Here is a 115,343-nt window from a genome sequence, read left to right as displayed (position 1 = left end):
ATCGTCAGATCCTGGATGCTGCTACCTTCGGTCGCCCCTCGAAGACTCGCGTCATCGCTGTCGCTAATCAAAAGGGTGGCGTTGGAAAGACAACATCTGCCGTTAACATTGCTGCCGGTCTTGCATTGGGTGGCCTGTCGGTTGTCCTCATCGATGCCGATGCTCAGGGCAATGCATCAAGTGCGCTCGGCATTGAACACCCCGCAGGAACACCGTCTACGTACGATGTTCTGATTGGTGGCACTCCCTTGGCCGAGGTCCTTCAGCCATGCCCCGATATTGAAGGGCTTTTAGTGTGCCCGGCGACGATTGATTTGTCAGGCGCAGAGATCGAACTGGTTGATTTACCGTCCCGCGAATTTCGCCTGGCCGACGCGGTCAAGCATTTCCTTGCAACGGCGCGCGATGTTGATGTCGTCTTGATCGACTGTCCCCCGTCGCTCGGTCTTGTCACCCTGAATGTCATGGTTGCCGCCCACGAGGTCATGATTCCGATTCAGACCGAGTACTACGCTCTTGAAGGACTCTCACAACTCTGGAGCACTATTGACCGCATTGCCTCTGACCTGAATCCGAAGCTCTACGTTTCCACGATGCTTCTGACAATGGTGGATAAGCGAACGCGACTCAGCGAAGAGGTTGAAGCCGAGGTTCGTACCCACTTCCCCGCTTTGACGTTGCAGACGGTCATTCCCCGCTCCGTTCGTATTTCCGAGGCTCCTTCATACGGTCAGACCGTCGTTACCTACGACCCGCGTAATACCGGTGCACTTGCGTATCGCAAGGCCGCTTTGGAGCTTAGTTTGCGTCTTGCTCAGCAGAGCTAACCAGGGGTTTTTCGGGGTAGTTTTTGTTCGCCTGCTCCGCTTCGGCGTTGTCAAATAGCCTTTGACCTGCAATAATAATAGTCATTCTATGTGTGGCGAGTGTTGGCCTTAGAGATTGTTTCACGTGAAACAATCACGTTGTAGCGTGTATCGTTGTGCGCTTCTGGATGCTTCTGCTTCCAATGTTTCACGTGAAACATTGACGATGATTACCTGTTCTCTGCTTGTATGAAGAACGCTATTCATATGTACCAATTGCTCACTGCACCTTTCTGCAACCCCGTGTCACGAGATATGCACGTTGATGTTTCACGTGAAACAATGAAGTCTAAACTCGTCACGGAGGTTAATGATGGCAGATAAGAAGTCGACCGCAGGTGGCCGTCACTCAGCATTGGGTAAAGGGCTCGGTGCTCTGATTCCAAATCAGATTGATACTCAATCGACTGAGTCGTCATCCCCCAGTGTTCCATCAAATCCTCTCGATGTGTTCTTCCCCGCTCGTCCGGCTGGCCAAGCTCCTTCAGTGGCGCGTACACGCGGAGGTTCAGCAGCGTCTCTTCTGAATCCGAAGACAACAAAGTCCGCTCCAAAGACGACGAAAAAAGCATCTTCACGGGCTAAAAAGGGTGAGGTGTCCACGTCTGTTTCGCCAGCAGAAAGCCTTGAGGAAAACGTAAAAACGCGTTTGAGTGCCACGAAAGCGCGTTCAGCTCAGTCGAAATCGGAGCTACGTAGTCTGTCCCCCATTGCTGATGCTTTCGATAAACACGGTGCTCAGGAATCGAATCAGCAGCTGGCTCAGCATGACGTGTCGTCTGATGAAGCGAATGTTTCACGTGAAACATTGGACAACCTCGTTCCGGTTCCAGGTGCAACATTCGCTGAAATTCCGCACGATCTAATCGTTCCGAATACCAGGCAACCTCGTGAAGTTTTCGATGAAGATGATCTTGCCGAACTTCGCGACTCGATTCGTGAGGTCGGTGTTCTTCAGCCGATCGTTGTGCGTCCGATTAACTTTGACGCTCCGATGAGTGAGCGAATGCAGGAGTTTCTTGCAGAGAAGCCGAATGCTCGTTTTGAACTTATCATGGGTGAAAGGCGTCTTCGTGCGTCCGAACTAGCTGGTCTTGAGACAGTTCCGGCAATTATTCGCCAAACGGAAGACTCTGATCTTTTGCGCGATGCGCTCTTGGAAAACCTTCATCGTGCGCAATTGAATCCGCTGGAAGAAGCATCTGCATACCAGCAGCTGATGGCCGACTTCGGCACAACTCAGGAAGAGCTTTCGAAGAGAGTCGCACGCTCTCGTCCGCAAATTGCGAACACAATGCGACTGTTGAAACTACCACCATCGGTTCAAAGCAAGGTTGCCGCGCAGACTATTTCTGCTGGTCATGCGCGTGCATTGCTCGCATTGAATAGCCCTGAAGAGATGGAATCTCTTGCGCAACGTATTATTGCTGAGGGCCTTTCGGTACGCACAACTGAAGAACTGATTCGCTTGGGACGGGTGAAAGCTCAGACGGGTCCTACGCGTAGGCGCGAAAAAATTGTGTCTGCTCTTGGACAGGCGGTGATTAGGTCTTTGTCAGATCTCTATGAAACTCGGGTGACGATCACGGAAGGTGCCCGCAAAGGCAAGATCGTGATTGAGTTTGCTGGCGAAGAAGATCTCCAACGTATTGCGAACCTGATCGCGGAACAGAAGCGGTAACGTTTCCGGTGTTGTCCTGCTTGGAATACGTTGGCCTCGGGTCGTCGTTGCCTGGATCGGTAGTGCGCACCAAGTCCGTAAAGAATGCATAATCGGCTCCTCTGAAAACCCTATAAAGCCGTGTTTTCGCTTGAATTGCGCGGTTTCTGACGGGTGTTCACTATGTGGCGTGTCTTTCGACACGAAAGTGGTTAAACGGAAGTCAATCGGAAACAATAGAGACACCATCACAAGCACTAGGGGGCCACATGTCGCAACAGCAGACACCACATGTCGCCCTATTTGACGTTGGTGGAGTACTGGTCGAATCTCATCCTGAGCCTCGGCGTGTAGCTGAGATCCTCGGACAGACCGACGATGCTTTCGTTTCCCTTGTTGACCAAGCAATGTGGGCACACCGTGCCAGCTATGACGAGGGGTGTTCGGATCGTGAATTCTGGGATCGCGTAGCAGGCGACTGCGGTGCACCACGGATTACCGATGATCAGATTGCTCAGTTGGTTGCGTACGACTCGATTCGAATGCACGACGCTACCGAACAGGCCGTTCAGATTATTCGTGAACTGGAAGAAAACGGCATCGTCCTAGGCATTCTTTCAAACGCCCCTTTCGCTATTGCTGAAGAAATACGTGTCACCGCCTGGGCACGGCACTTTGATGACTTCGTATTCTCTTGCGAGGTTGGTTCCGCGAAGCCTCATCGCTCGATCTACCGTGAAGCTATCGAACGTTTTGACGTGGACGCTGAAGATGCTGTTTTCATCGATGACCGCAAGAAGAATGTTCGTGCCGCAGAGCTTCTGGGAATGAAGGGCCTGCTCTGGGAAAATGCATCCCAGGCGCGTGCTGATCTTCATGCTCTGGGGATGCTGAAGTAATCTTCAATGTGTTGCGGGATTCCAACGCTTAGCGTCGGTTCATTCGATCTCTTCCCAATTCTTCACGAGCATTTCTGTTGATAAGCTCGTCATTGTTTCACGTGAAACATCGTCAAATAATCCAGTGGCCGGACCGCACATTGCGATGCGCAATCCGGCCACTAATTGAAGTGAAACCCTATTCGGTCTGGCCGGCCTCGTCGTCATAGGAAGCGGAAGGGTCGACCTTGTCTTCGATGCCCCGAACGTGACGGTCAGCGGCAACGAACTCAACGATGCGCGTGCACAGTTCAGCGAAGGAACCGTCAGCGTCGGCGGCCTGGGGGAGTAACGACGTATCCGTCATACCCGGCGTGACATTAGCATCGATGAACCAGCAGGTGCCTTCGTCATCGACAACGAAGTCGATACGCGACAGGTCGCGCAGACCGAGGATCGTGTGTGCCTCGACGGCTGCCTGGCGTAGAACATCGAGCTGTTCCTCGGTGAAGCGGGCGGGCACAAAGTACTCGGTTTCGTCCGTTGTGTAACGCGCTGCGTAGTCGTAGCGACCACCGTCGGTTGAAATCTCAACCGGAGGGAGAGCCACAGGACCGTCTTCTAGATCGACAACGGAAACTGCGATGTCACGGCCTTGGATGAGTTCCTCGACCATGATGTGCTCACCGTAGGCGAAGGCATCGACCATCGCGCTACGGAGTTCGCCAGGGTCATGAACTGCGGAGAGGCCAAGAGCAGAACCGCCGTCGGTCGGCTTGATGATGACGGGGAACTGAGTCTGTGACTCGATAGCATCGAGAACCTGGGAGGCACCGATTTGGCGGAAGAGGATCTGGGGAAGTGAAACCCAGCCGGGGGTTACCAAGCCAGCCGAACCGAGCAAGGACTTAGCTGTCGGCTTATTCGACGCGAGCATCGCCTGCACGGATGAGGAGCCGACGAAGGGGGTGCCGATTGCCTCGAGCAAAGTCTGTAAAGAACCGTCTTCGCCGATGGAGCCGTGGACGACGGGCCAGATGACGTCGGGTGCGAACTCGTCAATGACGCTGGTCAGCTGGTGATCAACGTCGGCAACGCGCACGGTATAGCCGGCCTGGGTGAGGATGTTTGCGACTCGGCGTCCGGAGCGGACCGAGACGTCGCGCTCGTGTGTGAGGCCGCCAGCAATGATGAGGACCTTTAATGCCACGGGATTACTCCTTAGTAATAGTGGTATGCCGTTGTGTGGGTGCGCGACGATGCGCCGAAGTATTTATGCAGGTCAGAGTGTGTTTGGTGCGGGTGCTACGCCCGGGCCAACTTCATCGATGTTCTGACGGTGGAAGCCGGCACCGAACATGTCGACCAGTTCCTTCTCTGCGTTCACGACGGTGGCAAGTCGCCTGACGCCCTCGCGAATACGTTCGGGAGTCGGGTAGCAGAAGGAGAGGCGCATGTGGTCAGCGCCTTCGCCGTTGTAGTAGAACGCGGTGCCTGACACGTAGGCGACCTGGGCGCGAACTGCGCGCGGGAGCATGGACTTAGCGTCGAGACCCTCGGGGAGTGTGACCCACGTATAGAAGCCACCGTCGGGATGGGTCCACTCGCAATCGGGCATGAATTCCTCGAGGGCGTCCATCATGGCCTGGCAACGTTCGGCGTACATGGCGCGGAACGTCTTGACCTGTGAATACCAGTCATAGCTGGACAGGTAGTCGGCGATAGCCATCTGGCCAATCATCGAGGGGGAGAGGATCGCGGATTCGGATGCGAGAACCAGCTTGTCGCGGATGGCGTGTGGCGCGTAGGCCCAGCCGATGCGGAAGCCCGGGGCGAACATCTTCGAGAAGGAGCCGAGGTAGACGACGCCTTCGGGGGAGAAGCTCTTCAGTGCCGGCATGGGGTCGGAGTGGAAGCCGAGTAGACCGTAGGGGTTGTCTTCCATGATGAGGACGCCTTCGCGCATGCAGATTTCGGTGATCTGCGGGCGACGTTCCAGCGACAGGGTGACACCCATCGGGTTGTGGAAGTTCGGGATGGTGTAGAGCATCTTGATGATGCGACCCGATGCGCGGACCTCGCGAATGACGCGTTCCAGTTCGGCAGGGATGATGCCCTTGTCGTCCATGGGGACGTGCGCGATATCGGCCTGGCGGGCACGGAACACGCCAAGTGCGCCAACGTAAGATGGTGCTTCACACAGAATGACGTCGCCCGGATCGATGAAGAGTTCGGTCATCAGGTCGAGAGCCTGTTGCGACCCGGTGGTGATGACAACGTCGTCGGGATCAGCGCCGACGATTCCGTCGTAGCTCATGACTTCGGTGATGCGCTCGCGCAGAACTTCCCAGCCTTGGCCTGAGCCGTACTGCATGGCCTGGGCACCGTGCGTTGAGATCAGGCGCTTCGCTGATTCAGCGAGCTGGTCGAGGGGGAGGTCCTTCAGGTTCGGCATGCCACCGGCAAGGGAGACAACTTCGGGTCGTGAGACGACGGAGAACAGTGCGCGAATCTCGGAAGCTCGCAGGTTGTGAGCTCGCTCTGCGTAGGCGTTAAACCACGGGTCGAGTCGGTTTCCCTGCTGATTGCTGTCCGGATTCTGCGCTTGCGTGCTCACTGGACCTTCCTTCTCTTGGTTCGGTTGCTCACCGCGTGGAGGCGGTGTGCCAGCGTTGTATGGTCGTGACCGAGGCAACACTTGTTCTTAGTCTGCCACTATTTAGTGCCACATAGTGAATAGGGTGGGCGGTTATGGACAAACGGAGAGTGGAGTGTCGCTGAGAAGCTAAGCGCCACGAGTACCAAGGGTAATCATCAAGGATGAGGGGTACGAGGCCGCGCCCACCAATGAGGCGCACAGCTTCAGCAGGCGCGGGCAGCCTCGTTCTTCTTTCTGCTGAAGGTGAGCACGCCGAAACGGATTTCATAACGAAATGATTCCGACGGAGAACAACACGATAAGTGGATGACAGAACGCAAACGTTTGCGCTAGGATCATTTCATCCAGCGTTAAACGCGGGCATCGTCGCCCGCAAATACGCTCTTAACCCCTCAACCTCTTTATCAAGGTGATTCCATGAGCATCGCAGTCATCGGTTCGAACAACACTGATCTGATCACGTACATCACCCGCATGCCCGTCGAAGGCGAAACCATCGAAGCGCTCGACTTCGAGATCGGATTCGGCGGAAAAGGATCAAACCAAGCAATCGCAGCCGCAAAACTCGGCACCAAAGTCACGATGGTGACCTGCGTTGGTGACGATGCATTCGGTGAGAGCTACTTGCAGAACTACCGAAATAACGGCATTGACACCTCGTTCGTGAAGCAGGTTCACGGAACATCCGGCGTCGCCCCGATCTTCGTTGATCAGGATTCACATAACTCCATCATCATCGTCAAGGGTGCGAACAAAAGCCTGACCCCAAAGGACCTTGAAGAGGCCACCGACGCGATCAGCGAATGCTCACTGATTGTTCTTCAGCTAGAAATCGCGTTCGAAACCGTGAAGGCCGCAATCGCTCTGGGTAACCGTCTTGATATTCCGGTTCTTCTTAACCCCGCGCCCGCAACGAAGGAACTCGACTTGGCGCTCGCGGCGAAGTGCCAGTACGTCATGCCCAACGAGACGGAGCTCGAGCTACTGACCGGACTGCCGACGTCCACCGACGATGAGGTTCGTGTTGCAGCGCAGGTCCTTTTGGATGCCGGATGCACAAACGTCATCGTCACGCTCGGGTCTCGAGGAGTCTGGTGGCTCTCCGCTGATGGGGGAGACGTTCGTTTGGAGCAATTCCCGGCGAAGGCGATTGACACAACCGGAGCGGGCGATGCCTTCATTGGGTGTTTCTCGCACTGCCTGTCTGAGGGGCTCAACGAAACCGAAGCCCTGGAACTGGCAAACGCATACGCGGCACTGTCGGTGACGGGTCGCGGTGCTCAGAAGTCCTACCGTGACGCGCAAGAATTCTCTGCCTGGCTTTCTGAGGCCGGGTCGGACCTGGCAACATCGCGGGTATTTAGGCTTTGATAACGATTGCACAACATCACGTGAAGAAGCTTGCTCCGCGTGTGCTGTGCAACATACTATCTAGCATGTTCGTACGAACGATCAGATGGATAGCTGTCTATTTGGTCGATCATTCGCGCATGTCATACCGCTAATGGTGGCGGTGTGATGCAACGAAATGATCCACGCACCTCGTGTGCAACGATCCTCATCAATGTGGATGTGAATCTCAAGGAGTCAACATGAAGTCTCGTATTGTAGCCGCTAGTGCAATCGTTCTCACTTCAGCACTTGCACTTGCAGCGTGCTCTGGTGGTGCGGGTGACACTGCAGCCTCCGGCGCAGCAAGCGGATCGGGTGACGGCGACTACACGATCGCCATCGTTCCTAAGGACGCCACTAACCCGTGGTTCGTCCGTATGGAGGCCGGCGTTCAGAAGTACGCAGCCGACACAGGCATGAACGTGTTCCAGAAGGGCCCGTCGGAAACTGACGCCACCATGCAGGCGCAGGTTATCCAGGACCTCATTGCGCAGGGCGTTGACGCAATCGGTGTCGTTCCGGTTGATCCGGGCGCAATTGAGCCCGCCCTTAAGGAAGCAAGGGATGCAGGCATCGTTGTTGTGACACACGAAGGTGCGTCGCAGGAAAACACGATGTACGACATTGAAGCCTTCAACAATGCCAAGTACGGCGCATTCATCATGGACAACCTCGCAGAAGCCATGGGTGAAGAAGGCATCTACACCACGATGGTCGGCCACGTGACGAACGCTTCCCACAACGAATGGGCTGACGGCGCAGTTGCACGTCAGAAGGAGGCCTACCCGAACATGACCCTGCTCGAGGCAGAACCTCGTGTTGAGTCTCAAGACAACGGCGAAACCGCCTACCAGGTCGCCAAGGAAGTTCTCAAGAAGTACCCCGAGGTTAAGGGCATCCTGGGCACCTCTTCGTTCGACGCCCCCGGCGTTGCACGCGCAATTGACGAACTTGGCCTGAAGGACAAGGTCTTCACCGCAGGTACCGGTATGCCGGCAGCCAATAAGGAAATCCTCGATAAGGGCCTCGTTGCAGCGCTGACCCTGTGGGATCCGGCAGATGCTGGCTACGCAATGGCGGCACTCGCCACCAAGATCCTGAACGGTGAAGAGATCACTGACGGTGTCAACCTGGGCGTCAAGGGCTACGAAGAGATGCACTTCTCTGAGGGCTCCGACAAGGTCCTGGAAGGCAACGGCTGGATCCAGATCACCAAGGACAACGTCGATAGCTTCGGCTTCTGACAGCTCCTCGGCATCGGTGCTGGGCAAAGATGCCCAGCACCGATGCTGTTGAAGCACTGAAATCGCGATCGCGTATCTCTATGCGCTAAATGCGGGCTGGAAGGAATCGATTTATGACAACGCCGCTTATTTCAGTGAAGAACATCAACAAGTCTTTTGCTGGTGTGCATGCTCTTCACGACATCAATCTTGACATCGCTCCCGGTGAAATCCACTGTCTTGCCGGCGAGAATGGCTGCGGAAAATCAACGCTTATTAAAGTTATTTCTGGTGTCCACGAACCTGACTCGGGAACCATCGAAATTAACGGAAAATCTTGGACCAAGATGACGCCACTCGAAGCGATCGACGCGGGAGTCCAGGTCATCTATCAGGACTTCTCCGTCTTCCCGAACCTGTCGGTTATGGAAAACCTTGCTATGACGACGGAGGTCGCGGCCGGACGAAAGCTCGTCAATTGGAAGCGATTGAGGAAGATCGCTGAAGAAGCAGTTGCCAAGATCGGTTTCAATGTCGACCTTGATGCGCGAGTCGGTGATCTTTCGGTTGCCGACAAGCAGCTGGTCGCCATCTGCCGTGCACTCATGTCAGACGCCAAACTCATTATCATGGACGAGCCCACAACGGCACTGACGAAGAACGAGGTCAACGCCCTCTTCAAGATCATCTCCGATCTGAAAGCACGCGGTATTGCGATCCTCTTCGTTTCGCACAAGCTCGAAGAAGTTTTCGAAATCTCCGAACGCTTCACGATCCTGCGCTCCGGCGAAAAGGTCATCACCTGCGATTCATCCGAACTCGACCGTCACAAGTTCGCTAAGTACATGACGGGCAAGGAATTCGACGAAACTCGCTTCGAAGCGTCAACCTTGACTGAAAACCCCGTCCTTGAGGTCAAGGATCTAGGCTCAGAAGGGGCTTTCGAAGGCGTGAATTTTTCGCTCCACGGTGGCGAAATTCTGGGTATTACGGGTCTGCTCGGGTCTGGCCGTACCGAACTCGCTCTTGCACTGTTCGGCGCCCTGCCCACGAACGCCGGATCGATCGCCATCAACGGCAAGACCGTCACCCTGAAGTCCATCCAAGACGCGATCGATGCCGGTATCGCACTGGTCCCCGAAGACCGACTGACAGAAGGTCTCTTCCTGTCACGCTCCATCGGCGAAAACATCGTCATCTCAGAAATGGACGAATTCGCTGGTGCACTCGGTGTTCTCGATAAGAAGCGCATTGCCGAAGAAGAGAAGCGTTGGGTCAAGGACCTCGAGGTCGCAACCCCCGATCCTGACAACGCGGTCTCCACTCTCTCCGGCGGTAATCAGCAGAAGGTCGTTCTTGCCAAGTGGCTTGCAACAAAACCGGATGTCCTGATCCTCAACGGTCCGACGGTCGGCGTTGATATCGGTTCCAAGTACACGATTCACTCCATCCTTCAACGTCTCGCACGCGAAGGAATGGCCATCGTCATCATCTCTGATGACATCGCGGAAGTTTTGACGAACTGCTCGAAGGTCCTCATCATGCGTGCTGGCCGAATCCGTGAATCCATCGACCCCGCCCAGACATCCGAAGCCGAACTCGGCGAACTGATGTCGCGTGACGTTGCTACCCAAGGAGCGTGATGAACATGACGTCTCTTAAAACAAAGATCCTGCGAGCCAACGAATTCTGGGTTTTCCTGGTTATCGTTGCCCTCGCACTCGTCATCCAGGCACGAAGCGGCCAGTTCTTCACGGCAAACAACCTTGTTGACCTGGCAAACGCAATGGTCGTCCCCGGACTCTTCGCCGTCGCCGCCCACCTTGTTCTGGTTTCCGGTGGCATCGACGTGTCCTTCCCGGCCCTCGCATCGCTTGCCGTTTACGCAACCACGCGCTTCCTTGTCGATCAGGGATTCAACGGACCGGTCATCGTCCCCTTCCTGATGGCAATGCTCCTTGGTGCACTGCTTGGTGCCTTCAACGGTATCTTCACCTCATGGCTGACCGTTCCCACACTGATCATCACGCTCGGTACCTCGAACGTCTTCTCCGGTGTCATGCAGGGCGCACTGAACTCGGTGCAGATCCCGAACATCCCCGAATCCATGAAGAACTTCGGCGCTAGCTCACTGTTTACGGTGACGAACACGCAATCCGGACTTCAGTCCGCGATGCCGACCAGCTTCCTCATCTTCGTGGTTGTCCTGGCCATCGCCTACTTCATCACCCGATACACGATGTTCGGTCGTGGAATCTTCGCCATCGGTGGCGATGAATCCGCCGCAGAACGAGCAGGCTTCAAGGTCCGTCGCACCAAGTTCTGGCTCTACGTCATCGTTGGTGTCATCGCCGCACTCGCGGGCATGGTTCGTACGACCTCCATGGGGCAGATGCACCCGACCAACCTGCTTGGTATGGAAATGATGGTCATTGCGGCCGTCGTCCTTGGTGGAACCGCCATTACCGGTGGTACCGGCTCCCTGACCGGCGTCGTGCTTGGCACCCTGCTGATTGTCATCGTTCAGAACTCCATGATTCTGACCGGTATTCCCACCTTCTGGCAGGGCTTCGCGCTCGGCCTGCTGATCATCGTTGGTACCGGCGTTTCAGCAATCCAGGTTGCTCGTAGCCGCAAGCAACGAGCCTCGATTCTGTGAAAGGAGAGCGTGAAATGACTACTGAATCCGTAAAGAAGCGTTCTTTCGCACTCCCGTCCTTCATGACGAAGGATGCCTACATGACGAGGCTCGTCATCGTCTTCGCTCTGCTACTTATCTTCTTCGCCGTGATTCGCCCGGGCCCCTTCTTCGCCCTGCGTACCTGGCAGTCGATGGCAATCCAGTTCCCTGAATTCGGTCTGATGGCTCTGGGCGTCATGCTGACCATGTTCACCGCAGGCATCGACCTCTCGGTCGTGGCAATCGCAAACGTGACATCAATTAGCGCAGCCCTTGTCCTGCGAGCAATGCTCACCGGCGACGGTGGCGGCCAAGCAGGTCTCGCTGTCGTGATCGCACTGGTCATCGCACTGCTTGTTGGCACAATTTGCGGTGCCATCAACGGCATTCTCGTCTCCATGCTGAAGATTCCGCCAATCCTCGCAACACTGGGCACACTCGAACTCTTCGGTGGCGTCGCCATCATCTTGACTGAAGGCAAGCCCGTTTCAGGCGTGCCCGACGCATTCGGTTCGGTATTCGCAGCCCGTCTGGGCGGCCTTGTCCCCATGCCGCTTGTCATCTTCATCATCTGCTGCGTCATCGTCGGCCTGATCCTCACCCTGACCGGCTTTGGCACCAAGATCCTGATGATCGGCACGAACGAAACCGCGGCACGTTTTGCCGGTCTGAAGATCACCAGCCTGCTGATGCGCACCTACATCCTGTCGGGCATCATGGCAGCCGTCGCAGGCATCGTCATGCTGGCGAATTACAATTCCGCGAAGGCTGACTACGGAGCAAGCTACACACTGCTGACCGTTCTGATCGTCGTCCTCGGTGGCGTGAACCCCAACGGTGGGCGTGGTCGAATTGCCGGCGTCGTCATGGCGATCCTCGTGTTGCAGGTCCTGTCTTCGGGTCTCAACATGTTCCCGAATATCTCCAATTTCTACCGACCCCTCATCTGGGGTGGCGTTCTGCTGTTCGTTATCAGCATGAATGAACTTAACGGCAAGAACCCCTTCAAGGGCCTCCTTGCGGGAAGGAAGAAGTAATGAAAACCGTACGAAGCAAGCACGTTGTCGTCGGCGCCGACTTCGCTGGTTTCCCTCTGAAGGAGGCCGTGAAGAAGCACCTTCAGGATCGTGGGTGGACCGTTACCGACATTACGCCGGATATCGATAAGGCTCCCATGTATCACCGAGTCGGTTTTGCTCTGGGTGCGAAGATCGCCGAAGGTGAATTCGAGCGAGCACTGGCATTCTGTGGCACCGGCATGGGTATCCACATCGCAGCCTCAAAGGTTCCGCACGTTCATGCAGCCGTCTGTGAATCCGTTGCGTCAGCTCGCCGCGCAGCTGCCGCGAACAGCGCAAACCTGCTGGCCATGGGCGCTTTCTACGTCGCTGAACGTAAGGGCATGGCCATGGCGGATGCATTCCTCGAGTCGGAGCTTGGCACCGGCTACGAAGATTGGGAAGGCTTCTACGCCTACCACCGCATTGGCTTCGACGAGTGCGAGAGCTTCGACTACGAGGCCTACAAGGCAAACGGTTTCGAGGTTGTTAACCCGCAGTCGGCAGTGCTGGCAGACGAACCGAAGGGTCGTGCGTACTGATCCTCAGATACGCAGATACTGACGGTGTGAACATCGTCTGAACTGAAATCGGCGGGTCCATCATGACAGTGGTGGGCCCGCCGATTGCTGTATAGGTCAAGGTGCTACGGTGTCGCGAGGCCGGTACGAGTATGCGGATAAGGTCGCGGACGAGAGTGCCCAGAAAGTGGTGGTCTAAAACTCTGGGCTTTTTAACCCTTGGGCCTTTTCAGCCTCGGGATTGTGTACAGCTGCGGACCGTTTAAAATTCTGGGATCGTCGACTGCCGGATGACCAGCTCACCTTTAACCAAGGTGCGCTTGGGCAACTCAGAGTCCGACTCGTCAAGGAGAAGCTCTACACCTTGGCGTGCAATTTCCGCAAGAGGTTGGCGTAGCGTGGTCACTGATGGGCGCATCAGTTCGGCGAACTGAATATCGTCAAAGCCGGTGACCATGATGTCCTCGGGAATACCAAAGCCACGATGACGGAGCTCTGTAATTGCGCCGATGGCAAGAAGATCGTTCAGACACACGATCGCGTCCCAGTGATTTCCCCCGTTGATTAACGTTGAAACTGCGCTACGTGCCGATTTGACGGAATGGTTGCATTCAAGGACATCGCTGTCTGCGAGTTCCATCCCGAAGTCGGGAGCAACGCGTCGTGCTTCGGTCACGCGCTTAACAGACGATAGATCAGAGCCCGTATTCGACAGCATCGCGATACGATGCGCTCCACGTTCCTTCAGGTGTCCTAAGACTTCGCGAACGCCGTGCGCATCGTCAACGCCAACGAATGGGATGTGAGGCAAAGAGACGGCTCTGTCGAGCTGGACGGTTGGCACCAAGGCTGCCGTGCGCTCTAGGGAGGGCGTTGAGAAAGATTCGTGACAGGGCACGATGATCAGACCGTCTACCGAACCCCCTTCGAATGAGCGAAGCTTCAAGTCTTCCGTAGTGACAGACATTTCCGCATCGGAAATGAGCAATGAGAGCCCGCGCTGGGATAAGTGGTGCTCGACTTGAACAATGAGGTCCGTGTAGAACGGGTTGGAGATCGAAGGGACGAGCATGCCGATCTGCTTCGTTTGGGCTAGGCGAAGAGATCTGGCGACGGGGTTCACTCGGTAGCCTAGTTTGCGTGCGACCTTTCGAACGTGGTCGCGCGTTTGTGCACCGATGAGCTCGGAACCGCGTCCCAGAGCACGTGAAGCTGTGGAAACTGAAACGCCTGCCACTTGAGCGACGTCAACAAGGCGTGGGCGGGGTTTCTCATCTCCGATCATGGATACAGATTAACCCGCACATTGGGTGAAATTGCGCCGGCACCCTGAATGAAAACCGTGATGTTCTGCGGAGTTTGTCATGCTGTCCATGCCATGGGGTCATCGACCAAGCGCTGCAGAATTCGATATGCCGCTCCGCACGAGTCAAGACCTTGGGAATCTCGGATTACTTCGAGTTTTGGCTGGGACCAGGCGTATTGAAGAACGCGGGTTTCGATTTCCTTTTCAGCTGCGGGCACAAGCCATTCGCTCAGTTCAGCGACAATTCCGCCGAGCAGAACCAGTGGGATGTCCGCAGAGTTGATGACGGCTGAAAGCGCTCGACCAAGGGCTGCGCCGCCTTCTTCGAGGGCTTCACGTGCTTGCTTCGAACCGTTTTCGGCTGCTTTGCGAATGTCTTCAACGGTTGCGTGGCGATCAAGTCCGGAGCGCTCAGCGAGGGCGCGCAGACCGAGGTATGCCTCGAGGCAACCGGTAGCCCCGCACGAGCAGAGGGGACCGGAGGGGTCTGTGCAGATGTGGCCGATTTCGCCGGACCACCCGCGTGCTCCGCTGAACGGACGATGGTCGACAATAATGCCGGCGCCGATGCCAACTTCGCCCGATATGTAGACGAATGACGCGGGCCCCGAGGGAACGCCGGGAAGCGGGTGTGCGACAGCGAAGGCGGCCAGGTCGGCTTCGTTGGCAACGATTGCGGGGTAGAGGTCCGATAGGGGAGCGAGTAGCTTCTCTAGGGGGATATCGCGCCATCCCAAGTTGGGTGCGAGTGCCAGTCGGTTGGGGGATACGAGGCCTGGAAGAGCCAACCCACTGCCGAGGTAAAATGCTCCATCGGGAAGATGTTCCTCGACGAGAGCGTGTGCCATGTCGGCCAGTGAGGTCATCACTTCGACGTGATCGGAGTTCGCAAAGTCGCCTTCGATGCGATTTCGTGCAATTTCGTCGCCACTAAGATCGATGATGACAGCGTCAAGGGCGGAAATATTGACTTCGAGCCCCAGTGCGACCGCCCTTCCTGGGGCTGGTGTGAGTCGATTGGCTGGGCGGCCTCGTCCGCCGATGGATGGTTCAAGTTCGAGAACGAGGCCCGCGTTGATGAGCTCATCGACGAGGCGCGAGATGGTGGCACGCGTAATGCCTGTCGCTTGAGAAATGCCTGATCGGGAGATCTCTCCGGGTGCGGCAAGGATGTGTCGCAGGGCGAGGGAGAGGTTCATTGCACGCAGGCTTTCAGCCTTCACGCCCGCCATTGCGCGCTCCGATGGGCGCTGGGGTGCTCGCTGGGAAACCGACGTGTGTCGACGAATTGCTGCTGCCATGCTCTTGACTCTAGTACATAGCACAAACTATGTTTTGTTATGTAACAAAAGCGATCGCAATCGATCTCTGAATCTCTGAGAGGCAACCATGTCTGAGAATCTCTGGAACATCGACAAGATCCCTTTCGTCGGAACATCGTCGCTCCGTCAGGGTCTTGGCTTCCGCTACTACGACGCCGAACGAGTGGTCGCCGGCAAGACCATGCGCGAATGGCTGCGCTTCGGTGTTGCCTACTGGCACTCTTTCCAGGCCGAACTCGTCGACCCCTTCGGTGAGGGCACTGCACAGCGCCCCTTCGATGGCAAGTACTCCAAGCCGCTCGATCTGGCACTCGCCAAGGTCGACTACGCCTTCGACTTCTACAAGGCACTGGGCGTTGACTACTTCTGCTTCCATGACCGCGACATCGCTCCCGAAGGCGACACCCTGCGCGAAACCAACGCAAACCTCGACAAGGTTGTCGACGCGATCGAAGCAAAGCAGAAGGAAACCGGCGTCAAGCTACTGTGGAACACCTCTTCACTGTTCACCAACCGTCGCTTTGTTTCCGGCGCAGCAACCTCGCCGTTCTCGGAGATCTACTCCTACGCCGGCGCACAGCTGAAGCATTCCCTGGAAATCGCCAAGCGCCTGGGCGCAGAGAACTACGTGTTCTGGGGCGGTCGTGAAGGTTACGAGAACCTGTGGAACACCGACCTCAAGCGCGAGCAGGACCACATCGCAACAATGTTCCAGATGTGCGTTGACTACGCCAAGGAAATCGGTCTCGAAGCTCAGTTCATGCTCGAGCCGAAGCCGAAGGAGCCGACGAGCCACCAGTACGATTTCGACGCAGCAACCACCATCGCCTTCCTCCAGACCTACGGCCTGCAGGATCACTTCAAGCTGAACCTCGAAGGCAACCACGCCAACCTCGCTGGCCACACCTACCAGCACGAAATCCGCGTGGCACGCGAAGCTGGCATGCTCGGTTCTCTCGATGCCAACCAGGGCGACAAGCTCATCGGTTGGGACATCGACGAATTCCCGTCAGACCTCTACGAGACCACCGCAGTCATGTGGGAGGTCCTCGCAGAAGGCCAGATCGGCCCGCATGGTGGCCTGAACTTCGACGCCAAGCCGCGCCGTACCTCGTTCACCGCTGAGGACCTGTTCCGCGCCCACGTTGTTGGCATGGACTCCTACGCAGCCGGCCTGTTGGTCGCAGCCCGCATGCACGAAGAAGGACTTATCGAAGACCTCGTCTCCGAGCGCTACTCGTCCTTCGATTCGGGCATCGGTGCGACGGTCGAAGATGGCACAGCCTCCCTCGCCTCGCTGGAAGCACACTCACTCGACATTCCGCAGGCTGACCTAGTTGCAGCCACAAAGTCGGACCACCTCGAGTCTGTGAAGGCTACGATTAACAACTACATTGTCGATACTTTGGGCCGCGCCTGATCGACACTATCCTTACGGGCGGTCGCCAGCTTTTGGTGACCGCCCGTTTGGGTACTTTCGCTTCCTTCGCTTGGAAAAGTGGCATCGGTGCCACTTCGAAAAGCCCTTACTTTTGGAGCAATATGAGCACTCTTCGCCCCTACGTTGCCGGTGTTGATACGTCGACCCAGTCCTGCAAGGTTGTCATCTACGACCCCGCTACGTCTGCCATCGTTCGCCAAGGCAAGGCCTCGCACCCGGATGGCACCGAAGTTGATCCCGAAAAATGGTGGGATGCCTTTGAGGAGGCACTTGAACGTGCCGGCGGTCTCGACGATGTGGCTGCCCTGTCCGTCGGCGGTCAGCAACACGGCATGGTCTGCCTGGATAAGGACGGCAACGTCATCCGTCCCGCTCTGCTGTGGAATGACACGCGTTCGGCTGGTGCTGCGCGCGACCTTATTCGCGAACGTGGCACCGATGACCGCGACGATGCCAGCTCCGAGGGCGCCGCATGGTGGGCCGAGGCCACGGGTTCCGTTCCCGTCGCATCGTTGACCGTCACCAAGTTGCGTTGGCTCGCCGATAACGAGCCCGAGAACGTCGCCAAGATCGCCGCAATCTGCCTTCCGCACGATTATCTGACCTGGCGCATCATGGGCAAGCCCGCGTTGGACCAGCTGGCAACCGATCGCTCCGACGCGTCGGGCACCGGCTACATGGCTCGCGAGACCCCGACGTACCGTCGCGATATTCTCGCCTCTGCGCTTCGTATCGACGAGGCCACGGCTGCCTCTATCATTCTTCCGACCATTGCTGGTCCGTGGGACGTGGTCGGTTACGGTGACCCTGAGCGCGGTTGGGGAGACATTGTTCTTGGCCCTGGCGCTGGTGATAACGCTGCCTCTGCGCTGGGCGTTGACTTGGAGCCGGGCAGTGCCCTGCTGTCTCTCGGCACCTCTGGTGTGGTCGCAGCAGTGTCGGCAACGTCCGTTGCTGATCCGTCCGGTCTGGTGACGGGATTCTCCGATGCATCGGGCAACTGGCTACCGTTGGCGTGCACCCTCAATGCGTCGCGCATTATCGACGCGATGATGAAGGTGACTGGCCTGGACTATAAGGAGTTCGACGAGTATGCCCTCTCTGTCCCGGATGCCGGAGGCCTCGAGCTGATCCCCTACTTCGAAGGCGAACGCACCCCGAACCTGCCCGATGCGACGGCGGAGCTCCGTGGCATGACGTTGGCTAACTCCGACCGCGCGCACGTTGCTCGCGCCACGGTCGAAGGTCTGCTCAACCTCATGCGCTACGCGCTCGATGCCATGCGCGCGCTTGGCGTGCCGTTGAACAAGGTGCTCATTGTCGGTGGTGGCGTGAAGTCGACGGCCGTTCAGGCCCTGGCAGCAGACATGCTGGATGCCGTTGTGGAACTGCCTGAGCCCGGCGAATACGTTGCTCTCGGTGCAGCGAAGCAGGCGGCCCGGGTGCTCGCCAAGACCGAGTGAATCGTCAAGGAGTCGAATGACCTCGAGTGAAGGAGGGGGGCTGCACGCATACGCGGCCCTCCTCCGCCGTCCGCATGTCGCCCCCTTCCTCCTCGGCGGGGTCATCATCCAGTTCCCCTACGCGATGGTGAACATGGCCCTCCTCATCGGAGCGCGCGACGTCTACGGCTCCTACTCGAGCGCCGGCGTCGCCACGGCGGTGATGTCGAGCGCCGGCGCCGTCATCGGGCCCACTATCGGCCGCCTCATCGACCGGCACGGACAGTCGCGCATCGCCTCGCTCGTCGGCGCCTTCTGGATCGCCTCGATCCTCGGCCTCGGTCTTGTCCTCGTCCTCGGCCTGCCCTACTGGGCGCTCCTCCTCGTCGTCGTTATGCTCGGCGTGAGCGTGCCCGGAGGCTCCCTCATCCGTGCGAGGTGGCGGGTCGCCCTGCGCTCCGAGCCCGGCTCGATGCCCCTCGCCCTCTCACTCACCTCGGTCGCAGAAGAATCGATGTGGGTCCTCTCAACACCGATCGCGACCTCGCTCGCCACCCTCGTCCACCCCCTCGCGGCGCTCGCCTTCGGGATCGGGACGATCCTCATCGGCCTGCGCATGCTCGCCGATCGGACCTTCCAGCCCGAGCCCCTCCGCGCCGCCTCGCGTTCGCGCCCGCTTCCCCTCGACGAGGCCGCGCCACCCTCGGCCGAGGAGGCGGACAGCGCCCCTCACGGTGACCCCGGCGCCGTCGGTGCCCGGGAGGGGGCGCGGCGGGCGAAGGCGCCTGAGGAGACCCTGTGGACGGGAACCTTCGTCGTCCTCCTCGCCGTCCTCGTCTTCTACGGGGCCTTCCAGTCGACGACCGGGATCGCGATCGTCGCCTTCGCGCAGGAGCGCGGCATGCAGGCCTGGGCGGGCTCGGTGAGCGCCTGCTTCTCCGCGGGCTCGATGATCGGCGCGCTCGTCTACGGGATGCGCCGCTGGCCGGGTGCGCTGTGGGCGCGCGGCGAGGCCGGGGTCCCCTACTCCCTCGCCGACGCCTGTCAGGATCACCTCCTCGGTCTCGCGATCGAGGAATCCGCGCGCACCGGCCGCGAGGTCGTCACCGAGATCGAGGCCTGGGCGACGGGGGTCTGAGCTCCCGTCAGATGGCGCCGACCCGCCTCGCATGGCCATCGAGGAGGGCGGTCTGCGCGGCCCAGTCGAAGCCCTTTTCGAGAGCGGCGAGCTGTGCGCGGTAGAGAGCGCGATCCTCGCTTTCATCGGCGTCGCCGAAAAGAGCATCCTCGATGTGGGCGCGGGCCCTTTCGTCGGACCATCCGGATTCTGCGGCGAGCCGGGCGGTGCCGACGGCCGCTGCCAATGAGAGGTAGGAGTGAGGGGATCCCTGCTCGGCCGCGAGGCGATAGGCGCCGAGGATGCGATCCTCGGGGGCGAGCTTGCGGATCGGGTCTCGGCCGACGCGCTCGACGGTATCGCCGAGCGCCCGATTGCCGAAGCGGGCGATGAGGTCATCGATGTGGCGGGCGAGCGCGGACTGCGTCATCGCCGCGCGGACGAGGGCGCGGATCTCCGGGTCGCCGATCGCGTGCCAGATGTACTCGTAGCCGCGGCGCTCTCCGAGGTAGGCGCACATGCAGTGCCCCATGTTGTGGAGGAACAGCTTGCGGTCGGAGTAGAAGGCGAAGGGGACGTCCCGCACAGGGAAGAGTCCCTCGACTTGGGGCTCGGGGCCTTTGAGGGCGTTCGCGTCATAGGGGAGAACCCGATAGGGCTCGACGCGAATGAGGGTTGCGGGCTGTCCGGGTTCGGGGGGCGCGGCGGGGATCATGCGGCCGATCGAGGTCTCCGCGAGCCCAAGACGCTCGTCGAGCCTGGCGGCGTCGACCGTCGTCCTCGTCGTCGGCTCGATTGACGGCACCGCCCTCGGCCCGGTTCTCGACAAGGCGCATGCGGCCGGCATCAAGGTCATCGCCTACGACCGTCTCCTCAACGACACCGACTCCGTCGACTACTACGTCACCTTCGACAACTACAAGGTCGGCCAGCTCCAGGGCCAGTTCATCAAGGACCAGATCGCGAACATGAAGACGCCGGTCACCCTTGAGCCCTTCGCTGGATCGCCCGACGACAACAACGCGAAGTACTTCTTCTCGGGAGCCTGGGACATCCTCCTTCCGATGATCCAGGACGGCACCATCACGGTCCCGTCCGGCAAGGATCCGAAGAGCGATGACGAGTGGCAGTCGATCGGCATCCTCGGCTGGGGCTCCGATAAGGCCCAGGCTGAGATGGAAAACCGCCTCAACTCCTTCTACTCCGACGGTTCGAAGGTCGACATCGTCCTCTCCCCGAACGACTCGCTCGCCCTCGGCATCGCCCAGGCCCTCGAGGGCGCGGGCTACACGCCCGGCGATGAGTACCCGCTTCTCACCGGCCAGGACTGCGACGCCGCCAACGTGAAGAACCTCGTCGCCGGCAAGCAGTCGATGGACATCTTCAAGAACACCGAGAAGCTCGGCGATGAGACCGCGAAGATGGTCGACGAGATCCTCTCCGGCAAGGAGGTCGAGGTCAACGACACCAAGACCTATGACAACGGCAAGAAGGTCGTTCCCACCTACCTCCTCACCCCGGAGGTCGTGACGAAGGACAACGCCAAGGAGGTCCTCGTCGACTCGGGCTACTACAAGGCTTCGGACATCGGTCTCTGATCGATCCGGCCTGACATGGGGGTTTCGGGGCGCCCGTCTGCGGGTGCCCCGAAACCCCTCAACCTGAAATCGGAAAGGGGTGCCGGATGGCACAAACACCCGAACGCAGGGTGATCCTCGAGATGGACAACATCACGAAGACCTTCCCCGGCGTCAAGGCCCTCTCGGACGTCACCTTCGACGTCAGGGAGCACGAGATCCACGCCATCTGCGGTGAGAACGGTGCGGGCAAGTCGACCCTCATGAAGGTCCTTTCGGGAGTGCATCCGCACGGCTCATACAGCGGGCGGATCGTCGTCGAGGGGAAGGAGGCGTCGTACAAGAACGTCAAGGACTCTGAGAAGGACGGCATCGTCGTCATCCAGCAGGAGCTTGCGCTCAGCCCCCATCTCTCCATTGCGGAGAACATCTTCCTCGGCAATGAGCGCTCTAATCACGGCGTCATCGACTGGGATCGCACGAAGGCGGAGGCCAAGGCCCTCATGACGAAGGTCGGCCTCAACGAGAAGCCCGAGACAATCGTCTCCAACATCGGCGTCGGCAAGCAGCAGCTCGTCGAGATCGCGAAGGCGCTCGGCAAGGACGTCAAGGTGCTGATCCTCGACGAGCCGACCGCCGCACTCAACGACGACGACTCCCAGAAGCTCCTCGATCTCATCGTCGGGCTCAAGGAGTCCGGCATCTCGTGCGTGATCATCAGCCACAAGCTCTCCGAGATCCGGCAGGTCGCCGACCGCGTGACGGTCATCCGCGACGGCCAGACGATCACGACCCACGACATGCACGGCGACGTGGAGGTCACCGAGGGCCTCCTCATCCGCGACATGGTCGGCCGGTCGATGGACAACCGCTTCCCCGACCACGTCTCGAAGATCGGCGAGGAGGTCATGCGCGTCGAGAACTGGGCAGTGACCAGCCCGATCACCGGCCGTCGAGCCCTCCACGACGTGAGCTTCAACGTCCGCGCCGGGGAGATCGTCGGCATCGCCGGCCTCATGGGCGCCGGTCGCACCGAGCTTGCCATGAGCCTCTTCGGCAAGTCATGGGGCATCTACGAGCACGGCGACCTCTACCTTCACGACAAGAAGGTGGCGCTCAACTCCGTGCGCCAGGCCATCAACGCCGGTATCGCCTACGCCTCCGAGGACCGCAAGCGCTACGGCCTCAACCTCATCGGCGCGATCAAGCACAACATGACCGTGGCCTCGATGAACAGGATCACGAAGGCGGGCGTCATCTCGGACCTCACCGAGTATGAGCTCGCCGAGGACCAGCGCAAGAAGATGCGGACCAAGGCCGAGTCGGTCGACGTCAAGGTCGGCACCCTGTCCGGTGGCAACCAGCAGAAGGTCGTCCTTTCGAAGTGGCTCCTCACTGAGCCCGACGTGCTGATCCTCGACGAGCCCACCCGCGGCATCGACGTCGGCGCGAAGTACGAGATCTACACCCTCATCAACGAGCTCGCCGACGCCGGTAAGGCAGTCGTCGTCATCTCGTCCGAGCTCGTTGAGCTCATCGGTCTGTGCGACCGGATCTACACACTGAGTTTTGGGCGCATCACGGGCGAGGTCGCGAAGGCCGACGCCACGCAGGAAGTCCTGATGTCCCACATGATGCAAGAGAGCTGAAGGAGCGATCCCAGTGTCTACTCAAGAAATCACCGCCGAAACGAAGGAGAAGGCGGCAAAGTCCTCGTGGCTCAAGCGGATCGACTTCGGTCAGTACGGCATCATGCTCGCACTGGTCGTCGTCATGATCTTCTTCGAGGCCATGACCGGAGGGCGCCTCTTGCGATCCGATAACGTCGCATCGCTCATCCAGCAGAACGCCTACGTCATCATCATGGCGATCGGCATGCTGATGATCATCGTCGCGGGCCACATCGACCTCTCGGTCGGCTCCCTCATCGCGTTCATCGGTGGCTTCCTCGGAATCGCCATGGCGAAGTGGGACATTCCGTGGGTCGTCGCGGTGCTCCTCGCCCTAGTTATCGGTCTCGTCGTCGGTGCGTGGCAGGGCTTCTGGGTAGCCTTCGTCGGCATCCCAGGCTTCATCGTTACCCTCGCAGGTATGCTCCTCTTCCGCGGTCTAGCGATCGTCATGGTCCCGCAGACGATCGCCCCGCTCCCCAGCGGATTCGTGAAGATCGCGAACGGAGGGATCCTCGGCTGGTTCGGCTTCGCGGGAGTCCTCGACGTCTTCACCCTCGTTGTTGGCGTCCTGCTGACGGCCATGTTCGTTTTCTCGCAGCTCCGTCGCCGCGCTTCGCTCATCAAGCACGGCCTCGAACCTGAGCCGATGTGGCTCGCCATCACGAAGATGGTCGTCATCGTAGCGTTCATCCTCGTGTTCACGTACATCCTCGCGGGTGCGGCGATCGGCTTCCCCTTCGTCCTCGTGATTTGTGGCGTCCTCGTCGTCGTTTACACCTTCATCCTCAACAAGACGACCTTTGGTCGCTACATCTATGCGGTCGGCGGCAACCGCGAGGCCGCCCGCCTCTCGGGTATCTCCGTCGAGTCCGTCAACTTCTGGATGTTCGTCAACATGGGATTCCTCGCCGCGATTGGCGCGATTGTCACGACGTCCCGCGCGGGCGCCGCAGTTTCCGCGGCTGGCCAGAACTACGAGATGGACGTCATCGCCGCCTGCTTCATCGGCGGCGCGGCGGTCTGGGGCGGCATCGGCCGCATCTCCGGAACGATCATCGGCGCGCTCTTCATGGGAGTCCTCAACATGGGCCTCTCGATCATGTCGGTCGACTCGGCCTGGCAGCAGGCGATCAAGGGCCTCGTCCTCCTCGGCGCGGTCGCTTTCGATCAGCTCAACAAGTCGCGTGCGGCCCGAACGGTCTAGTTGTACTTCCCCGTGAGGTTGTGAACGCGTTGTGCGGGGGTTTGGCCTTTGATGCCGGTGTGGGGTCGGTGGTGATTGTAGGTGTGGAGCCAGTGCGTGTAGGCGGCTTCGCGTTCGGTTTCGCTGGTGTAGGGGCGCGCGTAGGCCCATTCGGCGAGCAGGGTCCGGTTGAAGCGTTCGACCTTCCCGTTCGTTTGGGGGCGGTAGGGCCTGGTGTACCGGTGTTTCACCGCGTCTGTGAGCGCCCTGTTGAACACGTGCGACCGGTAGTAGGACCCGTTGTCGGTGAGCACTTCGCGCACACTGATCCCCGCTTCGGAGAAGAAAGCAGCCGCCCGCTTCCAAAAGCCCGCGGCCGTCGCCTTGGTCTCATCGTCGAGGATCTCGGAGTAGACCAGACGCGAGTAATCGTCGACCGCGTGGTGCAGGTACCGGTAGCCGCGCGCCCCTGAGGCTCCTGTCCTCGCGGCCCTGTCGCGGGCCGCACCCGCGGCGCGGTCCTGGGCCGATCCGCGACCGTGAACACGCCAGCCCCCGCCGTCGGGGATGCGGCCGAGCTTCTTGATGTCCACATGGACCAGATCACCCGGACGGGGCCTCTCGTAGCGCACCGGCCGGGGTTTGCGCACCGCGAGCCCTGTGGCCCGGTCGACGTGCGCGAGGAGCGGCATGTGGTAGCGGTTCAGGACCCGCCCGACCGTGGAGCGGGCCAAATGCAGGTGGTAGGCGATGCAGGCCCCAGTGGCGAGTGAAACGCAAGGCGATGATGCGCCGCTCGACGCGCTTGGGCAGGCGGGTGGGGCAGTGATTGGGGCGGGAGGACCGGTCGGAAAGGGGCGAGCCCGCCCGATACCGGTCCACCCACCGCTTGACCGTTGCCGGCGAGCATCCGAACCGTTCGGCGGCCCGGCGCATCGGCCACCCCTCATCAACCACCAAGGATGCCAGGCGGCGCCTTCCCTCCGGCGTCAACGGTGCATTAGCGTGTGTCACGAAGGCCTCCTTGTACAGGTTGCGAGTGTGGTAACCCACATCCTGCCAAGGAGGCCTTCACCTATCCACGCCGTTCACAACCTCCCGAGGAAGTACAGCTAGCCGGACCTGATCTTTACCGGCTCGTACTCTCGGCGTGGCTCGGCGGGCACGAGGGGTGTCGAGTGTGCGTTCCGGAGCGTGGGCGCGCGCGGATCGGCGGGGAGCTCCCACGGCCGCTCAGATTCTTGACGCGGGCTCAGGCGAATTCCGCTCCAAGATATCGAGGGCGACTTCATCTGTCGTGATGAGCGCGGAGATCACCCCGGATCGAGCGATCGACTCGATGGCTCGCGCCTTCCCGGGCAGGGGAAGAGCTCACCTGCTTTCTATTTCCGTTTCGAGTTGGGAAAAGGTTGAAGCGCAGCCGACACGGGACGCGTCGTTTCGGCCCAGTGCTGATACATTGCTCAGTTTCGTTGGTACGCGGTCTTCGTGATGGGATCCATGTCCAGGAGTGCTTCAGCGACCTCCGTTGTCGTCACAAGGTGGGTCGCCAAGCCCGATGAACACACGGAATGGATCGCGTGGACCTTCTCGATCTGTCCGGCGACAGCGACCACCATCGGAGTGGCGAGAAGCTGTTCGACGCTGACGGAGAGTCTGCATTCGTTGATCGGGGTATCCACATAGCGGCCCTTCGTGTCGAAGAAGAGACCGCCGAAGTCTGCGCAGGCGCCTTTGGAATCAAGGTCGAGCTGATCGGCAGTGCTGATGTGCTGAGCCAGTTGAGTCACGCGCGGACGCCATGACCCCACCGACAGGAAGGCCATATCGAGCTTCTCGTAGAGTGCGAGAACCTCGGTGACGGCCGGTTCTTGACGCAGGGCATGAACCACTGTTGCCGATGCGGAGAACAGGGGAGCAATTAGCGCTTTCGCGGTGGATCCGGAGCGACGGCTGATCGCTCCGATGATTTCGATCGGGGACTTCGATGGATCGTTGCCGACGACGCCGGTGAGTTGCACGAACTCCGTCGAGGGGAGCTCTCCCAGGTAGTCGGCGATCGGTAGCAGTGTTCGTCCCCAGGAGAATCCCACCCGTTGACCCATGCGCAAATGGGTCGTGAGGATCTCTGCGGCTGTCGCGCCGAGTGCCTGACGTTCTTTGACGATGTCGGACGAGGGGGGGACGAGTCGAACATGGGAGATGCCGAGATGCCCTTCGAGAGCGCTCGTGAGATCGGTCCTTTGTTCGTTGGGCGTGCGAATCGTGATGCGGACGATTCCTCGTTCGCAGGCCTCTTGAAGATGGCGAGCCACCTTGAAGCGCGAGATTCCGTAGTGGGCGGCGATCTCCACCTTGCTCATGTTGTCGAGGTAGAAGCTGCGTGCGATTCGAGCGAGGAGACCTTCGCGGTCGGGCTCTGTCGAGGGGGATACGTCGTCATAGGTCTCCATTGTCGCCGGCCCCTCTCCATAGATGCTCATATGAGCATATAAGAGAAGTGTTGCATTCACAAGTGAGTGGAGCTATCTTTAGTTCATCTGAGCGTAATGTAGCGCTCAAATGAGCAACTCTTGGAGGTGTGGCGATGTCGCGCATTGGCTGCGGAGTCGATTTCGGAACGGAGTCTGCCCGGGCTCTCCTGCTCGATCTCGAGACCGGAGACGAGATCGGAAGCGCCGTGTCCATGTACACCCACGGCGTCATGGATCGCGAACTGTGGGTCACAGGTGAGCCTCTCCCCCCTCAATGGGCGCTTCAGGACCCGGATGACTGGATGGATGCCCTCGCTGATTCGATTCAGGGCGCGGTTCGCGAGGCAGGCGTCGACGGCTCGGACATCGTTTCTTTGGGCATCGACACCACCGCGTGCACCGTCGTGCCCGCAAGGCGTGATCTGACCCCGCTTTCTCGTCTCGATGACCTACGAAAGAACCCCTGGGCCTGGGCGAGGCTGTGGAAGGATCATGCCTCCCAGGATTGCGCAGAGGACCTCAATAGGCGCTTCGCCGATACCCCGGATTTCCTTGAAGACTACGGAGGAGCGCTATCCCCCGAATGGATGCTGCCGAAGGCTCTGCTCATCCTGCGGTGTGCACCTGAAGTCTGGGATCGCGCGGAGCTTCTCATCGAACAGGAGGACTGGATCGTTTCACAGCTCGTCGGGCATGAAGTCCGAGGTCGGCACGTTGCTGGATACAAAGGGTCTTATCGCGTCGAAAGCGGGGGATACCCGGAAGCGACGGTCCTCGACGATGTCGAAGCAGGATTCTCAGGAGTCCTGGGGAGGCTCGGGCGTGACTTCCTCGATCCCGGCGACTTCGCGGGCGGACTCACGGGTGAATGGGCGGAGCGCCTCGGTCTGCGAACCGGCCTCCCCATCGCCATCGGCAATATGGATGCCCATGTCGCGCTGCTCGGCGTCGGTTGCACGAAACCCGGAACGCTCGTCGCAGTCATGGGAACCAGCGTGTGCGACCTCGTCATGCACGAGCGTCACGAAAGAGTCGCAGGAATCCAAGGTGTTGTTCGTGACGGCATCATTCCGGGTCACTGGGCGTATGAGGCGGGGCAGGCGGGCGTGGGCGACGCTTTCAGCTGGTTCGTCGACGTGCTGCGTTTGGCGCAGGTCGGCGGCGAGCCCGTTTCCCGTTCATCCCTATTCGCCCACCTGGAAGCCGAAGCGGAGAAGCTGGCGCCGGCCTCGACAGGCGTCGTCGCCCTTGACTGGTTGAACGGCAATCGGTCCGTCCTCATCAATGCGGATCTGTCCGGTGTCTTCGCGGGAATCACATTGACGACAAGCGTCGTCGATCTGTATCGCGCCCTCCTCGAGGGAGTGGCTTTCGGTCAACAGGTGATACTCGAAGCCTTCGAGGAATGCGGCATTGCGATCGAGCGGATCATCGCGTGCGGAGGACTGTCGAAGAAGAGCCCCCTCCTCATGCAGATCCTCGCAGATGTCACAGGGCGCGAGATCGAAGTCAGCGCATCCGCCAATACGCCGGCGCTCGGAGCGGCCCTCCACGGGGCCCTCGCCGCAGGTCTGATCGAGGACTGGGATCGAGCTGCGGCACTCGTCAGCGCTCCGTCTCGGATCTACACGCCCGATACCGAAGCGGTCGCGGCGTATGAACGGCTGCGCCAGAGCTGGCGCAGCGTGCATGACTGGTTCGGGGTCGAACACCCCGAACTCATGAAGGAGTGGAGGACTCTCCATCGTCAAGGGCGCGAGTGACAGTCGCTTCCACACAACACAGGTGAAAGGATAACCATGACTACGAAGAGGAAAGGCGCCGTCGCCTTCGTCTCCTTGGCGGCACTCGTCGCCTTGTCAGCATGCTCGACCACGGGCGCCCGTACCGCCGATTCAGGTGCGGAGTCCGGGGCGCCCGCCGCTTCGAGCGGGGACCGGAACATCGTCAACGTCGTGAAGCTGTCCGGCGGAGACTGGTTCAACCGAATGCAGGTCGGTAACGAAGAATACGCGGAAGAGCACGGCATCAGCGTCACTCAGACCGCCGGTGATGACGCCTCCGAGGAGAAGCAGATCGCGATCATCAACGATCTCATCGCCCAGAAGCCGTCCGCGATGACGATCGTCCCGAACTCCCCCGAATCCCTCGAGAACGTTATTCAGCGCGCGAAGCAGGCGGGGATCGTCATCGTCACGGGCGAAGCCGCCGGCATGAACGGCGTCGACGCCGACGTCGAGGCATTCGTCAACCAGGACTACGGCGCCCATCAGCTTGATCAGCTCGCCACCTGCATGGGCGATGCCGGTGGGCAATACGCACACTTCGTCGGCTCGCTCACCGTCAAGTCGCACAACGAATGGGCCGATGGAGCCACCGAGCACCTCAAGGACTACCCGAACATCACGAGCATCGGGGAGAGGGTCTCTTCGGATGAATCCCAGGAGACCGCCTATCAGCGGACCAAGGAGATTCTGGCGCGCTATCCCGACATCAAGGGCTTCATCGGTTCGGCGTCCACCGATGTCGCTGGTATCGGTCGTGCCATTCAGGAAGCTGGGAAGCAGGATCAGACTTGCGTCGTCGGCACCTCGACTCCGGCGATCGTCGGCTCCCTCATTGATGACGGTTCGGTCGATGTGATCACCGGATGGGATCCCGCCCTCCAGGGCAAGGCGATGCTCGCAGCCGCCGAGATCATTCTCGATGGAGGATCAATCGTGGACGGCGCCGATCTGGGGGTTCCGGGCTACGAGAAGGTCACGCAGGACAAGGAGTCACCGACGACCTTCTACGGCAACGCCTGGATCGACATCACCAAGGAAACGACCAAGGACTACCCGTTCTGACGGGCGTCCTTGAGCGGGGTCGGGGCGGTGCCAGCACTGCCCCGACCCTCGATGAAGGGGAGGTAGGCATGTCTCAAGCCGTTCTCGAGGCCAAGGGCATCACGAAGAGATACGGGGGTGTCACTGCACTCGACGACGTATCGATCGCGATTCGCAGGGGGGAGGTCCTCTGCCTCGCCGGAACCAACGGATGCGGGAAGTCGACGCTCATCAAGATACTGTCAGGAGTTGAGCATCCGAGCGAAGGGCGCGTTCTCCTGGACGGCGCGGATGTCACCGGCCTTGGCGCGCTCGACGCGATACGCCTCGGAATCCAAGTGATTTTCCAAGACATGTCGGTCTTTCCCAACCTCACCGTCGCCGAGAACATTTGCTTCGGCGAACGGGTTGCGGAGGGGAGACGCACTCGCCAGCCTCGGATCGATCACGAGACGGCGAAGAGGGTTCTGAACGAACTCGGTGTCGAGATGGATCTGGATGCTGAGCTCAAGGACCTCACTGTTGCCGACCGGCAGATCGTCGCGATCGCTCGCGCTCTCGCCCGCGACGTCAAGGTCCTCTTCATGGATGAGCCGACGACTGCCCTGACCTGGAAAGAGGTTCAGGTCCTCTTCGGCATCGTCGCCAAACTGCGTGACCAGGGAGTCGCCATCGTCTTCGTCTCTCATAAGACTGATGAGGTGCTTTCCGTTTCGGATCGGATCGTCGTGATGCGCAACGGAAAAGTCGTGGCGGACAGTCCGAGCGATCGATTCACGCCCGACCTGCTCGCAGAGTCGCTTCTCGGTTATGTCGCGACTGAGGAACGCCGCGTCAGCGCGTTGGCTCCCGACGAACCGGAAGTCTTGAGTGTCGATTCGTTGAGTGCCCATCGTCTCTTTGAAGACGTCTCCTTCCACGTCAAGAAGGGGGAGATCGTCGGTATCACCGGTCTGCTCGGCTCAGGTCGTTCCGAAATCGCTGAAGCTGTCGTCGGCAAGATTCGTACGGATCGAGGAAGCGTGAGCGTAGGAGGGGAGGTAGTCCGATTCCGAGGCTCAGCCGCAGCTCTCGATGCAGGGATCGCCTACGTTCCGCCGGATCGTTTGACCCAAGGAGTCTTCCTGAAGCAGTCGATCCTCAATAATGTCATCGCCTCGACTCTTGCGTCGCTCTCCTCCGCACTGGGTTGGATCCGCTGGAACCGTGCGCGCGAGCTCGTGGACCAACAGATCGAGGAGCTCGGTATCAAAGTCGGATCGCCGAAGGACCCCGTCTCGTCCCTCTCCGGAGGGAATCAGCAGAAGGTCGTTCTCGCGAAGTGCTTCGCGACGAACCCGAGGGTCCTCATTCTCAACGGTCCGACAGTCGGAGTCGACATCGGCGCCAAAGCCACAATCATGGACATTCTCCGGGAACGCGCGGCTTCGGGAATGGGCGTCCTACTCATATCGGATGACATCCCCGAGCTCGTTTCGGTCTGTCACCGTGTTCTCGTCATGCGACGCGGACGGCTCGTCGATGAACTCGCCGGAGATGAGGTCACGACGGACCGCGTCGAGGAGGTGTTTCAAGCAGAATGAAGTCAGGCTTCAGCATTCGTTCCCTGCGGGGCAGGAACAACGAGGGGATTCTTCTTCTCGTCATTATCGTGATCCTCGTCGGCATGGCGGTGATCTCACCCGGACAGATGAGTCTCTCTTTCGCAGGGGACATCATCAGGTCGGGAATCGTCACGATGGCCCTCGCCCTGGGGCTCCTCCCCGTCATCATCTCGGGTGGAATGGACGTCTCCTTCACGGCGATCGCCGTCTTCTCCGGTTACACGGTGGTCACCGTGATGAATTCCAGCGGAGTGGACGGCCGAGTCTGGCCGTTCCTCGCCGCTGCAGGTCTGGGCGGAGTGCTCGGTCTCCTCAATGCGCTTCTCGTCGCTCGTTATCGCATTGAGACGCTCGTCGCGACTCTCGGCACTCAGGTCATTATCCGAGGAGCGCTCCTCGCCTTCATCGGATCCACTTACCTGGCGACATTACCGACACTGTTCGATTCCGTCGGAGCCACGAGTGTGCTGAGCCTAGGGGGATCCCCTATCAACGTCACCGTTCTCGTCGTGCTCGGCGTCGCGGCGCTCGTCGCCCTCCTCTTGAGTCGAACGACATTCGGGCGCTCGATCTACGCCATCGGCGGGGATCGGGAAGCGGCACGCAGGATCGGCATCCAAGTCGCACGCGTACAAGTGGGGATCTACGTTCTTGCGGGCGTGCTGGCGGGCCTCGGCGGCATGGTCCACATGGTCGTGTCGCGCCACGCATCGCCGTTCGAACTTGTTGGAACGGAGATGAACGTCATCGCCGCCGTCGTGATCGGTGGTGCTCTTGATTCCGGGGGCCGCGGGTCCGTACGGGGAACCTTCCTGGGTGTTCTCCTCATCTCCTTGACGCAGAACTCGCTCGTACGTCTCGGGGTATCGAGCTACTGGCAGAGCTTCGTCATTGGCTTCGTCATTCTCCTGGGCGTAGCGGTTCAGGCGCGGTCTGCGCTTCTTGCCGTTCGTCGCCCGCAGATCCTCGAGGAGGCAGGTGCGTAATGCTCACCTCTCAAGTTCTTCACCGCATGCCGCGTTTCGGCTACTCCGCCGGGCTCCTGGGAGTGGCCGGGGTTCTCGCGATCGCATTTTCATTGGCGGCTCCGGCGACCTTCTTTTCGTCGCTGAATCTCGCTTCCATCGCCTACGCGGTGCCGGAGATCGCATTGATGGCTCTCGCGATCTCAGTGGCGATGACTACTGCAGGGATCGACCTGTCGACGGTGACCGTCGCGAATCTATCGGCTCTGCTCGTCCTCTTCCTGTCTGATGCGCTGGTCGATGCGGAATTCCCATCGATTGTTGCGACTCTGATCGCCGTCGGTGCGGCGCTCGTCGTCGGGGTAGTCGCAGGAGCGATCAATGGTCTCTTGGTTGCGAAAGTGAGAATCGCTCCGATTCTCGCCACATTGGCAACCCAGCAGATCTTCCTCGGTCTCGCCATCGCTTTGACGAAGGGAAAGCCCCTTTACGGGGGCACCCCTGAACTCGATGTTCTCGGAATAGGAACTCTGGCGGGCATTCCCTTCCTGTTCTGGGTATTCCTCGTCGTCGTCGTCTTCGTCGCCCTGCTCATGGGGCGCACCTCCTTCGGCGTACGGGCAGTGATGCTCGGCGAGAATCCCGTAGCCACTGACTATTCGGGAATCTCCAGGGTAGGTGTGACCGTGCAGACCTATGTCCTGTGCGGGGTCCTTTCGTCGCTCGCAGGAGTGTTCATGGCCGCTAGAACAGCTTCAGCCTCTGCGGGCTACGGCGGCTCCTATCTCATGCTTGCGATCACTATCGCCGTTCTCGGCGGCGTTAATCCCTTCGGCGGACGAGTGGCGATTCCCGGTGCCGCTATCGCTGCCGTCATCCTCCAGATGATCTCCTCCGGGCTCAATGCACTCGGCTATTCGGCGTACATCTATCAGATCGTCCAAGGCCTGATTCTCGTGTCCGTCTTCGTCGTCCAGTGGGAGGTGAAGCACCGAGCTGAACGTGTTTCGCGGGACAAGGGACGACACGGGGTCCCGCGCAATCGAGTCGCCGCTTTTGCATGAAGGAGTGAACGACAGCTGAGAGTCGGGCCGTATCAATCGCACGGCCTCTACTCAGGTCGGGTATGAGCCCGACCAATCGTGTTCTGGCCGTGATAGGTCGGGGAAAGGAGTCGGACATGAGTGCCGATAAGGAACTACTTGAAGCGTGCCGATCGTTGATCATGCGAGAAGCCGAAGATGTTGCGCACACGGCGGCGAGCCTCGATGAGGACTTCGTCGCGGTGGCAGAGGCGATTCTTTCAACGGAGGGGAAAGTGGTGTGCACGGGATCGGGCACTTCAGGCACGATCGCTCGGCGCATGGCTCATCTCTTCAATGTCACCGGCACGCCTGCGCTGTACCAGAATCCCGCAGACGGTCTCCACGGCAGTCTGGGGGTCGTAACAGGGAGAGACCTCGTCATCGCGATCTCCAAGGGCGGAGAATCCGACGAGCTATCGGAATTCGTCGATCGCTCGAAGCATCGGGGCGCGAAGATCGTTGTTCTCACGTGCTACCCGGAGTCGACCCTGGAGCGAATGGCTGATCTCGTGTGCGTTACCCCGTTCATGTCGGGGGATCCGGAAGGCGTGCTCGCCATGGGGTCGACTCTGTCCAACTGTGCATGGGGGGATGCGATGGCGATGTACGTTCGCGGGCGTCGCGGCTTCGGTTGGGAGGAAGTGCTCTACCTGCACCCCAGCGGCAAGGTCGGCAAGGATACCGAGGAGACGCTTGCGCGCCTGTCTCAACAGGAGTGAGTGCTGACCGGAAAATACTCAGCGATGGGGGCGGTCCGCGTCGGCGGACCGCCCCCATCAATATTCGAATTGCCCTCAATGAATCGATGAGAATCCTGATGTTGAACCTGACTCGTGCAACTTAAGTGACCCATATCTATGGTGTGGAGTCGATGTGGAGGCTGGTGAGAATTCTTTGGGCGGTGTTGTTGTGGTGCAGGCTGTGGGGCATGCGTTTGGTTCATGGTGAAGCGCCCCGGGTTTTGTTCCTCGGTTGTTGTGAGAGGATTTCGCATGCCAAGGAACTATCCGAGAGAGTTTCAGGATCGGGCTGTACGCCTTGTTGAGGATCGGCTTCGGGATGATCCTGGAGTGTCTGAGACAAGCGTGATTGCTGATACGGCGATGAAGTTGGGAACGTCGAGGGAGTCACTTCGACGGTGGGTAATGCGGGCGCGCGTGGATGCGGGAGTTCGTCCTGGGGTTTCCACTGAGGAAAGCGTCGAACTCAAGCGCTTGCGTCGGGAGAACGCAGAGCTACGGCGGACGAACGAGATTTTGAAGTTGGCGTCGGCTTTTTTCGCGTCCGAACTCGACCCCCAACGTCGGAAATGATTGCCTTCATTGACGCATATCGTGATCGTTTCAGTGTTGAGTTCATCTGTCAGACGTTGAACCGTGAGCGCGCGGGCGGTTTTCTGTCCTCGCGGGGCTACCGAGCCGCAAATACGCGAGCCCCATCCGCGCGATCGTTCAATGACGCCGTCCTTACAGGCGAGATCGCCGCGATTTTCGAGGCGAACTATCGGGTGTATGGGGTGCGCAAGATGTGGCATGCCCTCAAGCGTGCTGGTTGGACTGTGGGGCGTGAGCAGGTCGCACGCCTCATGCGGACAGCGCGAATCCGTGGTGTGCGCAGGGGCCGGGCCCCGATCACTACCCGCAAGGGTAGACAGGCAGACACGCGCGCGGATCTGGTCAACCGCCAGTTCACAGCTGATCGGCCGAATCGTCTGTGGGTCGCGGACATGACGTACGTGCGAACGAAGGTCGGGTTTGTGTACACCGCGTTCGTGACCGATGTGTTTTCCCGCAAGATCGTGGGCTGGTCCACGCGCTCGTCCATGAAGACCGAAGCTTTGCCGCTCGAAGCCCCAGAGTCAACTCACTCAATAGAATTCGTCCAACTCACGCAACGAAAGCCGTCCAACTCACGCAATCACTTACACTGTTCCTCAAGATTCAGGGAAAGGTAAGTAGATGGCGGACTACATTCCTCGCTTCGTCGATCAACAGCTTCGTCGATCGCTAGAAACCAGCGGAGCCGTCCTCATCGCCGGACCCAAGTGGTGTGGTAAGACCTCGACCGCTCGGGAAGCCGCCGCATCGGTCGTCTACTTGCAGGATCCCGACACCTCGAGCTCTTACCGGCAGCTGGCGGAGGCTGGCGACTCGAGTGGGGAGATCTCCCTGAGGGCTCTATTCGATGGCGAGGGCGACGTCGCGGCCATCGCCCCGCTCGACGTCGAAAGGATTGTCGAACTTCTGTGTAGGGGAGGGTGGCCTCAGGCAGTCACTGCGGCGACTGCTGATGTCGGGCGGCGTGCACGCACCTATGTCGAGGGGCTCATCGGTTCGGATGCTGCGCGCATGGATGGCGTGAACCGCAATGCGACTCGAATGCGCGCCCTTATGAGGGCGTATGCTCGGCGTGTCTCGACCGAGGCGGCGCAGACGACGATCGCGGCCGACCTCGCGGTCAATGATGAGGCGATGTCGCCGAACACCGTGAGTGACTATCTCGATGCTCTCACTCGCGCGTATGTGATCGAGGACCTCGCCGCATGGAATCCAGCGCTACGCTCGAAAACCGCCGTGCGTACGAGTCCGACCCGTCACTTCTCGGATCCGTCGATCGGAGTGGCGCTCATGCGCGCGACTCCCGCGGCGCTGCTGAAGGACATGGAGACCTTCGGCCTCCAGTTCGAATCCCTGTGCGTTCACGACCTTCGGGTGTACGCGGAATACAACGACGGCGAAGTATTCCACTATCGCGATAAAACGGGACTTGAAGCCGATGCGGTGATCGTCCTTGCCGATGGGCGTTGGGCCCCGATCGAAGTGAAGCTCGGCGGTTCGCAAATCGATGAGGCGGTGAGGCATCTGTCCGCCCTACGCGATCGCGTTGACACGCAGCGGATGGGCGAGCCGTCATTCCTCGCCGTGCTTACCGCAGGTCGAACCGCATATCGAAGGGACGACGGTGTCCTCGTCGTCCCTCTCGCGTGCCTGACTGCATGACTGTTGCATCCTTCCGTTGCGTGTTCGATGCCGGAAGACCCGGGGTATGAAGCGTCTCAGCCGATCCGCTCGGCCGTGATCCGGTGCCGGACCTCGTAGGTCCGCCCGGCCTCGAAGTCGACGGCGGTCGAGTATCCGGCCTTCGCCAGTGGGTTGTCGTCGGCAGAGACACCCTGCCCAAAGTCGAAGGCCGAGGTGATTGGCTCGACCCCGAGGCAGAGGTTCATCCCACCCAGGGCAGCCCCTTGCGCCCGCGGTTGGACATCCACAGCATCGCGCTCTTGAGATACGTCGGATCCCATTCGACGCCGACGCGGTACCCCTCCGCCTCGTTGACGAGGACGACCCGAGGCTCCTTCGGCCCGGCGATGAGGACGATCTCGTCGACCTCGACGCCGAGCGGGACCCGAGTGAGGTCGATGGTCGATCCGTCGGAGCGGGGAGCGGCGGCGAGATCCTCGAAGACAGCGCCGACCTCGAGGACGGAGGTGCCCGAATCGATGGGGAGCGCCCAGTAGGCGTCGCACTCCGGGGCCTCGATGCGCGCCGCGGATGCCGACGTGCAGGCCACGGACGCCGTGAAGCTCACGACCGCTGACGGATCCTTCCGGATCCCGCGCTCCGGCGGTGAAGTCGACGGCCGTTCAGGCCCTGGCAGCAGACATGCTGGATGCCGTTGTGGAACTGCCTGAGCCCGGCGAATACGTTGCTCTCGGTGCAGCGAAGCAGGCGGCGAAGGTTCTGGCGTCCCACTCGCTGGACTCAATGCATTGAGGTTTTTCTATGGGAGGTTTTGCAGGTCTTGATTCTGCGTACTTTCTGCGCGTCTATGTCGCGTTTCTGTTTCCCGTTTGGGCAACGCAGGCACGACATGTTGCTGTGATGCTAATGAGGACAGTGTCAGCTCTCAGTATTGATTGCTTACAAACTGTCAAGTTCTTGAAGAGTGGGACATTAGACCTAATTTTACGCAAGTAAAGAATTGGTCAAAAACTTGTTTTTCCTGATGGTGCAGTTTTTGTTATCAAGTTGTAGCTTGAAAATGTTTGCAGGGTGTTGTGTTTGTCTCTTTATCCAAGTATGTTTTCTTTTGTAACAAAACAAGTGCTTTGTGATCCTTGATCACGAAATGCGCTAGCCCAAGGTCGCAAAGTAGCGACGATTCGCGATCTGACGTGAAGCAACGTGGAATTGAGAACGGGGGAGACAGTGAAGTTCACCAACGGATACTGGCTGAAGAAGGATGGATGGAACGTTCAGCATCCTCGTGAGATCCAAAGCATCGTCCCTGTCGGTAATGGAGTTCGTGTCTTCGCGCCGACGCGTCATATTGCATTTAAAGGTGCGGAACTAGACGGAAGTCAGCTGACAATTACTCTTGAGCCAGCGGGTGAGGGAATTCTTCGTGTCCGTTTAGAGCACTTCCGTGGTTATTGCGAGTTGGCTCCGAATTTTGCCCTTGCTCCTCTCGAAGGTGATGGAACCGTCGCCATTGATTCAGCGAAGAAGAGTGCTGTTGTTACGTCTGGCTTACTGCGTGCAGAAATTGGCGGTGAAGACCATTTCGAGCTCCGGTTCTATGATGGAGATCGTGAGATTACATCATCGATCCTGAAGTCGATGGGAATTGCTATATCCCCCGAGGGTGAGAAGTTCATTCATGAACAGTTAGTCATCCAACCAGGCGAATCAATTTTTGGTCTTGGTGAACATTTTGGACCTGTCGTAAAAAATGGGCAGGTTGTTGATATGTGGAATGCGGACGGTGGAACCGCTTCCGAACAGGCCTATAAGAATGTACCTTTCTATTTTTCTGATCGTGGCTATGGTGTTTTTGTTAACCACCCCGAAAAGGTCTCTTACGAAATTGGATCCGAAGTTAACACGCGTGTTCAGTTCTCTGTCCCAGGTAACGTGCTTGAGTACTTTGTTATTGCTGGACCGACGCCGAAGGATGTTCTTCGTCGATACACATCGATGACGGGACGTGCTCCACAGGTCCCTGCATGGAGCTACGGACTTTGGCTTTCGACGTCCTTCAAGACAGACTATTCGGAAGAAACAGTTAACGGCTTGCTGGATCAGATGGAAGAACGTGGCATCCCGATGAGCGTTCTTCACTTTGACTGCTATTGGATGCGTCCCAGTCATTGGTGTGATTTCGTCTGGGATCCCGAACTTTTCACTCATCCTGAAGAGATGCTTACGCGTTACCACAACCGTGGTATCAAAATTTGCGTTTGGATTAACCCATACATCGCACAGCAGTCTCACCTCTTTGAAGAGGGGAAAGAACATGGTTATCTTCTTCATGCGCTTGACGGTTCTGTAAGGCAGTGGGACCACTGGCAATCTGGAATGGGATGGGTTGACTTTACAAACCCTGAAGCGACCATCTGGTACAAGAATGAGCTGAAGAAGCTACTGCGTCAGGGCGTTGATTGCTTTAAGACGGATTTCGGTGAACGGGTACCTACTGACGTCATCTGGTTTGACGGCTCGGATCCGCAACGGATGCACAATTACTACACGTACCTTTACAACCAGGCGGTGTATGAAGCAATTGCTGAAGAACGTGGCGAAGAAGAGGCAATCGTTTTTGCCCGGAGTGGAACCGCAGGATCGCAGTCATTCCCAGTTCATTGGGGTGGCGATTCTGAGCCGACATTTGTGTCGATGGGTGAAACTCTGAGAGGTGGCTTGTCTCTCGGAATGTCTGGTTTCGGATACTGGAGTCACGATATGGGTGGTTTCGAAGGCAAGCCGGATCCGAAAGTATTCATCCGATGGTTCCCGTTTGGAATGTTGTCTTCGCATTCACGATTGCACGGTTCAGATTCGTACCGGACACCGTGGATCTATGGCGATGAAGCAGTTAGAACGGCGCAACGTTTCGTCGCTCTAAAGAATCGCTTGATGCCCTATGTGCTTCAGGTTGCTCGTGAAGTTACCTCTGACGGAATTCCTGTCATGAGGCACATGATTCTTGAACATCCGAAGGACCGTACGTCAGCCCATGTGGATACCCAATATTATTTCGGATCCAAGATGATTGTTGCACCCGTTTTTTCTCAATCAGACGAGGTTGAATACTATCTGCCGACGGATGGTTGGACGAACCTTCTCGACGGTTCACGTCGTGAGCGTGCCGGATGGTACTCAGAAACACACGCATTGGATTCGCTTCCGATCATGATTCCTGACGGGACGGTACTTCCGCTGGGTGAGCACTCAGAACAGACCGTCTACAACTGGGCAGATAACGTATGTCTGTATTTGTTCGGGCTGGTTCCAGGCGAACAAACGGTAACTGTTCCATCGTTAGAGAGCGATGTTACGTTCAACGTCACTGTTACAGAATCGAAGGTCACTATTACTTCTGATTCCGGTTTTCCTTGGTCTGTTCAGGTAGTTGCGCCACTCAAGAGTATTGAGATCGCAACTGGCTCTCAGGAACCTATGAATTTCACTGACCTTGCGTCGGGAGAACGCATCATCGCCGATGCGAACGCTGTTGAGTTCACCTATTCGTTGATCGCGGCGAAGTGAATTGATCAGAAACCACAACACACAGAGATGAGATTTCAAAGGAGAGACGACATGTCGATGTCACGTAACATGCGAAAGAATGTAGCCGTTGTCAGCGCGCTGACTTTGGCGGGAGCACTCGCAGCATGTTCAACAGGTTCGGGAGATTCCGCCACAAGTGGTTCGAGCGATGCCAGCGGTGATCGGGTTACGATCGAAGTCTGGGACTACGAGGGTCAGGGCGTATCCAATGACGCAATGAACGCTGCAGTTGCAGCATTCGAAGCAGCAAATCCGGGCATTAAGGTCAATCGCACCTCGTTCGCATTTGGCGACCTGTCAAAGTCAATTGTCCAAGGTGGCGTTGGTGGCGAGGTCCCAGATGTCGCGATTATCGATACCGTTGACAATCAGAATTTTGCTTCCCTTGGTCTGCTTGCGGACATCACTGATGCCACTGCAGATATGAAGGACGAATTCTATGAGGGTCCTTGGAGTTCCACCCAGCTTGATGGCAAGACTTATGGTCTGCCAATGAATTCGAATAACCTTGCTCTCTTCTACAACAAGACGATGTTTGAAGCTGCAGGAATCACTGCTGCTCCGACCACATGGGATGAACTGGCGACTACAGCTAAGGCTCTGGCTACCGACGGCAAGGCTGGTCTTGCAATTTCTGGTGTGAAGAACGAACAGGGAACCTTCCAAGTTCTTCCGTTCGTTTGGCAGACCGGTGGTGACGTTGAGAACTATGACGTTGCTGGCGCCGAGGCGTTGACCTATCTGAAGGGTCTGATTGACTCTGGTGCAGTGAGCTCGGCAGTTGCTAACTACACGCAGGAAGATGCACGTACCCAATTCACTACCAGCCAAACTGCAATGATGGTGAATGGTCCGTGGGAAATATCCAACCTTGCTGATGTTGACTTCGAGTGGGATGTTGCTCCTCTGCCGGTTGGTAAGGAAGCAGCAACTGGTATGGGTGGTGAAAACATCGTCCTATTCCAAGAAGCAAAGAACGCTGAAGCTGGTCTGAAGTTCGTTGAGTTCATGGCTTCTCATGATGGTGTTCAGACCTTCTGTGACGTTTCGGGTCAGCTTTCTCCGCGCCCCGACCTTGATGGAAAGCTCAAGCTTTCATCCGATCCGAAGATGCAGGTCTTCGAGAAGCAGATGGAGATCACCCACGCGCGTGCCTACGGTGCTCAGTACGCAAAAATCTCTGAGGCGATCCAGCTGTCCATTCAGGAAGCTTTGACGGGTGCTAAGACTCCGGATGCTGCGGCAAAGGATGCATTCGCTACGATCCAGCCACTGTTGCCGACTGAGTGAAATCATGACAGCAACGCTCAGCTCTGATGCTGAGCAGCATGAGAAGCCGAGGCGACGCAAGCGTTCTCAGAACGAGATTCGCACTCGCCGTCTCGGCCTTCTCTTGGCTGCTCCAGCAATCGTTTATGTACTGGTTTTCCTCGCGTTTCCGCTGCTCTATAACTTGTTCTTGAGTGTTACGGACGCCAACGGGGCGAACCTGATTTCTCAGACGTTCTCTTTTAACAATTTTGAGAATTACTCTGTCGTTATCAATGACCCGGCTTTTTGGAATGCGCTGAAACTGTCCGTCATCTTCACGGTGTCGTGTCTCTTCTTCCAGTACACGATCGGTTTCGCTTTGGCGTTGTTCTTCCGCCGTCCGTTCCCGGGCAATGGAATTATCCGTGCTCTTCTGCTTGTGGGATGGATTTTGCCCCCTGTTGTTACAGGCACCATTTTCAAGTGGATTTTTGACTCGGATTACGGTGTTCTCAACTACTTCTTGTTATCCATGGGGATCATCGATGAACCAGTGAAATGGTTGACTGTCGGGTCAACTGCGATGTTCGCTGTTGTTGTTGCCAACCTATGGATCGGCATCCCGTTCAATCTGCTTCTGCTTCTTTCGGGATTGCATACCATCGACGATGGTCTGTACGAAGCTGCTGCGGTGGATGGTGCCAGCAAGTGGCGTCAGTTTGTTTCAATTACCTTCCCCTTGATGCAACCAGTTTCAATCTCTGTTTTGTTGCTTGGTGTGATTAACACATACAAGGTCTTTGACCTTATCTACACCATGACAAAGGGTGGTCCTGTTGATTCAACGACGACGTTGCCGATCTACTCTTACCTCGAGACATTCAAGGTCTTTGAATTCGGAAACGGTGCGGCTGCTTCTGCGTTGACGTTGCTTCTTCCACTGGCTTTGTCCTGGTTCTATGTGAAGAGCTTGAACGAGGAGGATCTCAAGTGAGTTTAGTGAATAAGAAGTTTCGGCGCGTCCAAGTCTTGAAGTCAGTATGCGGTTGGCTGATTGCGATTGTCTATCTTTTCCCGGTGTATTGGATGATCAATACAGCATTGAAGACTGGGCAAGAGATGTTCCAGAATCCGCCGACGATGTATCCCCACAATCTGTATCTTGGTTCGTTTCAGTCCGTGTTTTCTGGTCAGTACGGCATCGGAACAGCATTTGTTAACTCACTGATAATTTCAGTGTCTGTATTGGCTCTGACGTTGCTGATTGCAGTTCCTGTTTCTTACGCAGTGGCTCGAATGCGCGGTGTGATTACAACCTCGATGATGGTCATGCTGACGGTGGTTCAGTTGCTTCCTGCCATTGCAATCTCGATTCCGATGTTCGTGATGTTCCGTCAGGTTGGACTGAATAACACGTTCTACTCGATTGTGCTTGCTGACATTTCTGTGACGCTACCGTTTGCAGTGATCTTGTTGCGCCCTTACTTTAAGCAGTTCCCGTATGAGGTTGAAGAGGCAGCCAAGCTTGATGGTCTGAGCACTATCCAGACGATCGTCCGGATTATCATTCCTACGATTCGACCGGGCATCATCATGATTTCGTCTTTCGCTTTTCTTATGGCGTGGGGTGAATTCACATTTGCCTTGACACTCTCGACGAAGCAGGAGATTCAGCCGTTGACGGTTGCATTGAATCGAATCATTGGTCAATATGGTACGAACTGGAATGATCTGATGGCAGTAGCCACAATCATTGCTTTACCTGTTCTGATTCTGTTCATTCTGTTGCAACGCTACATTGTTGCGGGTCTTGCAGGTGGTGCAACCAAGGGCTGACAGAGCGCGAGGTGTAACTCTCGATTGTCCATACGGCGCGAGGCTTCAAGTGGGGGCTTGAAGCCTCGCGCTTTTGCTTGTGTTGGGTCAAATGCAGGTCGGATATCTGCTAAACAGGTATGAGGAATCGTTTTACCCCATTGCCGGCGTTTGCCAAAGATGGCACGCTACGGGGGATTGCACACGCAGGAGTACGCATGTCGACCTTCTTCGACCTTGACCGGGACCAGTTGGAAACCTATCGCCCCGATAGTTTCGAGCCCGCAGACTTCGATGAATTTTGGGCGGTGACTCTTGAAGAGAATCCTTTCGACCCGAGGTCCGTGCAGATCGAAGAGGTCACCGATCTGGTGGTGAAGACTCACCGAGTCTTCGACGTGACCTTCGGCGGGTACGCGGGCGATCCGATCAAGGCGTGGCTGACAATTCCTGCAACGGCTCAGCCCGGCGAAGAATTGCCCACCATTGTCGAGTTCCGCGGATACGGCGGTGGACGAGGCCTCCCGTACGAGCACCTCGGCTGGGCGGGCGCGGGCTTTGCGCACCTAGTTATGGACAATCGTGGCCAAGGTGGAAACTGGGGGACAGGGGCGGACACCGTCGATCCGCATCCTCTGGGCGTTGGCCAGTTCGGACTCATGACACGCGGAATCGAAGACCCTCACGACTACTACTTCCGTCGGATCTATATCGACGCGCACCACGCGGTTGAGGCTGCTGCGCACCTTCCGCACTGCGACGAGAAGCGGATCATTGTCACCGGGCAAAGTCAGGGTGGCACACTGTCCGTTGTGGCCGGCGTTCTGAACCCGCGTGTTTTGGCTACGATGCCCGACGTTGCGTGGATGGCCGACTTCCGCCGTGCGGTCGGATTAAGCGAACACACGCCCTATCAGGAAGTCGTCCGCTACCTGTCCGTGTTCCGTGGCCGTGACGAGATGGTGTTTGAGACCCTCGCCTACTTCGACATTGTGTCGCTAGGGAAGCGTGCGACGATTCCCGCGTTGTTCTCGACCGGGCTCATGGATATCTGTTGCCCGCCGTCGACGGTGTATGCAACGAAGAACTGGTGGGGGGAAAAGCTGGTTGAGGCTGGCGGACAGCGACCGAGTGCCCAGATTGATGCACACGCATTCAACGAGCATGAGGGTGGTGGCCTGTATCAGTGGCACCGTCAGGTGTTGTGGGTGAAAGACTTCTTGGGGGAATTCTGAGTGACGTTAAGGGCAACCGCGCTGAGAAAACAACGGTGCCCCTACTACTAGGCCTCAGATGCGTTCGGCACTGATGCGGTGAGTAATCGTGTAGGTCTGACCTGCCTTTAAATCGATCGCGGTGGCATATCCGGCTTCCGTCAGAGGGCTGGTCGCTGCCGAAATGCCTTCACCGAAGTCGAATGCCGAGGTAATCGGTTCGACGCCTAGGCAGAGGTTGGTTCCTCCCCACGGAGCACCTTTACGACCGTGGTTGGAGATCCAGAACATGACGTTATTCAACAGGGTGCGATCCCATTCAAGGGTGGCCTTGTATCCTTCAGCATCGTTGACCACGGTGACTCGCCCGTCCTTGGGACCCGCGGTTAGAACGATTTCGTCAACCTCTTCGGTTAGGGGAAGGCGAGTCAGATCGATCGTGCCACCGTCGGCTCGAGGTGCCTTAGCAAGGTTGCTGAAACGCGCACCACGTTCAAGAACCGTCGTTCCCGAGTCGGCTGGGAAAGCCCAGAACCCATCGGCTTCGCCGAGCTCGATGTGAGCATCTCCCGGGTTCTCAGGAAGACGGAAGATAGGATGCAGACCAAGTGGCAGGCGAGCATCGGCGCGCATGATGATCGAGTCTTCGAATTCAACAGCACCTTCAACGCAGGTCACGCGACGTTCCACGCGCTTCACCGGGTCGTCGTCGGCGTAGTCCAGGCTGAGTACGGCAGAGTCGGCTTCCAGCGCCTCGACATTCCAACGCAGGTTTGCGGAGGGGCCGTGAATCCAGGGGCTGGCACCGTTGTGACCATTACGCCATCCCTCGGGTAGTTCTTCAGCAGTTTCGGGTGCGGCGCCGAAAGGGACGCAGAGGAAGTCGCCACGAAGCTTGTCCAAAATCGGGGCCTCAGGGAAACCTTCCCACGTGGCAACGTATGAGGGAGTGAACTCTTTATCCGTTCCTGCCTCAAAAAGTGCGGTCGTCATCGCGCCCTGAATTTGGATAGTTGCGCGAACTTTACCAGTGCCAATCGAAACGCTCATCTGGACTCCTTTGTCAGTTTTCTTTAGGACAGTTCCTGTTCTCAGCCTAGTCAATTCCGCTCTCACAACAGGCAATACACGTTATTGTTAGTTGTTAACAGTAATGATGCTGTTTGTCCGTACTATCCCAGTGCTGGCACCTGCTCACCCAAGGAAACGCCGTGAAATTCGTCCTCGCACCCGACTCTTTCAAAGAGAACATGACTGCATTGGAAGCAGTAACGGCAATGGAAACGGGAATCCATGACGTGTACCCCGATGCCGGTTGCGTGCGCGTCCCCATGTCCGACGGCGGTGAAGGCTTCGTTGAAGCCGTTGCAACCGCGTGGGGAGCTCGCCGAATCACGGTCGACAGCATGGATGCCCTGGGCAGGCCGATTCTATCCGAATACGCGCTCGCGGACGGGCGGGCCGTCCTCGATATTGCGTCGTGTGCGGGAATCGAACTGGTAGCTCCCCACGAACGCAATGTCGCCGAATCCAATACTGCTGGCCTCGGTATGATTATTCGCGACGCCCTGTCGCGTGGCGCACGCGAACTGTTGATCGGAATCGGTGGGTCTGCCACAAATGACGCTGGCATTGGAATGCTTGTTGAGCTCGGTGCGCGTCTTCTCGATGTGGATGGTGCAGAGCTTGCTCCGAAGCTAGAAAACCTCGACCAAGTAGCGAGTGTTGACACGTCTGCCTTGGACGCGTTGCTGGACGGACTGAGCGTCAAGGTCGCTTGCGACGTGACCAACCCGCTGAACGGGCCTGAAGGCGCCACCGCAGTCTTTGGTCCACAAAAGGGAGTCCAGCCTGAACAGGTCGAATACTTCGATTCCCTCCACCTACATTTCGCCACCGTCAGTGGTCACGGAGACGACGCGCTTCTGCCGGGCTCGGGCGCCGCAGGTGGCCTTGGTTTTGCGCTACGTGCCTTCCTCCATGCGGAGTTGACGCCTGGAATTGACCTTGTCGCCGACGCGGTCGGCTTAGCCGATGCAGTGCAGGGAGCCGACTGGGTGTTCACAGGTGAAGGCTCGGTCGACTCTCAGACGATCAACGGTAAGACCCCCGCTGGCGTCACAGCGATCGCGCGCGCTGCCGGTGTCCCCGTTATGATCTTCGCTGGCCGAATTAAAGAAGGTGCTGAAATCCTTCTTGAGCACGGCGTTTCCAAGATTGTGAAGGTCGGCGATCCGGCTGAGCCACTCGAAGAAGCACTGAAGAACGGTCAAAAGAACCTGCGCGCCGCGGTTGTGAGTGTGCTGAGCGCTGAGTGATTCGGGCTTCGTAAGGAGTACGACTCAGTAGAGATCCCGGCCTCGTGAATTGGGTACGAGGCCGGGATCTTCTGCCATCTTTCATCTCGGATCTGGCCCGAGTGTTGGGGTGTTTGGCCGGTGGTGGCTTTTAATTGTGTGAGACGACGTTTTTCCAGTTGAAAGCCTGTTTGTATCGCCTATATGACCGCGTGCTCGGCGTGAAGCTCGAGGTTCGGCGAGTACCTCGTTGCTGGGCGCGTACTTCAATTCCTGTTGATACTCCGTCATTAAATCCGTAAAATATTACGTACTTACTTCAAGGGGGCAGGTATGTCGACGGTGATAATGGCACGACCGACGTTCAGTGTGGATCAAATGATTAGCGCAACGGATGCTTCTAAGAAATTCGCAGAGGTTCGCCGGCGTGCAAAAAATGGAGCTCAATTCGTGACCGACCATAATGCTGTCGATTCCGTCATTCTGTCGTACGAAGACTACGAATCAATGTACGCGGAGCTGGAAAAGCTACGTGAAATAGTCTTCTTGCAACGCGTCGCCACACGGTTGGGGCTAGGGGATATTGATCCGAATCGTCGTCGACTCAGCATGCGCGAGGGAATGGGTGAGGACCTCTATCGCGAATTCCAGTCCTATGACGCTGACATGATCCCAGATGAAGAACTCTTCGAATGAGTGAGCGTTTCACCTTAGCTTTCTACAACAAGGAAAGCGCTAAAGAATACGCGAATCTCGACGGGTTGCAACGGGTCCTTGTAGGTGTGGCGTTGAAGAAGCTTGCTCAGCGTGCTGACCAGTTGGGGACTCCGCTTGAAAAAGAATTGGCGGGATGTCGCAAGCTGAAGTGGCGCAAAGCCGGTCTCCGAATGGTTTACCGCATCGTTGATGAAACAACCGTTGAGATTGTTGAAATCATCGCCATTGGCCGGCGCGACAAAGAACGTGTCTATCGACAGGCTGGCCGTAGATTGGCGCTTCCGCCTGAGCACATCGGACTACGCGGAAGATAGGGGCTCAGTAGAGATCCCGGCCTCGTGAATTGGGTACGAGGCCGGGATCTTCTGCCATCTTTCATCTCGGATCTGGCCCGAGTGTTGGGGCTGAAAGTGCTGGTGGGAGCTCAGTGCCCGTGTTTGAGCGCGAATTCTTCCTCGAACTCTTCCAGCGAAACACCCTTCGTTTCGGGCACGATGTAAATGTAGAAGAGCAGGGAAATCACGTTGATGGCACCGAAGACCGCGTAGGTTTTCGCAGCTCCTAAATGGGCGATCATCACCGGGAACACCCAGGTAACAACCGCGTTCATCAGCCAGCCACACCCGACCGCGAAGCCTTGGGCGACGCCACGGATGCGGGCGGGGAAGATCTCGGATACGAGAACCCAGTTGACCGTGCCCGACTGCTTCGCGAACACGAACAGAGACACCAGAATGACGACCAGCCAGGGCAGGAAGGCAGGGATCGTCGAATCGATGGTGCCATCGAGGTGCGTGTACGGGGTGATGCCGACGGCGAACACGATAGCCAGAGAGAACAGGAAGAACGTCACGCCGCTCTCCTGGTAAATACCGACGGTACGACGCTTCAGGCGTGCGACCAGCCAGAGGCCAAAAGCGGCGCCGATCGTGGCGACCGCGCCCGTAATGACGTTGATCGTGATGGCATCGGCGGACGAGAAACCGGCGGCATGCAGGATCTTCGGCAGGTAGTACATTGCCGTGTTGATGCCGGTCAGCTGGTCGAAACACGCGAGCCCGATACCGATGAACACCAAGCGACGTGTCCACTTCACCTTGAAGGTGCGATGCAATGACCAGTGACCTTCTTCATCGATTTTTTGGTGAAGATCGATCATCTGGCGAACTTCAGAGGCGACGTCATCGTGTTCGGGGTTACGGATGCGCTTCAGTGAGCCGATGGCTTCGGCGTAGTGGAGGTTCGCGGCGTACCAGCGTCCAGATTCGGGCATCATGCGCATACCGATCCAGAGTGCGATCGCCGGGATCGTAGCCAGGACAAGCATCCAGCGCCAGACTGAACCGTTGCCGTCCGAAACGGCGAGGTTCGCGACCTGAGATGCCTGATCCCACGCGTACCAGGAGCCGGCATTGAGCGTGCCTGTTGCATCCGACGCGACCTGCACCTGCGGGCCACCGTGAGCGCGCGAGAGCATTGCGTTCATCGAGTAGGCGAGCAGTTGACCAAAGACGATCATGAACTGGTCAAGCGCAACCAGCTGACCTCGTACGCGCGTGGGCGCAGATTCGGACAGGTAAATCGGGACGGTTGCCGAGGCCCCGCCGACTGCCCAGCCGAGGATGAAGCGGAAGAAATACAGGATCCAAACGTTCGGTGACAGAGTGCAACCGAGTGTGCCGATCACGAAGATGGCGGCGAGGATCAGAATGTTGTGGCGGCGTCCGTAGCGGTCAGAGAGACGACCGCCGATGATTGCGCCGAAGGCCGCACCGATTGCGAGGAATGCGCCGACTAGGCCTTCTTCGAACTCGTTGATTGCAAGGCCACCCGCGTCGGTGGGCATGTACATGTAGGGCAGGGCGCCGGCGATGACGCCGGTGTCGTAGCCGAAGAGTAGGGATCCAAAAGTGGCGATTGTCGCCAGTAGCGCGATTTTGCGCGGTTTACCGGATGCTGGCGTGTTCTCAACCAGCGTGCAGAGTTCAGCTTCGGAAAGACGAGCGTTCTTTCCGTGAGGAGCGCTTGAAGTCATACCCCTATCTTGCACGAATGAACACGTTAAATCACCTGACCTGCGCATACTTCCGGGAAAGTATGGGGTAGCCACGCGTTGTTGTCTGAGAAGTGGCAACTATTGGAGGGGGGTGGAAAACAATGACTGTTAGCCGATGACAAGCGGTGACGTGGCGGTGTGGATCGCAGTGTTATACCTGCTCAGGCACCATTGAGATCGCGCCACATGGGCACTCTTCAGCACACACACCGCAACCCTTGCAGTAGTCGTACTTGAACTCGTACGTGCCGGGCTTGATCTTCGTGATCGCATTGTCCGGGCAGACGCCGAAGCAGTTGTCGCATCCGAAGCAGTTGCCACACGACATGCAACGACGTGCCTCGAAGACGGCTGATTCTTCATCCAGGCCCTGAACGACCTCGTCGAACGTGGAGGCGCGACGAGGCCCTTCAAGCTTTTCGCGCACCTGGTGCGGCGCGTCCGAGTAGTACCACGTGGTCATACGGCTCAACGATGCATCGCCGGGCTTTTCGGCTGGCGTGTATGTGGCGCCTCGTAAATAGGCGTCAATGTAGCGCGATGCCTTCTTGCCATGGCCGATCGCAACCGTGACCGTGCGCTCGGAAGGAACCATGTCGCCACCAGCGAAAACGCCCTGGATCCCGGTCATCATCTGATCGTTAACGGTGACGACACCATCCTTGATTTCGATGTCGGCCGCATTTTCAATCAGCGACAGATCTGCCTCCTGGCCCAGAGCCATGATCAGCGAATCGGCGCCGAGTTCCTCGAATTCGCCGGTCGGCTGCGGGAAGCCACTTTCGTCCAGCTCCATCTTTTCGATCGTCAGCTTCTCGCCGTCAACATGCTTCACGGTCGAGAGCCAGCGCATCATGATGCCCTCTTCCTCGGCCTCGGCAACTTCCATGTCGTGAGCGGGCATGCGGTCGCGGGTACGGCGGTAGACGATGATTGCCTCGCTGGCACCCAGGCGCTTTGCCGTGCGGGCAACGTCGACAGCTGTGTTGCCGCCACCGTAGACGACGACTCGACGGCCGAGCATCGGCTTCTCGCCGGTTTCGACGTCTTCAAGAACCGAAACGGCGTCCATGATCTTCGCCGATTCACCAGCGGGAATGTAGGCGCGCTTACCGATGTGAGCGCCGACAGCCAAGAAGATCGCGTCCCAGTTGCCGACCTCGTCGTCGATGTTCTCCACCTTCGCATTGAACTCGAAAGTGACGCCCATGTCTTCGATGCGCTTGATTTCCGCTTCGAGGATATGACGAGGCAACCGGTAGGACGGGATACCGAAACGCATCATGCCACCGGCCATCGGGCCCGCTTCCTTGATATGCACGCGGTGGCCAGCCATGCGCAGATGGTAGGCAGCCGACAAACCGGAGGGGCCGGCGCCAACGATCAGCACGGACTTCCCCGAATCGGGAGCGGTCACCGGAACCGTCCACCCTTCAGCGATTGCCTTGTCGCCAAGGAAGCGCTCGATCGCGTTAATACCAACGGCCTCGTCAACCTGCACGCGGTTACATGCGGTCTGACACGGGTGGTAGCAGACGCGCCCCATCGTTGCGGGTAGCGGGTTGTTGACCATGATTTCGCGCCATGCGCTCTCGTAGTCGCCTTCTTCAGCGTGGTAGAGCCACTGCTGAATGTTCTCGCCAGCGGGGCATGCGACGTTACACGGAGGAAGAAGGTTAACGTACACGGGGCGTTCAGTGCGCCATGAACCGGTTTCGTTTGCCAGCGACGACCCCACATTCAGTGTGATCGCGAAGGGCTGAGTTTCAATCGTCATTGTCTGGTCCTCTTCCTTACTTGCCGGTCTCGTCGTCTGTGAAGCGACCCTCGGGATCTTCGGGTGCGCGCAGGACGCGGTCGAGAACGTCTTCGTCCAGCTGATCTGCGTCGATCAAGCCGTAGCGACGGATATTTCGGTCAGCAATCGCCTGCAGGCGTGCAAGAGTTTCAGGATCGCCCCCGCCCTTGAACAGATGGGCAAAGCGACGTTGCGGGCGCAGGTATTCTTCGACGGGAGCGGGACGGCGGATCTTTGTCACCGACGTGATTTCGCCACCCTCTGCTTCGAAGACGGGGAAGAGTCCCGTTTGCGTTGCCAGTCGTGCGAGTTTCACGGTGATATTTGAGGCCGCGCCCCAGCCGAGTGGGCAGGGGACGAGGACATGAATGTAGCGGGCACCGTGGTAGCTCATCGCCTTGTTGACCTTGTATTCCAGGTCGCGAAGGTCAGCGACCGTGGCCGTGGCAACGTAGGGAATCTCGTGCGCCATGGCGATGCGAGCCATGTCTTTGCCCTGACCGAAACGGTTGCCGGGGTTTTTGCCAACCGGCTGAGTCGTCGCGGTGCGAGCGGTTGGAGGCGTTGCGCCGGAACGCTGAACGCCCGTGTTCATATACGCCTCGTTGTCGTAGCAGATGTAGAGGACGTCGTCGTTACGTTCGAACATGCCCGACAGGCAACCCATGCCGATATCGACCGTGCCACCGTCACCGCCCTGAGCGATGACTCGAGTCTGCTTACCCTTGGCTCGCAAGCCAGCGGCAGCGCCTGCCGCAACGGCAGGAGCATTACCGAACAGGGAGTGTAGCCACGGCAGGGTCCAGGCCGACTCGGGATAGGGGGTTGAGAAAACCTCGAGGCACCCGGTTGCATTCACCGTGACAAGGTCACCGTGAGCTGCGGCCGCCGCCGTATCAAGCGCGTAGCGAGCACCTAGTGCCTCGCCACACCCTTGACAGGCGCGGTGGCCAGACGTCAGCGTATTGAGACGATTCGGATCGGACTGAACCGAACGGTAGTCCTCATCAGCAAGTCGGTTGCCCACCGCGTAGGACCCAACCTGATAAAACTTCACGTGCTCGCGAGCAGGGATCTGCGTCGCGCCAACACCGGGAATGCCAAGTTCAACAGCCATCAGTTATCCCTCTCAATTCCCTAGAGCCGCATCGGTGCGGGCCTTCGAATCACGCATGATGTTCTCTGCGGTCGGGCCACTTCGGCGCGTGGCGTTTTCGCGTGCGAGCTCGGCGTCCACCAGCTCGTGATCCAGATCCAAGAACGTCTGCGCGGGTAGCGTGCCCGCTTCCAAGTCGTCCAGCATCGAGTCGAGTGATGCCTTCGTGATCGGGCGACCACCCAGGCCAGCGATGACCTCGTAGTTGTCGATGCCCATCCCGCGAACGGCTGAACGGCAGTGCGACGACACTATGCCACCGATACCAACGGAGAAGGCTTTCTCGATGTTCACGAAACGCTTGGCGTTCTTCAGGGCCTCGCGCACCGCGTCGATCGGGAACGGGCGGAAACTCGTGATGCCCAGAACGCCGATCTTTTCGCCGCGCTCGCGGCGTTCGTCGACGACGTCCTTGATGGTGCCCAGCACGGAGCCCATTGACACGATGATCGTCTCGGCGTCATCCAAACGGTAGGGGCGAACCAGACCGCCCGAATCGCGTCCGAAGATTTCGGCGAATTCCTTTTGAACCTGCGGGATGAGTTCCAGCGCCTGCATCTGGCGATGGTGAGCGAGGTAGCGGACCTCGGTGTAGGCCTCGGGACCGACCATTGCACCGATCGATACCGGATGTGCCGGATCGAGAACCTGACGCGGTTCATAGTCGGGCAGGAACTTCTTGACTTGCTCCGCTTCGGGAACGTCCACGATCTCCATCGCGTGGGTCAGGATAAAGCCATCCATGCAGACCATGACCGGGATGGAGAGCTCTTCGGCGATACGGAACGCCTGAACGTGCAGGTCAGCGGCCTCTTGGTTCGTCTCGGCATAGAGCTGTAGCCAACCGGAATCGCGCTGGCTCATCGCGTCCGTGTGGTCGTTCCAAATGTTGATCGGAGCTCCGATTGCGCGGTTTGCGACGGTCATGACGATTGGCAGGCCAAGGCCGGCAGCGTTGTACACCGCTTCGACCATGAACAGCAGGCCCTGCGATGCGGTTGCCGTGTAGGTGCGCGCGCCAACGGCGGAAGCGCCGATGCAGGCGCTCATTGCACCGAACTCGGATTCAACGTTCAGGTACTCGCATCCCGTCAGGTCGCCCTTCTTCACCAGCGCGGAGAGGGCCTCGACGATGTGCGTTTGTGGGCTGATCGGGTAGGCGGCGATCACTTCGGGCGAGCAAGCTGCGACAGCCTTTGCGATCGCCTGCGATCCTTCGATTTGTTCACGCATCAGCGCCCTCCTTCGTGTTTGCGCGCTCAGCGTTCACTTGGTCGTATGCGGCGGTCGCGGCGTTAACGTTTGCTTCGCCAACCTTGCCGGGGAACCGCTTGCGGATTGCGTCGGTGACGGAATCTAGGGCGATCAAGCCGGTCAGCGCCGCGACTCCGCCGAGCATGACCGCGTTCGGAAGCGGCCTGCCCATGTGCTCGCGGGCGATGTCGAATGCGGGGATCGTGATCGCATGCCCCTGGGGTAAAGAATTCACGAGGTCCATCAGACCGAGCTCTTCGAATGATTTTGTTGAGTTTAAAAGCACGTACCCTTCAGGTTTCAAGCCGGCGAACACGTCCATCACCGACAACAGCGTCGGATCCTGAACGACGATGACGTCAGGTTCGAGCACCGGCTCGCGCGTACGAATCTCCTTGTCGGTGATCCTGCAGAAGGACACAACGGGTGCGCCAGTACGTTCTGAACCGAAGGATGGGAAAGCTTGCGTGTGGTGTCCGTCTGTAAAAGCAGCCATTGCTAACAGGTCGGATGCCGTGACGACTCCCTGTCCTCCTCGGCCGTGGATTCTCACTTCAACCATGTCTTCGACCGTAGGTTGATTGTCAACAATTTGTGTGAGCCCTGAAAAAGTCGCGTAATAGCGCGGTTTATACGTGTCGAAAGGTGAGATTGTTAGTGACAGGCGACATAAAAACGTGCAACCGAAGTGTCGTAAAACGATGAGTGGTGCCACATCACATCAATTGGCCCTAATGCCTATGTGAACCCTATGTCCTCCACAGCGTGCCGACCTTGTCGTTTCATTCCTTGGAGTGAACATTGGTGTCTTCGCAGTGACGATCATCCTCGCGCGGTCGCGGACGATGGCAAAGACGCCTAACGTAGAAGGCAATCGGCGCTGCTCGACACTAACTCGACACTAAGGAGCGGGCAGGCGCCTGCGACGAATATGATCAGCGAAAACTGAAAGGACAGTCATGAGCCTGCCATCTGAAAAACTTGCCGAACTTGGCCTGGAACTTCCGCCCGTCGCAACTCCTGTTGCCGCATATGTGCCGGCCGTCCTCGACCGCGGTGTTATCCGGACCTCGGGTCAGATCCCCGTTGTTAACGGTGAACCCGTTTGCATCGGCGCAGTCGGTGAGGATGCAGTTGACCTCGAAGATGCCAAGGATGCCGCGCGCGTCTGCGCGCTCAACGCGCTCGCGGCAGCCGCAGCGTTGGCGGGTGGAGTCGACAACCTAGCAGGTGTCGTCAAGGTTGTTGGCTTCGTGTCGTCGCGCCCTGACTTCTACGGCCAGGCCGGCGTCATCAATGGCGCGTCTGAACTGTTTGCTGAAATCTTCGGCACCGCACACGCGCGTTCTGCAGTCGGTGTTGCGGCCCTGCCGTTAAACGTATCCGTCGAGGTCGAAGCAGAATTCGCGCTCCGCGAAGACTGATCTGCTCGCGCTGAAATGGCGCGGAACTCCTATACTGAACGGGTACCCCCATAGGGTATATTTCGAGTGAATGACTCAAGCTTTTGGAGGAAAAATGGCCGACACTCTGCCCGAGGTAGCGCCCTCGCAGAACCATCAGACATTCAAGCTCATTGACGCGCGAACCGGCACCGAAGACGCGAAGTCCGAAGGTGGCTGTGGCTGTGGCGGTCATGGAAACGGTGGGGGATGTGGTTGCGGTGGCAAGGGTCACGGCCACGAGGCCCCCGTTGAAGAAACCACGTCCGGTTGTGGCTGTGGTGAACACGGTCATAAGGCTGAAGAGGCAAAGCCGGAAGGCGGTTGTGGCTGCGGTGGTAAGGGACATGGCCGCGGAGGTCATGGACACGGTCATCACGGTCACGGACACCACGGCCATGGTGCGGGCGTTGAAGAACTCGTTCTTCACTCGATCCCGAAGGTCGTTCGTCGCGCAGCCTTGTTCGCGGCAATGGATTCTCTGCCGGTAGGCGAAAACATCCAGATCCGCGCTCCGCATCAGCCTGACCCGCTGTTTGCTCACCTGCAGGAGTCCGAGTCTCACTACCGTGTCGAGACCATCGAAGCGGGTCCGGAAAACTGGCGCTACCGCGTCACGCGTATTTCCTGATCGTTCACTCACTTTGGGGTGCATCGCGGATCGCGACGCACCCCAAAGTCATATTCGCGTTCATCTAGTGATGCGGGCAGATTCCGGTTACCGTTGAGGTATGAACTTCTTCGATGATGATGAGAACACTCCGGAAGAGGACTTCGACCGCGTCGAAGTTGACCGTGGAATTGCCGCCTCTGTTGAAGATGTGTGGGCAGTTGTCAGCGAACCTGGCTGGTGGGTTAATGATGGTCCGGTCGACGACCACGAGGTCACCCTTGATGACGAGGGCATCTACCACGTGACTGACCCCGAAGCGGGCGAGTGGCTGGTCGAAAAAGCAGACGAGGATCCGATGGATGTCGTCGCTTTCCGCTGGTATCCAATCGCATCCGATGAGCTCCCCGACGAATACGCGACTCGCGTCGAAATCTCCCTCTCTGAAGAGGGTGACTCGGTGAGCGTTCACATCGAAGAGTCCGGCCTCTCGTCAGTCAGCGACGATGAAGACGAGGCCCGCCAAATGTGGGATGACGAAGCGGGAATGTGGGCTGAAGCGCTTGATGCGATCAAAGCTCACCTCGAAGCCTGAACCTTTCTTCAGACCGCCCACACTGCAAGCCCTGGTGCTTTGTGGTGTGGGCGGCCTCGTGATTGAGGAAGAGAAAACGCGAAGGCGCAAGATCGTGTAAATCGACACATCTGCGCAGGTGGGGCACGGTTGAGTGAATGTGAAGTGACTCGTTTGCCATGTGTCGCGCATGAAAAGGTAACGCGAAGGTGAAGTATCGTAAACGGTTATTGGGGCACTGTGAGCGAATGACGGACCTTGCAGGCAGCAGTGCTCGGCTTACCCGTAGTGCCGGCGTCATCACCGCCGACACGCACACGCTCGGCGATATCGTCGACGCGGAAGGAGTCTGATGAGTAGTCACGGCATGAGCGCGACCGGAACACCTGCGCCTAGCGCAGGAGCCGACACCGGCGAAAGTGGTCACCTGCAACGCAACCTGCAAAACCGCCACGTCCAGCTCATCGCAATCGGTGGCGCAATTGGCACCGGCCTGTTCATGGGCTCCGGCAAGACGATCGCCACAGCAGGCCCTTCGATCCTGCTGGTCTACATCATTATCGGCGCGATCCTGTTCATGTTCATGCGCGCGATGGGTGAGTTACTTCTGTCGGACTCGCGCTATCACACGTTCGCTGACATCGCCCGCGACCTCATCGGTCCCTGGGCCGGGTTCGTCACCGGCTGGACGTACTGGATGTGCTGGGTCGTCACCGGCGTCGCCGACGTGATTGCCATCACCGGATACGTCAGATTCTGGTGGCCACAAACGCCCGCGTGGATCCCGATTGTCATTACGACAGTCCTGCTGTTCTCCCTGAACGCGATGACCGTGAAGGCGTTTGGTGAAACAGAATTCTGGTTCGCGCTGGTCAAGATCGTTGCGATTCTTGCGCTGGTCGTCGTTGGTTTCATCATGGTCGCCATACACACCACCTCCGAAGCTGGCACGACCGCTGCGGTATCAAACCTCTGGTCGCACGGCGGTGTTTTCCCGAAGGGCTTCATCGGATTCTTGGGTGGCTTCCAGATTGCTCTCTTCGCATTCGTCGGCATCGAACTGGTCGGCACGACGACCGCGGAAACCGCCGACCCGGAAAAGACTCTGCCCAAGGCGATTAACTCCATCCCCGTGCGCATCATGCTGTTCTACGTCGCGGCTCTCGCCGCGATCATGATGGTGACCCCGTGGGACCAGGTTGACCCCGAGCGTTCACCGTTCGTCACCATGTTCTCCATGACCGGCCTAGCGGCGGCCGCGACGATCGTGAACATTGTCGTTCTGACCTCTGCTGCATCGTCGGCGAACTCCGGCATCTACTCAACGTCGCGTATGCTGTTCGGCCTGGCGTCGCGCGGAGACGCCCCCAAGATCTTTGCCCGCCTGTCTCGCCGTCACGTCCCGAAGAACGCCCTGTTCCTGTCGTGTGTCTGCCTGCTGTCCGGCATTATCGTCATGGCGTCCGGCGGGTCGATCTCCGCGGCGTTCACGCTGGTCACATCCATGTCGGCAACCCTGTTCATGGGCGTGTGGGTCGTCATCATCGTCTCGTACCTGATTTACCTGCGTCGCTACCCTGAGCGCCACGAAGCCTCCGTCTTCAAGGCTCCGTGGGGCGCAGCATCCGCGTGGATCGTCTTCATCTTCATGCTGGCGATGGTCGCCGTCCTCATCCTGTTTGAGGACACGCGTCAGGGCTTGTTCACGTCCCTCGTGTGGATTGTCTTTATCGTCGGTGTTGCGCTGATCAATCGCCATCGCATGTTGAAACGCGCAGAGGAAGGCACCCTCGATCACGCGGTCGCCGATGTTTGACGCACAGGCGCGACTTCTCGCCCCTGTTGTCGACACATCCGGCATCTCCGTATCGCACGTCCTTTCATTTTCTGAAATATCGACCGCCTGAATTCGCAATCTGTGTATCCGCTGATTAGGCTTTACTTCAGTGCCACGGGAACCCGCACGCGTGCTGGGTTGAGAGGAAGGCAAAGTGCCTTCGACCGTCGAACCTGAACCGGGTAATGCCGGCGTAGGGAGGCTTCCTACTCGTGAGCACCATGCTGTACACGAGAGGAGTTCTTCAGCATGAGTGACAACGTTGCATCCGCACCCCGCCTGAATTGGCGCGTCGTTGACATGGTGACCACCGCGATTCTTGGTGTTGCATGTGGTTTGCTGTTCCTGATCTGGAACCAGGTTGGTGGCTTGGGCTACGACGTTCTGGATGCAGTGACCCCCGGTTTCGGTGGTCTGATTACCGGTATTTGGCTGATCGGTGGCCCGATTGGTGGATTGATCGTCCGCAAGCCGGGTGCTGCAATCCTGGTTGAGGTCATTGCTGCTTCGGTTTCCGCTGCGCTGGGTTCACAGTGGGGTATTTCGACGCTGTACTCGGGTCTTGCTCAGGGTCTGGGCGCCGATATCATCTTCGCTCTCTTCGTTTACCGTCGCTTCAGCCTGACGGTTGCCGCCCTTTCGGGTGCCGGTGCCGGTGTGGGCGCGTGGATCCTTGAGTTCCTGGCGTTCGGCAACATGGCGAAGTCCTTCGGCTTCAACATCACCTACTTGATCACACTGATCATTTCGGGTGCGATTGCGGGCCTGCTGGCATGGCTGCTGGTTCGCGGTCTTGCGCAGACTGGCGCGCTGGATCGTTTCGCGGCCGGTCGCGAGGTTCGGACTCGCGTCTGATGAATTGACGAGGCCTGGACCCGCTGGCGAAGGCACAAGCCACCGCCAGCGGGTCCAGGCCTTGATCGGTTTCTACTCTTTCTGGGGCGTTGCACAATGACGACTAATCTGCCTGATCCCGGTGTCCCTGCTTCTCACTCTGACTTGTTACGTGGGAAGGATGCGCGGGCGCCTCGTACCCCCGCATCGGTAGTGATCGAAGACTGGGGTTGGCGTCATGGCGGTCGTCTGAAGTGGACGCTCGATGGGGTGAATCTGCAGATTAACCCGGGTGAGCGCGTTCTGGTTTTGGGCCCGAGTGGCTCAGGTAAGTCGACGTTGATGGCGGGTTTGGCTGGCCTGCTCGGTGGGGAAGATGAGGGTGAAGCGCGAGGCTCCCTATTGGTCGATGGCGAGAAGCCGGAGAATCTTCGCGGTCGCATCGGCTTGATGATGCAGGATCCTGAGGCTCAGGTTGTGCTTGCGCGCGTCGGTGATGACGTGGCGTTCGGCATGGAGAACCTCGGGGTTCCGCGCGAAGAGATTTGGCCGCGCGTTGATGCCGCTTTGGAAGCGGTTGGCCTGAATGTCAGCCGTGATCGCAATACGTCGATGTTGTCGGGCGGTCAGAAACAGCGCCTCGCACTCGCGTCGATTTTGGCGATGCAGCCCGGTCTTCTGCTTCTTGATGAGCCGACCGCGAACCTTGATCCGGAAGGCGTTGCGGGGATTCGCGACGCGGTTGAGCGTGTCCTTGCTGTGAGTGGCGCAACGATGGTCGTTATTGAGCATCGCGTGGATGTGTGGGCGTCGCTCGTTGATCGTGTGATCGTGATCCTCGATGGCGCCGTTGCAGCTGACGGCCCGATTGATCAGGTGCTTGTCGAGCAGGGTGAGACGCTGAAACAGCGGGGCATTTGGCTTCCCGACGACGATGTTGTTGCCGCGCTCGGAGTGAGCGAAGGAGAGAATCAGGCTCTCGATAACGGAGGGCAGACAGATTCCACTCCCATTCTGTCAGTTCGTGACCTGACGATCGGCTACTCACCGGAGCATCCTGTCCGCACCGGTATCAGCCTCGATATTCCGCGAGGCCAATCGACCTGTCTCGTTGGCGCGAACGGTGCGGGTAAGACGACTCTCGCTCTGACGCTCGCCGGCCTGTTACCGCAGATTGAAGGCACAATCAGCGCCGCCCCGAAGGATGGTCTTCCCAGCGAATCCGCTGACCCGCACGAGTGGCGTTCAAAGGACCTCCTTGGCCGAATCTCCATGGTCTTCCAGGAACCCGAGTATCAGTTCGTCTCTACAACTGTGCGCGGTGAGCTTGAGATCGGCCCTCGTCAAGAGGGAATCGATGGAGACGAATTGGCCGACCTCGTTGATGAGCACCTGGCCGCACTGGGCCTAACCGCACTTGCTGGCGCGAACCCGATGACCCTGTCGGGTGGCGAAAAGCGCCGACTTTCTGTTGCGAGCGCGCTGATCAGCGCACCCGAACTGCTGATTCTCGACGAACCGACGTTCGGCCAGGATCGCACAACGTGGCTTGAATTGGTCAGATTGCTTCGCCGTGCGCAGGCTCTCGGAACGACGCTCGTCTCGATTACGCACGACCCCGCCTTCGTCGAAGCGATGGGGCAGAACGTCATCGATCTCGGTAGCGTCGGCGTTGCGCCAGCGGGTGCGAATTCATCGCTTGTGCCCCAGATCCCAACGGACGAGGCCGGCCACGCTTCATCGGACGCCACCTTGGAAGAGAAGGCCGAGCACTCCGTCATGGAGCCGACGCGCCCCAAGCGTTTTATCGAATTGGTGAATCCGGTGACGCAGGTGCTGTCCCTGATTCTGATGACGACGCCGTTAATCCTGTCGATCGACGTCATATCCGCCGGCATTGCGCTGGTACTGGAACTTTTGCTTCTGCCGGTGACGCATATTCGCGCCCGGACGATCGCGTTCCGCATGATCCCACTGTTCCTCGCAGCGCCTTTGGCTGCCCTGTCGATGTTGCTGTACGCGAATCCCGCGGGCGAAATCTTCTGGTCATTCGGCCCCGCAATCGTCTCGGAGCGCTCCGTGTGGATGGCAGCCGGAATCTTTCTGCGCGTCCTGGCAATTGGCATGCCGGCAATCGTGTTGCTGTCGCGGATTGATCCGACCGACATGGCGGACGGTCTGGCGCAAATCCTGCACGTTCCCGCCCGTCCCGTGCTGGCAACCTTAGCGGCGGCCCGCATGACCGGGCTGATGACCGCTGACTGGAAGGGTTTGGAGCAGGCGCGTCGGATCCGAGGAATCGGGGACGCTCACAAGGTCGTGTCACTGGCACGCGGTTCGTTCTCACTGCTCGTGTTCGCTTTGCGCCGTAGCGCGAAACTGTCTTTGACGATGGAAGCACGAGGCTTCGGCGCAACCGGACCTCGCACGTGGGCGCGCCAGTCCTCCATGGGCGTTCGAGACATTATCATGCTGATCGTCTCGATTCTGGTGCCGATCATCGCGTTGAGTGCTGCCGTCTATTTCGGTTACTTTGCCTTGATTGGGCGCTGATGATGACGAACAAACAGGCTGAACAACGTCGGTTTTCCTGGGCTCCGGGTCAGCCGTTACCCGCCGAGATTGTCGAAGTGACGCTGAGTCACGCGCGCGCCTCAGCCAGCGAAACCCCGATCATTCTGGTTGACGGGCTGTCGGGCGCAGGCAAATCCACGTTTGCACTCGCTCTTCGTGATGTCCTGAATGACATGGCTGGCGGATACACGTGGCGAATCATTGGCCCCGACGAGTGGTATCGCGGTTGGCAGGGTCTCGCCGGCGCACAATCCATCACCGAAACGGTGATGGCCGACCTTCGTGCGGGTCGCATCGCCACCTATCGCCCCTGGGATTGGGAAGCATCCACTGAACGTGACCCAAAGCAGGTTCTTCCCGGTGTTCCCACGATCGTCGAAGGGTGCGGGGCGCTGACTGAGCGTAGTTGTGCGCTCGCGGACTACGTCATCTGGGTCGAAGCTGAGGGCGGCGAACCCGTCCGCTACGACCGCGCGATTGCCCGCGATGGAGACACATATCGGCCACATTGGCGCACCTGGGCCGAGCAAGATGATGCTCGCCTTCTGGTCGATCAACCACAAGAGCTCGCTGACGCGATCGTTCTGACCTGACATTGCGCGAGCCTATTGCCTACCCAACGCATTCGTCTGTCCCATCCTCGCCTGAGCGTTCGCAGTGACTAGACTTCTCGCTAATGAATCCTTTCGACATTGCCTCCCCCGAGTACGCCTCGGTGCGTCCGGCATACCCAGCTTCGGTCGTTGACCAGCTTGTCGAAGTGACGAGGCGGGGCTTGGCAGATCATTCCGCTGGCAAGAGTGATCCCGCTGGCGAGCAGTGCCCCCGCATTGCCGATATTGGTGCTGGAACAGGCAAAATGAGCGCGCTTATTGCCGAGCGTGGCATATGCGTGGAGGCTGTTGAACCGTCAGAAGCAATGCGCCAGCAGATGAGTGAAGCACTCGAAGAGCGCTCACCATGCTGGCGTCACCTCATCGCGATTCACGATGGAACCGCAGAAGATACCGGTTTGCCGACCGGCAGTGTCGACCTCGTTGTCTATGCGCAATCGTGGCACTGGGTCGACGAAGAGCTCGCGAGCTACGAAGCAAGCCGAATCCTGAAGGATCGCGGTGGGATTGGAGTGGTGTGGAACCAAATGGATGTTTCCATCCCCTGGGTTCATCGCCTGACCAGAATTATGAGGTCCGGTGACGTGCACCGACCCGACAAGCCTCCGAGCTTTTCCAGCCAATTCACTGAGCCGGTGCTCGGCCTCGTGAACTTCGAAGAGCGCATCACCCCTGAGGACATTCTTCGCTTGGGCACAACGCGATCGTCCTACCTGCGTCAAAACGAAGGCGGACGGGCGCGGATGCAGGACAATCTGCGCTGGTACCTCTACGAACACCTCGCCTATGAGCCTGAAAAACCGGTGATTATTCCGTATACGACGCTCGTGTGGACGGCGCATAAGCGCTGAAACACACTGAAAGAAGCGACCCCGCTTTCCCAAAGAGGAAAACGGGGCCATTCAAACGTGTGAAGTCAGGAAAGCTGACGCTCACTTCTCCCACGGGTAAACGATGTTCGTCTGAGCGCGCATCTCGTCCAGAAGTTCCATCACGCGCAGGGTCGCTGACCTGGGCATCGTATCGGATTCTTTCTTGCCGGCGGTCAAGCAACGAGCGACCTCGGCCGCCTGGTACTGGAAGCCACCGGGGACGATGCCCGACCATTCAACGGTCTCACCATTTTCGCGCTTGCCTTCACCGAAAGTGCGCAGGCGCAGAGTCGAGGGACGGTAGAACTGCTCTTCCATCTCAACAGCGCCGCGTTCGAAAACAACTTCGCCGTAGGTTGCGGATCGGCCGTTGAAGTTCGAGGCCGCCATTGCCACCGCGGTGTCGGTCTTCAATAGGGCGGCGGACTGGACGTCGACCCCCAGATCGGTGAGGTTTGCGGTTGCTCCCACAAGCTTCACGTCCGGAAGAATCTGGTGGACGAAAGACATCGAGTAGACGCCAAGATCCATCAGAGCGCCACCACCGAGCTCGGGATCCCACATGCGACGAATATGCTCCAGCTTTTGGCCGTGATCAGCGTGAACGGTCGAAACCGCACCGAGACCACCATTGGCGACAATCTGGCTGAGTACCTTCTGGTGTGGCAGGTGACGCGTCCACATGGCTTCCATGCAGAACAGGTCCTTTTCCTTCGCCAGATCCAGGACGCGCTTCGCGGAAACGGCATCCATGGTGAAACACTTTTCCACCAAGACCGGCTTGCCGGCGTTGAGCGCGAGGGTCGCCAGTTTCTCGTGCTGCGGGTGGACGGTGGCGACGTAGACGGCGTCAATATCATCGGCTGCAACGAGGTCCTCGTACGAGTCGTAGGCCTTTTCGACGTTGTAGGTTGCGGCGAACTCTTGAGCGCGCTTCGGATCGCGAGCTGCGATACCTGCCATCACGCCGGACGAGTAGGCGGCGACGTCATGAGCAAAAACTGCTGCAATTCCGCCAGCACCGAGGATGCCCCAGCGAATTGCGGGCGCTTCCATCGGATCAAGGAGTTCCACGCCTGCGGCCAGTTCGGCCAGGGGAGCGGGTAGAGGGGCAAGGGCTGTATGAGGATTCGACTGCGTTGTCATACCCCTATTGTTTCATAGCGAATGAAAATCGTCGCGTGGTCGAACAAGAGTACTCACGCACTGAGAATCAGAGCAGGTCCTTGCGCTCCATGTACTTCATCGCCAGCCAACCGAAGGGGATACGACCGTAGAACGTTACCAGACGGTAGAGGACCGCGGTGGGCAGGCCGATTGATAGGGGAACGCCGGCAACCTGAAGACCGGCGGTGAGGGTAGCTTCGACAGGACCAATACCGCCGGGCGAGGGGATGACAGAACCCAGAGAGTTCGAAGCCAAGTAGGTCAAAGCCAGTGACAGGAGGTTCATGGAGCCACCCATCGCGGCAAGGGCCGCCCAGAAAGCTCCGATGAAACCGACGTTCATCAGAACATTTCCGCCAAGAATGGCAAGCAGACGTTGAGGCTGTCCAACAATCCAGATCAGACGGGGGTGCACCTGAGTCCATGTCGGCTCGATCTTCGACCACACCCACTTTCTGAACTGCGGAATCGACAAGAGAGCTGCAATCACTGCAATGACAACGACAACGACCGCAAGGATCGTGCCATACGGCAACTGGACGGAGAAAGAACTGCCGTTGAGTACCATCGCGATCAGCAGGAACAACAGGATGAACGCCAACTGGATCAATTGTTGCAAAGTGACCGTGGTGGCAGCGACAACCGTGCCAACCTTCTTCTTTTTCAATAGTCGCAGGTTGACGACCGCGGGACCGACGCCGGCGGGGGCAACGATCGTCGCGATCGATGCGCCGATCTGTGCGGTGACAGCCTCCCGGAAGCGCAGTTTCACGGGGCTGAGTGCCATCAGTGGGATCGCGCCACCAACCCATGTCAAGCATGCGAGTCCAAACGAGAGCGCCATCCACCACGGGTTCGCCTGCGTCACCGCTGCCGTAATGTCTTCGAAGTTCAGCGAGCCCAAAACAACGACGAGCGCCGTGAAAAGAACCGCCACCATGATTACGGTGCGCGGGCGGAAACGCTGAAGATCCGTCAGCTCCACTTCATCGTCAGATTCAACGCCCATCAACTGCGCGCGCAGATTTTCCGTCAGGTCAGTTCGGCGCACGTTTTGTCGGACGCTCGTCGGCAACACCGGTTCCTGTAACACGGCTGCGCACGAGGTCAAAACTTCGGGCGCCACCGTTCTGCGGGCCGATTCCAAAGCTCGTTCACTGCCGACGGCAAGCGAGAGCAAGACAAGCATCTGGGCAATGTCGATACGGCGGTTGAGCTCAGTGGTTGCGACCTCGCCCTTTTGCCAATCGACAATCCACAGTTCCCCCCTATCGTCTAAGAGCACGGCATCCTGGGAAAGATCCCGGTGGCTAATACCGCTTCGATGGGCGGCACGAAGCTGCGTCCACGCCTCATCGAGCATCGCGTCACTGATCTGGTCAGCCTCGAATGACGTGAGCGGAGCCGTCGGTGGAAGCGCCTGCGATACGGAAATAAACGACTCGCCAGCCTGAGCGATTCCAGCAACGTCGGGGGTGTGAACACCAGCTTTACGGGCTGTAAGGGAAGTCAACGTAGCGCGTTCCGTTGTTGCCTTCAGAGACGGGGAAATCCATCGCGAAATTCCGCGCAAGCGCACGTTGTTCCACACGTCAACAAGCGTTCCGACAATCTCGCGACCGGGATCCAACGCCACCACTTCATACAGCTGATCATCAACCGTCCACACCTGATAATGACGATTTTCGTCAACGTCAGGCCGACGATTCACCGTGTATTCGACAGTCTGCACGTCACGACTTTGAATGTGGAGCCGGCCTCGTGAATCTTCGATAATCGACCAAGCCGAAAGTGGTTCGCTTGATGTATCCAAATCGGTACGCACCACGCGAACTGGCACCAGACCCAAGTCCAAAAGAGCGGAAACGATATCCGTACCCGAGGCGCGACGATCCTCGAAGCCGAAAAACCACCGCGCAATTGAACCAACAATCCGGCCGATGAACACGGAAATGAACGCGCTCGGAAGAGTCATCGACGAACGCATCACGCCAAGGAAAACAATCACCCATAGGCCGATCCACGCCCAACGGACGGTTCGCATATTCTGCATCTCACCCGCGACAGTGAACATTGCGCAGAGCGTGATCACGATCAGGTTGATCCCCAGCGCCGTTGACGTTGTATCACCCAACAGTGCGACAGCCTTCGCCACGCGAAGAGGAGCCGTGATGTCATCAGGTAGCAGTGAAGTCGCCCAGAGGAGTGCCCACCCCACCAGTACCGCGACGATCGCCGTACCCACAGAATGAGCGATCGCGGAAATACGCCGACGTAAGGCCAGCGCAACCACAATCGCAATCGGAGCGATCAGGACAACGCTACCCTCGATCAACGTGATCGGAAGAAGCAGAATTTCACGGATGAAACGAAAACGAAGGACATCCTCTGTCACGCCCTGCGTAGTCGCGTTCGCAAAAACGCCGATTGCCCACGTGGCAGCGATTCCGAAAACACAGAAAAGTGCTTGAAACAAGTCCTCGCGACGTCGCCTGCGCGGAGTCTGCCTATCCGCATAGTGAACGGGGACGGGCAGACGGCCAGGTGTGTGGGGTTTCGCTTCATCATCCACGCCGTTGTTCACCACGTCAGATTCGGTATCCGCGGTGTCAGCCAGAGCTTCAGATTCCGCATAATTCTGCGGGTCTTCAGGGGTCTCGTGGTCTGCAAGGACAGAATCAGTCTGAGAGGAAACGTCACCGGAACCTGCGGGTGTGACGTCATCCTCTGTGTACTCCATGCTCTCAATCCTAACTGCGAGCGCTTGACGGGTAGGGTGTGAAGCGCGGGAATATGCCGAGCGCTACGTCCCGCCAACGCGCGAGAAAAGCTCGCACGAGTATCAAGGAGACTGAGTGAACTTATCGACCCTCGCCACCGATCTTCTGCCGGCGCTTTCGCCTACCCTGTCGCCGATGGCCGATTCAAGCTGGCTGAGCACGTTCATCGGCTGGTTCCATGATCCGGAGGGCTTGCTTCTAGCAATGGGCCCGTGGGTTTTGTGGGGCACACTTGCGATCGTGCTGATCGAGTCGGGCGTCTTGTTCCCGGTTCTTCCCGGTGACTCCTTGCTGTTCACAGCGGGTCTTCTGCACGACCGTCTGGGTTTGCACCTGCCAACTCTGGTCATCCTGACCTTCATCGCCGCATTTATCGGTGCGCAGATCGGCTATTGGCTGGGTGCGCGCTACGGTCGTCGCCTGTTTTCTGACGATGCGCGCTTCTTGAAGACCGAGCATCTGCACAAAGCGGAGAGCTACTTCCTGAACTACGGCGGTCGCGCGCTGGTGATTGGTCGATTCATCCCCTTCGTGCGTACTTTCATTCCGCTTGCTGCAGGCATTGCACGCTACCCCTATCCGAAGTTCTTGGCGTTTAACTCGCTTGGCTCGTTGCTCTGGGGCGCAGGCATCACCTACCTGGGTTCGGTCTTGGGTGGCGTCGACTTCGTGCACGATCACCTGTCGATCATTATTTTGGCGATCGTGTTCGTCTCCCTGATCCCGATGATCGTTGAGTTCATCCTTCACCGTTCGCACAAGGACCAGGACGAACCCGCTGTAGACGCTTTAGACGCGGGCACGCTTCCGCAGGAGTAAAACGTGCTTGGACAGTGGTGGGCTGCCGGACCGATCTTGGTGGAGATGGCGATTGCGCTGATTCTGCCGGGAGTCTTCTGGGTGCGATCCTGGGTGCGCTCTTCCGTTATTGCGGTTGGCATTGCTCCCGCGATCACGCTTGGCTTCCTGACAATCCTGTCCGTTGTTTTTGATCGCAGCGATGTCACGTGGTCTCGTGAAAAAGTATTTCCCCTGCTCGGGATCGCTTTCGTTTTGGGATGCGTGAACTGGCTGTTTGCTACCGCTCGCCGTGCTGGTGGAGGGCGCCTACAGCCGGGAAGCTTGCTGTCGCACATTGGACCACGCCAGCCTCTGGGTGCTGAGCAGGCTCGACTACGAGCCTCAATGTGGATAATGATCACCGTCGGTACGTTCGTGGCAGCCCTTCCGATGCTGTTGCACGCAAGCCCGAAAAATCCTGTCCAGCAGTGGGATTCAACATTCCATTTGAATGGCGTATGGACGATTGTGCGAACCGGGAACGCTTCACCCTTCGGCGGTCTTTCTGACCTCTACGGTGGTCGAGACGTTTTCTATCCGACCACGTGGCACGCTTTCACCGCCCTGTTCGCAACCCCGAAGACAGTTGTTCTGACCGCGAATGTGACATCGCTGGTTCTGATGCTGGTCTGGGTTATTGGTGCGACCGCTATGACCAGCGTCATTACGCGTAAACGCGGAGCGATTCTTGCAGCCCCCGTTTTGGCAGGCGCTCTGTTGGATATGCCTGCGGACAACCTGACGATGTACAACCAGTGGCCATTGGCGACCGGTCTTGCTCTGACCCCAGGCGTCGTCGCGCTCGCGGTGATCGTCGGTCGGCGTTTGCTGGGTGCGCGTCGGGTGGGTGTGGGCGTGCTTGCTCATCAGATCCCGTTGACGATCCTGCTACTGGCAGGAATGTTTGGCGCGTCGGTTGCTCACCCGAGTTCTGCGTTCACGATCTATGTCATGCTGATCGCCGCGTTCCTTTCGGGTGTCGGTGGGGGCGCGATTCGCGCCTACCGTCGTGGCGCTCGATCCCTTGCTTTCGTCGGGGGACTTGTCTGCGTGGCGAGCCTCGTCACCCCCTTCTTGCTTTTGACGACGGGCAAAATTCGCGCGATGGGCAACTATCCGCGAGCCGGAATTTCGTGGGAGTACGCGTTTAGTCACACGTTCACGCCCGCGCCACCGTTCTCGCAAACGACCGCGATGACAATGCTGATCGCCGTCCAAGTTGTCCTACTGCTGGTCGGCATTGCGATGAGCGTTGACGCCTTCAGTGTTTTCCGCATCGACGAGGCCGGGCCTGCCCAACATGCCGACACCCCCGATTGGGAGCCCGGTGCGATTTGGCCGATCGTCTCTTACCTGCTGTTCTGCTTGCTGACTTTCTTGGCGTATGCGCCGATTGGGGAGTTCCGCACATTCCTTTTGGCCCCCTGGTACTTGGATCCGCGACGGATCATGGGACCGCATGGACTGACAATGGTGCCGTTGATGGCGATAGGTTTCGAGCGGATTTCCTTCCTTGTTTTTGAGTGGGTAGCCCGCGTTTCGCAGGGTGTGACCGCGCAACTCACCCCCGAAGACGACGGCGGGACCGAAGAGGTAGCGCACGTCTTGAGAACCGAAGAAGTGGCGCAATCCGGCGGAGCTCAAGAGGGAGTGCAAGCCGGTGAAGCCGAAGAACCAGAATTCTTCGGAGCCAGGCAAACCGACGAACTGGTGGGCGCCAACATGGGCGAAGAGAGCCTGCCCGCACTATTCCCACGCTGGTTGATCGACGTTGTTATCGGCGTCCTGCTTCTGCTACTCACCGGCGGGGGTGCCTTGGATGCGCGCCTTCGCGCCACCGACTACGTCTACGACCCAGAAAATCTGGGGAAGCCGGGCATGGCTGACACCGCTGAGCTCGCAATGATTCGTCGAATGCAACTGCTGATTCCCGGAGATTCGCTTGTCCTGGGTGATCCGATTGCGGGCGCGGCGTACACGGAAGTTCTTGGACAGCATGATGCGGTCTTCCCTCAGCTGTCGACCACCAATAACGAGGAACGCTGGCAGCAGGTTCTGGTGAAGCACTTCAACGAGATCCACGACAATCCTGAAGTGTGCGAGGTCGTGAACCAGATGGGGATTACGCATTACTACGCCGATGAAGATGGAAAGTATTACAACTTCCTGCGTTCGTCTCGATTCCCGGGCCTGTACAACGTTGATACCTCGTATGGCTTTGAATTAGTGGATCAAGGCGGAACCGCGAAGCTCTACAGGATCACGGCATGTGACGCCGTATCTGAGAACGCCGACTCTGCTTCTGCGGAAAACAAATAACGAAGGACATCAATGTCATTGCGAATCGCATTTCTTGGACCGTTCGGAACGTTCACCGAACAGGCCGTGCGCCAAGTCGCGCCAGTCGACGCGACACTGATGCCGATGACCAGTGCACCACAGGCTCTGGCCGCCGTTCACCAGGGCAAAGCCGACCGCGCGGTTGTGCCGATCGAGAATTCAATTGAGGGTGGCGTGAATGCGACTCTTGATTCACTCTCCCGAGGTGAGCCACTGGTGATCGTTGCTGAAATGGTTGTCCAAGTGGTGTTCCAGCTGGCTGTTCGTCCGGGAACCCGGCCCGAAGATGTTCGTCGCATTGGTACGCACCCGCACGCGTGGGCTCAGTGTCGTGGATGGGTTGAAGACACTTTCCCGGGCGCTGTTCACGTTCCTGCCACCTCCACGGCAGCCGGGGCAGAAATTCTTTCCGGTGGTGACGCCCCATTTGATGCGGCTCTCTGCAACGAGGTTTCGGTTCAAACCTATGGTCTTGAAGCGATGTACACGGACGTCGCTGATAACCCGGGTGCCGTGACGCGTTTCGTCCTGGTGTCGAAGCCGGGCCAGATCCCCGCGCCAACGGGTGCGGATAAGACGACGATCCAGGTTGCTCTTCCGGTGAATGAGTCCGGTGCATTGCTGACCCTGTTGGAGCAGTTCGCTGTCCGCGGTGTCGACCTTTCGCGTATTGAGTCTCGCCCAAGCGGTGACGGTTTGGGTGACTACACGTTCAGCATCGACATTGTTGGACACATTTGTGAAGAACGTGTGCAAGCTGCTCTTGTTGGTCTGCATCGCTATTCGCCCGAGGTTCGTTTTATGGGTTCGTACCCGCGCGTTGACGGAGTGGAAGCACATGTTCTGCGTGGAACCAGCGACGAGGATTTCCACGCGGGTCGCGCCTGGGTTGCGTCAATTCTTCAGGGTGGAAATGGCGTTGACGTTCCGGATTACCCGGTTGCACCGTCGTGGCCGTTGAACGGCTGACTGCTTATTTCCCGGTTTCAGTTTTCGAGGCCGGGAACTGCAATATCTAGAGCCTGTGGATCAAGCCGGACGTGAACGGTTCGCGCAGTTCCGATCGCGTCACCATCAACCTGAATCACCTGGGGTGATTGAGCGGCGACGGATGCGCCCTCTGCCTGCCTGAACTGAATCTTGCCGGTGGAAACCGGAAGATTCATGGTCTTCACACCCAGTCCCTGTCCCATGATCTTCAAGGACAGGTCCGCCCAGCCCAGTACGCCAGCTTCCGTGTTGACGGCAATGACATCAATCAGCCCGTCATCGACGCGAGCACCCGGTGCCAAGGTGATGAATGGAAGTTCCCCGCAGTTCGCAAACATGACAGTGCGCGAATGAACCCACGTGAGAACTGATTCGGGCTGATCGGGGACGCTGACCCCGCTGATCGTTGCGGATTCGTCAACGACGCGAGAGTGCTCATCATCTCTGGGAGCGTCCCCGACAGGATCAGTGATCGGTTTCGGGTTGCGGAGCATCAAGCGAAGTTTTGTTCCTTCCTTCGCGATTGCTCCGAGGGCTGCCACCACATAGGCAACCCATCCAACCTTCTTCTTCAGTTCTGAATCGGTCGCAGCCATCGTTTCGCCGTCGAAGCCAAGACCGGCGATGACGACAAACGAATACTCGTCCGTTCCGGGCAGATTCTGAGCGCGGTGCGCCAGTGAGGAGTCCGCATGATCGAGTGATGACGGAGTATCTGTGTCGACTCTGTTCTTCGTCAGAGCCGCCCGCACCAGCATTCCCTCCGCGGGAATCTCGGAAGGCGTGTCGACGTTGTCGACGCGCAACCACCCGCAGTCAAGCGCCTGGTGGTTTTCTCCCAGAGCAATGCGCATCGCTTGGGCTGGATCGTTGATCGGAATTCCTAGGTTACGGGCCAGAATATTGCCGGTGCCGGCGGGAATAATGCCCATACGTACACCCGACCCAGCAACGCCCGCGGCCACAGCGCGCACCGTGCCGTCACCACCGGAAGCAATGATGATGGATGCGCCCTGCGCCAAAGCATCAATTGCTTGACCGGTGCCGGGGTCTTCCGCGGTTGTTTCACGCCAATGCACGTGGTCAATGCCCATCTGATGTGCAGCCTGATTGACTTCGGCTTTGAAAGCATCCAAATCATCATGTTTGACCGGATTCACGATCACCCACGGACGTGGGCGACCGCCCTCGGGATCGAAAGCGGAACTGGGGGTGAGCATCGCATCTTTGCGCAGTTGCAGGCGTGCTTGACGCGTCTGATACCAGCGCCAGAGCCACACGACGCCAAAGAGAACGAACGCAAGAGCAAGAATGCCCATCACAATCCAGATCGTCATGCATCAAGACTATCGATCGAACGCTTTTCACGCCCCGCCAGAAAACACAATTGTGGATAAGTCGAATCCACAATCCATCGCTGTGGAAACGCCTTTTCCACATCCGAAGCCTGTTCACTCGCGTTATCCACACAAGCGTTGGTCGTGAATAACGCTAGGCCGAGCCCTGCCCTAAGATTGGAAACATGATTGATATTCGCGCACTTCGTGAAAACCCTGAGCCCGCCCGCGCGTCCCAGCGCGCACGCGGTGGCGATGTTGAACTTGTCGACCGCATCCTTGAAGCTGATGCACTGCGTCGCACCAGCCTGCAGGATTTCGAATCCCTTCGATCTACCCAGAAGGAAGTTTCCAAGTCGGTCGGTAAGGCATCCAAGGAAGAACGCCCTGCGATTCTCGCTCAGGCGAAGGAACTTGCCGAACAGGTGAAGGCTCTCGAAGCCAAGGCGAACGAAGCAGACGCAGACGCTGACCGTCTTGCACGCCTGTTGCCGAACCTTGTACTCGATGGTGTTCCGGTTGGTGGTGAAGAAGACTTCGTCGTCCTGCGCCACGAAGGCCCCAAGCCACGTGACTTCGCAGCCGAAGGCTTCGAACCCGCAGACCATCTGGCCATTGGCGAAGGCCTCGACGCGATCGACACCAAGCGTGGCGCAAAGGTCTCCGGCGCACGCTTCTACTACCTCAAGGGCATCGGCGCTCGCCTTGAACTCGCCATGATGACAATGGCACTCGATCAGGCCGTCAAGGCTGGTTTTGTCCCGATGATGACCCCGACCCTCGTGACCCCCGCAGTCATGGGCGGTACCGGCTTCCTCAACGAGCACTCGGACGAGATCTATTACCTGCCCGCCGACGACCTATACCTGACCGGTACGTCCGAAGTGGCCCTTGCGGGCTACCACGCCGACGAGATCCTCGATCTGTCCGACGGTCCGAAGCGTTATCTGGGGTGGTCCACCTGCTACCGTCGCGAAGCCGGTTCTGCAGGCAAGGACACACGTGGCATCATCCGCGTCCACCAGTTCAACAAGGCTGAAATGTTCTCCTACTGCCGTCCCGAGCAGGCCGAAGAAGAGCACCAGCGTTTCCTGGCATGGGAAGAAGAAATGCTCCGCAAGGTTGAGCTTCCCTACCGCGTCATTGACACGGCTGCCGGCGACCTCGGCACCTCGGCTGCACGCAAGTTTGACTGCGAAGCATGGCTGCCGACCCAGGAACGCTATATGGAGGTCACGTCGACCTCGAACTGCACCACTTTCCAGGCACGTCGCCTGGGCATTCGTGAGCGCCGCGAAGATGGCATGGCCGCAGTGGCAACGCTGAACGGCACTCTTGCCACCACTCGCTGGCTGGTTTCGATCCTCGAAAATCACCAGCAGGCAGACGGCTCGGTCTACGTTCCCGAAGCAATGCGCCCGTACCTAGGCGGTCTGGAAGTGCTCGAGCCCGTCAAGTGACATCACATGGCTGAAACTTCCAACGCACCCATCGTTAACCTTGTGTCCCCGCCCCCATCGGGTGAGGCACCGATCCAGTTTGAGTCACTGGTCGAATCGGCATTTCAGGCGTTGCCCGAATCGATACCGACGGATCCGAAGAAGATCCTGATCGGTCTTGACCTTGATGGAACGGTGCTTTTACCGACGGGGGCGTCGGCGCGTGTGCGCGCAGCAATCGGCGCTGCTGAAGGTGCGGGGATGAACGTCGTTATTGCGACGGGGCGTTCGTTGGAAGCGACGCAGCCGGTGCTTGAGCAACTGGGGGATCCTCGTACGTGGGCGCTCTGCTCGAACGGTGCTATCCGCGTTCACTTTTCTGACGCGTATGCTTCTGGCGTATTGTCTGCTGACATTTCCACTTTTGATGCGTCGACTTTGGTTGACCAGGTTGGTCAGGAGATGCCGAATGCTCTGATCGGTGTGGAAATTCCTGGAATGTTCCTCATCTCCGACGTTTTTCCACCCGGGGAACTGATCGAAAAATTCGCCGTGAAACCGATCAAAGACCTCAAGGTAGCTGACGCGATCAAGGTTGTCATTCGTGAACCAGCGATGAACCGTGAAGAGTTTGAAATTGCTTTGACCAATGCGGGAGTTATTGGGAACTGGGAATGCTCGATCGGTTGGACCAGTTGGGCTGACGTTCTTCCCCTGGGAGTAACGAAAGCCAGCGGGCTTGAAACGCTGAGCGCCGACTTGGGTGTTCCCTTTGAAGGCACTGTCGCGATCGGTGATGGCACGAATGATGTTCCCATGATTGAGTGGGCAAACTTCGGCGTTGTCATGGGTGGCGCCGATGATGGTGTGAAGAAATCCGGTGATTTTGTCACAGGGGCCGTCGAAAATGATGGTGCTGCGGCCATCATCTGTGCACTTCTTCGTCATTGTGGGCAAACCCTTACGGACATTTGAGTCAGTGATAGCGTGGTGTCGATAACGCGTGAAACAATTTCGGCACGTCAACGATGACAAGTGGAGGACTAAACGCATGAGCGCTACAGTTCAAGAGCTGATTGAAAACGGCCAGACCGCGCTGGGCATCGAGCTCGGCTCAACCCGAATTAAGGCCGTTCTTATTGGCCCCGACCACGAGGTTCTGGCGACGGGTGCTCATTCGTGGGAGAACCAGATTGTCGACGGCCTCTGGTCATACAGCCTTTCCGCCGTCAAAGAAGGCTTGTGTGATGCCTATGCGACGCTGGTTGCGCAGGTGAAGGAACGCTACGGTGTTGTTCCTACGACCTACGGTTCGCTGGGTATTTCGGCGATGATGCATGGCTACCTTGCGTTTGATGCCGATGGCAAGCAGCTTGCTCCGTTTAGGACGTGGCGTAACACGAACACGGGTCGCGCCGCGGCCGAGCTGATCGATACGTTCCACTTCAATATTCCGCTTCGCTGGTCGATTGCTCATCTTCATCAGGCGGTCATTGATGAAGAGACGCACGTTCCTCAGATTGCGTCGATCAATACTCTGTCTGGTTGGGTGCATGAGCAACTGACTGGTCGCCATGTTCTGGGTATTGGTGACGCGTCGGGTATGTTCCCGATTGATTCGGTTGCCGGCGATTTTGATGCGTCGATGGTTGCTTCCTACGACGAGTTGGTTGCTCCGCGGCATCTGCCGTGGCGGTTGTCCGACCTGCTTCCGACGGTTTTGAGTGCTGGCGAAGATGCGGGTGTCCTGACCGAAGAAGGCGCGCTGTTGCTTGACCCGACGGGCACACTCCGCCCGGGTATTGCGATGTGTCCGCCTGAAGGTGACGCCGGTACGGGCATGGTGGCGACGAATTCGGTGGCTCAGCGTACGGGTAACATTTCGTGTGGCACCTCCGTGTTCCTCATGATTGTGCTGGAAAAAGCGTTGAAGCGCCTGCACACTGAGGTCGATATGGTGACGACTCCCGACGGTTCGCCCGTGGCAATGGTTCACTCGAACAACGGTTCGTCCGAGTTGGATGAGTGGGTCGGCATGTTCGTCGAGTTTGCGAAGCTTGCGGGCATGGATATGAAGGTTTCTGACGTGTATGACCTTCTGTACTTCAACGCGCTGAAGGGTGATGCCGATGGTGCGGGACTGCTGGCGTACAACACGCTGTCCGCAGAGCCGATCATGGGCTTGGAAGGCGGTCGCCCGCTGTTCACTCACACCCCGGATGCCACGTTCACCTTGGCGAATGCGTTCCGCGTTCAGCTGATGAGCGTCTTCGCGGCCGTCCGTATTGGACTCGACATTCTTGCCGATGAAGGGGTCGGGCTGGACAAGGTTTTCGCTCACGGTGGTCTGTTCAAGACGCCGGGAGTGGCGCAGAAGATCCTTGCCGATTCGCTAGGGATCGCGGCGTCCGTTGGCGAAACTGCTGGCGAGGGTGGCGCGTGGGGTATCGCGGTGCTCGCTCAGTTCATGAAGTCGCGCGGTGAAGGTGAGACTCTTCCCGAATATCTTGATTCCAAGGTGTTCGCGAACGCCCAGGCTAGCGTCATCGACGCGGATCCCGATGATGCTAAGGCGTACGAGAAGTTCTTGGAACGCTTCAAGGCTGCTCTTCCGGCTGTTCAGGCTGCCGCGGATAATAGCTGAGTTTTCCGGGCACTTCCAGGTGCCAGTTTCGCTTGCGGCCCCGGCCTCGTGAATAATAATGACGAGGCCGGGATCATCTGTATTGTCGCACCGCGCTTGATTGTGCCCGATTGGACTAGCGCCGAACCGGACGCGGAATAACGCCGGTGGGCGTGCTACCGCTACGATTTGGACTATGGGTAAAGCAAGCCGCCGCAAGAAGGTAACAAATCCTGCCGCTCGTCCGGCATTCCGCGCTCCGATTCCGTTCGTTGCCCGCCCTTACGAGGGTCTCAAGGGTGAGGTTGAACTGGTCGCCATGCGCGAGATCCTCCCGTGCGCCATCATGAGCGCACGCACTAACGCTGAGCATGGCGCGGTCGAATTCGATTTCGTCACTCTGCTCCCGGACGGTCATCCCGCGATGGTGCGTGGCGATGGTCGAATTCTGGTTGCAGCTCAGACTCGTTTCAACTCGGCCGACCTGTCACACGACGCTGGCGCTGCAATTCTCGCAGCGATTGCAGCCAAGGCCGACGGCGTCGAGGGCGTTATTGACATTGATGTGCGCGAACCTTCCGATCGTCTCCAGGACATCCTAGATCCGGAAGGCTTCGGCGAAATGAGTCTCGAAGAAAACTTCCACTTCTGGTTGAACCCGGAAGAGGAAATGGACGAGCAGACCGCTCGTGCTCTTGAAGAAAACCGCGACGAGGTCATCCCGACCGTCGCAGTTCCCGGTGTTACCGGCATGTTCTGGTGCGAGATGAACCGTAATTTCGTGCGCTACGTGACCGACGTGGAAGAGTCCGCGCTGTTCACCGGCTTGGCTCGCCTGCAGGCAGCTGGCAAGGCTCGCATGGGTGAGGGCTCGCGCTTCGTAGGGGCGTTCCGTGCATGTGGCATCGCAATCCCGGTCTTCGAACTTGCCGAGGGTGCGACCGCTGATGACATCGCCGAAGACGCAGCAACCCTGGCAACCGAGCTTGAAAATGCTCTTGCCGTGAAGGAGCCACTGACCGCTGATGAGCGTCGTGCTCGCCAGGGCATGGTCTCGCGTCAGGTGACGATCCGCTGATTGATGGTGTGAGTCGCTGACAAGCGTATGGTGCCCTGCTTGGGATCCTCCCAAGCAGGGCACCCAAGTTTTACGGTTGAAATCCTTGAACGGCTAGACGTCAGTGACTTCCCGATCACGTGCAACGCATGGGTAGGGGATTCCAACACCCTGGCGAGCATTCGCATACAGGTGCGGGTGATGGTGGCGCGCTTTTGCGCGACCGAATACTGTGCGAATTGAAGCGATCGTCGTATCGGTGAAGCGCGTACGCGGGTTCAAATCGCCGAATGATTTATCGGCACCTGTGCGTTCGAAACTGCAGGGAATCTCAATGATCGACAAGCCCGCGTTAAGCACATCAATCGTCATCGCAATTTCCAAGCCGTACCCGTTCATAAAGGGCATAGCTGCCGTGATTCCCTCGCGTGTCACGCAACGCACGGACGCAAGCGGGTAAGCGGGTTCCCAGCCGGTTGCGCGTCGAATAACGCGACGCGCCAACTGCGCAGCCCGTCCCAATTTCGACGTGAGGCTCATTCCTATGGGAATAGAACAAGCGCAGTCGGCTTCACCGTTCATCACGGACTCAACAAGCGCAGTAGCCTCAACTGCCGAATCGCCCAAGTCAGCGTTCAGAACAAGAAGAAGACGCGCAGGCCAATCCGCCCGATCACGCATCGCGGCCACTTTGACGCCAGTCTCGATGGCGGACGCGCGGCCTCGTTCCACAGAATGGCGGACGACGACTGCACCGGCGGCGCGGGCGGCAGCTCCCGTGTTGTCATCGGACCCATCGTCGACGACGATCAGCAGATCGACGCCGGGGATGGCTCGGCATGCGCGCACAGTACCGGCAACATCGTGGCCAACATTGTGGGCTGGGATGATGGCTGCCACTCGTTGAGGAGCGACGTTTGACCGCGCTGGCAGACTGGGAGGATTCACCCTTACAGTGTAAAATACTGGCAAAGTCTGTTAGGGCAGTTGTTCACGTGGTGACCCGTTATTGTGCTGAACGCAAACGCAACGAATTCAACACAACGAACACGGATGAGAACGCCATCGCAGCCGACGCAAGCATGGGGTTCAGCAGGCCGGCGATTGCCAGCGGAATCATCGCAACGTTGTAGGCAAATGCCCAGAACAGATTGCCCTTAATGATGCGCAGGGTACGGCGCGAAATGCGGATGGCAGTGGCTGCGCTGGTCAAGTCGGAATTGACCAATGTAATGTCGGCGACCTCGATTGCAACATCGGTCCCTGATCCCATAGCGATCCCCAGGCCATGGGCGCCCGCCTGAGCAAGTGCCGCAGCGTCGTTTACGCCGTCGCCAACCATGGCGACAACGTGTCCCTCATCCTGCAATCCCTTGATGACGTCGAACTTCTTTTCCGGCATGACCTGCGAAATAACGCGCGAAATACCAACTTGCTGGGCAACATGTTGAGCGGCTGCCTCGTTGTCTCCGGTCAGTAGGATCGGCTCAATACCCAATCCCTTGAACTGCTCGATTGCGGTCTTAGACGTGTCCTTCACGGTGTCGCGAACAACCAGAACACCGTACGCGTAGCCTTCAATATGCTCCGGCAGGATCCTCTGAGCGGAGGTCGCCTTCTCTTCGGTGTTCGCTGACATCGCCGTCTCTGACGCAGATATGTCGGTTCGCGCAAGCACGGTTCCTTGATATCCCGCGTTGTTGACGATGGTTTCGAGTTCTTCATCCGTGTGCGGTTCGGTCAGCGTGATCGTCGCGGACTCGGTCGCAAGGTTCACTGAGGCACTGACACCGTCGAGTGTGCCGAGCTTCCTCTCGACCCTGCGCACACACGACGCGCACGTCATGCCCTGGACGTTCATCGTGATTGTGGCCAGGGGAGCGGGCGCGGTCAAGCTGGGGACGTCAATCGAAGTTTCTGCCGACTCGGAGGTGGAAGAGTCGGCCAGCGATTCTACGGGGGTGGCTGGGTGAGCGTGGCCGGCCTCGTTGGAATCACTCCACTGGCCCGTCCGGGCGATCACGATTGCGGTCGCGCCACTTGCTTCGGCGGTGGCAATTGCAGACTCGACCTCATACGGAATAGTGACGCCCAGAGAATCCAGCCATGACGCGCGTCCAACCAACACCAGCGAATCGCCACCGGAAGGGGTGTCTACCAGCGCAGATACACCACGTCCTGCGTGGTTCGAGAATCCGCGAATCGACGAGGCCGCGACTCCCCGCGCGCCCGCACCGGCGACAATGGCGCGAGCAATAGGGTGCTCGGACGCGGACTCAACCGCGGCAGCAAGGCCGAGGATTGTGTCTTCCGATAGTCGGTCGCTGTTCGACTCCGGTAGAGTAACGATGCTTTCCAGCGACATCTTGCCGGTGGTGACGGTGCCGGTCTTATCCAGAACGATTGTGTCGATCGTTCGCGTCTGCTCCAGCGTTTCAGCGGATTTGATGACGATACCCAGCTGGGATGCGCGACCGGATCCCACCAGAAGGGCGGTCGGAGTCGCCAAGCCGAGTGCGCATGGGCAGGCGACAACCAGCACGGCGACGCCGGCGGTAAGGGCTGTCTGTAGAGATGCTCCAGCGATCAGCCAGCCGATCAAGGTCAGCAGTGCGATGCCGATGACGATTGGAACGAAGACTCCGGAAAGACGGTCGGCAAGTCGCTGAACAGGGGCTTTACTGGCCTGCGCTTGGCTCACCATCGCGCCGATGCGAGCAAAAGTAGTGTCGGCTCCGACTCGGGTTGCCTTGACCGTGAGGGTGCCCCACGTGTTGATTGTCGCGCCGGTGACCTCGTCGCCCACGCTGACGTCTTCGGGCACCGATTCGCCGGTCAGTAGGGAAGTGTCGAGTGTGGACTGGCCTTCAACAACGATGCCGTCTGTGGCTACCTTCTCGCCGGGGCGAACGATGAACATGTCGCCGACCTGTAAAGATGCTGCCGGAACAACCACTTCGTGACGCTCGCCGGTGGCGGGATCGACTTCGATCTTCGTCGCTTCCTTTGCGCCGAGTTCAAGCAGTGCTCGCAGTGCGTTGCCGGCGCGGTATCGGGCGCGCGCTTCCATCCACCGTCCGGTCAGAAGGAACACGGTGATCGTGCAGGCTCCCTCGAAATAGAGTTCCGCGTGATGTGTGGCCGTGGCTGCGCGTGGAAAGAGACTCATCGACATGCGCATGCCGAGTTCGCCTGCACCACCGAAGAGGAGAGCCCACCAGCTCCACAGGGAGGACGCAATGACGCCCAGTGACACCAGGGTGTCCATCGTTGTTGATCCGTGGCGCCCAGCCGCAAAGGCTGCCTTGTGGAAGGTCCATGCACCCCAAGTGGTGACGGGGATCGACGCAATGGCGACAACCCACTGCCAGCCGACGAACTGCCAGGCGGGCACCATCGACAAAAGCATGGCGATCAGCCAGAAGGGGATGCAGATGATCAGTCGGCGTTTGAGGTCCTGCGCATGAACTTTGACGCCTTCGCCGATGTGGGTTGTGCCCTCGGAATTATAGGAGTCGGAAATGGGGGCGACGGAGTGAAGAGTGGAGGATATGGACACGGTTGTCTTTCCTTGTCCGCTTGCCGGGACGTGTCACGAAGGCTGAGTGTGTGGGCATGCCGACTGGTGGTGTGCCCGCGGGCGGTCGTGGGTGTCCGGGCGCGGAAGGGAGGTGGTCGAGGACGTGGCGCGTTATGTTGGGCCAGGTGCCGGCCAGTTTTGAGGAACGAGGTCGGGCGCGGGCATCGCCCGCGCCCGAGGGTCTCAGAAGTCGCGGGTGATGCTGACCAGCTCGAAGCCTGCTTCGGACACGGCTTCACGCAGGGCATCATCGTCAAGGGCAACGTCGGATACGAGGGTGACCTTGGAGGTGGCACCGGAGTTGAGGATGACGTCAACGTTCTTCACGCCGGCAACTTCGGATAGTTCCTCGGTGACGGACTGGACGCAGTGTCCGCAGGTCAGGCCATTAACGGCGAGTTCAACGGTGCGATCAATTTCCATGGTCATGGCGTTCTCCTTGTTGTTGTGGCTGGATCGTGCACAGTAGGTGGTTCAGGACTTGATGAGCCGGGCGATTGCCTTGGTGGCCTCTTCAATCTTTTCGTGCGCGGCTTCGTCGGATTCTTTGGCGGCGTGGACGACGCAGTGGTTCATGTGGTCTTCCAGTAGGCCGATGGCAACGGAATTGAGCGCTGATTGGACGGCGGACATCTGCGTAATGATGTCGATGCAGTACTCGTTTTCGCTGACCATGCGCTGGAGTCCGCGAACCTGTCCTTCAATACGGCGGAGTCTGGCCAGATAACGGTCAGTGGAGGCTGAATATCCGTATGCCATGGGTCGCCTTTCCTGCTTGTCCTTCTCAAATGAAGATACCCCTAGGGGGTATGAGTGTCAATGGTTGAAGTTTGCCACGGTACGTGTGGACCTCAGGGAACAAGCAAATAAACAGGGGTTGTCCCCGATTGCGCCTTTTGCTGACCGCACTACGCTTGAAAGATAAGGAACCGCGGGGAAAGGAGAAGCCATGGCGCGTCGTCGTACACCACGCATCTATGCTCCTCGCCGTGTTCCCCAGTCGTTTTCTCCCGCTTACACCGCCATGCGCCTTATTCCTTTGGTGCCAGCACTCCTTGCCTCCGGAGCATTAGGTCTTGTATCAGAACTACCCGCCCTCTCTGAAGAGATGCGACAAAAAGCTCGCCACGCCTCTCAATCGATGGGCGACGATTCATCTGAGCGCTCGCAACGCCTTTTCTTCGACGAACCCGGTCTTGATACGCTCTTCGTCCGCTTCCTCGCCGGTAGTGCGCAGGCCGTTTCCCACGTGGCAAAGACGGTGATGCGTGCTCGTATCGCCCTTGAACCCGATAGTCCAATGGGGAAACGAGCAGCTCAAGCACTTCCCCTTGTTCCCAAACGCGCATACGACACATTGATGACCGGAATGCTGTCGATCGGAACGGCCGTGGGCTACATTCATTCCGGCCCTGTTCACGCCCAAGTGATCGCAGATTCAGCCGAAGCCTCGTCCATTGATCCCCCAGCCGGACACGCCACAGCTGCACTTCGTCGCTGGCAAGCCCCCCAGAGTCTGAGTGATCTATGCGTCGATATCGACGACATGTACTGGTCGATGACCGACGGGCACACGGTGAAAATAACCCGCGTCGGCGAAGGGGAAGCCCGCAGATGGCTGGTATCCCTGCCTGGAACGGCGCATATGGACTTCGAATCGAACGCGAATCCGGCGGATATGGAATCAAACATCCGCGAAATGATCGGTATGGAATCGAATATGCGCAGTGGGCTTGTCATGGCGATCCACGATGCAATGAAACGCGATGGGCTTAACTCGGAAGAGTACGCAACGGAACCGGTGCTGATCTGCGGTCATTCGCAGGGGGGATTGATTGCGACCGTGTTGGCGTCGATGAATCCCAAGACGGCCGGCCTAGACGTGCAAGCAATCCTGGCGACGGGAGCACCGGCGCGCAGGTATCGGATTCGCCCGGACGTCACCATGGTGTCGCTGGCTCACGACCAGGACGTTATCCCGTCGATGGATGGAACTCCGGCGCGTCAGGCTGATCACCGAGTCGCGATCGGTCGTAAGTTGGTGCGACCGCGTCGCCAGCCTCTCTATTACGCCCATTCGTCGGCAACGTACACCGAAACAGTGCGCTATTTGGAGCGCATGGTGACGGTCAATCCGTGGGGTCGAACCGCGTCCGCTGTTGCTGCACTGCAGGATTTTCTTCCTCAAGATGACGAGGTCACGCGCGTTATGTTTTACGAAATCTGGCAGGACGTCACAACGCCGACCTCTTTTGAGACATTCGACCCGGTGGCAACGCTTGCAAAAGACGATTCCGTCACTCCCGTGGAATTCGATGTCTCGTGGCCACCCTCCTCATCGTGCGCCACCGTCTCAGTTGCATCCAGTGACTCCGATGAAGGGGCGCTATCCACATCGACTCTGAATGACTCCCCCTCCCTGGAAAGGACACCCAATGACGAGTGAATCCACAGGCTCAGAATTGTCCAAACTCGGACGAAGAATGCGGATGGCTGCCATGTCGTACCAGAGCATACCTTCAGCCGGCAACGGCAAGAAATCTCAGATTCCGCAGATCGGAAGCCCTCTGCTGATCGGGGTCTTGGGCGTTGGCGCGTTGGGTGCAGGTATCGCCTTTCGCGCAATGAAGCCGACACGTCGACGAGGCCGATCAGACCGTTTTGAAACTCTGATCGAAGCGGGGATCGATGATGCTCTTACTGAAAAATGCGGGAAAGACATTCACTTCGATGTGTCGGTGAACGTGGGGGAAGGCTTCGGGAAACCGGCGCTGGTGACCTTCGATGTCACGGTTGATACCGACGGAGCTGAGTGCCAAGAAGATGACTTGAGAGAGATCCTTGATGGGGCGACCCACGCGGTCTGGGACAACGGTGAATTAGCTCCACTCGCTATCCGCGGTCGTATTATGGCGCAGGTTCTAGCCGATGCCGACTGTGACACAGCGGGGCAGACAGACCAGAACTCTATATCCGCAGATGCTCTGGACATGAGCGAAACGGGTGCGGCCTCGTCGATAGTGATGGCGGATATGACGCTACTCGGATTCGACGACGGAACCGCTCGACCCACCGACCTGTTCGAGCGATACGGTGCTCCCGCATCGGATCGGAACTGGCGCCCGTAACAACGCAATTCGGTTTCTCCATGGTCTGATGGACAATAGTGGAGTGTGCGGAGCGCAACGGACTATCAGATCGGGGATTGGAATGACTGCTCACCAGGAACACAATGGGGCGTGGTGGCGCGGTGCGGTCGCATATCAGGTCTATGTCCGCTCATTTCGTGACTCGAACGGCGATGGGATTGGTGACCTGCCGGGCGTGACGCAGTCGCTGGACGATCTGGCGAAGTTGGGCGTTAACGCGATTTGGCTGAACCCCTGCTATCCATCTCCGCAACACGACCACGGCTACGACATCGCGGATTATCGTCAGATCTTGCCCGACTACGGAACTCTGGCCGATTTCGATCAGCTGGTCGCGCTCGCTCACGCGCGGGATATTCGCGTGTTGATGGATATCGTCCCCAACCACTGTTCCAGCGAACACCAGTGGTTCATCGACGCTATTTCCGCAGGTCCCGGCTCACCCGAACGCGATCGTTTTATCTTTGCCGACGGGGAAGGTGACGGGAGTCAGCCACCGAACGACTGGCCGTCGATTTTCGGAGGCTCAGCCTGGGATCGCTTAGACGATGGGACCGAAAACCCTCAGTGGTATCTGCATCTCTTTGACTCCACGCAACCTGATTTCAACTGGCGTAACCAGGATGTTCGCGCCGAATTCCTCGATATTCTGCGATTCTGGTTTGACCGTGGAGTCGACGGGTTCCGTATCGATGTTGCGCACGGAATGGTGAAGTCGCTTCCGATTCCGCGCGGTACGCACGCGGACCGGTCGGGCTTGTGGGCTCAGCCGGAGCTCTTCGAAATCTATAGGCAGTGGCGTCAGCTTGCCGAATCCTACGATCCGCCGAAGTATTTTGTCGGCGAAGCATGGGTCAATGATCCCGAGCTTTTCACTCGTTTTACGGCTCCCGGGCATCTTCAGCAGTCATTCGCGTTTGACCTGCTGGTTCAGCCTTGGTTTGCGTATAGGTTGCGTCGCTCGATTGAGCAATCCTACGCGGTTGCCGGGCAAGAAGATGGGCCCGCGTGGGCGTTGGCGAACCATGATGTTCACCGCCTGGTTACCCGCTTGGGTCAGGAACGCATCGACAAAGATCCCGATCCTTTCGACATGCTGGCCGATGCCCGTCGAGATACTCCCGTGAATACTGTGCTGGGCAAGCGTCGTGCGCGGGCAGCAACCGCGTTGCTTTTTGCTCTGCCGGGAACGGCCTACGTGTATCAGGGTGAAGAACTCGGACTTCCAGAAGTACTCGATCTGCCCGATTGGGCTAGGCAAGACCCGATGTGGATTCGCACGAATGGTCAGCAACGAGGCCGCGATGGCTGTCGTGTCCCCCTGCCGTGGAAGAAGCGCGGATCGTCAATGGGTTTTGGGCCCGATGGTGCTTCTGCTCCGTGGCTACCTCAACCTGAAGAATTCCGAGCGTTGGCACGTGATGAACAGGGTGAGGATCCAACATCGATGCTGTCTTTGTACATGCGATTGGGTGGACTCCGACGCCAACTTGTTGGGTCAGCGCACCGTGTGCACTGGGCTGATCGGGTTTCCGAAGAAGTTTTGGCGTTCAGCGCGGGAAGACTGTTCTGCGCGACGAATACAGGTGGAGAAGATGTTGAGGTCCAGGTGCCTCAAGGTGCCCAGATTCTCCTGAATACTGCGGTTGCCGACTGTGACGTGCACCTGTTGGATAACGGAATGTCACTGGCTGGTGGCACTGATTCCCGCACGTGGCGTTTGCCCGCCGATTCAACATCCTGGTGGTCACTGAATGGTGGTGCTGACAATGAGTGAACAGAGAACAAGGTCGCGCTGGCCTTTTAATGCGAAATACATTCCCAACCTGCACTTCCTGAGGCAACCGTCTTTTGTTGCCGTCGATTTCGAAACCGCTAATCGCGGTGGCGGAGTCTCCGCCTGCCAGGTGGCATTGGTGAAAATGAAAGACGGGCAGGTGATTGACGAATTCTCAACCTTCATTCAGCCCCCGCAGGGTTATAACCGGTTCGAATTTACATGGCTTCACGGAATCGGCCCGCGTCAAGTAGCGACGGCTCCAATGTGGGATCAAATCGCTGACCAGATTGCACGCTTCGTTGGCGATCTCCCCGTCTACGCTCATAACGCGATGTTCGACGCTCGAGTCTGGAAAGACTTGGACGACTACTTTGAGACGCTTTCTTTGCCCCAGCATTTTTTCTGCTCGTATTTGACGGCACGACGAATGCTTCCGGGCCTCGAAAACTATAAGTTGCCGACTGTTCTTCACGAATGTGACCCGACATTTAGTCTGAATCACCACGAAGCGGGTTCCGATGCTCACGCTTGTGCGCGAATCGTCAAGCACCTTGCGTCACGCGATGATCTGCACGGCACTCTTGCCCCCTGAAAACAGCCTTCAGCCAGCGAATTCTTAGATGGGGCACCTACTCAATGTGTCTTTTACCGTGCTCTTCGAACCGAACCCTCAAGTGGACGTGCGCACGCCGGTGCAAGCGCCTGGTTTAGGCTGGCGTGATGAAAACCCGAGTTGATGCCATTCCGATGCTGGCCCTGATGTGTGTGACCGCGATCTGGGGTTCGACGTTCTTCATCATCAAGGGGATCCTGACGTCGATTCCGACGCTGGACTTCCTGGGCGTCCGCTTCTTCATTGCAGGGTTGGTAATTATTGTTTTACGAGGCCGCAAACTCCTGCGAGCTTCTGTCACCACGTGGAAGCGCGGATTGATGGCGGGCGTGGTTTTCGCCGTGGCGCAAATCGTGCAGACGATTGGCCTGGAGACGGCGGATGCGTCGGTGTCCGGTTTTATTACGGGCATGTACGTGATCCTGACGCCACTGTTGCTTTTCATCGCGTTCCGGACACCGATTTCAAAACCCGTCGCGTTTGCGCTGGTCTTGGCGTTTACTGGGCTGTCGATTTTGTCTCTGAACGGTTTTAGCGTTGGGCGTGGTGAGGGACTGACCTTCATTTCGGCTGTGTTGTTTGCCGTTCATATTGTGCTTCTCGATCAGTGGGCTGGTCAGGAATCCGGTCTTGATTTGGCAGCCATTCAGCTGATTGCTCTTGGCGTGATCTGTGGTGTTTCAGCTTTGCCAGGCGGAGTGGTCCTTCCGTCGGGGATCAACGGCTGGGCGGTCATGATCTACATGGCGCTCATTGCCGGCATCGTAACTGTGGGACTTCAAACATGGGCGCAGTCAAGAATTCCTGCGACTAGCGCCGCGGTCATTATGACGACGGAGCCCGTGTTCGCAGCGATCTTCGCGATCCTTTTTGGTGGCGAGCATTTGACGTGGCGACTGTTTGCAGGTGGTTCGCTGGTGGTGGGCGCGATGCTCTTGGCAGAGCTTGCTCCACGGAAATCTTCGACCGCAGATGGGGGAGTGGCGGTCTGGGAAGATTCGGATTCCGTGTCCTGATTGTTTCGATCGCGCCCAGTCGCGAGCGTATCGATTCAAAGGTCAAGGCGTACAAGAATCGGGAGTGAGCAGGTTGTTCACTCCCGAAACCTATGCGATCAGTTGGATCAGCGTTCGTCGTTCACCCAGTGTGCTATTTCGGTCGACAGGCCGATGTAGGTTGCGGGTGTGAGAGAGCAAAGGCGAGCTTCTTCTTCTGCGGGCAATCCAAGACCGGCGATGAACTCACGCATTTCGCTGGCTCCGACCTCGTGGCCACGGGTCAGCTCCTTCAGGCGCTCGTACGGGTTCGCCATTCCGGTCGCGCCGGCGATTGACGCGGTGCGCATGACCTGTTGAACCGCTTCGCCGAGAACTGCCCAGTTCGCATCTAGGTCGGCAGCCATACGGTTAACGTCAATGTCAACGCCGTCAAGGCCACGAACCAGGTTGAAGAACGCGAGGATCGAGTGCCCGAGGGCAACACCGATATTGCGCTGGGTCGTCGAGTCGGTCAGGTCACGCTGCATACGCGAGGTGACCAGCGTCGATGCCAAGGAATCGAGCAGTGCGCACGAGACTTCCAGGTTCGCTTCGGCATTCTCGAAGCGAATCGGGTTCACCTTGTGGGGCATAGTCGACGAACCGGTGGAGCCCTGCGCTGCGAGGTTCTGGTGGAAGTAGCCCATCGAAATGTAGGTCCAGCAGTCGGTTGCCAGGTTGTGTGCGATACGTCCTGCGCGCGCAACGTCGGAGTAGAGCTCTGCCTGCCAGTCGTGAGATTCGATCTGCGTGGTCAGCGGATTCCAGGTCAGGCCCAAGCCTTCGACGAAGTTGCGAGCGATGACCGGCCAATCAGCGTTCGGGACGGAAACGACGTGCGCTGCCCAAGTTCCCGTGGCGCCGTTGATCTTGCCCAAGTATTCGGTGTTTTCGATGCGTGCCAGCTGACGAGCGAAACGGTGTGCAAACACGGCCATTTCCTTGCCCATGGTGACGGGCGTTGCGGGCTGACCGTGCGTGTGTGCCAGCATCGGAGCATCTGCGCCGGCCTCAGCAAGGCGCAACAGTCGAGCCTGCAGTTCGCGGGCGGCAGGTAGCCACACCTGCTCGACGCCAGCCTTGATGGTGAGCGCGTAAGCGAGGTTGTTGATGTCTTCCGAGGTGCAGAAAATGTGGACAACCTCGCGGAGGTTCGGCAGGCTGGAGTCTTCACCGAGCACACCGGACGCGGCTTCAAGGTATTCGCCGATGAGGTATTCGACAGCTTTCACGTCGTGGCGCGTAACAGCTTCGAATTCGCCGAGGCGCTTGATGTGGTCGGCGGAAAAATCGCGGGGCAGTGCGCGCAGGTAGTCGCGCTCAGCGTCGGTCAGGATCGGCGCGCCCGGAAGGACGCCGTTGTCGAGCAGGTGGATCAGCCACTCAATTTCGACGTGCACGCGCGCACGATTCAAGCCGGCTTCGGACAGGTGATTCGCAAGAGGTGCAACGGCTGCGCGGTAGCGACCGTCAAGCGGAGACAAAGGTTCACCAGATGCTGCGAGATCGGCGTAACCATGATCGGTAGAGAAAAGGGAAGTCCAGTTTGCGCTCATAGTGTCATCTTTTCACGTTGGCGCGCGACTAAGAACCGGTGTTCAGCAACTAAGGTGATGATGCCGGACACGTTCGGGTGCGCGTGAAAAGACAGCGGGCAGTGTATCCGCAGGTCAATAGGGGACGAGGCTGCTCAACGTCAGAGCGTATGGCCTTTTGAGGTGCGTCACCCGATGGGGTGTCCCGATGGTGGATACTCTAAAATCTTGGGCGTGACGAAAACCCATACTCCGAGCCCGAGTGCTTTTGAATCCTCCGGTCAATCCGGTGTTGGTTCTCAGTCCGCGCACTCGGACAACGAAGGGGATTCGTCAGCAGGCGCGGCCTCGTCCACCCCATCGGAACCGACGCCAACCCTGACAACTCGACGACGCTTGCAGGGACTCGATGGTATTCGTGCCATCGCAGCGATGTTCGTTCTGGTCTACCACCTGCTCCCGCAGTATGCGAAAGCCGGGTTCGCGGGCGTCGACATTTTCTTCGTCCTGTCGGGCTTCCTCATCACCTTACTGCTGATCGACCGATTGGATTCCACCGGTTCACTTGGGATCGATCATTTCTGGATTCGACGTTTCAGGCGTCTTGTCCCGGCGGCGGTCACGACGTGTATTGGTGCGGGAATCCTTGCTCTGCTCAGCGGGACAGATGCGCTCGTTGCACTCCCTCGCCAAGTCGTCGGCGTGCTCACCGGAACGTACAACTGGATTGAAATCATCTCCGGCGCCTCCTACTTCGAACAACAGTCGCCACTACTCCTGACCAACGCATGGTCATTCGCCGTTGAACAACAGTTCTACGTCATCTGGCCACTGATCCTTCTTCTTCTGGTTCGGCTGCCGAAACACCTCAGAATCTGGAGTGCTCTTGGAATCGGCGGAGCATCGACCGTATGGCACGCTGTCCTAGTCGACCACGACCTTTCGCGCGCATACATGGGAACAGACACTCACCTGTGGGGTCTAATGATCGGCGCGGCCCTCGCATTCGCCGTTCCTAACGCCATGCGAATGGTCGACGAACGCGCCAAACATGCCGGATATATCGGCTTCTTCGGCGTCATCTCATTCTTTGCCACGATGTTCCTGATGACTGTGTTTCCGGAGTCATTCATGTACCCGTGGGGCATGGTCATCGTGTCTTTGACGACGGCGTTCACAATCCGTGGCTTGCTTCCCGACGCGTCCTACGCCGGGAGTGCCCGTCTGCTTCGCAAGTCGCTTGAACTACGTCCCCTGGTGTGGCTGGGTGAACGATCCTACGGAATCTACCTGTGGCATTGGCCGTTGTGGGTGCTCGCTTTCTACTTGGCTCCCCAGATGAGTCTGCCAATGTCGGCAATGATCGTGTCAGTGGCATCGCTTCTTTTCGCCACGCTGTCGTACAGGTTTATTGAGACGCCAATTCGTCGCGTCGGCTTCCTCAAGTGGTGCCGTATCGTGTGGTCAGGTTTTCTGACATTCACTGAAAAAGTCCGCATCGTCATCGCTGTGATTGTGCTGATGATTGCTTCCCTGTTTGCGGTTGCACTCACCTTTTCGCCGAATCAGTCGAGTGCTCAAATCGCCATTGAACAGGGAGCAATGTCGGCTCTTGCCAGCGATGCGATGACGTCCGGCTCGCAGTCCGCGGATACGGATACGGCGTCGTCGGGCGACCAGTCGCAGAGCGAGACCCAAAGCGACGCACAGTCTGGCGCACAAAGTGGCGAACCAGTGTTCATCCGCCGCTACGACTACACGCCCCCACAGGTCACCGGCGAAGAAATCACGATTATTGGCGACTCGGTCACCCTGGGTTCTTCGGCTGCGCTTAGTGAAGCATTCCCGGGTGTCTACGTTGATGCCGAGGTCTCGCGTTCTGTTCTTGTTGCTGGTCCCATCATCGATTCTTTGAACGCGCAGGGCTTGCTTCGCGAATACGTCGTCATCTCACTGGCAACGAATAATGCCGTGACAGACGACCAGATTGACGCTCTTGTTGCCCAGATCGGGCCAGAGAGAAAGCTCATCCTGGTCACTGCATTCGGTCCTGCTCGCACAACGTGGATCCCACCGTCGAATGACACGATTTGGCGTGCAGCAACGCGCTACCGGAACGTGTTCGTGGCCGATTGGGCGAACCCTATTTCCCGTCACCCCGAGGATCTGGCCGGAGACTCCGTGCACCCGGCAACGGATCAGGGTCATCAGATTTACGTTGAAGCAATCCGGAGTGCTCTGAACGAGGCCCTTCAGATCTCCCTGCGTGACAGTGAAGGGAGTGCTGAAACGGATTCTCAATTCGGAGCACAATCGGCGTACTGATTCAGCACACGGCAAGTGGAGCGCTCGCCCCAGCGGGACTCCCGCCTGCTGTGCTAGCCGTATTTCTTCACTATCTGCATTACATCTGACCGGTAGGACGCGCCAAAAAGATAGGCGTGAATGATCAGAATATGAAGACTGTGAAGCCCGATGCGTTCGCGCCAGCCGTCCTGAAGAGGTGATGCTTCGGCGTACGCATCGCGGATTGTTTCCAGATGAGGGCAACCAAAAACACCGAGCATCGCCAAGTCTTCTTCGCCGTGACCCCCTTGGGCTGCTGGATCGATAAGAGTGACACCATCGGGTGTCCACATGACGTTTCCGCTCCACAGATCTCCATGAAGTCGAGATACTTCCCCGGAACGCACAAGAGCGGGTTGGTCATGGTTAAACGCCCCAGAAGCGAGTTTTTCGGCAAATTGATGCAGGCGCTCGCGGTCTGTCTGGCTAAAAGCTGGGCAGTCAATATAGGGCTCAACCCGGTATTCGGCGTAGTACTGTCCCCAAGATGTACTGCCCCCATCGGCTAAGAGAGGCAATGGAGCTTCACCCATCCACCCGTCGGTTGTATGCCCGGGCGGTGGAGCGCCTAAATGAGGTGCGCCCGCTGCGTGCGTATACGCTAGAGCTCGTCCGAATTCCTCAGCCATCCGCGGGGTTGCTTGGACGCGAGACAGGACTGGTTCTTCGAGCCAAGTCTTCCCGTAATCGAGCACGGGAACAATCCGCGTTGCCTGATCGCCCGCGTCCGCGAGCCATAAGAGCGATGTGACTTCATGGGAGATCTTTGAAGGCCGATGGTCACTTTTCCGGAACGTCTCCACGGTGTTACTCCTTAGGGGCTGCAATTGTTACGAGGATATCCACAGGTGCTCGTCCCTGTAATTGGTTATTCACAATTTCGCTTCCCTCGACTTTCCTCGTTTTCAGTGTCCTTCTAGCGTGAGGAGCGGAAGGAGGATCCGTGGATGAAGTAGGCAATATGCAGGTCGCCCGCGAATCAATGTGGAGCGTATGCACAGTGCTTGAAGACGTACACGGCGACATTGCACGTGAGCGCTTCGAAGACTGGCAGGGTGGAGCTGCAGACGCAGCTCGAGATGACCTCTTGGTGCTTTTAGGACAGCTCGGAGTGGTCATGGACTCGGCAGATGATGCGCTTTTAGCGCTCGACACGGCGATTGCTGAGTGTCAGCTAGCCAGCGTTGTTCTGATGCCCGGACAAACAACAAATCCGTTATCGCTGGGCGCGTATACGCCTGCCTCTTTTGCTTCACATACCTTCTCTGAGTCATCGGGTGCGTTCTGATATGAACAGAATTGTTGTGACAAGCGGGCCAACGTACGTTGATACGGATGCGTTAATCATGGCATGTTCCCGGCTTCGCGAGAGTGAAGAGTCGCTATCCGCATTGATCGCTTCCACTCGGTTGGCTCAGGATCATGCACGCCTAGGCATCGGGCTCAGCCCCACCGCATACACGGCCGTTAGTGCGATAGAAGAAGTGGCCTCGTTGATGACGTATCTTCGCGCCAAACTGTCCGCATTCGCCGACTCGATCGCCTACTGTGCAGCCATCTATTCGGGCGCGGACTCGCGAGCGGTTGCGCTTTTGTCGTCAATCCATAACGACAGTCCCATCTTCAACCTGAATCTGTCGCAGTCGAACCTCAAAGAGCCTGCGCCGGGCTTTCCGATGATTGCTCAGTGGCTAAGGGAAAACACATGGGATGTGCGCTCGCGGAATCTTGATGTCCTATCAGCGATCCTGGCGTTCATGTTCGGGCGCTCAGATGGTTTAACGGCACTTCGTTTTGAACGCGACCTTGATGCGTTCTCCTTCGGCGTTCTGCATCCTTTCGGCGCTTGGCGCGGTGTGCCTGGAAGCTCAACGAAGCAGGTCGCCGGGTACGCTGCATCGTGGTCGTCCGGAATTGGTGCGCTGTTCTTCGGAAATGTCACGGGCGTGGAAATTCAGACAGGCTCCTCGTCAGGAGCTGGCAGAGGACATCGGATTATCAAAGCAGTGAAAGAAGGATTCGCTCCCATATTGGTGGCGAGTCCGCATACGCCTTTCGCGCTTTCCGTTCTGTCGATCGTCGGTGGAGTGGGACAGGGGGTTGGTGCGATCCGTTCGCATCCGACTCAGTGCGTGGTCACCCCTTCTGCCTCCGATATTCGACCTGCAATGAGCGCCCCTACTCCTATTTCTACGGTTGAAACTCCGCTCAAACCATCACAACTGTTGGAGTCACTTTCAGGACTGAAATCAGGAGGAGAAGAAGGGCAAATCAAGATCATCGAACACAGCACTCCGATCCCCTCCGATGCGTCATCGCCAGGTGGATCACGAACACGTTCGTCCTGGTCAGTCGTCATTCGAGGTACTCAGAAGTGGAGCATTGGGGGAAGTAACCCGCAGGATATGCTTACCAATTTTGAGGGGGTAGCAGGGCGCGAATCCGACCAATCTCGCGCGGTCCTAGAGGCGATGAAAATGGCTGGAATCAAAGCGGATGAACCCGTCGAATTCGTTGGTCATTCGCAAGGAGGCATTATTGCCGCTCAACTGGCGACCAGTAGCGACGTGAACCAGAACTACCACGTCGTATCAGCCCTGACAGCGGGGTCCCCGATTGGCGGATCGCAGGCTCCTTCGCAAGTCCACGTTCTCGCATTAGAGAACACCAGAGACCTGGTGCCAGCACTCGACGGGGGAGCGACTTCCCAAGGGGTGACAACCGTTCACTTTGATGGGCAAACGTACATCCCGGCCGAAAAACAGGGGCAGAATCTGGTTGCGCACGACATTGAAACCTACCGCAACCTGCTAGGAGATATTGAGAATCGCCAAAATGAGCCGGGGCTTACCAAAGTGAAAGAATGGGAAGAACATCGGACCGAATCGCTTGGTTTGACCGAGCAGACAACCTCTCAGGCGTATGTCTTCGACACTAGGCGCATTCACGACTAGGGCTGAACAATCGGATAAACGCCGGTGGACAGATGTAGACGACCGCTCTGAAACCGCGTCCGACGAGGTTGAATCAGCGCTCGAAGCAGCCCAGCTTGCCAGCGGTGAATACGGGATTGCTGTCGCAGCGGTTCTGCCCTGCTTCTGGATCTACCAAGTGGTGGGGACTGAGCTCCTCGACACTGCCGGTGACCTTGAAAAACACCCCTACGGTGACTGGATTGGAATGTACGCAAACCCCGTGTTTGCGGAAGAAACCAAGATCGTCCGCGGGATCGTTGACCGCGCGGCCGAAGGTGTTTTAGAACTCCAACGCCAGCGCATGAGGGACGCGTTCGTTCAGGCCAGCCGATACGAATGGATGTTCTGGGACGCGGCATGGCGAATGGAGACGTGGCCAATCTGAAAGGGCATCGGTCAACGCCTGCATCGGCCTGAGATGTGAAGTGTCTAGCAATACGAAGGTGCGGGGTGTTCTGGATCCAGAACACCCCGCACCCCTAATCTCAGCGGTTCACATTGTCACCTGCCCGAACGCGGACTACTCGTCCTTCTTTGCGCCAATCAAGCCGGCAACAAGGGACGAGACGATTGCGGTGATGACAGCACCAAAGAAGCTTGCCCAGAAGCCACCCGTTTCAAAGGGAATGCCAACGGATGTTGAAAGTGCGCCGGTCAGCATGAACAGCAGGGCGTCGGTAACGATGGCGAACAAACCGAAGGTCAGGATGTACAGGGGGAAGGCCAGAACCTTCACCAAAGGTTTGATAAGGGAGTTCACCAGAGTGAACACCAACGCGATCACCGCAAGGGCGATCAGAGTGGAGGCTAGTGACGTTCCGTCGGTGAAATTGATCGACGGCACAATCAGGGTCGCTGCCCAGATACCAGCCATGGTTGCAATGAGTCGAAGTATAAATTCCATACTTCCAGTCTGCCTGCATTCCAGCTTTTTCGCATCCGCAGGCGGTTTTTCACGGGCGACATTCCGACTCTCCACGCCTGCCGACCCGCGCCACGAGTAAATCGAAAAGCTCTGAAGGCGAGCGCGGCCTCGTGAATTCCTAGGTACACCCTGGGCGAATGCCACGACGAAGACACGATTTCGCCCACCTGCTGGCATTGAACTGACCTACGCCACCCAAGTGGGGTAGGACTAGAAGCATGAACGCACCACGTGACAACGCTGCTTTGACCGTCCCGATTCGTTGCGCCGTTGAAGACCTACCGCGATACAAGCCGGGCAAGAGTGCGCCCGGTGCGGTGAAGATGTCATCGAACGAGATGCCGGATGGGCCGTCGGCGAAGGTGGTTCAGGCGATGACAAAAGCGCTCGAAAGCGTGAATCGCTATCCGGATCTGACGGCGACACCGGTTCGCCAGGCGGTTGCCGAGCGTTTTGATGTGGCACCGGAGCAGGTGTGCGTAGGAACGGGCTCGTCAGCGTTACTTGTTGCTGCGCTCAATGTCGTGTGTGAGCCGGGCACGCGCGTCGTCTACCCGTGGCGTTCATTTGAGTCCTATCCGATCGCGATCCCCAGCGTTCACGGAGTGGGGGTGCCGATTCCGCTGTTAGCTGATGGGGCGCACGACCTTGAGGCGCTGGTGGCGTCTGCGAATGAAGACAATGTGGGTGCTCTAATTCTTTGTTCGCCGAACAATCCGACGGGGCCGGCGCTCACGTTCGAACAGGTTCACGACGTTGTGGAGCGCGTGAATCCGCATGTGCTGATCCTGGTGGACGAGGCTTACATTGATTTCGTGACGGATCCGTGTGTGAGCACCGCAATTCCGCTGATCAGCGAGCATTCGAACGTGCTGGTGATGCGCACCTTCTCGAAAGTTCATGCGCTGGCGGGTATTCGCATTGGGTACGCGATCGGGCATGAGGACCTGATCGGTGCAATCCAAGCGGTGTCGATTCCTTTTGGTGTTTCGACTGTTGCGCAGGCTGGAGCGCTCGCGTCTCTGGCTGAAGCTGAGGAAATCCATGCGCAGGCGAAAAGAATCGCTGCGGAGCGTGATCGCATGATCGCCGAGCTACGTGACGTTGGTTTTGAGGTTCCTGATTCGCAGGCGAACTTCTTCTTCCTTCCCGGTGCGGGGAATGAAGTGGTCGATGCGTGTGCGGCAGCGGGGTTGATTGTCCGTCCCTTCGCAGACGGTGTGCGCGTGTCGGTAGCTACACCCGATATGAATGATGAGTTTTTGAAGGTGACGAGGCCGCTCGCTGGGTGTTGATGTCCTTCTTGTGGAGGGCGGGGTTAGCTTTACTTTCCTTTCTTCACGCATACCTTTACCTATGGGGTGAATTTCAGGACAATAAGTAAAGGTATGCCTGTGGTGGGAGGCAAGTAGAGACTGGAGGTATCTTGTGGGGAACCTACTACTACGACGGTCTGATCGAAAAGGTGATCGAGGTGGGGATTAATCGCACCCAGCTGGAAAAACCTCGGTATTTCTTCTCGCAGAATCGCAAAGATAGGTCGCGGTGAGCCAATTGCTATGCACGTCTTACGTCGGGTAGTCGACTATCTCGAGTGCTCGCTAGACTCGCTCTACTCCGAGCACCCTTCGCATTGTTGAAGCGCGCAATCATTTCTGGGCCATCGACTATGTTCGACCATCGCCGGGCTTCGGAACGATTGAGGTCCGCTCGTTCGATTCGGCGATGAATATGACGGAATTACGGGCTTTGTCCGCGCTTGTTCACGCTTTGGTTGAGACGGTGTCGCGTGATCTTGATCGTGGGGTCGCACCTGAGGTGTTGCCTCGCGAATTGCTGGAATTGAATAAGTGGCGTGCTTCCCGATTCGGTACGGACGCTGACTTGGTGGTCAATAGTGCGGGGGACGTGGCCCCGTTCGCGCAGCTGTTAAGCGATGTGCTTGAGTGGGTACGCCCGGCTGGAGTCGATCTGGGGTGCGCAGAGGATCTGTCGGTGTGCGCGCAGATGGTGGGCGCAGGCTCGCAGGTTTCCCGGCTTCGTGTAGCGTTCAGCTCTGCCAGCGATTTACGAGGCCCGGTCCGCCACGCAGTTGCGGAGCTTTGTGCGGGAAGACCGCTTCGGGCCGACTGATTCGGGGTGTTTGTAAGTTATGACCGAAAGTATCTGTCAAACGAGTGACATACTTGCTACTCTCGAAGAATGACTGAGGATTTCCTGGCTCTTGCACTCAACGCTGAACGTCACTCTCATGCCCGCGAAGATGCGGATTACCCCCAATTTCACGTCGCCCCGCCAGTCGGGCGCCTCAATGATCCGAACGGCCTGATCAAAGTCGACGACACCTACCACGCCTTCTTCCAGTACACCCCGGAGCACCCGAAGAAGCTTGTTTATTGGGGTCATGCGATGTCGAAGAACCTCGTGAACTGGGAATACTTGGAACCCGCGATCTTGCCCGACAGTCACCAGGACGCAAACGGCGCCTACTCCGGTACTGCGATCGCGACCGAAGAAGGAGTGGAACTCTGGTACACGGGCAACTACAAGGATCCGCAGACCGGTGAGCGCGAAGCGACCCAGTGCGTCGTCGTCACGCCCGACATGAAGTCGTATACCAAGCTTGTTCCGCCGATTATCGGACATCAACCCGACGGCTACACCGCTCACTTCCGTGACCCGCAGGTCTGGGCCGATCCCGAAGTGCCGGGTAGCTACCGCATGCTCCTCGGCGTGCAGCGCGAAAACGAAACCGGCGCCACCCTTCTCTACCGTTCGAGCGACCTGCGCACCTGGGAATGTGAAGGAGAAATGACCTTCCCCGATGCGAACGGCGCATTCGACGCCTTCGGCTACATGTGGGAATGCCCGAACCTTGTTCGCCTGAGCGATGAGGCCACCGGCGAAGTCCGCGACGTCCTCATCTTCTGCCCCCAGGGCATCGCCCCCGACGTCGAAGGCTACGAAAACATCTTCCCCTGCATCTACATCGTCGGAAAACTGGTCGGCACCCAGTTTACCGAGTGTGACGGCTCATTTACCGAGCTCGACCGTGGTTTCGAGTTCTACGCTCCCCAGGTCTACGCGCGCACCGACACCGCGTGGGGTGCGTGGAGCGACGAGAAGCCCGCGCTCCTCGTCGGCTGGGCAGGCAACGCCAGCGAAGATGACCAGCCCTCGATCGAAACCGGTGGTTGGGTGCACTGCTTGACCTCTCCGCGACAGCTGGTGTTGGTTGACGGCGTGCTTGTTCAGCGTCCCTACTTGCCCGGCTTGCCGCTGTCGTTCGACTCCGAAGTGGAGACTCTCGCGGGTTCGCGTTCATGGAGGTTCTCCGCTGACGTCGAGTTCAACGCACCTTCCGCTTCTTCGTCCGACGAGGCCGCCTCCGTTACTTTTGCCATCGGCTCTACAGGGGCGGGAGTGAATGTGGTACTGAGCCCGTCATCCCTGACCGTTGATCGCTCCGATTCGCGTTACCCGAACGGAGATACACGAACTGTGACGCTCACGGAAGAAGAATCGAAGCATATTGAGATCATCCATGACCGGTCTCTCACCGAAATCTTCCTCGGAGATGGTCGCAAGGCCTTCACCTTCCGCTCCTTCCTCAACGGTGAAGCAGCTGGGCTCGAAGCGCGATGCGAATCGGGTTCTGCAACTCTGACAAACGTGTGCAGGGCTCGTTTGGACTGAAAGATGTCCGCGCCATGTAAAGGGTGGTGTGTGAGATGTGTGCGCGGCCTCGTGAATCGACAATCTGGGTGGGTTGCCAGCTGGAATGTGTCCGCAGGTCAGCACTACTTAGGTGGTAAGCGCACATTTTCGCGCGCCAGTTCGGCGAAAAGTCCACATAACAATGAGACAAAAGCCCTTGCGCTGAGGCATATAGCGCACATAGTATGTCAAACGATTGCTATATAGCCCGGTAGTGAACGACGAGGTTGTACACGCGCCTGGCCCACCGAGAAAGGAACGTGGATGGCAATGGATTACGCCAAGGTGGCGTCCGAAGTTGTAGAAGCAGTCGGAGGCGCCGATAACATCAGCGCAGCCGCACACTGTGCAACCCGCCTGCGACTCGTTATTGCCGACGAGTCCAAGATTGACCAGGCTGCCCTCGATGCGAACGAAGACCTCAAGGGCACCTTCGCAGCAGGTGGCATGTTCCAGATCATCGTCGGTCCCGGCGATGTCGACAACGTCTACCGCAAGATGGTCGAAAACCACTCTGTCCGCGAGGTCTCTAAGGACGAAGCCAAGGAAGAAGCCGCGAAGTCCGGCAACCTCTTCTCGCGCTTCATCAAGATGATTGCTGACATCTTCGTCCCGGTCCTCCCCGCCCTGATCGCCGGCGGTCTGATGATGGCCATCAACAACGTTCTGACCGCTGAAGGCCTCTTCGGTGAACAGTCCGTCGTTGGAATGTTCCCGGCCATCGCTGACTACGCCTCCCTGATCAACATGATCTCGTCGGCAGCATTCGCTTCGCTGCCTGTCCTAGTCGGCTTCTCCGCTGCAAAACGCTTCGGTGGCAATGTCTACCTTGGTGCAGCAATCGGCGCGGCAATGATCTCCTCCGACCTGCTCAATGCATGGAATACTGGCGCGGCACTTGCCGGCGACGCAGAGGTTGAATACTGGCACCTCTTTGGCATGGAAGTTGCCAAGATCGGCTATCAGGCACAGGTTATCCCGACCCTCGCCGTCACCTTCGTCATGTGCGTCATCGAAAAGTGGCTACACAAGCGCCTGTCCGGCACCGTTGACTTCCTGGTTACCCCGCTGGTCACCATGCTCCTCACCGGTTTCCTCGCATTCATCGCGATCGGCCCGGTCACCCGCGTTCTTGCAGAAGGCATCACCAACGGCATCAACTGGGGTTACTCCACGCTCGGCCCAATCGGTGGCCTGATCTTCGGCTTCTTCTACTCGCCGATCGTCGTCACCGGCCTGCACCAGTCCTTCCCGGCAGTTGAAATCCCGTTGCTCCCCGTTAACGGTGGTATCGGTGACTTCATCTTCCCGATCGCCTCCATGGCAAACATCGCTCAGGGTGCTGCAGCCCTCGCTGTCTTCCTGAAGACCCGCGATGCCAAGATGAAGGGCCTCGCCGGCGCCGGTGGTGCGTCCGCAGTCTTCGGTATTACCGAACCCGCAATCTTCGGTGTCAACCTGCGCCTGCGCTGGCCCTTCTACGTCGGCATGGTTGCTGCAGCAATTGGTTCCGCCGGCGTCGCACTCTTCGATGTTCGTGGCCAGGCACTCGGTGCAGCAGGTTTCGTCGGCTTCGTGTCGATCATCCCGAACGACATTCCGATGTACCTGCTCCTCGAAATGCTCGTCTTCGCCCTCTCTTTCGGTGGCACTTTCGCCTACGCCTCGACGCGAGGCAAGGCTGACATGGTCGAAGGTGGCGCAGTCGCAGTATCCGCCAATTCCGCAGTCGTCGCTAAAGCTCCTGCAGTTGCTGGCGTCGCAGAAGCCAAGGTTGTTGAATACGCCGAAGGCGCAGACACCGACTACACCATCACCGCACCTCTCGCCGGTGAAATCATCCCGCTCGAGCAGGTCAAGGACGAGTCCTTCGCCAAGGGAATGCTCGGCCCGGGTGCAGCAATCATCCCCGCCGGTGGCGCAGTCATTGCACCGTTCGACGGCAAGGTTACGGTCGCATTCGAGACCGGCCACGCCTACGGCCTGAAGTCCGCATCCGGCATGCAGGTCCTGATCCACATTGGTATGGACACGGTCAAGCTTGAAGGCAAGTGCTTCACCCCCCGCGTCGCCAAGGGTGACATGGTCCGTCGCGGCGACGTCCTCGCCGAGGTTGACTGGGACGGTATCCGCGTAGCCGGTTATGACACCATCACCCCGGTTGTTGTCACCAACAAGAAGAAGTTCGACTCCGTCGAGCTTTCTGGAACGGGCATCGTTTCCGCGAACGATACCTTCCTTGAGGCGCGCCCAAAGGAAGTAAGCGCCTGATCGGGTTTCATTGCTGACACGTGACGGGGAGAAGGCTACGACCTTCTCCCCGTCGTGTTTGTGATCTGAGTGCGAATAATGAAGGGGCACTGACGGTTGTGAAGTGCTCCCCGAAAGTTGGACTAGTTAATTTGGTTCCTTCTTCCGGGGAGTATTTCTATGCGGTCCAGCCTTCAATGAAAGTCACTGGGAACTCGTAGCTTTCGCTAGTCGCGTGGTCGTGAGAAGCGTCGGATGCATCGGCTAAGCTGTGGGCCTCGGTGCCGGTTTCACCGTTGATCTGCGCAAGCAGGATCTCGACGGCCTTGCGCGCAATCAGATCGAGGGGCTGGCGTAGCGTGGTCAGTCCGGGAAGAGCGCGGTGAATAGCCTGGGTTCCGTCGAAGCCGATGATTCGCAGGTCGCCTGGAACGGTCAGGTTGTGCAGGCGCGCCCATTCGAGGACCTCGGCCGCGGCCAGGTCATCGGTGGCGAAAACGGCATCAATTTCTTCGGCGATAGAGTTGAGGCATTCGTTGACGGCCAGTTGGCGGATCGCAGGATCCGTGTGGAAGGGAACTTCAAGAATGACCGGTTCAATGCCGTCTTCGCCAAGGGCTCGACGATATCCGTGCTCGCGCAGGTTCTTCGGGTGCGAGCGCGAGGTCAGCAGGGCCGGTCGGCGGCAGCCTGCGTCTAACAAGCGCCTGGTGGCGTCGTATCCGGCGGTTTCGTTGTTGCAACGGACGTTAGGGATCCGGGGTGAGAGCTCGCGGTCGATGGTGACCAGTGGCATGCGGATCGTTTGGTATTCCTCGAGCGCTTCGTTGTGTGCGCCAGAAATAATACCGTCGACTCGATTTCCGACCAGTAGGTTCAAGTAGTCGCGTTCGCGGTCCGCGTGTCCCATCGAGTTGCAGATGAGGATGCGGTAACCGTGTTCGGCAAGGGCGTTTTCAATCTCGACGGCGAGTTCGCCGAAGAAGGGGAGTGCGACAGTCGGGACGATCAATCCGATGGTGTCGGACTTTTTGCCGTGGAGTGCGCGTGCGAGCTGGTTGGGACGGTATCCAAGTTTCGCGATTGCGTCGCCGACGCGGTTCTTTGTTGTTTGGGACAGGTATCCGCGGTTGTTGAGGACTCGCGACACGGTGGTCAATGAGACGCCGGCTTCTTTGGCGACGTCGGCCAGGGTGGGCTCGGAGTGTGACTTCACGGGTTAGGTCCTTGTTTTGCTCGCAGTTGTTCGGTTCATTTTAGATGTTGATGTGTGCAGACCATATGGACTTCTGTCGAAGTGTGAGCCTATTTACTGACTACTCATTTTCGTCGTCTGTTGATTGTGTGTCTGATGCGTAGAAATAATTGGTGAAGTGCGTGTTGAGCAGGCAAAAAGGGGGACGAGGCCGGGCGTCTTGGCGCGTGATACAGTCGGCCCTCGGGTTGGTTGTGGGTGATGAAAGTGTGGTCGGCCTCGTGAATGAGTAAGAAGGCGGAAGGCGGCGACGTGACAATGATCGCGGAACTGCACCATGAAACTGTGCTGACAGGCGCGATAATTCCTTTTACGATTTAAGGGCAAGGGTCGATATGTCCAACGATGGACATACCCGGGTTGGAAGGAAAACCTCATGATCTCTCGTTCTGTTGTCGTCGCCTCCTCCGTTGGTCTGCACGCGCGCCCCGCTGCCGTCCTCGCCGATGCCGTTGATGAATCCGGTGTCGACATCGTTATCTCGTTCGACGGTGAAGAAGCAGACGCAGCATCGCTCCTCGAAATCATGACCCTCGGTGTCAAGCACGGCGACGAAGTCACCCTGTCCACCGAAGATGACAACGCTGGCGCAGTCCTCGACTCGCTGGTCGAACTGCTTTCGCGCGATCTCGACAAGGAGTGAGCATGAGCACCGGACACTCAGTCCTCCACGGAATCGGCGTCTCAGCCGGAACAGCCGCTGCCCCGGCAGCAATCGTGCGCCCAGCGCCCGGCGTTGATACGAACGAACCTGCTTGCACCGATCCCGAGGCGGACGGTGCCCGTGTGCGCGAAGCTCTCGCAACAGTCAGCAATAGCCTCAAAGAACGTATGGAAACGGCTCCCGAAGAGTCGAAGCCGATCTTGAAAGCCACCGCCAAACTTGCGTCAGACCGCGGTCTGGCAAAGGGGGTCGACAAGAAGCTGAAGAAGGGTTTCGGTGTGACTGCCGCAGTCGAAGCAGCTGTCGAAGAATACGCCGAAATGCTCCGCGGGCTGGGCGGATACATGGCGGAACGCGCCACCGACCTGTACGACGTGCGCGACCGTGCAATTTGCGAACTGCGCGGACTTCCGGCTCCCGGCGTTCCCTCGTTCGATGAGCCCGTCATCCTGCTTGCTCGCGATCTGGCGCCCGCTGAAACTGCAACCCTGGACCCTGAGAAGGTCAAGGGCATCATCACCGAAATCGGTGGCCCCACGTCGCACACCGCGATTCTGGCTGCTCAGCTTGGCATTCCGGCAATCGTGAAGGTGACCAGCATTCTCGATGTCACCGAAGGGTGCATGCTCGCCCTTGACGGTGGCGTCGGTGAAGTTATCGTTAATCCGACCGACGAAGAAGTTGAGCTTCTCGAAGAGCGTTCGCGTCATCGCGCCACCGCGCTTGCCGGCTCGTCCGGTGAAGGTGCGACCTACGACGGCTACAAGGTCAAGCTTCTTGCCAACATCGGCACAATCGATGACGCTGAACGTGCAGCCAAGTTCGACCTTGAAGGCTCCGGCTTGTTCCGTACCGAATTCCTGTTCCTTGATCGCGCGGATGCGCCTTCGCTAGAAGAACAGACGGAAACCTACACCAAGGTTCTCCAGGCGTTCGGTGACCGTCGTGTTGTCGTGCGCACGCTCGACGCCGGTGCCGACAAGCCACTGTCGTTCGCGGATCTTGGCAAGGAAGAAAACCCGGCGCTTGGCCGTCGCGGTTTGCGCCTCTGCCAGGCTCGCGAGGACCTGATTGATACGCAGCTGGCCGCTTTGGCTGCCGCCTACGAGGCCACGAAAGCCGACCTCTGGGTCATGGCCCCGATGGTGTCCACTCTTGAGGAAGCCCAGTGGTTCGCCGACAAGGCACGTGGCGTGGGTCTGCCGAAGGTCGGCATCATGATCGAAGTTCCCGCGGCCGCTATCCGCGCAGACCAGATGCTGTCCATCGTTGACTTTGCGTCGATCGGTACGAATGACCTGACGCAGTACACGATGGCCGCTGACCGCATGGACGGCGAGCTTGCTCCGCTGCTCAACGCGTGGCAGCCGGCGGTCCTGCAGATGATCAAGTTCGCCTGTGAAGGTGGTCGTTCGACAGGCAAGTCGATCGGTGTCTGCGGTGAAGCCGGCGGCGACCCACTGTTGGCGCTGGTTTTGACCGGTTTGGGTGTCGGTTCCCTGTCGATGGCGCCGACTAAGGTGAACGCTGTTCGCGCCGCTCTTCGCCTGCACGACCTGGCGACCTGCCAGCAGATGGCTGCCTATGCGCTGGATGCTCCGACGGCTGAAGAGGGACGCAACAATGTCTTGAAGCTCGTCTCGCCGACGATGCTGGCGTTGCTCTGAGCAACCTCTGATTGAAGCACGAAGCCCCGGACCTCTTAGAGGTCCGGGGCTCTGCTTTGTTAGTCAGAGACTAGGCAGGTATCAGGCGACAACCAGGCCGGTGTACTGGGTGCGGGCGCGTTCGAAGCGTGCTGCGACGTCGTCCCAGTTGACGATATTCCACCATGCCTTGACGTAGTCTGCCTTGACGTTCTGGTAGTCGAGGTAGAAGGCGTGCTCCCACATATCCAGCATGAGTAGCGGGACGGTGGCGACCGGGATGTTACCCTGCTGGTCGGTCAGCTGGAAGGTGAGCAGACGGCCGGCGAGTGCATCCCATGCGAGGATGCCCCAGCCGGAGCCTTGCAGGCCGAGGGCAGCGGCTGCGAACTGGCCCTGGAACTTCTCGAAAGAGCCGAAGTATTCGTCGATTGCTGCGGCGAGTTCACCTTCGGGGCGACCCTGGCCGTCGGGGGTCATGTTCTGCCAGAAGATGGTGTGGTTGGTGTGGCCACCGAGGTTGAACGCAAGGTTCTTCTCGTACAGGTTGATGGCGGCGAAGTCGCCGGATTCGCGCGCTGCTTCGAGCTTCTCAAGGGCGGTGTTTGCGCCACCGACGTAGTTTGCGTGGTGCTTGTCATGGTGCAGTTCCATGATTGTGCCGGAGATGTGCGGCTCGAGTGCTGCGTAGTCGTAGGGGAGCTCGGGGAGCGTGTAGACGGTCATTGCGTCTCCTTCGTTAGGTATTTATGGCAGTGCCGCGACTGCCGTTCACACTTTCGAGGGTACAGGGCTTTAGTCCCCTTTTGCTACGGGAACGGTGGAACACGGACGTGAGGTTTCAGCCATTGCCGGCTGGGAATAAAACGCGCGTTGGGTGCAACGGGTGTGGTTTCACGAGGCCGCGCCCGCCTGTCGTAAGTCTTGGCGCAATTAGTGCGTGAGCTCGTCCCTGTTGATGGAGATGGTGCGTTGGGGCCTTGTCGATGCCCTCACTTGGTGTGACGCACCCGCTTGATGACGCTGGAAATCCCGAGCCAGATGTAGGCGAGGACGATGCCCCAGATCAGGCCGAAGATGCCGGATTGGACGGTTTCGGCGGTCCATGTGGCGGCGCCACCGAGGTGTTCGACGTAGGAGACGCCGTGCTCGACGATGTGGTGGAGCGCGGTGAAGCCGAGGTCGTTGAGGGAGGAGATGATGATGTGTCCACCGACCCAGAGCATGGCGAGTGTGCCGACGACTCCGATGATGGTGAAGACCTTCGGCATGACGGAAACGAGGCCTCGTCCGAAGCTGGCAACGCCACCCTTCTTTTCTGCGAGACGTAGGCCAAGGTCATCCATTTTGACCAGGACGGCGACGATTCCGTAGACGAAGAAGGTCATGAAGAAGGCGACGCTGACCATGATGCCAACTTTGACGAGGTTGGAGGTGATGGTGACGCCGGCCAGCGAAATGAGCATGATTTCCGCAGAAAGAATCAGGTCAGTGCGGCTGGCGGACGAGACGATGCCCTTCTCAATTTCTTCCGGGGTAACGGGGGTCGCTGCGTCCTCGAGGTCAACGTGTTCGGGGTAGAGGTGGAGCTTGGTGAGAGCTTTTTCTCCGCCTTCGAAGCAGAGATACGAGCCGCCGACGATGAGGATGACGGGCAGAAGCCAGGGGGCCAGCCAGGTGAGGATCAGTGCGACCGGCAGGATGATGGCGAGCTTGTTAATAAGGGATGCGCGCGCGATCTTCTTGATGATCGGGATTTCACGACTCGGGTCAAGGCCAGCCACATACTGCGGGGTGACGGCGGTGTCGTCGATGACGACGCCAACGGCTTTCGATGATGCTTTTGCGGCGCCCGCAGCAATGTCATCGAGGGATGATGCTGTTGCTTTCGCGAGCGTGGCAATGTCGTCGAGAAGTGCGATGAGTCCGCCGGCCATGTTTGTCCTTGAAGTAGACGGTGTGTACGTCTCATCATGCCAGCGTTCAGGCGCTTGCGTGTAGTGAGGGCGGGCGTGGGGAGCGAGTGCGCAAGGAGTTGGTGCGTGGTTGGGTTGGGCACGTTCGCTTTCCGCTGGTCGTTGGTGATTTAGTGACGAGGCCGCGCTTGTGGATAAAAGTTTGCTTGTCCATAGGGCGCGGTTCGTGCAATTCGATTTGTCCATGGTGGCAACTAGTGTTGGTGTCATGAACGAATCCGAAGTGGCTGTTACCGATACGCCGATCATCGATCTGGCACTGATTGCGTGTCTGCGCTCTGACTTTGATGGTGCCGGCTGGTACGTCGATGCTCTCGAGCAGGTTGTGTCGCAACGTGCTCTCTCAGCCTTGGGGCGTGAACAGCGTGTGCCTGCGTTGGTTGAACTGCGTGCTCAGAGCGCTCCAATCTCTGTTTTGACCCGGCTCTTCATGCTGGGCGATACGGTGGCGGGCCAGCAGTTGGATCAGGCACTCCCTGCATGTGGCGTTGCTGGTGCCGTGTCGCTGGGTCTTGTGCAACCCGTGGCTGACTTGGGCTCTCCGTCGCGCTACCGCGCGACGGTTGACCTGCGTCCCTACTGTGCCGTGATTCCCGACGTTATGGTCGGTGGTGGGTCGGATTCCGATTCGACTCGACAGCTGAATTGGTGGATTGCCTCGGATCTGTCGTCAATGGTGACAGGCAGAGCTCTTCGTCTTGACCACGTGTTGGGTGTGGGTGGAGCCTCCACCAGTCTGCTTGAGATGACGATCCGAAAGCCTTTTACGTCTGCCCTCGATATGGGGTGTGGGTGCGGAATCCAGGCGATGCACTTGGCAACTCATTGTGAACGTGTTGTGGCGACTGACCTGTCAGAGCGCGCGTGCCAGTTCACACGCTTTAATGCGGCGTTGAATGACGTGCAGATTGATGTGCGTGCGGGTTCGCTTTTTGAACCCGTCGCTGGACAGACCTTTGATCTGATCGTGACGAACCCTCCCTTCGTTATTACTCCCGATGTTCTGCGCGGAGACGGCGACGATCTGCTGGAATATCGCGATGGCGGGATGAGTCGTGACGAACTAGTCCGCACCGTAATCCAGACGGGCCCAGATCATCTGGTGCCCGGCGGGTATATGCAGATGATTGGGAACTGGGAGATCCCCGCGGATGTGGATCCCGATTCTGGGTGGTCAGATCGTCTGAAGCCTTGGTTCTCCGACCGGCCCGTGGACGCGTGGATTGTCCAGCGCGATGTCTTGGACCCCGCGCAGTACATAGAAATGTGGCTTCAAGATGCTGATCCCCACGACGCGGATCCTGAAGCGGATGGTGAACTGGAAATTGGCGAATCCGGAGCGCTGGTCGGTGTCGAGGACCCTTCCGGCCTCGTAGATTCGAAGCGGGAAATCGCATACGCGAAATGGCTCGCCGACTTTGACAGCGCGAACGTCGGCGCAGTCGGCATGGGGTTTGTTGCCATGCGACGACTGGACGCGGACGAAGAGGGTGGCGCTCGCGGAATCCAGCACTTCGATCTTGAACTCACTGGGCGCAGGCCGTTAGGGGCAGATGTTGAGCGCACGTTGGATGTGTTGCGCCTTCCGGACGATCTTGGTGCTCTGACTCTGGTTCGTGCCGATGACGTGACTGAAGAACGCCACTATGTTCCAGGTATCCCTGATCCGAATGTCATGATCATGCATCAGGGCAGTGGACTTGGACGATCCATCATGGTTGGCACCGCCGTGTCAGCGATTGTTGGGGCGTGCGACGGCGAACTAGAGGTCGGGCAGATCAGTGCGGCCGTGGCGATGCTCACTGACCGTGAAATCTCAGACGTTCGCGCGGAAGTCGACGCTCCGCTTCGAGCCCTGATTCGGGCAGGAATGCTTGAAGTTGCGACGTGTAGCAAGCAGTCGACCGTCTAGTGGACTTTCGCTGCCACCGAGTGGACAGCGCGCGAAATTTGCCGGGTCCGTTGTAAGGTCAGGCAAGCGCGACGATTTTCGTTGAATTCAAATTAGGCACCGAAAGGGTGAGTCATGGGAGCGTCAAAGCTGGTCATCGTGGAGTCTCCCGCGAAGGCTGCGATCATCGAGGGATACCTGGGTCCCGACTACCATGTGACAGCATCAATTGGGCATATTCGTGACTTGCCTCAGCCGAAGGAACTGCCGACCGACATGAAGAAGGGCCCCTACGGTCGCTTCGCCGTCGATGTCGAGCACGGTTTTACTCCTTACTATGCGGTGAACCCGGACAAGAAGAAAAAGGTCACCGAACTCAGACGCGCGCTGAAAGAAGCCGACGAACTCTTCCTGGCAACTGATGAGGACCGCGAAGGTGAAGCAATCGCATGGCACCTTTTGCAGGTGTTGAAGCCGAAGGTGCCGGTTAAGCGCATGGTCTTCCACGAAATCACAAAGGAAGCGATTATTCGCGCGCTTGAGAACACTCGTGAGCTCGATACGGCGCTCGTCGATGCTCAGGAAACTCGTCGAATCCTTGACCGCCTGTACGGCTATGAGGTCTCGCCTCTGCTCTGGCGCAAGATCCGTCCCTCCCTGTCGGCTGGCCGTGTGCAGTCAGTGGCAACCCGTCTGGTCGTGGATCGTGAACGTGACCGTATTGCCCACATTCCCGCTGAATACTGGTCAATCCAGACCCGCATCGAAGCAGGTGACGCATTCAATGCGAAGGTAACGCACGTTGATGGTCGATCCGTAGCAACAGGTTCCGACTTCAGCGAGAAGGGTGTTCTGAAGGACAAGTCGGAAAAGGCTGACGTCCTGCACCTGAATGGGGCACTTGCTCAAGACCTCGCCATCGCGTTGGAAGCATCCACGAAGTCGGTTATTGATTCGGTCACGCAGAAGCCGTACCGTCGTCGTCCGGCAGCACCGTTCACAACGTCCACACTGCAGCAGGAAGCCTCGCGAAAGCTGCATTGGAATGCTTCGTCGACAATGCGTACCGCTCAGTCCCTGTACGAGTCCGGTTACATCACCTACATGCGAACCGACTCGACTGCACTGTCCGGCCAAGCCATTGCCGCAGCACGGGCGCAGGCCGCAGAACTTTACGGTGCTGCCTCTGTCCCCGAGAAGCCTCGCGTGTACGGCAAGGTTGCGAAAGGGGCGCAGGAAGCTCACGAAGCTATACGCCCCGCCGGCGATCACTTCCGTACCCCCGCACAGGTTGCAGGTCAGCTGAGCCGTCAGCAGTTGGCTCTCTATGACTTGATCTGGAAGCGTACGGTTGCCTCGCAGATGACCGACGCTGTCGGTTTTACCGCGACGATTCGTGTTGCTACCGACGTTGCCACATCCGATGGCGCGCACTCTGTTGTTTCTTCCGCCTCCGGCACGGTCATCACCGAGCCCGGCTTCCGTCAGGCCTACGAAGAAGGCCGTGACAAGGGTCGTTACGACGCTGAAAAGGATAGTGAAGCAGAAGCAACTCTGCCGAACGTCTCCGAAGGCGATAGCGCAAACGTCGTGGAAGCAATCCCTGAAGGACATCAGACTCAGCCTCCGGGTCGCTACACCGAAGCAACTCTGGTCAAGACCATGGAAGAGCGTGGCATCGGTCGTCCTTCCACGTATGCGGCAACGATCCAGACGATCGGTGACCGCGGATACATCACGCACCGCGGTCAGTACCTTGTGCCGACATGGTTGGCGTTCTCGGTCACCCGTCTGCTGGAAGAGAGCCTGCCTGGACTGGTTGACTACGACTTCACCGCGTCTATGGAAACGGATCTTGACCGCATCGCTACCGGTGAAGAAAAGGGTGCTGACTTCCTCACCGATTTTTACCTGGGTGAAAATGGCAAGGGCGATGAAGACGGCTTGAAGTATCAGGTCGAATCACTCGGCGACGATATCGATGCTCGCGCCGTGAACTCGCAGCCTGTTGGTGATGACGTGGTTGTTCGCGTGGGTCGCTATGGCCCGTACCTTGAAAAGGCTGATGGCACGCGCGCCAATCTGCCCGAAGACGTTGCTCCCGACGAGGTCAACGCCGAAAAAATCTCCGAACTGTTCGCTCTTGCTGCAGATGATGGTCGCGAGCTGGGTGTTGATCCGCAAACCGGTCACACGCTGGTGGCAAAAAACGGTCGTTTCGGCCCCTACATCACCGAGATTCTTCCCGAACCGGAAGAAACAGAAGCCGCGACTACACGGGGGCGCAAGAAGGTTGCACCGAAGCCTCGAACCGCATCGCTGTTTAAGAGCATGAACCTGTCGACGGTGACCCTTGAACAGGCCCTCCAACTGCTTTCGCTTCCGCGCGAGGTCGGTGTTGATCCGGAAACGCAGGAAGTGATTACCGCTCAGAACGGTCGCTATGGTCCGTACCTGAAGAAGGGGAGCGACTCGCGCACGCTGGCGTCGGAAGAACAGTTGTTCACGATCACGCTGGACGAGGCTCTTGCGATCTACGCTCAGCCGAAGGTTCGCGGTCGAGGCGCTGCAAAGCCACCGCTTCGCGAGTTCGGTGAAGACCCGGTGTCCGGTAAGAAGGTCACGGTGAAGGACGGTCGTTTCGGTCCGTACGTGACAGACGGTGAAACGAACGTGACGGTGCCTCGTGCAGAAAGCGTCGAAGACCTGACCGAAGAACGTGCCTTCATGCTGCTTGCCGATAAGCGTGCAAAGGGGCCAGCTCCGAAGCGAGGTCGTGCAACCGCGAAGAAGCCGAGCGCAAAGAAGACCACGACACGTAAGACAACAACAAAGAAGACTGCTGCAAAGAAGACAACGAAATAGTGGCCTGTGCGCATCGGCAGGAACTGAACACCGAGGCCTGCACTGACGTGCACACGACGAACACATGTCTTCGTTCCAAAACAGGGAAGGTCATGCGACGATTGAAAGCATGACGGTAGACGGGAGTATGGGGATGGGCGCTGAGGGTGTGTTTATCACCTTCGAAGGTGGCGACGGAGCTGGAAAATCAACGCAGATCCAGCGCGTTCGTGACTGGTTTATCGAGCGTGGTCGTACCGTCAAGGTCACCCGTGAGCCCGGCGGTACCGAGCTTGGCGTTCAGATCCGTCAGATGGTTCAAAACGGTCCCGAAGACATCGATCCTCAGACCGAAGCCCTGCTGTATGCAGCGGATCGCGCTTACCACGTTGCTACCCTGATCCGTCCAGCTCTTGCAGCCGGTGAGGTCGTATTGGCTGATCGCTATATCGATTCGTCACTCGCATACCAAGGGGCTGCTCGATCGCTTGGTGTTGACGAAATTCGTTCCCTGTCCATGTGGGCAACCCAGACCCTCGATCCGACCCTGACCTTCCTGCTCGACCTGCCTCCAGAGGTGGGGGCCCGTCGTCGCACGGACGCTCCCGACCGCATGGAACGCGAATCCATGGACTTCCATGAGCGCGTCCGCCATGAATACCTGCGTTTGGCCGATGCTGAACCTGAACGCATTATCGTGATCGACGGCGTTGGCACCCCCGACGAAGTCTTCTCCGAAATCCGTGGTGTTCTTGAAGAACGCTTCGGCTCTGGCGTTGTTCAACACGTGGACGATGAAACCGTCGTCGATCAACCTTCTCGATCGGTCGACAAATCTGCCGAACCGTTGACCACGGATAACGCGAAGGTGGCGTCGCACTCGGCGCCGAAAGCCAAGACAAAGTCCGGCGCTAAGGCTTCGAAGTCATCCAAGAAGAAGTCAATGCTTGGAATCCTCGCAGGACAGGCACCCCTGTGGCCATCCGCAGAAGAAGATAAAGCCTAATGGCGCTCCGTGGAGCACACGTCTGGGATGAACTCGTCGGCCAAGAAGTTGCCGTCGAGATTCTTCGAGGCGCTGCGCTAGGTGCGCGTGGCCTCGTCGATGGGGAACACGCGCACGCGTCTGTTGATCCCTCCCAGGCGGATCGCACTTCAGCCGACCCCTCCGATTACGATATCGATTCGGCCGGCGATGACATTTCTCGCGCGATGAGTCACGCGTGGCTGATTACCGGACCGCCTGGTTCGGGTCGTTCGGTTGCTGCCAGGGCATTCGCGGCAGCCCTCCAATGCACCGAAGCCGACATGGGTGCAGGACACTGCCCAGGCTGCATAACAACGATGAACGGATCGAATGCCGACGTGCACCTTGTGGCCACAGAAGCCAGCGTCATCTCTGTTGATACCGCGCGTTCTCTGGTCCTCCAAGCTCAGTCAGCACCTTCGCAGGGTCGTTGGCGCGTCATCATCGTTGAAGATGCGGATCGTCTGACTGAAGCCGGCGCGAACGCGCTACTGAAAGCCATTGAAGAACCGCCCGCTCGCACCGTCTGGCTCCTGTGTGCTCCTAGCCCAGAAGATATGATTACGACGATTCGTTCGCGTTGCCGTCACCTTGGGCTCCGTATTCCATCCGTGGAAGCGGTCGCTGACCTACTTGTCAGTGAAGGCGTGGCAGACCGGCAAACCGCGATCAGCGCTGCCCGCACAGCCCAGTCGCATATCGGGTTGGCGAGAGCGCTGGCGAAAGACCCGGAAATGCGTGAGCGCCGTCGTCAGATTATGACCGCACCGGTTCGTGTTCGCTCCGTGGGAGAAGCAGTTTTCGCTGCCGAGGGTCTTTTGAAGACAGCGCAGGCGCAAGCTGATGCGCAGACTCTTGAACGAAACGCGCGCGAGAAAGCAGCTTTGCTTCGTCAGCTCGGCATGGACGAATTTGAGCGACCTGACCGTCAGCAAAGAGTGATGCTCAAACAATTGGAAGACGATCAGAAGCGTCGTTCCAAGCGTGCTCTGACCGATGCCTTAGATCGTGCGCTCGTTGATTTGCTCGCGATCTATCGCGATGTGCTGATGGTGCAGTTGGGGACCGGTCAACAGCTGGTGAACACTGATCTTGAAGATGTGGTTCACGAACTGGCGTCCGATTCGACGCCTCGTCAGACAATGGGTCGCGTTGCCGCAATTGAAGAAGCCCGCAAGCGTCTTATGTCGAACGGACAGGCGCTTCTTGTGCTCGAAGCGATGGCAGTATCACTTCGTCCCCAGGCTTAACGACAGCCCAAGCACGGACTTCGACGAGGACTCCCATATCCTTGTCCTATGATTGTGAAGTCGAAGCGTCGAATAGCGATTGTCGCAGTTGTTGCTGTCGTTGTCTTGCTGTTGCCGTTCATCGTGAACGCGGCAATGTTCCTGATTAACAGCTTCCGCTATTCCGAGAGCTCCATCCGCCCCTCCGAACCGAACGCCGTTTCGGGCACATCGATCGATGATTTCTATCGTCAGACAATCAATTGGGGCGATTGCTCGACACAACAGATTTCCGACGGTTCGTCGGTGCCTCCTTCCGATCCGCAGAACTATCAGTGTGCAACGCTGTACGCGCCACTGGACTGGGACGAGCCCTCGGGCGAGCAAATTACACTGTCAATCGCAGTGCATCGCAGTGGGGTCGAGGATGCTCCGGCACTTTTCTACAATCTTGGCGGTCCAGGTGGTGCTGCCGTGTCGTCGCTGGTCGGCCAAGTAGAGAGTGGTTTGGGCGATGCGGTTGTGAAGATGTATGACATCGTTGCTCTGGATCCTCGTGGCGTTGGTGCCTCGTCCCCCGCGATCTGTATGACGGATGCCCAGCGTGATGCCTACGCGACGAATGGCACATTGGGTGAAGGTGGGACTGCTGGCGGAGGCGTCTCCGGTCGCGATATGGATCCCGCTGAGATCATCGCGCAAGCCGAAGAGCTGAGCGCCAAGATCGCCGAGGGGTGCCAGCAACTGTCCGGGAACGTCTACAAGCACATCGATACGGTGTCCGTGGCGAAGGATTTCGACATGGTTCGCGCGATTCTTGGTCAAGAGAAGCTGAACTACCTTGGGTATTCCTACGGCACGTTCGTTGGGGCGCTCTACGCCGATATGTTCGCTGACAAGGTGGGGCGTTTCGTTCTTGATGGTGCGATTGATCCAGCGATGGATATCAACCAGGTGTCGGATCTTCAGATGAAAGGTTTTGAAGCGTCCGCGCGCCACTGGCTTGAAGAATGTGTTGCGGGGAAGAATTGCCCGTTTAGTGGAAGCGTTGATGACGCGGTCGCTGATCTTGTGGCCTTCCTTGATGCTGTCACAGATCAGCCACTTGAGACTTCGGATCCTCACCGTCCGTTGACGCGGAATCTGGCGGTGACGGGAATTATTACGGGCTTGTATTCGTCCGATTCGTATTCTGTCCTCACCGGGGCGGTGCGCCAGGCAGTAGAGGACAGTGACGGTTCGCAGTTGCTGTATATCGCGGACTTGTCCAGTGAGCGCCAGGATGATGGCACGTTCGCGTCGAATTCGATGGATGCGCTGATCGCGGTGAATAACGCTGATTATGAGCCGGTTGGCAACCCTGAAGAGTGGGCGCAGGCCGCTGAGAAACTGGCTGATACGCTCCCGATCTTCGGCACGGATGCGGGGTACGCGTCGGCCGCTCTGAGTGCCTGGCCGACTGATCATGCGGCTCGCCATCCGGTGAGTGCGAAGGGTGCCCAGCCAATTGTTGTGGTGGGGACGACGCATGATCCTGCGACTCCGTATGTGATGGCGCAGAACTTGGCGGCTCAGTTGGAGTCCGGTGTGCTGGTCTCGGTTGAAGGCTGGTCGCACACCGCCTATTCGAAATCAGCGAGCGAGTGCGTGATCGGCGCGGTCGAAGGTTACTTGGTCGATGGGACAGTTCCGGCCAACGGTTTGAGTTGTTCGTGACCGCCTCCTGATTCACGAGGCTGATCGGCTCCGCCCCCGGGTGAGATGGTCATCGGATTGCGGGCGGCCTCGTGTGTGAGGAATATCGGGTTAAACGACAAAATGTGTGTTTTTGTTGGCGTGTCGGGATTAGAGTTGGCCTTTTCGGATGCCGAGTGAGTGGTTGTAGGCGGTGTC

At 58.3% G+C, this 115,343-nt stretch carries 95 protein-coding genes, 2 pseudogenes and 1 riboswitch (1 of these 98 running past the window's edge); of the genes and pseudogenes, 69 read left to right on the top strand and 28 right to left on the bottom strand.

The features are described 5' to 3' along the window. The 3 genes from QP109_RS01675 to QP109_RS01665 all read left to right on the top strand — a co-directional run. Positions 1-827: the 3' portion of a ParA family protein gene (locus QP109_RS01675; protein ID WP_285022923.1), read on the top strand. The gene continues 61 nt to the left of window position 1, outside the view; the window shows 827 of its 888 coding nt (coding positions 62-888); the start codon falls outside the window, past its left edge; the stop codon is at positions 825-827. A 352-nt stretch (positions 828-1,179) separates the two neighbouring features. Further along, positions 1,180-2,547, top strand: coding sequence for a ParB/RepB/Spo0J family partition protein (locus tag QP109_RS01670; RefSeq protein WP_285022921.1), 1,368 nt, complete (start codon positions 1,180-1,182; stop codon positions 2,545-2,547). A 248-nt stretch (positions 2,548-2,795) separates the two neighbouring features. Then, a complete protein-coding gene (locus tag QP109_RS01665) occupies positions 2,796-3,425 on the top strand; it encodes an HAD family hydrolase (RefSeq protein WP_101628100.1) in 630 nt (209 codons plus the stop codon). 178 nt (positions 3,426-3,603) lie between these two features. On the opposite strand, the gene QP109_RS01660 is transcribed toward QP109_RS01665, so the two are convergent. Both QP109_RS01660 and QP109_RS01655 read right to left on the bottom strand, forming a co-directional pair. Next, positions 3,604-4,614: a D-alanine--D-alanine ligase family protein gene (locus QP109_RS01660; RefSeq protein WP_285022920.1), complete on the bottom strand. Its 1,011-nt coding sequence runs from the start codon at positions 4,612-4,614 to the stop codon at positions 3,604-3,606. A 72-nt stretch (positions 4,615-4,686) separates the two neighbouring features. Further along, entirely contained in the window at positions 4,687-6,021 is a 1,335-nt protein-coding gene (locus tag QP109_RS01655; RefSeq protein WP_285022919.1) for an aminotransferase-like domain-containing protein, read from the bottom strand. A gap of 459 nt (positions 6,022-6,480) precedes the next feature. On the opposite strand from QP109_RS01655, the gene rbsK reads away from it, so the two are divergent. The 6 genes from rbsK (at position 6,481) to QP109_RS01625 (ending at position 12,958) form a co-directional block, all read left to right on the top strand. Next, positions 6,481-7,434 (top strand): ribokinase, encoded by a 954-nt coding sequence (gene rbsK, locus QP109_RS01650; protein WP_285022918.1) that lies wholly within the window; start codon positions 6,481-6,483, stop codon positions 7,432-7,434. Between the two features lie 221 nt (positions 7,435-7,655). Further along, the gene (locus QP109_RS01645) at positions 7,656-8,699 is read left to right on the top strand and encodes an autoinducer 2 ABC transporter substrate-binding protein (RefSeq protein WP_101628096.1); all 1,044 of its coding nucleotides are present in this window, start codon (positions 7,656-7,658) and stop codon (positions 8,697-8,699) included. Between the two features lie 113 nt (positions 8,700-8,812). Then, a complete protein-coding gene (locus QP109_RS01640) occupies positions 8,813-10,321 on the top strand; it encodes a sugar ABC transporter ATP-binding protein (RefSeq protein ID WP_006680580.1) in 1,509 nt (502 codons plus the stop codon). Positions 10,322-10,326: 5 nt separating this feature from the next. Further along, positions 10,327-11,337 (top strand): ABC transporter permease, encoded by a 1,011-nt coding sequence (locus tag QP109_RS01635; RefSeq protein ID WP_285022949.1) that lies wholly within the window; start codon positions 10,327-10,329, stop codon positions 11,335-11,337. 14 nt (positions 11,338-11,351) lie between these two features. Beyond that, positions 11,352-12,395: an ABC transporter permease gene (locus QP109_RS01630; protein WP_101628094.1), complete on the top strand. Its 1,044-nt coding sequence runs from the start codon at positions 11,352-11,354 to the stop codon at positions 12,393-12,395. After that, on the top strand, positions 12,395-12,958 hold the full coding sequence (locus tag QP109_RS01625; RefSeq protein WP_195224651.1) for an RpiB/LacA/LacB family sugar-phosphate isomerase: 564 nt from the start codon (positions 12,395-12,397) through the stop codon (positions 12,956-12,958). The genes QP109_RS01630 and QP109_RS01625 overlap by 1 nt, the downstream gene beginning before the upstream one ends. Before the next feature lie 241 nt (positions 12,959-13,199). On the opposite strand, the gene QP109_RS01620 is transcribed toward QP109_RS01625, so the two are convergent. Beyond that, on the bottom strand, positions 13,200-14,222 hold the full coding sequence (locus QP109_RS01620; protein ID WP_285022916.1) for a LacI family DNA-binding transcriptional regulator: 1,023 nt from the start codon (positions 14,220-14,222) through the stop codon (positions 13,200-13,202). A 77-nt stretch (positions 14,223-14,299) separates the two neighbouring features. Beyond that, positions 14,300-15,544: an ROK family transcriptional regulator gene (locus QP109_RS01615; protein ID WP_285022914.1), complete on the bottom strand. Its 1,245-nt coding sequence runs from the start codon at positions 15,542-15,544 to the stop codon at positions 14,300-14,302. An 88-nt stretch (positions 15,545-15,632) separates the two neighbouring features. Between QP109_RS01615 and xylA the strand changes: the two genes are divergently transcribed. The 3 genes from xylA to QP109_RS01600 all read left to right on the top strand — a co-directional run bounded on the left by xylA (position 15,633) and on the right by QP109_RS01600 (position 19,586). After that, on the top strand, positions 15,633-16,985 hold the full coding sequence (gene xylA / locus QP109_RS01610) for a xylose isomerase (RefSeq protein WP_270771788.1): 1,353 nt from the start codon (positions 15,633-15,635) through the stop codon (positions 16,983-16,985). A 122-nt stretch (positions 16,986-17,107) separates the two neighbouring features. After that, positions 17,108-18,469: a xylulokinase gene (locus tag QP109_RS01605; RefSeq protein ID WP_285022913.1), complete on the top strand. Its 1,362-nt coding sequence runs from the start codon at positions 17,108-17,110 to the stop codon at positions 18,467-18,469. A 16-nt stretch (positions 18,470-18,485) separates the two neighbouring features. Next, positions 18,486-19,586 (top strand): MFS transporter, encoded by a 1,101-nt coding sequence (locus QP109_RS01600; RefSeq protein WP_285022912.1) that lies wholly within the window; start codon positions 18,486-18,488, stop codon positions 19,584-19,586. 7 nt (positions 19,587-19,593) lie between these two features. Here QP109_RS01600 and QP109_RS01595 read toward each other — a convergent pair whose 3' ends face one another. Further along, a complete protein-coding gene (locus QP109_RS01595) occupies positions 19,594-20,280 on the bottom strand; it encodes a mannitol dehydrogenase family protein (RefSeq protein ID WP_285022910.1) in 687 nt (228 codons plus the stop codon). Here QP109_RS01595 and QP109_RS01590 point away from each other — a divergent pair. From QP109_RS01590 to mmsB, 3 genes are all read left to right on the top strand, one after another. Continuing rightward, on the top strand, positions 20,279-21,163 hold the full coding sequence (locus QP109_RS01590) for a substrate-binding domain-containing protein (protein ID WP_285022909.1): 885 nt from the start codon (positions 20,279-20,281) through the stop codon (positions 21,161-21,163). The genes QP109_RS01595 and QP109_RS01590 overlap by 2 nt on opposite strands. An 86-nt stretch (positions 21,164-21,249) precedes the next feature. Continuing rightward, positions 21,250-22,791 carry an ATP-binding cassette domain-containing protein gene (locus QP109_RS01585; RefSeq protein WP_101628086.1) on the top strand — a complete coding sequence of 514 codons (1,542 nt, stop codon included), beginning with the start codon at positions 21,250-21,252 and terminating at the stop codon, positions 22,789-22,791. A 13-nt stretch (positions 22,792-22,804) separates the two neighbouring features. Beyond that, entirely contained in the window at positions 22,805-24,019 is a 1,215-nt protein-coding gene (mmsB, locus tag QP109_RS01580; RefSeq protein WP_285022907.1) for a multiple monosaccharide ABC transporter permease, read from the top strand. Here the strand turns inward: mmsB and QP109_RS01575 are convergent. Together QP109_RS01575 and QP109_RS01570 are read right to left on the bottom strand one after the other, a co-directional pair. Continuing rightward, positions 24,016-25,012, bottom strand: a pseudogene (locus QP109_RS01575) (IS481 family transposase). The gene mmsB and the pseudogene QP109_RS01575 sit on opposite strands and share 4 nt — an antisense overlap. Positions 25,013-25,461: 449 nt before the next feature. Further along, entirely contained in the window at positions 25,462-26,481 is a 1,020-nt protein-coding gene (locus QP109_RS01570) for a sugar-binding transcriptional regulator (protein WP_270771778.1), read from the bottom strand. A 104-nt stretch (positions 26,482-26,585) separates the two neighbouring features. On the opposite strand from QP109_RS01570, the gene QP109_RS01565 reads away from it, so the two are divergent. From QP109_RS01565 to QP109_RS01530, 9 genes and pseudogenes are all read left to right on the top strand, one after another. Next, positions 26,586-28,235, top strand: a complete 1,650-nt coding sequence (locus QP109_RS01565; protein WP_270771776.1) for a ribulokinase — start codon at positions 26,586-26,588, stop codon at positions 28,233-28,235. A 36-nt stretch (positions 28,236-28,271) separates the two neighbouring features. After that, positions 28,272-29,321, top strand: coding sequence for a substrate-binding domain-containing protein (locus tag QP109_RS01560; protein ID WP_006680568.1), 1,050 nt, complete (start codon positions 28,272-28,274; stop codon positions 29,319-29,321). A gap of 68 nt (positions 29,322-29,389) precedes the next feature. Further along, a complete protein-coding gene (locus QP109_RS01555; RefSeq protein ID WP_006680567.1) occupies positions 29,390-30,883 on the top strand; it encodes a sugar ABC transporter ATP-binding protein in 1,494 nt (497 codons plus the stop codon). After that, positions 30,880-31,890, top strand: a complete 1,011-nt coding sequence (locus tag QP109_RS01550) for an ABC transporter permease (RefSeq protein WP_006680566.1) — start codon at positions 30,880-30,882, stop codon at positions 31,888-31,890. The genes QP109_RS01555 and QP109_RS01550 overlap by 4 nt, the downstream gene beginning before the upstream one ends. Continuing rightward, a complete protein-coding gene (locus tag QP109_RS01545; RefSeq protein WP_285022904.1) occupies positions 31,890-32,933 on the top strand; it encodes an ABC transporter permease in 1,044 nt (347 codons plus the stop codon). The genes QP109_RS01550 and QP109_RS01545 overlap by 1 nt, the downstream gene beginning before the upstream one ends. 116 nt (positions 32,934-33,049) lie before the next feature. Continuing rightward, positions 33,050-33,673, top strand: a complete 624-nt coding sequence (locus QP109_RS01540) for a KpsF/GutQ family sugar-phosphate isomerase (RefSeq protein ID WP_179370075.1) — start codon at positions 33,050-33,052, stop codon at positions 33,671-33,673. A gap of 222 nt (positions 33,674-33,895) precedes the next feature. Then, a complete protein-coding gene (locus QP109_RS01535) occupies positions 33,896-34,267 on the top strand; it encodes a transposase (RefSeq protein ID WP_350224311.1) in 372 nt (123 codons plus the stop codon). Next, a pseudogene (locus tag QP109_RS09265) lies at positions 34,264-34,812 on the top strand (IS3 family transposase); the annotation flags it as partial. The gene QP109_RS01535 and the pseudogene QP109_RS09265, both read left to right, overlap by 4 nt. A 100-nt stretch (positions 34,813-34,912) precedes the next feature. Then, positions 34,913-35,953: an ATP-binding protein gene (locus QP109_RS01530; protein WP_285022901.1), complete on the top strand. Its 1,041-nt coding sequence runs from the start codon at positions 34,913-34,915 to the stop codon at positions 35,951-35,953. A 56-nt stretch (positions 35,954-36,009) separates the two neighbouring features. Here the strand turns inward: QP109_RS01530 and QP109_RS01525 are convergent, their stop codons facing one another. Both QP109_RS01525 and QP109_RS01520 read right to left on the bottom strand, forming a co-directional pair. Next, positions 36,010-36,180 carry a hypothetical protein gene (locus QP109_RS01525; RefSeq protein ID WP_285022900.1) on the bottom strand — a complete coding sequence of 57 codons (171 nt, stop codon included), beginning with the start codon at positions 36,178-36,180 and terminating at the stop codon, positions 36,010-36,012. Further along, entirely contained in the window at positions 36,177-36,542 is a 366-nt protein-coding gene (locus tag QP109_RS01520; protein WP_285022898.1) for a hypothetical protein, read from the bottom strand. The genes QP109_RS01525 and QP109_RS01520 overlap by 4 nt, the downstream gene beginning before the upstream one ends. A 38-nt stretch (positions 36,543-36,580) precedes the next feature. Between QP109_RS01520 and QP109_RS01515 the strand changes: the two genes are divergently transcribed. The 6 genes from QP109_RS01515 (at position 36,581) to QP109_RS01490 (ending at position 43,824) form a co-directional block, all read left to right on the top strand. Beyond that, positions 36,581-36,727 carry a hypothetical protein gene (locus QP109_RS01515; protein ID WP_285022896.1) on the top strand — a complete coding sequence of 49 codons (147 nt, stop codon included), beginning with the start codon at positions 36,581-36,583 and terminating at the stop codon, positions 36,725-36,727. Between the two features lie 435 nt (positions 36,728-37,162). Further along, the gene (yicI, locus tag QP109_RS01510; RefSeq protein WP_285022895.1) at positions 37,163-39,502 is read left to right on the top strand and encodes an alpha-xylosidase; all 2,340 of its coding nucleotides are present in this window, start codon (positions 37,163-37,165) and stop codon (positions 39,500-39,502) included. Between the two features lie 51 nt (positions 39,503-39,553). Then, entirely contained in the window at positions 39,554-40,813 is a 1,260-nt protein-coding gene (locus QP109_RS01505) for an ABC transporter substrate-binding protein (RefSeq protein ID WP_270771759.1), read from the top strand. 4 nt (positions 40,814-40,817) lie between these two features. Then, the gene (locus tag QP109_RS01500; RefSeq protein WP_285022893.1) at positions 40,818-41,768 is read left to right on the top strand and encodes a carbohydrate ABC transporter permease; all 951 of its coding nucleotides are present in this window, start codon (positions 40,818-40,820) and stop codon (positions 41,766-41,768) included. Continuing rightward, positions 41,765-42,610, top strand: coding sequence for a carbohydrate ABC transporter permease (locus QP109_RS01495; RefSeq protein ID WP_285022891.1), 846 nt, complete (start codon positions 41,765-41,767; stop codon positions 42,608-42,610). Before QP109_RS01500 ends, QP109_RS01495 begins: the two co-directional genes overlap by 4 nt. A gap of 197 nt (positions 42,611-42,807) precedes the next feature. Further along, positions 42,808-43,824 carry an acetylxylan esterase gene (locus QP109_RS01490; protein ID WP_285022890.1) on the top strand — a complete coding sequence of 339 codons (1,017 nt, stop codon included), beginning with the start codon at positions 42,808-42,810 and terminating at the stop codon, positions 43,822-43,824. Between the two features lie 54 nt (positions 43,825-43,878). Here the strand turns inward: QP109_RS01490 and QP109_RS01485 are convergent, their stop codons facing one another. After that, positions 43,879-44,853 carry an aldose epimerase family protein gene (locus tag QP109_RS01485; RefSeq protein WP_285022888.1) on the bottom strand — a complete coding sequence of 325 codons (975 nt, stop codon included), beginning with the start codon at positions 44,851-44,853 and terminating at the stop codon, positions 43,879-43,881. A 161-nt stretch (positions 44,854-45,014) separates the two neighbouring features. On the opposite strand from QP109_RS01485, the gene QP109_RS01480 reads away from it, so the two are divergent. The 3 genes from QP109_RS01480 to QP109_RS01470 all read left to right on the top strand — a co-directional run bounded on the left by QP109_RS01480 (position 45,015) and on the right by QP109_RS01470 (position 47,131). Continuing rightward, entirely contained in the window at positions 45,015-46,121 is a 1,107-nt protein-coding gene (locus QP109_RS01480) for a glycerate kinase (RefSeq protein WP_285022887.1), read from the top strand. 312 nt (positions 46,122-46,433) lie between these two features. Continuing rightward, complete coding sequence (locus QP109_RS01475) at positions 46,434-46,796, top strand: type II toxin-antitoxin system prevent-host-death family antitoxin (protein WP_285022886.1); 363 nt, start codon at positions 46,434-46,436, stop codon at positions 46,794-46,796. Then, positions 46,793-47,131 carry a hypothetical protein gene (locus QP109_RS01470; protein ID WP_285022885.1) on the top strand — a complete coding sequence of 113 codons (339 nt, stop codon included), beginning with the start codon at positions 46,793-46,795 and terminating at the stop codon, positions 47,129-47,131. Before QP109_RS01475 ends, QP109_RS01470 begins: the two co-directional genes overlap by 4 nt. A gap of 110 nt (positions 47,132-47,241) precedes the next feature. Here QP109_RS01470 and QP109_RS01465 read toward each other — a convergent pair whose 3' ends face one another. The 5 genes from QP109_RS01465 to QP109_RS01445 all read right to left on the bottom strand — a co-directional run bounded on the left by QP109_RS01465 (position 47,242) and on the right by QP109_RS01445 (position 53,643). Further along, positions 47,242-48,852 (bottom strand): MFS transporter, encoded by a 1,611-nt coding sequence (locus tag QP109_RS01465; protein ID WP_285022884.1) that lies wholly within the window; start codon positions 48,850-48,852, stop codon positions 47,242-47,244. A 172-nt stretch (positions 48,853-49,024) separates the two neighbouring features. Further along, positions 49,025-50,650, bottom strand: coding sequence for an NAD(P)-binding protein (locus tag QP109_RS01460; RefSeq protein WP_285022883.1), 1,626 nt, complete (start codon positions 50,648-50,650; stop codon positions 49,025-49,027). Positions 50,651-50,666: 16 nt separating this feature from the next. Next, positions 50,667-51,788 (bottom strand): thiamine pyrophosphate-dependent enzyme, encoded by a 1,122-nt coding sequence (locus QP109_RS01455; RefSeq protein WP_285022882.1) that lies wholly within the window; start codon positions 51,786-51,788, stop codon positions 50,667-50,669. A gap of 12 nt (positions 51,789-51,800) precedes the next feature. Then, positions 51,801-53,060: a pyruvate ferredoxin oxidoreductase gene (porA, locus tag QP109_RS01450; protein WP_285022881.1), complete on the bottom strand. Its 1,260-nt coding sequence runs from the start codon at positions 53,058-53,060 to the stop codon at positions 51,801-51,803. Then, positions 53,053-53,643: a 2-oxoacid:acceptor oxidoreductase family protein gene (locus tag QP109_RS01445; protein ID WP_285022880.1), complete on the bottom strand. Its 591-nt coding sequence runs from the start codon at positions 53,641-53,643 to the stop codon at positions 53,053-53,055. The genes porA and QP109_RS01445 overlap by 8 nt, the downstream gene beginning before the upstream one ends. Before the next feature lie 397 nt (positions 53,644-54,040). On the opposite strand from QP109_RS01445, the gene QP109_RS01440 reads away from it, so the two are divergent. The 9 genes from QP109_RS01440 to QP109_RS01400 all read left to right on the top strand — a co-directional run bounded on the left by QP109_RS01440 (position 54,041) and on the right by QP109_RS01400 (position 62,417). Beyond that, positions 54,041-54,505: a RidA family protein gene (locus QP109_RS01440; RefSeq protein ID WP_285022878.1), complete on the top strand. Its 465-nt coding sequence runs from the start codon at positions 54,041-54,043 to the stop codon at positions 54,503-54,505. 94 nt (positions 54,506-54,599) lie between these two features. Beyond that, the gene (locus QP109_RS01435; RefSeq protein ID WP_285022876.1) at positions 54,600-55,154 is read left to right on the top strand and encodes a DUF2249 domain-containing protein; all 555 of its coding nucleotides are present in this window, start codon (positions 54,600-54,602) and stop codon (positions 55,152-55,154) included. 100 nt (positions 55,155-55,254) lie between these two features. Next, the gene (locus QP109_RS01430) at positions 55,255-55,728 is read left to right on the top strand and encodes an SRPBCC family protein (RefSeq protein ID WP_285022874.1); all 474 of its coding nucleotides are present in this window, start codon (positions 55,255-55,257) and stop codon (positions 55,726-55,728) included. A gap of 188 nt (positions 55,729-55,916) precedes the next feature. Beyond that, the gene (locus QP109_RS01425) at positions 55,917-56,060 is read left to right on the top strand and encodes a hypothetical protein (protein WP_285022872.1); all 144 of its coding nucleotides are present in this window, start codon (positions 55,917-55,919) and stop codon (positions 56,058-56,060) included. Positions 56,061-56,074: 14 nt separating this feature from the next. Beyond that, positions 56,075-57,523 (top strand): amino acid permease, encoded by a 1,449-nt coding sequence (locus QP109_RS01420; protein WP_101628071.1) that lies wholly within the window; start codon positions 56,075-56,077, stop codon positions 57,521-57,523. Between the two features lie 125 nt (positions 57,524-57,648). Further along, positions 57,649-57,761: riboswitch (TPP riboswitch) on the top strand. Positions 57,762-57,793: 32 nt separating this feature from the next. After that, positions 57,794-58,399 (top strand): ECF transporter S component, encoded by a 606-nt coding sequence (locus tag QP109_RS01415; RefSeq protein WP_285022870.1) that lies wholly within the window; start codon positions 57,794-57,796, stop codon positions 58,397-58,399. Positions 58,400-58,495: 96 nt separating this feature from the next. Beyond that, complete coding sequence (locus QP109_RS01410; RefSeq protein WP_285022868.1) at positions 58,496-60,931, top strand: ATP-binding cassette domain-containing protein; 2,436 nt, start codon at positions 58,496-58,498, stop codon at positions 60,929-60,931. After that, entirely contained in the window at positions 60,931-61,545 is a 615-nt protein-coding gene (locus QP109_RS01405; RefSeq protein WP_285022866.1) for a nucleoside/nucleotide kinase family protein, read from the top strand. Before QP109_RS01410 ends, QP109_RS01405 begins: the two co-directional genes overlap by 1 nt. A gap of 83 nt (positions 61,546-61,628) precedes the next feature. Continuing rightward, positions 61,629-62,417 carry a class I SAM-dependent methyltransferase gene (locus QP109_RS01400; protein WP_285022864.1) on the top strand — a complete coding sequence of 263 codons (789 nt, stop codon included), beginning with the start codon at positions 61,629-61,631 and terminating at the stop codon, positions 62,415-62,417. Positions 62,418-62,498: 81 nt separating this feature from the next. Here QP109_RS01400 and QP109_RS01395 read toward each other — a convergent pair whose 3' ends face one another. Beyond that, on the bottom strand, positions 62,499-63,584 hold the full coding sequence (locus tag QP109_RS01395) for a Gfo/Idh/MocA family protein (protein WP_285022862.1): 1,086 nt from the start codon (positions 63,582-63,584) through the stop codon (positions 62,499-62,501). Positions 63,585-63,651: 67 nt separating this feature from the next. Next, the gene (locus QP109_RS01390) at positions 63,652-66,345 is read right to left on the bottom strand and encodes a lysylphosphatidylglycerol synthase domain-containing protein (protein WP_285022860.1); all 2,694 of its coding nucleotides are present in this window, start codon (positions 66,343-66,345) and stop codon (positions 63,652-63,654) included. Between the two features lie 175 nt (positions 66,346-66,520). Here QP109_RS01390 and QP109_RS01385 point away from each other — a divergent pair, with 175 nt between their 5' ends. Genes QP109_RS01385 through pheA form a run of 3 tightly spaced genes read left to right on the top strand, consistent with a single transcriptional unit; the run spans position 66,521 to position 70,534 of the window. Beyond that, positions 66,521-67,204 (top strand): DedA family protein, encoded by a 684-nt coding sequence (locus QP109_RS01385; protein WP_285022947.1) that lies wholly within the window; start codon positions 66,521-66,523, stop codon positions 67,202-67,204. A 3-nt stretch (positions 67,205-67,207) separates the two neighbouring features. Continuing rightward, positions 67,208-69,544, top strand: a complete 2,337-nt coding sequence (locus QP109_RS01380; protein WP_285022858.1) for a DUF6541 family protein — start codon at positions 67,208-67,210, stop codon at positions 69,542-69,544. A gap of 12 nt (positions 69,545-69,556) precedes the next feature. Further along, positions 69,557-70,534: a prephenate dehydratase gene (gene pheA / locus QP109_RS01375; protein ID WP_285022856.1), complete on the top strand. Its 978-nt coding sequence runs from the start codon at positions 69,557-69,559 to the stop codon at positions 70,532-70,534. Between the two features lie 17 nt (positions 70,535-70,551). On the opposite strand, the gene QP109_RS01370 is transcribed toward pheA, so the two are convergent. Next, on the bottom strand, positions 70,552-71,892 hold the full coding sequence (locus QP109_RS01370) for a diacylglycerol/lipid kinase family protein (RefSeq protein ID WP_285022855.1): 1,341 nt from the start codon (positions 71,890-71,892) through the stop codon (positions 70,552-70,554). A 185-nt stretch (positions 71,893-72,077) separates the two neighbouring features. Here QP109_RS01370 and serS point away from each other — a divergent pair, with 185 nt between their 5' ends. From serS to QP109_RS01350, 4 genes are all read left to right on the top strand, one after another. Continuing rightward, the gene (gene serS, locus QP109_RS01365; protein WP_285022854.1) at positions 72,078-73,352 is read left to right on the top strand and encodes a serine--tRNA ligase; all 1,275 of its coding nucleotides are present in this window, start codon (positions 72,078-72,080) and stop codon (positions 73,350-73,352) included. 6 nt (positions 73,353-73,358) lie between these two features. Next, positions 73,359-74,306: an HAD hydrolase family protein gene (locus QP109_RS01360; RefSeq protein ID WP_285022853.1), complete on the top strand. Its 948-nt coding sequence runs from the start codon at positions 73,359-73,361 to the stop codon at positions 74,304-74,306. 76 nt (positions 74,307-74,382) lie between these two features. Then, complete coding sequence (locus QP109_RS01355; protein ID WP_285022852.1) at positions 74,383-75,975, top strand: xylulokinase; 1,593 nt, start codon at positions 74,383-74,385, stop codon at positions 75,973-75,975. A gap of 175 nt (positions 75,976-76,150) precedes the next feature. After that, a complete protein-coding gene (locus QP109_RS01350) occupies positions 76,151-77,032 on the top strand; it encodes a DUF5926 family protein (protein ID WP_285022850.1) in 882 nt (293 codons plus the stop codon). Between the two features lie 93 nt (positions 77,033-77,125). Here the strand turns inward: QP109_RS01350 and QP109_RS01345 are convergent, their stop codons facing one another. The 4 genes from QP109_RS01345 to QP109_RS01330 all read right to left on the bottom strand — a co-directional run bounded on the left by QP109_RS01345 (position 77,126) and on the right by QP109_RS01330 (position 81,350). Next, positions 77,126-77,959 carry a glycosyltransferase gene (locus tag QP109_RS01345; RefSeq protein WP_270771715.1) on the bottom strand — a complete coding sequence of 278 codons (834 nt, stop codon included), beginning with the start codon at positions 77,957-77,959 and terminating at the stop codon, positions 77,126-77,128. Between the two features lie 58 nt (positions 77,960-78,017). Then, positions 78,018-80,570, bottom strand: a complete 2,553-nt coding sequence (locus QP109_RS01340) for a heavy metal translocating P-type ATPase (RefSeq protein ID WP_285022848.1) — start codon at positions 80,568-80,570, stop codon at positions 78,018-78,020. Between the two features lie 204 nt (positions 80,571-80,774). Further along, complete coding sequence (locus QP109_RS01335; RefSeq protein ID WP_195224678.1) at positions 80,775-81,020, bottom strand: heavy-metal-associated domain-containing protein; 246 nt, start codon at positions 81,018-81,020, stop codon at positions 80,775-80,777. Between the two features lie 45 nt (positions 81,021-81,065). Then, complete coding sequence (locus QP109_RS01330) at positions 81,066-81,350, bottom strand: metal-sensitive transcriptional regulator (protein ID WP_006680528.1); 285 nt, start codon at positions 81,348-81,350, stop codon at positions 81,066-81,068. A 190-nt stretch (positions 81,351-81,540) separates the two neighbouring features. On the opposite strand from QP109_RS01330, the gene QP109_RS01325 reads away from it, so the two are divergent. The 5 genes from QP109_RS01325 (at position 81,541) to QP109_RS01305 (ending at position 87,149) form a co-directional block, all read left to right on the top strand. Continuing rightward, entirely contained in the window at positions 81,541-83,037 is a 1,497-nt protein-coding gene (locus tag QP109_RS01325; RefSeq protein ID WP_285022846.1) for an alpha/beta hydrolase family protein, read from the top strand. Next, on the top strand, positions 83,027-83,719 hold the full coding sequence (locus QP109_RS01320; protein ID WP_285022845.1) for a hypothetical protein: 693 nt from the start codon (positions 83,027-83,029) through the stop codon (positions 83,717-83,719). The genes QP109_RS01325 and QP109_RS01320 overlap by 11 nt, the downstream gene beginning before the upstream one ends. An 82-nt stretch (positions 83,720-83,801) precedes the next feature. Then, positions 83,802-85,517 (top strand): glycoside hydrolase family 13 protein, encoded by a 1,716-nt coding sequence (locus QP109_RS01315; protein ID WP_285022844.1) that lies wholly within the window; start codon positions 83,802-83,804, stop codon positions 85,515-85,517. Next, entirely contained in the window at positions 85,510-86,112 is a 603-nt protein-coding gene (locus tag QP109_RS01310) for a 3'-5' exonuclease (protein WP_285022843.1), read from the top strand. Before QP109_RS01315 ends, QP109_RS01310 begins: the two co-directional genes overlap by 8 nt. Positions 86,113-86,240: 128 nt before the next feature. Then, complete coding sequence (locus tag QP109_RS01305) at positions 86,241-87,149, top strand: DMT family transporter (protein ID WP_285022842.1); 909 nt, start codon at positions 86,241-86,243, stop codon at positions 87,147-87,149. Positions 87,150-87,256: 107 nt separating this feature from the next. Here the strand turns inward: QP109_RS01305 and purB are convergent, their stop codons facing one another. Continuing rightward, entirely contained in the window at positions 87,257-88,726 is a 1,470-nt protein-coding gene (purB, locus tag QP109_RS01300; protein WP_285022841.1) for an adenylosuccinate lyase, read from the bottom strand. Between the two features lie 213 nt (positions 88,727-88,939). Here purB and QP109_RS01295 point away from each other — a divergent pair, with 213 nt between their 5' ends. Further along, the gene (locus tag QP109_RS01295; protein ID WP_285022840.1) at positions 88,940-91,030 is read left to right on the top strand and encodes an acyltransferase family protein; all 2,091 of its coding nucleotides are present in this window, start codon (positions 88,940-88,942) and stop codon (positions 91,028-91,030) included. Between the two features lie 53 nt (positions 91,031-91,083). Here QP109_RS01295 and QP109_RS01290 read toward each other — a convergent pair whose 3' ends face one another. Further along, positions 91,084-91,854, bottom strand: a complete 771-nt coding sequence (locus tag QP109_RS01290) for a fructosamine kinase family protein (RefSeq protein WP_285022839.1) — start codon at positions 91,852-91,854, stop codon at positions 91,084-91,086. 140 nt (positions 91,855-91,994) lie between these two features. On the opposite strand from QP109_RS01290, the gene QP109_RS01285 reads away from it, so the two are divergent. Genes QP109_RS01285 through QP109_RS01275 form a run of 3 tightly spaced genes read left to right on the top strand, consistent with a single transcriptional unit; the run spans position 91,995 to position 94,411 of the window. Next, positions 91,995-92,339, top strand: coding sequence for a hypothetical protein (locus tag QP109_RS01285; RefSeq protein ID WP_285022838.1), 345 nt, complete (start codon positions 91,995-91,997; stop codon positions 92,337-92,339). A 1-nt stretch (position 92,340) separates the two neighbouring features. Next, positions 92,341-94,005 carry a hypothetical protein gene (locus QP109_RS01280; RefSeq protein ID WP_285022836.1) on the top strand — a complete coding sequence of 555 codons (1,665 nt, stop codon included), beginning with the start codon at positions 92,341-92,343 and terminating at the stop codon, positions 94,003-94,005. After that, the gene (locus QP109_RS01275) at positions 93,974-94,411 is read left to right on the top strand and encodes a thiaminase II/PqqC family protein (protein WP_285022834.1); all 438 of its coding nucleotides are present in this window, start codon (positions 93,974-93,976) and stop codon (positions 94,409-94,411) included. Before QP109_RS01280 ends, QP109_RS01275 begins: the two co-directional genes overlap by 32 nt. Positions 94,412-94,546: 135 nt before the next feature. On the opposite strand, the gene QP109_RS01270 is transcribed toward QP109_RS01275, so the two are convergent. Continuing rightward, positions 94,547-94,930, bottom strand: a complete 384-nt coding sequence (locus QP109_RS01270; RefSeq protein ID WP_285022832.1) for a phage holin family protein — start codon at positions 94,928-94,930, stop codon at positions 94,547-94,549. A gap of 239 nt (positions 94,931-95,169) precedes the next feature. Between QP109_RS01270 and QP109_RS01265 the strand changes: the two genes are divergently transcribed. The 4 genes from QP109_RS01265 to QP109_RS01250 all read left to right on the top strand — a co-directional run bounded on the left by QP109_RS01265 (position 95,170) and on the right by QP109_RS01250 (position 100,939). Further along, positions 95,170-96,246, top strand: coding sequence for a histidinol-phosphate transaminase (locus tag QP109_RS01265; protein ID WP_285022831.1), 1,077 nt, complete (start codon positions 95,170-95,172; stop codon positions 96,244-96,246). Positions 96,247-96,583: 337 nt separating this feature from the next. After that, complete coding sequence (locus QP109_RS01260) at positions 96,584-97,084, top strand: carboxylate-amine ligase (protein ID WP_502929261.1); 501 nt, start codon at positions 96,584-96,586, stop codon at positions 97,082-97,084. Positions 97,085-97,153: 69 nt separating this feature from the next. Further along, a complete protein-coding gene (locus tag QP109_RS01255) occupies positions 97,154-98,647 on the top strand; it encodes a glycoside hydrolase family 32 protein (protein ID WP_285022829.1) in 1,494 nt (497 codons plus the stop codon). Positions 98,648-98,932: 285 nt separating this feature from the next. Continuing rightward, a complete protein-coding gene (locus QP109_RS01250; RefSeq protein ID WP_285022828.1) occupies positions 98,933-100,939 on the top strand; it encodes a sucrose-specific PTS transporter subunit IIBC in 2,007 nt (668 codons plus the stop codon). A 157-nt stretch (positions 100,940-101,096) separates the two neighbouring features. Here QP109_RS01250 and QP109_RS01245 read toward each other — a convergent pair whose 3' ends face one another. Then, a complete protein-coding gene (locus tag QP109_RS01245; protein ID WP_285022827.1) occupies positions 101,097-102,134 on the bottom strand; it encodes a LacI family DNA-binding transcriptional regulator in 1,038 nt (345 codons plus the stop codon). Between the two features lie 415 nt (positions 102,135-102,549). On the opposite strand from QP109_RS01245, the gene QP109_RS01240 reads away from it, so the two are divergent. Both QP109_RS01240 and ptsP read left to right on the top strand, forming a co-directional pair. Beyond that, positions 102,550-102,816, top strand: a complete 267-nt coding sequence (locus QP109_RS01240; RefSeq protein WP_195224697.1) for an HPr family phosphocarrier protein — start codon at positions 102,550-102,552, stop codon at positions 102,814-102,816. Positions 102,817-102,818: 2 nt separating this feature from the next. Then, positions 102,819-104,504, top strand: a complete 1,686-nt coding sequence (ptsP, locus tag QP109_RS01235; protein ID WP_101628037.1) for a phosphoenolpyruvate--protein phosphotransferase — start codon at positions 102,819-102,821, stop codon at positions 104,502-104,504. 81 nt (positions 104,505-104,585) lie between these two features. On the opposite strand, the gene QP109_RS01230 is transcribed toward ptsP, so the two are convergent. Continuing rightward, entirely contained in the window at positions 104,586-105,209 is a 624-nt protein-coding gene (locus tag QP109_RS01230; protein WP_101628036.1) for a superoxide dismutase, read from the bottom strand. 266 nt (positions 105,210-105,475) lie between these two features. Further along, complete coding sequence (locus QP109_RS01225; protein ID WP_285022826.1) at positions 105,476-106,420, bottom strand: DUF808 domain-containing protein; 945 nt, start codon at positions 106,418-106,420, stop codon at positions 105,476-105,478. 247 nt (positions 106,421-106,667) lie between these two features. On the opposite strand from QP109_RS01225, the gene QP109_RS01220 reads away from it, so the two are divergent. From QP109_RS01220 to QP109_RS01200, 5 genes are all read left to right on the top strand, one after another. Next, positions 106,668-108,371, top strand: a complete 1,704-nt coding sequence (locus QP109_RS01220) for a DUF7059 domain-containing protein (protein ID WP_285022825.1) — start codon at positions 106,668-106,670, stop codon at positions 108,369-108,371. 114 nt (positions 108,372-108,485) lie between these two features. Continuing rightward, a complete protein-coding gene (topA, locus tag QP109_RS01215) occupies positions 108,486-111,215 on the top strand; it encodes a type I DNA topoisomerase (RefSeq protein ID WP_285022824.1) in 2,730 nt (909 codons plus the stop codon). A 133-nt stretch (positions 111,216-111,348) separates the two neighbouring features. Then, a complete protein-coding gene (gene tmk, locus QP109_RS01210; protein ID WP_285022946.1) occupies positions 111,349-112,200 on the top strand; it encodes a dTMP kinase in 852 nt (283 codons plus the stop codon). After that, positions 112,200-113,471: a DNA polymerase III subunit delta' gene (locus tag QP109_RS01205; protein WP_285022822.1), complete on the top strand. Its 1,272-nt coding sequence runs from the start codon at positions 112,200-112,202 to the stop codon at positions 113,469-113,471. Before tmk ends, QP109_RS01205 begins: the two co-directional genes overlap by 1 nt. Positions 113,472-113,519: 48 nt before the next feature. Continuing rightward, positions 113,520-115,166 (top strand): alpha/beta hydrolase, encoded by a 1,647-nt coding sequence (locus tag QP109_RS01200; RefSeq protein ID WP_285022821.1) that lies wholly within the window; start codon positions 113,520-113,522, stop codon positions 115,164-115,166. Positions 115,167-115,343 lie beyond the last annotated feature (177 nt).

It is taken from the genome of Pauljensenia sp. UMB9872, from assembly GCF_030212665.1.
Taxonomy (GTDB): Bacteria; Actinomycetota; Actinomycetes; order Actinomycetales; family Actinomycetaceae; genus Pauljensenia; species Pauljensenia turicensis_B.
The sequence above is the reverse complement of the archived record's forward strand: the minus strand, read 5'-3'. Positions and strand labels throughout refer to the sequence as shown.

Excerpts from the sequence above, each read along its gene's own strand:
- QP109_RS01600 (WP_285022912.1), top strand. The coding sequence starts at position 18,486 with ATGACCTCGAGTGAAGGAGGGGGGCTGCACGCATACGCGGCCCTCCTC.
- QP109_RS01585 (WP_101628086.1), top strand. The coding sequence starts at position 21,250 with ATGGCACAAACACCCGAACGCAGGGTGATCCTCGAGATGGACAACATC.
- rbsK (WP_285022918.1), top strand. The coding sequence starts at position 6,481 with ATGAGCATCGCAGTCATCGGTTCGAACAACACTGATCTGATCACGTAC.
- QP109_RS01535 (WP_350224311.1), top strand. The coding sequence starts at position 33,896 with ATGGTGAAGCGCCCCGGGTTTTGTTCCTCGGTTGTTGTGAGAGGATTT.
- topA (WP_285022824.1), top strand. The coding sequence starts at position 108,486 with ATGGGAGCGTCAAAGCTGGTCATCGTGGAGTCTCCCGCGAAGGCTGCG.
- QP109_RS01630 (WP_101628094.1), top strand. The coding sequence starts at position 11,352 with ATGACTACTGAATCCGTAAAGAAGCGTTCTTTCGCACTCCCGTCCTTC.
- QP109_RS01305 (WP_285022842.1), top strand. The coding sequence starts at position 86,241 with ATGAAAACCCGAGTTGATGCCATTCCGATGCTGGCCCTGATGTGTGTG.
- QP109_RS01395 (WP_285022862.1), bottom strand. The coding sequence starts at position 63,584 with ATGACAACGCAGTCGAATCCTCATACAGCCCTTGCCCCTCTACCCGCT.
- QP109_RS01625 (WP_195224651.1), top strand. The coding sequence starts at position 12,395 with ATGAAAACCGTACGAAGCAAGCACGTTGTCGTCGGCGCCGACTTCGCT.
- QP109_RS01565 (WP_270771776.1), top strand. The coding sequence starts at position 26,586 with ATGTCGCGCATTGGCTGCGGAGTCGATTTCGGAACGGAGTCTGCCCGG.
- QP109_RS01400 (WP_285022864.1), top strand. The coding sequence starts at position 61,629 with ATGAATCCTTTCGACATTGCCTCCCCCGAGTACGCCTCGGTGCGTCCG.
- xylA (WP_270771788.1), top strand. The coding sequence starts at position 15,633 with ATGTCTGAGAATCTCTGGAACATCGACAAGATCCCTTTCGTCGGAACA.
- QP109_RS01665 (WP_101628100.1), top strand. The coding sequence starts at position 2,796 with ATGTCGCAACAGCAGACACCACATGTCGCCCTATTTGACGTTGGTGGA.
- QP109_RS01250 (WP_285022828.1), top strand. The coding sequence starts at position 98,933 with ATGGCAATGGATTACGCCAAGGTGGCGTCCGAAGTTGTAGAAGCAGTC.
- QP109_RS01410 (WP_285022868.1), top strand. The coding sequence starts at position 58,496 with ATGACGACTAATCTGCCTGATCCCGGTGTCCCTGCTTCTCACTCTGAC.
- ptsP (WP_101628037.1), top strand. The coding sequence starts at position 102,819 with ATGAGCACCGGACACTCAGTCCTCCACGGAATCGGCGTCTCAGCCGGA.
- QP109_RS01615 (WP_285022914.1), bottom strand. The coding sequence starts at position 15,544 with ATGGCAGCAGCAATTCGTCGACACACGTCGGTTTCCCAGCGAGCACCC.
- QP109_RS01550 (WP_006680566.1), top strand. The coding sequence starts at position 30,880 with ATGAAGTCAGGCTTCAGCATTCGTTCCCTGCGGGGCAGGAACAACGAG.
- QP109_RS01355 (WP_285022852.1), top strand. The coding sequence starts at position 74,383 with ATGAGCGCTACAGTTCAAGAGCTGATTGAAAACGGCCAGACCGCGCTG.
- QP109_RS01360 (WP_285022853.1), top strand. The coding sequence starts at position 73,359 with ATGGCTGAAACTTCCAACGCACCCATCGTTAACCTTGTGTCCCCGCCC.
- QP109_RS01530 (WP_285022901.1), top strand. The coding sequence starts at position 34,913 with ATGGCGGACTACATTCCTCGCTTCGTCGATCAACAGCTTCGTCGATCG.
- QP109_RS01225 (WP_285022826.1), bottom strand. The coding sequence starts at position 106,420 with ATGGCCGGCGGACTCATCGCACTTCTCGACGACATTGCCACGCTCGCG.
- porA (WP_285022881.1), bottom strand. The coding sequence starts at position 53,060 with ATGCGTGAACAAATCGAAGGATCGCAGGCGATCGCAAAGGCTGTCGCA.
- QP109_RS01605 (WP_285022913.1), top strand. The coding sequence starts at position 17,108 with ATGAGCACTCTTCGCCCCTACGTTGCCGGTGTTGATACGTCGACCCAG.
- QP109_RS01525 (WP_285022900.1), bottom strand. The coding sequence starts at position 36,180 with ATGAACCTCTGCCTCGGGGTCGAGCCAATCACCTCGGCCTTCGACTTT.
- QP109_RS01560 (WP_006680568.1), top strand. The coding sequence starts at position 28,272 with ATGACTACGAAGAGGAAAGGCGCCGTCGCCTTCGTCTCCTTGGCGGCA.
- QP109_RS01595 (WP_285022910.1), bottom strand. The coding sequence starts at position 20,280 with ATGATCCCCGCCGCGCCCCCCGAACCCGGACAGCCCGCAACCCTCATT.
- QP109_RS01445 (WP_285022880.1), bottom strand. The coding sequence starts at position 53,643 with ATGGTTGAAGTGAGAATCCACGGCCGAGGAGGACAGGGAGTCGTCACG.
- QP109_RS01310 (WP_285022843.1), top strand. The coding sequence starts at position 85,510 with ATGAGTGAACAGAGAACAAGGTCGCGCTGGCCTTTTAATGCGAAATAC.
- QP109_RS01420 (WP_101628071.1), top strand. The coding sequence starts at position 56,075 with ATGAGCGCGACCGGAACACCTGCGCCTAGCGCAGGAGCCGACACCGGC.
- QP109_RS01435 (WP_285022876.1), top strand. The coding sequence starts at position 54,600 with ATGGCCGACACTCTGCCCGAGGTAGCGCCCTCGCAGAACCATCAGACA.
- QP109_RS01330 (WP_006680528.1), bottom strand. The coding sequence starts at position 81,350 with ATGGCATACGGATATTCAGCCTCCACTGACCGTTATCTGGCCAGACTC.
- QP109_RS01500 (WP_285022893.1), top strand. The coding sequence starts at position 40,818 with ATGACAGCAACGCTCAGCTCTGATGCTGAGCAGCATGAGAAGCCGAGG.
- purB (WP_285022841.1), bottom strand. The coding sequence starts at position 88,726 with ATGAGCGCAAACTGGACTTCCCTTTTCTCTACCGATCATGGTTACGCC.
- tmk (WP_285022946.1), top strand. The coding sequence starts at position 111,349 with ATGGGCGCTGAGGGTGTGTTTATCACCTTCGAAGGTGGCGACGGAGCT.
- QP109_RS01270 (WP_285022832.1), bottom strand. The coding sequence starts at position 94,930 with ATGGAATTTATACTTCGACTCATTGCAACCATGGCTGGTATCTGGGCA.
- QP109_RS01505 (WP_270771759.1), top strand. The coding sequence starts at position 39,554 with ATGTCGATGTCACGTAACATGCGAAAGAATGTAGCCGTTGTCAGCGCG.
- QP109_RS01220 (WP_285022825.1), top strand. The coding sequence starts at position 106,668 with ATGAACGAATCCGAAGTGGCTGTTACCGATACGCCGATCATCGATCTG.
- QP109_RS01460 (WP_285022883.1), bottom strand. The coding sequence starts at position 50,650 with ATGACGATTGAAACTCAGCCCTTCGCGATCACACTGAATGTGGGGTCG.
- QP109_RS01320 (WP_285022845.1), top strand. The coding sequence starts at position 83,027 with ATGACGAGTGAATCCACAGGCTCAGAATTGTCCAAACTCGGACGAAGA.
- QP109_RS01415 (WP_285022870.1), top strand. The coding sequence starts at position 57,794 with ATGAGTGACAACGTTGCATCCGCACCCCGCCTGAATTGGCGCGTCGTT.
- QP109_RS01475 (WP_285022886.1), top strand. The coding sequence starts at position 46,434 with ATGTCGACGGTGATAATGGCACGACCGACGTTCAGTGTGGATCAAATG.
- QP109_RS01350 (WP_285022850.1), top strand. The coding sequence starts at position 76,151 with ATGGGTAAAGCAAGCCGCCGCAAGAAGGTAACAAATCCTGCCGCTCGT.
- QP109_RS01485 (WP_285022888.1), bottom strand. The coding sequence starts at position 44,853 with ATGAGCGTTTCGATTGGCACTGGTAAAGTTCGCGCAACTATCCAAATT.
- QP109_RS01470 (WP_285022885.1), top strand. The coding sequence starts at position 46,793 with ATGAGTGAGCGTTTCACCTTAGCTTTCTACAACAAGGAAAGCGCTAAA.
- QP109_RS01200 (WP_285022821.1), top strand. The coding sequence starts at position 113,520 with ATGATTGTGAAGTCGAAGCGTCGAATAGCGATTGTCGCAGTTGTTGCT.
- QP109_RS01670 (WP_285022921.1), top strand. The coding sequence starts at position 1,180 with ATGGCAGATAAGAAGTCGACCGCAGGTGGCCGTCACTCAGCATTGGGT.
- QP109_RS01570 (WP_270771778.1), bottom strand. The coding sequence starts at position 26,481 with ATGAGCATCTATGGAGAGGGGCCGGCGACAATGGAGACCTATGACGAC.
- QP109_RS01590 (WP_285022909.1), top strand. The coding sequence starts at position 20,279 with ATGCGGCCGATCGAGGTCTCCGCGAGCCCAAGACGCTCGTCGAGCCTG.
- QP109_RS01385 (WP_285022947.1), top strand. The coding sequence starts at position 66,521 with ATGGCCGATTCAAGCTGGCTGAGCACGTTCATCGGCTGGTTCCATGAT.
- QP109_RS01635 (WP_285022949.1), top strand. The coding sequence starts at position 10,327 with ATGACGTCTCTTAAAACAAAGATCCTGCGAGCCAACGAATTCTGGGTT.
- QP109_RS01640 (WP_006680580.1), top strand. The coding sequence starts at position 8,813 with ATGACAACGCCGCTTATTTCAGTGAAGAACATCAACAAGTCTTTTGCT.
- QP109_RS01325 (WP_285022846.1), top strand. The coding sequence starts at position 81,541 with ATGGCGCGTCGTCGTACACCACGCATCTATGCTCCTCGCCGTGTTCCC.
- QP109_RS01315 (WP_285022844.1), top strand. The coding sequence starts at position 83,802 with ATGACTGCTCACCAGGAACACAATGGGGCGTGGTGGCGCGGTGCGGTC.
- QP109_RS01275 (WP_285022834.1), top strand. The coding sequence starts at position 93,974 with ATGTCTTCGACACTAGGCGCATTCACGACTAGGGCTGAACAATCGGAT.
- QP109_RS01545 (WP_285022904.1), top strand. The coding sequence starts at position 31,890 with ATGCTCACCTCTCAAGTTCTTCACCGCATGCCGCGTTTCGGCTACTCC.
- QP109_RS01280 (WP_285022836.1), top strand. The coding sequence starts at position 92,341 with ATGAACAGAATTGTTGTGACAAGCGGGCCAACGTACGTTGATACGGAT.
- QP109_RS01265 (WP_285022831.1), top strand. The coding sequence starts at position 95,170 with ATGAACGCACCACGTGACAACGCTGCTTTGACCGTCCCGATTCGTTGC.
- QP109_RS01455 (WP_285022882.1), bottom strand. The coding sequence starts at position 51,788 with ATGGCTGTTGAACTTGGCATTCCCGGTGTTGGCGCGACGCAGATCCCT.
- QP109_RS01645 (WP_101628096.1), top strand. The coding sequence starts at position 7,656 with ATGAAGTCTCGTATTGTAGCCGCTAGTGCAATCGTTCTCACTTCAGCA.
- QP109_RS01370 (WP_285022855.1), bottom strand. The coding sequence starts at position 71,892 with ATGACGATCTGGATTGTGATGGGCATTCTTGCTCTTGCGTTCGTTCTC.
- QP109_RS01255 (WP_285022829.1), top strand. The coding sequence starts at position 97,154 with ATGACTGAGGATTTCCTGGCTCTTGCACTCAACGCTGAACGTCACTCT.
- QP109_RS01440 (WP_285022878.1), top strand. The coding sequence starts at position 54,041 with ATGAGCCTGCCATCTGAAAAACTTGCCGAACTTGGCCTGGAACTTCCG.
- serS (WP_285022854.1), top strand. The coding sequence starts at position 72,078 with ATGATTGATATTCGCGCACTTCGTGAAAACCCTGAGCCCGCCCGCGCG.
- QP109_RS01540 (WP_179370075.1), top strand. The coding sequence starts at position 33,050 with ATGAGTGCCGATAAGGAACTACTTGAAGCGTGCCGATCGTTGATCATG.
- QP109_RS01405 (WP_285022866.1), top strand. The coding sequence starts at position 60,931 with ATGATGACGAACAAACAGGCTGAACAACGTCGGTTTTCCTGGGCTCCG.
- QP109_RS01230 (WP_101628036.1), bottom strand. The coding sequence starts at position 105,209 with ATGACCGTCTACACGCTCCCCGAGCTCCCCTACGACTACGCAGCACTC.
- QP109_RS01620 (WP_285022916.1), bottom strand. The coding sequence starts at position 14,222 with ATGATCGGAGATGAGAAACCCCGCCCACGCCTTGTTGACGTCGCTCAA.
- QP109_RS01465 (WP_285022884.1), bottom strand. The coding sequence starts at position 48,852 with ATGACTTCAAGCGCTCCTCACGGAAAGAACGCTCGTCTTTCCGAAGCT.
- QP109_RS01490 (WP_285022890.1), top strand. The coding sequence starts at position 42,808 with ATGTCGACCTTCTTCGACCTTGACCGGGACCAGTTGGAAACCTATCGC.
- QP109_RS01205 (WP_285022822.1), top strand. The coding sequence starts at position 112,200 with ATGGCGCTCCGTGGAGCACACGTCTGGGATGAACTCGTCGGCCAAGAA.
- QP109_RS01555 (WP_006680567.1), top strand. The coding sequence starts at position 29,390 with ATGTCTCAAGCCGTTCTCGAGGCCAAGGGCATCACGAAGAGATACGGG.
- pheA (WP_285022856.1), top strand. The coding sequence starts at position 69,557 with ATGTCATTGCGAATCGCATTTCTTGGACCGTTCGGAACGTTCACCGAA.
- QP109_RS01335 (WP_195224678.1), bottom strand. The coding sequence starts at position 81,020 with ATGACCATGGAAATTGATCGCACCGTTGAACTCGCCGTTAATGGCCTG.
- QP109_RS01240 (WP_195224697.1), top strand. The coding sequence starts at position 102,550 with ATGATCTCTCGTTCTGTTGTCGTCGCCTCCTCCGTTGGTCTGCACGCG.
- QP109_RS01430 (WP_285022874.1), top strand. The coding sequence starts at position 55,255 with ATGAACTTCTTCGATGATGATGAGAACACTCCGGAAGAGGACTTCGAC.
- QP109_RS01390 (WP_285022860.1), bottom strand. The coding sequence starts at position 66,345 with ATGGAGTACACAGAGGATGACGTCACACCCGCAGGTTCCGGTGACGTT.